The sequence below is a fragment of the Marinomonas vulgaris genome, from assembly GCF_018145875.1.
Classification (GTDB): domain Bacteria; phylum Pseudomonadota; class Gammaproteobacteria; order Pseudomonadales; family Marinomonadaceae; genus Marinomonas; species Marinomonas vulgaris.
Window position 1 is genome coordinate 1 of record NZ_JAGSSV010000009.1, and the last position, 115,343, is coordinate 115,343.

Here is a 115,343-nt window from a genome sequence, read left to right on the forward strand (position 1 = left end):
TTGACATATTGATACCTGCTTAGTTACGGTGATCTTATCACCTCTAATCAGGTGGCCAAATTAGTTGTACCACTACACATCCCCCCACTAGAAATGATCGAACGAATTGAAGTAATTCGTGGTCCAGCGTCTACCCTTTATGGCGCAGACGCTTTGGGTGGTGTTATCAATATAATCACTCGCAAAGACGCTGAAAAATGGAGTGGCTCAGCAACATTAGGCCGAACTTTTCAGACTGACAACGATTACGGTGATGACACCACTTTAGACTTTAGTGTCATGGGTCCAGTGGTTCCAGGAAAATTAAATCTAGGAATACGCGGAAGTGTCTACGATAAGGAATCCTCAACACCAAACTACGATGATGTCGTCGACCCTTCTGGTACAGTTCAAAGCCGTGAATTAGGCTTTGGGGGTGGTGGTAAAACTGTTGATAACACCAATCAAGCAGGTGGTTTTAGCTTAATTTTCACCCCTAACGATGACCATACACTCAGCTTTGATTACGATACTTCTAATCAGGTGTATGACAACGAAGGCAGTCAAGTTGGTACAGTCGACAGTGTTGATAACCTTTGGGCAAGAAATAACTCTCCTCGTACAGGCTACAAAGATGAGCAAGAATTTAATCGTGAATCTTGGGCGATAAGTCATGAAGGTCATTGGGGTGACCTTATGAGCCAAGTTAGCTTTTCTAGCGTCACTACAACTAATGAAGGAAGATCATTACCCTTCACTGCAAAAGAGCGTGCTGACTTCACCAATCTTTACAATGGTACAGGCAATTACGCAGGCTTATCATTGGATGAGCGCAAAGCACTATCTGGTGAAAAATTCTTACCGCGTCCTGACCGTATAATGGAAAGTCGTCAAGATGTTTTAGATGCAAAGCTCGATATCCCATTAGGCGATCATCAGGTTATTACCGGTATTCAAGTGATTCGCGGTGAACTAGAGGATGGTGTATTTGGTATGTACGGTGATCAATACAAAGCCGGTGAAGTGCAAGAACATAATATGCAGTCTATCTTCGTAGAAGACAACTGGATGCTAACACCAGACTTTACTCTAACCGCAGGTATACGTCTTGATGATCATGATACTTTTGGCGATCAAACAAGCCCTCGCCTTTATGGTGTATACAGTTTAAATAATAATTGGACAGTAAAAGGTGGTGTTAGCACAGGTTATAAAACACCTAAAACCACTGATTTATTCCAAGGTATTACAGGTTTTGGTGGACAGGGAACGAGCCCATTTGTCGGCACACCAGATCTACAACCTGAAACCAGTGTCAGCTCTGAAATTGCCGTTTACTGGCAAGATCCTGTTAAACGCCACAGTTTTAATGCCACCATTTTCCAGAATAACTTCAAAGATAAAATTGCCAGCCAAGGTGACCTAAGTAGTTGTGAAGCAACAGGAGGCGTTGAGCCATGTGCTGATATTGGTAATGGTTGGGAGAGTCTTGGATACGACTCCTTTACTAAAAAGGTGAACATTGATAAAGCTGTCATTGAAGGGATTGAGCTAGCGGGCCGTTATCAAATACGTGAAGACTTAACTTTGCGTGCAAACTACACCTACACAGACAGTGAGCAAAAGAGTGGTTCGCAGAAAGGTTATCCACTAACAGGTACCGCTAAGCACATGATGAACACGTCATTAGACTGGTCTGCCACAGACAAACTGAGCTTGTCTTTAATCGCAGAACTTCGTAGCGATCGTTTCCGTGGCCTAAACAGAAACAATCAAGTAGATGCAGGTAAAGATGGTGACATTTACTACAAGTCTTACGAAGTATTTCATTTAGGTGCGACTTATCGTGTAAATGATGCCGTCACAGTAAATGGCCGCATCAATAACCTACTAGATGAAGACTTCACTAGTCAGTCTGTATCCTTTGAGGACAATGGCGACGGTACTTACGAGGCAACCTACTATGATGACTACAACAACAAAGATAAGGCACGAAATATCTGGTTGAGTGTTAATGTTGCTTTCTAAACCGTTGACTTAGAAATCGCACAAATTAGATTTTCCCTTTAAACCAATAATTGAGTCACTCAATTATTGGTTTTTTTGTTTTCTAAAACTCACTCTGTAAACACTTAGCACCAAACAAAAAAAGCCGTTACGAGATTCCCTCGTAACGGCTTTTTTTATTCATGTCATCTGAACGATATGATTAATCTTGGTTAATAAAGTAATTAACCACATACGCTGGCAGTTCCGCCGCTGGCACGACGATTTGCTCCATGGTGTCGCGGTCACGAACGGTCACTGGTGCGCCTTCTTTTTCGATAGAATCGAAATCGACGGTCACGCAAATTGGCGTTCCGACTTCGTCATGACGACGGTAGCCTTTACCTACGTTGCCTGTGTTTTCATAAAGAATACGACCCAAACCTAATTTTTGAAGCTTGTTTTTAAGCTCTTTTGCCAAAGCAACAATTTCTGGCTTGTTCTTTTTAAGCGGCATAATAGCGACTTTGATCGGCGCTAGGTGCGGCTTAAATTTCAACACGGTACGAGTCGTGCCATTTGGCAACTCTTCTTCGGTATAGGCTTCTGTCATCACCGCCAAAAGACCACGGTCTAAACCGGCAGACGGCTCGATGCAGAAAGGCACTTCCCACTTATTCGCTTCAAGGTCACGGATCGCTAATTTCGCGGTGGAATGCTCGTTCTTTTTCACTTTCGCAGAAAGGCCAAACTCTTCTTGAGCCTTAGTGTGAGAACCCAAATCGTAATCAGTACGGTTCGCTACGCCTTCAAGTTCTTCCAAACCATGTGGAAAACGGTACAAGATATCCACAGTGGCTTTTGAATAATGCGCTAGGTCGTCGCCAGTCACGTATTCAAACTCAATATTTTCTGCCGATAGACCTTGATCCAACCACCACTGCTTACGAGTGCTGACCCAGAAATCGTGCCATTTTTCGTCTTCACCTGGTTTACAGAAGAATTCCAATTCCATTTGTTCAAATTCACGAACACGGAAGATAAAGTTACGCGGCGTGATTTCGTTACGGAAAGATTTACCAATTTGCGCAATACCAAAAGGCAAAGTACGAGAGGTGGAATCTACAACGTTTTTGAAGTTAGTAAAAATACCTTGTGCGGTTTCTGGACGAAGGTAAGTGTAAGACTCTTCGTTGACCATAGGTCCGACGTTGGTTTTAAACATCAAGTTAAAATCGCGAGGCTCTGTGACGTTTGTTGAACCACAGTTATCACACACTTTAATGTCTTTCATGTGATCGGCGCGCATACGAGATTTACATTCGTGGCAGTCGACCATAGGATCGGTAAAAGTATCTTCATGACCCGAGTATTTGTAGACGTGTTTGTTTTGGATAATGGCGGCATCCAATCCTTCTACATCGTCACGCTCGTATACCATGGCACGCCACCAAGCCGCTTTTAGGTTGTTTTTTAATTCAATACCTAACGGACCGTAATCGTAAGCGCCTTGCATACCACCGTAGATTTCACTGCCTTGGAAAATAAATCCGCGACGTTTACACAGGGAAACGAGTTCATCCATTGTTTTAGCTGGCATTTCTAAACACACCTTTAGTCAATTCGTTAATAAAGACATGAAAACCGAAAAGGCATCACGCTTAAGGAAAAGTAATCCAGCATTGTACTCTGTGGTCGTATTTCCCTCAATGGCGATTATTCTCGATACAGGGGCTTTATATCCTCAAGGAATGGGCATTATTACTGGTGTTGCCAGGTAGGTTCCGCTTAAAATAACGCCAAGACTTTTTTATTGCACATTTGCTTTCGAGATCAGGATATTGACCATGCGCACTCCTAATTCCTACTTAACGATAATCCTTGGTGTTTTGGGCATTATTCCCTTCGCCGCTGCGACTTATATAAGTTGGAATAATCATACTTTTCTGGGCTTTTCTGGTTTCACCCTGTTCAGCACCTACAGCGCCGTGATTTTAAGTTTTCTAAGTGGCGCTTTGTGGGGACAATTGATACATAAAGACATTTCGCCCCTGGGTCGCTTCTTATTTATTTCCAGCAATGTATTGGCCTTAGCGGCGTGGGCGTCTTTGTTGATTCACATCCCTAGCTTATCCATTGCGCTTTTGCTGCTTGGTTTTATGAGTGTTTTTTGGGTAGAAGCGCGCACCTTGGTGTTAATACGCTCGCCAAATGCCCGCTATTTGAACATGCGTTTTGTTATCACCATTATCGTTTGTGTGCTGCACCTTGCGATGTTATACCCGCACTACTAACCCACTAATAAAATGATCTGACCCTACGTCAAACCCGTAAAAACAATATGAAAAAATTATTTTTACGGGTCTAAATTATGCTAACAATTTTCTACGATGGTCACTGCCCTTTGTGCGCCGCTGAAATGAACACCCTTCGGTCATTAGACGCCAATAAAAAACTGCAATTAGAAGACATTCACGCCGAGAATTTCAGCAAAAAATTCCCCCACATTGACCCAATCGAAGCGGACAAAGTGCTTCATGGTCAGCTCGATAATGGCCAAATTATCAAAGGCCTCGATGTTACCTGCTTAGCATGGAAATTAGTGGGTAAACATAAATGGATGCAAGTGCTGCGTTGGCCCGTGGTGCGTTTCTTTGCCGACAAAAGCTATTTATTTTTTGCTCGTTATCGCCATCAAATTTCGTCCTTTGTCAGCGGCAAGCCTCGTTGTGAACCCTGTAAAAAAGATGGTTGCGACCTTTAGTTTTTAGCGCATTTTATTCATTGAAAGGAAGTCTCAAATGTCAGATTTTTATGCCCTTGTTATCGGCGCCAGCAGTAAAATTTCCCATGCGGCCATTGCGCAATTTGAACAAAACGATGCCTGTCTTGGGGTGTTTGCTGTGAGTCGAACCGCGCCTGTTGAATCGTTCGACCCAAAGACCCATTGGTTCGAATGCGACTACAGCGAAACCGCCATTCGTCAGGTTTGTAAAGGCTTGATGCCTTTTGCGGGAAAGATAACCAAGGTGTTGATCTGCAATGGAATATTGCACGAAGACAGCATGATGCCAGAGCGTAAATTAGAAGATGTAACAGCCGCTCAGCTAGAGCGAACCTTTCAAGTAAACACCATTATTCCCATGCTTTGGTTAAGCCATATATTGCCCCTGGTAAAAGGTGAAACATCGGCTCAGATTTCGGTGTTCAGTGCACGCATTGGCAGTATTTCAGACAACAAAACCGGCGGCTGGTACAGCTATCGCGCCTCCAAAGCCGCACTCAACATGCTTATTCAGACATGCTCGATTGAGTACGCGCGACGGGCGAAAAACGTCAAACTGATTGCCTTTCATCCGGGCACAACGGACACGCCCTTGTCTAAACCCTTTCAGCGCTCTGTGCCTGAAGGCAAGCTGTTTACTCCTGAATTTGTCGCCACGCAATTGTTGTTCATTATGGACGACGTGGAGATGAACAACAAAGCGACTTACCTAGACTGGAACAACCAAGCGATCACCTGGTGATCACTTGGCTAAACAAAAGTTAAGTAAAAACTAAATCATATCAATGCTTAAGAATAACCGTTTGTCTTCTGCGCTCGCAGCAGGCGAACGGTGAACCATGCCACGACCTAGCGACGTTGGCCATTCGTCCCCTTTCATAATCGCCACATCACCTGCCTGTAAACGATTAATCACTCCTGTGTCACTCAAGCCACTATTAAGATCTGTCGCACGGCCGCCACGACCTAAATGATCTCGAATTACGTGGGCTTCGTGTAGCCATTCACTGCCGGTTCCCGAATAGGTAGACACCATGCGACAAGGAATTTTATCCACATGAAAACGCGGACACATGGCCGACGACAAGGCCGTCAGGCGCACCCCTACTTCCTCAAGGTCAAACAAACAGGCGAACATGTCCACCAGCAAGCCTATGTCAGCTACAAACGCCTCTTTACCATCAGCGTCGGGCAATAAACGGCCTAACAGAGTAGTGATTTTTTCAGAACTTCCTTGGGAGGTATACGAAAAATTAGGCGAGGATACTAACAGCGACTCGGCGTAATCCGACAGTTCACCCAGCGGTCTTTGCCACACTGTCATACCAATACTGGGGTTATAAATATCGCCAAACACATCCTGATCAGGCGACTTCGCCACGCTCAAAAGCCCAACCGCCTGATCCGAATCTATCGCACTTTGCACATTCGCTTGCATTGTCTCTCACCTTATTCACGTCATCATGATTGCTATAAATAAATGATATGTTATAACAAAACATAAATAAAGCTATTAGACGTTACCAGCAAGCCAGTGCATGGAAGCTACTTCAGTAAAGGATCGTCTTTTGGAAGCAGTTTTTGAATCCATAACGCCAGCTTGTGCTTCATGCTTGGCAAGTCTTCTTTGTCTGCAGGTAGAGCAACAATCAATTTATCCAATACCAACAAACGGTAAATGGCTTCGGTTTTTTCATTCGCCGACATGGTGGCCGAAAAGCCTTCGTAACCGCGTTTTAAGGCGTAATTTTCTCCCACTTGAATGGCTTTTTTGCTCAATGCAATTTCGTTTTTTATCTTTTTCATGCTGTTCCTTAAAAATACACAGATCGCGACGACAGGCTAAAACAAGATTGTCGACACATTCACTATTCGATTGACGAACGCCTACGCTGAAACTGTATCAGCTTTTTGCCTTCATCCCAGCCGTTATCGAGTTTCTATCGATAAAAATACAGAAAAATCAGAATTTTAGCTCAAAAAAGACCCTGTTAAACACAAAACACTACGACTAAAGAAGTATAAGAAAATCCAATATTGTCGACAATCTAACTTGATAATTCCCGAATAGACGGCTATAAAGAGATACATTGTCAACAATCATTAGGTTTTCACCGTTATGAGCATTCCTGTTTCAAGCCATTTAGTGTCTTTAAGGTCCGCTACCTTATCCGAAGACATTGCTCAGCAATTGAGTAGTGCCATTGTCAAAGGCGATATACCTCAAGGCAGTAAAATTTCGGAGCCAGAATTGGCCAAGCAATACGGCGTGTCTCGCGGGCCACTTCGGGAAGCCATTGTGAAACTCGAAGGCCTCGGCTTAGTCACTCGTACCGCCAATGTGGGCGCTCGAGTGATTCAGCTCAACCTGCAAGACATGCTCGACACCTTTACCATGCGCGAAGCCCTAGAAGGCATGGCCGCTCGATTGGCCGCCGACACCATGCCCGCCAGCGAAGTGAACAACTTATACGACTTGCTCGACAAGCACCAAGCTCATTTAGATGACAACCAAGACGAACATTATTTGCAACAAGGCGGCAACGACGATTTTCATCTACGCATTATTCACGCCAGCCAAAATGCCAAATTGATTCGTTTATTAACCGAAGAATTGTACTCGGTGATTCGCATGTATCGCCGACATACCGCCGACCAGCGCAGCGATCCACGTCAAGCATTGCGAGAACACAGAGCGATTTTAGACGCCATCGCCAACCACGAAGGGGATCTGGCCGAGCTACTCATGCGTCGACACATCAGCCGCGCCAGCCAGTTATTGAAGCAAGCCATGGAACACAGTGAACGCGCTTCTCACTAAGCCTTTTATTCCCCATATCAACCATACGAAAACAAACAATAAGAGAGGACAGTATGACAACAGCTTCACCAGGTGCACGTTTTCGACACGCCGTCGCCACTCAATCACCTTTGCAAGTGGTGGGCGCGGTTAATGCCTATTGCGCCATGATGGCCGAACAAGCGGGTCATCATGCTGTTTATTTATCTGGCGGTGGCGTGGCAAACGCCTCCTACGGCTTACCCGACCTTGGTATGACAGATTTACACGATGTGTTGGAAGATGTGCGCCGTATCACTTCAGCATCTAATTTGCCCTTGCTGGTCGACATAGACACTGGATTTGGCGGCGCTTTCAACATCGCTCGCTCTGTTCAGCAGATGGAAAAAGCCGGCGCGGCGGCGGTGCACATTGAAGATCAGGTGCAACAAAAGCGCTGCGGTCATCGCCCTAATAAAGCCATTGTGAGCCAAGCGGAAATGGTCGACCGCGTTAAAGCCTGTGTCGACGCCAGAACCGATGACGACTTCGTCATCATGGCACGCACCGACGCCCTTGCTGTGGAAGGCATGGAATCGGCCATCGAACGCGCCATTGCCTGCGTAGACACTGGGGCTGACATGATCTTCCCAGAAGCCATGATCACCTTGGAGCAATACAAAGAATTCGTCGCCGCGGTAAAAGTGCCGGTGCTGGCCAACATCACCGAATTTGGCGCCACGCCCTTGTTTAGCAAAGCCGAGCTGGCCAGCGCAGGCATCGATCTAGTGCTCTATCCGTTAAGCGCTTTTCGCGCCATGAATAAAGCCGCGCTGAATGTGTACCAGCACCTATTGCAAGACGGCCACCAGCGCAATGTGATCGACACCATGCAAACCCGCAACGAGCTGTACGAATTTTTGAACTACCACGAATACGAGGACAAACTAGACGCTCTCTTCTCGACAAAATAATAGACAACCAAATAACACACGACAAAATACCGTTTTCATCAAGATTCTCACTAAAAATAACAATGGAGAACATTATGACTAAAGTACTTTCAGGCGCCGGATTACGCGGCCAAAGCGCAGGCCAAACCGCATTGTGTACGGTCGGCAAAGCCGCTGCCGATTTAACCTATCGTGGTTACGACATCGACGTACTGGCCGACAAAGCCAGCTTTGAAGAAGTGGCTTATTTATTACTGTATGGCGCTTTGCCAAACCGTCATCAATTGCATGATTACGAACAAAAGCTGATGAGCTTACGCCCCTTGCCCGACGAGCTCAAAGCCGTCTTAGAGTTGATTCCGAAAACCGCCCACCCAATGGATGTGATGCGCACCGGTTGCTCTTTTTTGGGCAATATCGAGCCAGAACTGCCCTTTGACAAGCAGCCTTCTCTGGCCTTACATGCCGCTGATCGACTGGTTGCCACGCTGCCTGCCATGGTCGTTTATTGGTATCGTTTTAGTCACGATGGGGTGCGTGTCAATACTCACAATGCGCAGGTGCCTTCGTTAGCTGGACACTTTTTAACCATGCTGCACGACGAAGCCCCCAGCGAATTGCACACACAAGTGATGAACGCTTCGCTGATCCTATACGCTGAACATGAATTTAACGCTTCCACCTTTACCGCCCGGGTGTGTGCGTCGACTTTATCTGACCTGCACTCGTGCATAACCGGCGGTATCGGCAGCTTGCGTGGACCTCTGCATGGTGGCGCCAATGAAGCGGCGATGGACATGATAGAGCCTTGGCAATCCGCTGATGAAGCCGAAACGGAGCTGATGAAAAAGCTGGCTAACAAAGAAACCGTAATGGGCTTTGGCCATGCCATTTACAGCGAGCGAGACCCGCGCAACGATGTCATCAAGAAGTGGTCGAAAAAACTCAGCGATGCCGTTGGCGACGAATATTTATACGCGGTGTCTGAACGTTGCGAAGAAGTCATGTGGCGGGAGAAAAAACTCTTTTGTAATGCCGATTTCTTCCACGCCAGTGCCTACCGCTTTATGGGCATTCCGACCAAATTATTCACGCCCATTTTTGTCTGTTCTCGTGTCACTGGCTGGGCCGCGCACGTCATGGAACAGCGCAGCAATAACCGCATCATTCGCCCTAGCGCTGATTACATTGGGCCAGATCACACGAACTGGGTCGACATAGACCAGCGTCCATAACACAACAAACGCCAAACATTTCATCATTAATATTTAAAAGGGAAGACAATGAGCAACAACGTAGATGTAAATAACCGCCCAGATTATGACCAAGTTATTCAGGACATCGCAGACTATGTGATCAACTTTAAAGTCGACAGCCAAGAAGCCCTCGACACCGCACGAAATTGTTTAATGGATACCCTCGGCTGTGGTTTATTAGCCCTGCGATTTCCAGAATGCACCAAGCATTTGGGCCCTGTTGTACAAGGCACTGTGGTGCCCAACGGCGCACGCGTACCCGGCACGTCCTTGTCGCTAGACCCTGTGAAAGCGGCGTGGGACATCGGCTGCATTATTCGCTGGCTGGATTACAACGACACCTGGCTGGCGGCAGAATGGGGTCACCCTTCTGACAACCTAGGCGGCATTTTGGCGGTGGCGGATCACCTTTCTCAGGTGCGTTTGTCCAATGGTGAAAGCCCTCTTACTATGCGCGAAGTACTCGACGCCATGGTCATGGCGCACGAAATACAAGGCGTTATAGCGTTAGAAAACTCGTTTAATCGCGTCGGTTTGTGCCACGTTTTATTGGTGCGCGTGGCCTCGGTGGCCGTGGTAACCAAGATGATGGGTGGCGACCGCGAGCAAATTATGGCGGCTATCTCACAAGCTTGGGTCGATGGTTCGGCACTGCGCACTTATCGCCATGCGCCGAACGCAGGGTCGCGTAAATCCTGGGCCGCAGGGGATGCCACTTCACGTGCCGTACGTTTGGCCGACATGGCCATGCGTGGTGAAATGGGCATTCCGAGCGTACTTACCGCGCCACAATGGGGCTTTTACGACGTGTCTTTTTCGAAAACCAACAAAGACCAAGCCATCAAGCCCGATGAGCAACGCCAGTTTTCTTTCTCGCAGGATTACGACACCTACGTGATGGAAAATATCTTGTTTAAGATTTCCTTCCCAGCGGAATTCCATGCACAAACCGCTGCCGAAGCCGCGGTGACTTTGCACCCGCAGGTAAAAGATCGTTTGGCCGACATCGATAAGATCGTCATTCGTACCCACGAATCAGCGATTCGTATCATTTCCAAATCGGGCCCATTGGCCAACGCCGCCGACCGCGATCATTGCTTACAATACATGGCCGCCGTACCTTTGGCGTTTGGTAACCTCATTGCCGAACATTATGAAGACGACTTTCACGCCGCTAATCCCATCATTGATGAGTTGCGTGACAAAATGGACATCGTTGAAGACCCGCGCTTCACTGCGGAATATTTGGAAGCCGACAAACGCTCTATCGCCAACGCCATTCAAGTCTTTTTTAAAGACGGCAGCCACACCGATGAAGTCGCCGTGGAATACCCGTTAGGACACCGTCGCCGTCGCGAAGAAGGCATCCCTTTGTTAGAGCAAAAATTCAAAAACAACTTGGCGACGCGTTTTCCCCATCGTCAATGCGAGCAGATTTTCACCTTGTGCAAAGACCAAACCGCATTAGAAAACACACCGGTGAATCGCTTTATGGACTTGTTCGTCATCGCTTAATCCTCAGGGTCGCAGTATCATACTGCGACCCTGAAAAGAGCGAATGTACTTGTATGCCTAACAACCATCGTCATTGTTATCTGTTATCCGGCTCGCCTGACAAGGTGCTGTCGGATTTTCTTTTTCTCAGCCAAAATTTGGCTTCGCCGCTTGTGGTGGCACAAGATATCAGTCACTACGAAGGCGATTCTCACCGATTCTCGACGTGCGCTTTCAAACAGGTTCGCCAACATCTAGGCCGAACCCACGATGCGATTTTGTTGGACTTAACCCAGGGTGTGTCTGCCAGCGCATTGGCTATTTTAGCGGGCACGGTTCGCGGTGAGGGGCTCTTTGCCATCGCTTTGCCAGAGCAAGACTGGCTGACGACAACGGATCACGACCTTGCCCGTTACCTGCCTTGGCCTTTGGAACCCGAGCAAGTGACCTCCTATTTCAAACACTATCTTAACGACTGCCTGCACCGCAGCGATTCGCCTTTTCAACCGATTACATCAAGTACATTAACCCCCTTGCCCGCGCTGACATCCACCGATGCGCGAGCGCCACTCACCACAGAGCAAGCTCACGCTCAGTCCGCTTTGCTCATGGCTGACGCCGGGGCGTATGTGCTTATTGCCCCACGCGGCCGTGGTAAATCCACCCTGCTGGGCGATACCTTGGCGACATTAATACAAGCGGGCAAACGAGTAGCCATTACCGCACCAAACCAAGAAGCCATTACCACTCTAAAGCAGCGCTTTTCTCACCTGATGACGGCATCACAAACAAAAGCCGAACTGCCCTTTTTCGCCCCAGACGCGCTAGAGCACTCCACCAATCACTGGGATTACCTGTTCGTAGATGAAGCGGCCATGTTGCCTTTGCCCATGCTAAAAGCCATGAGTAAACTGGCAGATCATACTGTGTTTAGCACCACAGATTATGGCTATGAAGGCGCGGGGAAAGGTTTTGGCTTGCGCTTTTGTCGCTATTTAACCGAGCAAAAAAGCCCTCAGCAGCATGCCTTGCAGCGCTTAACTTTAGACACTCCGATTCGATGGGGGGGAAATGACCCACTAGAACATTGGCTCAATAACACCCTCTTTTTAACGGATGAAAACGCCACGCCAACAGCGCTTATTTGGCCTGAAAAACGGCCAAGCTATCATGCTTTTTCCACGTCAGATTGGTTATCACAAAGCAAACAATTGGCCGACACTTTTCGCCTACTAGTCAGTGCTCACTATCAAACATCGCCTGATAACCTAAGATGGATGCTCGATGACCCATCGGTTACCAGCTACCTTGCTACTGCCAATCACCAGCTAAATTGCGTGGCCATTGTGACCGAAGAAGGCAACCTACCTGATGAACTGAGTCAGGCGGTTATGCAAGGCACAAGGCGCCCAAGGGGTCATTTGCTGCCACAATCCTTGCTGGCTCACGAAGGGCTCAAGGACGCAGGTCGCTATCGGTACTGGCGTATTAGTCGCATTGCCACCAACCCAGAAAGACAACAGCAAGGTCACGCCAGTCGATTGCTTGATCATATTGCGCAGAACGCTCAGTCTAGATGCGACTTTTTATGCACCAGCTTCGCAGCCACGCCCGACGTAGTGGCGTTTTGGCTGAAAAATGGCTATCGACCGATTCGACTCGGTACTGCCAAAGACCAAGCCAGCGGCAGCTATTCTTTGATGATGATAAAGCCCCTTAACGAAATGGCCGCCTTATTAGCAGACCAATGGCAAGGGCACTTTATCGAGCAATTCTCGCTCAATATCTTACTGCAATACCCTGACTTAGCCACGGAACTGATTATGCTAATAATGGCGTCATCGACCCACAACATCCCTCCCTTGGCTACGCTTTCTTCACAAGACCGACACGATTTAACCTTGTTTATGAGTCACCATCGACCCTTTGACAGCCTTCGCCCTGTGCTATTCAAAGCGGCATTAAATATGGCACAAGCTCAACAATTACAGCCCGACAACCCGATGCATCGGTTATTTTTAGAAGCGGCACTTGGCCGACACACCGAGGCTTCTCGCCACGCCGCGGGACTATCCGGGAAAAAAGCCATGATGTCGGCAATAAAACAGTTATTAGCCGAGGCTTTTTAGAAAATCGTCAATGGGTGAAAATCCACCCATTGATAAAATAATCATGTGTGTAATTCCCCCTATTAGGTGACGTTAGAACAAAACACCCACAAGTCATTGTTGATTTTTCCTATATAAATCATACCGTTAACAATTTATTAAAGACTTGGCACAAATTGTGTAAACACTCTAACCAAGCACACCTGTTTTGCTCTGCCTAATGTTTCTGTGTCACACAGTTTTCTGGGCTAAAAACCAGGTAAACAATAATAATTCAGTTTTTGGAGTCTTATAAAAATGAAAAAAATCAGCCTTGCTCTGACCTCGTTAGCACTTGCCCTTTCAGCTGGAACCGCTGTTGCAAACTGTGATTCTGGTGAGCGTGTTGTAAAATTCAGCCACGTAACCGGTGGTACTACTCACCCTAAAGTGGTTGCAGCCAATAACTTTGCGGATCGTGTTAACAAAGAAATGAACGGCAAATTGTGTGTAGAAGTCTTCCCTAACTCTACTTTATTTGGCGATTCTAAAGAGCTTGAAGCCCTTCTTCTTGGCGACGTTCAGTTACTTGCACCGTCTCTTTCTAAGTTTGGTTCTTATACCGACAAATACGGTGTGTTCGATCTTCCTTTCATCTTTAAAGACATGGATCACGCGATTCGTTTCACTAAGACACCTGAAGGCAAAAAATTATTGTTAGAAATGGACGAATACGCAGGCTTCGTTGGTCTAGGTTACTGGATGTCTGGTATGAAGTACTTCTCTGCTAACAAACCACTATTGGTCCCTAGCGACGCTGAAGGCATGAAATTCCGCGTGCAAACGTCTGACGTAGCAAAACAAATGATTGCCGCTATGGACGCTTCTCCACAAGCCATGGCGTTCTCTGAAGTATACGGTGCCTTGCAAACCGGCGTGGTAGATGGTCAGGAAAATACCTGGTCTAACATCTACACGAAGAAATTCTACGAAGTACAAGACAGTGTCACAGAAACCAACCACCAGTTGCTGGCCTACTTGTTCATGACCTCCTCTGAGTTCCTATCCAGCCTTCCAGCTGCTGATCGCGCCCAGTTTATTCAAATCGCGGATGACGTGACTCAAGAAGCGAACTTGAATGTAAAAGCCGCTGAAGCAGCCAACCGCGCCAACATTCTGAAAGCAGGCGGTAAAATCAACACCCTTACCCCAGCGCAACGCCAAGAATGGGTCGATACTATGAAGCCTGTTTGGAGCCAATTTGAGCGTTACATCGGTAAAGATTTGATCGACGCTGCCGCTGGCGCGTAATTCAAATTCTACCTTGCAGTTAGCTGACCCAAACGGGTCAGCTTTTTGTTGTCTGATTAGGAGACCCCCATGGCACTTTGGCCACATCTGTATTTATTGGTTTTTATTATTATCCTTTGGGTGCTCGAAAAGCTGTTCCCAAAAGTCATGGAGCGAGCTGAAGAAAACCTGTTAATCATCGTCATTTCTTCCATTATGGCGGTGTCCTTCGGGCAAGTCATTGCACGCTATGGTTTTAACACGGGCTGGGACGCAGCGTTAGAATTCAACACAGTTGCCTTCTCTTGGTTAATCCTATTGGGCATGAGTTACGGTATCAAAACCGGCTTACATCTGGGTGTCGACATCGTCTTAAATGCCGTGCCCAAACCGGTTGCCAAAGGCTTGTCTTTGTTTGGCGCCGCGGCCGCTATGCTTTACGGCTTAATTTTGTTGGATTCTACTTGGTTGGCCATGCTGGGCATCGATGTCAGTGGCGGTGCGATTGAGTATTGGCAAAAAATGTACAAAATTGGCATCGGATCAAATGAACTACGTTATCCAGAATTTATACAAGAAATGTTTGGTTTGCGTCCTCGTGTGCATCGTTGGATCGTTCTGGTTATTTTGCCAATCAGTTTGGCGTTGCTTTCTTACCGTTCTTTGCAGGCCTTTATCGACATCGCACGTGGCAAACGTGGCATGTTGATCAGTGGTCATGAAGCGCAAGAACTTGTCGAAGAAAACAAAAACGTCTTAAAAGACTAGCCGCAGGAGCGTTATTGTGGAATCTATTATTCTCTTTTCATTGGTACTCGTGCTGCTGTTTGTTGGCTTGCCGGTGGGTATCTCGTTGGGCTTATCGTCCATCTTGTTTATTACCTTTTTCTCCCACGACTCTTTGTCGTCGGTGGCGATCTCTTTGTTTGGCGCTGGGCAGCACTACACCCTGTTGGCGATTCCATTCTTTATCATCGCTTCTTCTTATATGTCGACGGGCGGTGTGGCGAAGCGTTTGATTAACTTTGCCATTGCCAGTGTCGGTCACTTTCGTGGTGGCTTGGCGATGGCGTCTGTATTGGCTTGTATGATGTTTGCTGCCCTATCTGGGTCTTCTCCTGCAACAGTCGTGGCCATTGGTACCATCGCCATTGCTGGTATGACGCAAGTGGGCTACTCAAAAGAATTTGCGGCGGGCATTATTGCCAACGCTGGCACCTTGGGCATTTTGATTCCACCTTCTATCGTGATGGTGGTGTACGCCGCTTCTGTTGATGTGTCTGTAGGTCGTATGTTCTTGGCAGGGGTCATTCCCGGTTTAATGGCGGGCGGTATGTTGATGCTGGCCATCTACGTGGTCGCTCGTATCAAAAAGCTACCAGCAGAAGAATGGAAAGGCTTCGGTCATTTGGTTCGTGGCGGTAAAGACGCTGGCTGGGGCTTGTTCCTTGTTGTCATCATCATGGGTGGTATTTACGGCGGTGTATTCACACCAACGGAAGCCGCGGTTGTGGCGGCGGTTTACTCCATGTTCATCGCGCTGTTTGTTTACCGCGATATGGGGCCATTAAAAGGCCAAACTTGGACCAACGACAACGACGCACCTCACGCTCGTGTTGGTTTTAACGGCATGGTATACGGCGTGTCTTTTTTCCTCGTGTGGGAAATCATGTCTTTCTTCGTATTTGCCGACAGCGAAACTGTCACTGGCGGCGATCGAGCTACTTGGGGCGCCATCATGTCAGTGGCCTTGGCGATTTTCTATGTGTACAAACGTTCGAGTAAACTAGAGCAATCTATCGGTACTTGTATTGCAGCCGGTCTACCGATCTGGGGTCGTAACTTATCGATGATGTTACGCGGCTTCTTCCCTTCTTTGTTTGGCGAAGAATCTCGTAAAGTCATGCTAGAAGGCACTAAGACGACCATCATGTTGATGTTCATCATTGCCAACGCCTTGTTGTTCGCACACACCTTGTCTGCAGAACGTATCCCACAAATGATCACCGAATGGATGTTAGGCGTCGGCTTTAACTGGTTTACCTTCCTAGTTGCGGTGAACATCTTGCTATTGATCGGTGGTCAGTTCATGGAGCCATCGGGTCTATTGGTTATCGTAGCGCCGGTTGTGTTCCCGATTGCGATGGAACTGGGTGTTGACCCAATTCACCTAGGTATCATCATGGTGGTCAACATGGAAATTGGTATGATCACACCGCCGATTGGTTTGAACCTCTTTGTGACATCCGGGATCACCGGCATGAGCTTAGCTCGCGTGGTCAAAGCCGCAATGCCATTCGTATTGGTATTGATGGTGTTCTTGGTGATGGTGACTTACATTCCGGCACTGTCTACCGCGTTACCATACAGCATCATGGGGCCAGAAATCGTTCAATAACGATTTCTGTTCTGCAAATAGTTATAAAGTTTGGCGCCCGCAAGGGCGCTTTTTTTTTTGGCTTACAAATCAAAATTGGTGGGCATCACCACCACATCACGAATGGTCACACCCCGTGGGCGGGTCAACATGAAGATCAAAATATCGGCGATTTCACTGGCCTCGACTAAACTGCCATTGGCCTTCGCTTCGGCCAACTTTTCTTCTGGCCAATCAGCCAATAAAGAAGTGACGACAGGCCCAGGCGACACAGAACCAATGCGTAAACCGTCTTTGAATACCTGACGACGTGTGGTTTGCACAAAGCAATTAATCGCCCATTTCGACGAGGCGTAAACAGGCTCCCACGGCGTAGGATAGTGCGCTGCTAACGAGCTGGTCACCAAGATATCGCCGGTTTTTCGAGCGGCCATGTGAGGAATCACATCACGCACGTTTTTCATCACCACATTGACGTTCAAATTCATCATGCGATCTATGTCATCGGGGTCGGCATCAACCAAGTCACCGCCCACATAAAGTCCAGCATTGGCGTGAAAAATATCAATCACTCCCACCTGCTCTAAAATACGTGGAATCAATTGCTTACAGGCTTGGGCATCCAATAAATCGATGACCAAGGGCACCGCCGCGTCTCCGTGTTTATCGCAAATGGCCTGCAACGCCGCTTCGTCACGGTCAACAAACACCACGGTGGCACCTTCGGCGATCATAGCTTCAGCACTAGCCAAGCCAATACCCGATGCCGATCCTGTGACCACAGCCACTTTTCCCTTTAATTGCGCTGACATATTTCATCTCTTTTTGTTGTTGAATAGAAGGTTATTGCTTATAAATGTCTTTGTCTAAACCGTATTTTCGCATCTTGTCATATAGGGTTTTGCGCGGTAGACCAAGGGCATCCATGGTGTCTTTGATTGAACCTTTTTGACGCATGAGTTCTTGTTCTAACAGGGTTTTTTCAAAGCGTTCCAGCTGCTCCGGCAAAGTCATCACACCTGGGTTATTTTCGTTGATAATGATCTGGTCAAACTCAAACGAGCCCGCCTCACCCATCAATACATAACGCTCGGCCAAATTACGCAATTCGCGTACATTACCCGGCCAATCGTAGCTTAACAAACTGTGCATGCGCGCCGCTGACAAGGCTTCCGATTCGCGCTTGTACTGAGCAATGGCTATTAGACAAAAATGCTGCCACAACAAAGAAATATCGTCTTTGCGCTCCCGAAGCGGTGGAATGTCCACTCGAACCACATTGAGTCGATAATACAAATCTTCCCGAAAAGTGCCGCCCTCGCTCAACTGCTTTAAATCCACCTTGGTGGCGGCCAAAATACGCAAATCTAGGTCGATGGCGGTATTTGAGCCCAAGCGTTCCAAACGACGTTCTTCGAGCACCCGCAATAAACGAATCTGCATCGACATGGGCATGCTTTCAATTTCATCGAGAAACAGAGTGCCGCCATTAGCGTGTTCCAACTTACCAATGCGTTGAGTTTTCGCGTCGGTAAACGCGCCTTTTTCATGGCCAAACAGTTCCGACTCCATAATTGAGTCAGGCACAGCGCCGCAATTAATTGCCACAAACGCACGGCCGCGGCGTGAACTGTGTTCGTGAATATAGCGCGCCACCAGCTCTTTTCCGGTACCAGTTTCCCCCTGGATCAAGATGTCGGCCCCCGTATCCGCCACATGCAACAAAGCTTGACGCAAACGATGGATGCCTGGTGTATTGCCGATAATGCGTGGACCTGGTGCATTTTGTGCCGCCAATTCTAGGCGTAGATGGCGGTTTTCTAAGGTCAGCTGGCGCTTTTCCGATGCACGTCGCACTACTTCTAAAAAGTCTTCATTGGAAAAGGGTTTTTCAATAAAGTCGTAAGCGCCATCACGAATCGCACTAACCGCCATACTGATGTCACCGTGTCCGGTGATCAGAATAAAAGGGATCTCGGCGTCGATTTTCTTCACCTCTTCAAACAACTCTAAGCCGCTTTTACCGGGTAAATTGATGTCACTCACGATGACGCCAGACCAATCCAGAGAGAGTTTTTCCATCACGCCTTGCGCCGAGGCAAACTCCACTACATCAAAATCTTCGAGCTGCAGAGTTTGAGAAATGGCCATGCGAACCGCTTGTTCATCGTCGATAAGTATGACTTGTTTACTGTCTGACATTAGATTTCCTTATGAGGCGCGTTGGATGATAGGGCTTGATGATCAAAACGGGGCAAGCAAACGCAAAACTTAGCACCACCCGACGAGGCATTTTCTGCATAAATGCGGCCTCCCATGGCCTCCACAATACGTTGACTGATGGATAAGCCCAAGCCAAGTCCAAGCCCTGACGATTTGGAGGTAAAGAAGGGTTCGAATAAGTGTTTAATCGCTTCTTCGCTCAGACCATTGCCCGAGTCTTCAACACTAATAATAATATTATCGTCCACTAAACCTTGCTCAATCGACACCTGACCAGACTTATCGGAGGCTTCTAAAATGGCGTCGGCGGCGTTGGCCAATAAATTTACCAACACTTGCTCCAAAAACACCATATCGCCTTTGACAATAAAACCTTGGTCTTCTTTTACCACTAGCTCAATACCCACTTCTTTAAAGCGGGGATTCATAATTTTCAACGCCCCCACGATGGCTGTTTGCACGGCGATCGGCCCTTGTTGCACGTCGCCTTTACGGGCAAAGACTTTAAATCGCGCGATGATGTCCCCCATGTGGTGACCTAACTGGCTGATGTGCTGTAAGTTCGCATGGGCTTGCTCGTATTGACCACGATCTAAGAACTTCAAACCATTGCCGGCAAACGCTCGAATGGCGGTCAGTGGCTGATTTAATTCGTGATTTAATCCAGCTGTTAGTTGCCCCAACACGGCCAATTTTGCGGTTTGAATCAGCTCTCTTTGGGTGCCTTTGTGTTCTTCGATTTCATGGCGCAAACGCGTGTTGGCTTCTTCCAACTCAAAGGTACGTTCTCTTACTCGTTCTTCTAACTCAATCCGAGCCTGAGTAATGTCTTGTTCATAACGTTTGCGCTCGGTCATATCGTGGAAGGTCACCAAATAACTCAAGCGCTTCGGCAACTGCATTTCACACATGGCCATTTCCACCGGCACCGACATTTGATCTGAGTAACACAAATGCCCTTCTTTGGTTTGCACCTTGATGCCTAAATCAAGGGTGGCATCGACTAATTCTTGCTGAATCGACGGCGTCGGTAATACCGCCTCATCGGCTTGAAATAGTCGATGCAGCGGCTGACCAACCAAGGGCGCCAGCGGCTTGCCGACGAGTTTTTCAACCGCGGGGTTAAAAGACTCTATTTTATGATGCTCGTCCAGAGTCACTAAACCGGCTTGGGTATTCTGGATCACTTCACGTATGTAAGCCTGATTGTGGCGAGTCATCTCATTGGCATCGGATCGCTCGCGCAACATACGTTGGCGTAAAGCGGCCAACCCAAATAACAGGGCGGTGATCATAGCACCACCGGTAAAAATGGTTCGCCACAACGAAATGTCTTCGTTAATGGTTTTTAACGGCGCCAGTATGGAAATTTGAAAACCCAATAGATGAATGGGTCGACTCATGCGTAAAAAGGACACGCGTTCTAACTTTGCCGTACCACTGTTGGCGGTGTTTTCCAGCACATCGACAATTTGCGTTTTCTCGTCGAAAGGGGTTTGGTAGACAATGGCCAGCTTCTCGATGTACTTGCCTAAATAGCGCTGGGAATCGGCAATGCGTTGCAATTCATCGTACGACAACTCACCCAATACACGATACAACCAGTTAGGCTTTGAACTGCTAAACACAATACCGTCTGGGTCAAGCAATAAAAATTCGTAGCTTTGGTTGGCAAAGCGCTTTTCAAACTGAGTGAGATCCACCTTCACCACAGCGATACCAATGATGGTGTCCCTGTCATAAACAGGATAAGAAAAATAATAGCCGCGACGATTCGACATGGTGCCCAAGGCATAATAGCGCCCGGGGCGTCCTTCAATCGCATCTTGAAAATAGGGACGAAAGGCAAAGTTACGCCCCACAAAGCTCGTTTTCTCCCGATAATTCGACGCCGCGATGGTCAGCCCATCGGTGTTAAGAATGTAACTGTCCGACGCTTCCGTAATGCGGTTGATTTGTTCCAGCTCTCGGTTAAGCTGCTGAATGCCTGCCTCGGTGCCTTCTCGCAAGGCCGTTTTAACACGATCATTCGACGCCAACAGGGTCGGCATATGTTGATACTTGGCAATGGCACTTTCTAATACATTGGCCAGTTGATTGAGCTGCTCGAAGGAGTCGATGCGTAAGGTCTTGATTTGCTGATACTTTAACGCTTCGCCCCCTTTCCAGATAGACAGTACAATAACGATGAAAGCGATTGCATACAGCCAAATAGGGTGATGTTGTGCCGAAGTTCGCACACTGTTCCAACGATACGCTTCGTGGTTTGCTTTCATTGCCTATTCGACCTTTATTATTGTATGTTCTGTCGTTATTTAAGCACGACCATGGGCAAAGGGTAACACCTCTGAGATGTGGTTTTTTTGGCACAGCAGCATCAACAAGCGATCCACTCCTAATGCCACACCTGCGCAGTCTGGTAAGCCTTGTTCTAATGCTTTAATTAAGCGCTCATCAAACTGTCGATCGGCTAATTTCATGCTCTGTCGAGCCACCTTGTCTTGCTCAAACCTCTGCGCCTGCTCTTTCGCATCGGTTAGTTCATGGTAGCCATTGGCCAATTCCATGCCTTGCCAATACAATTCAAACCGTGCGGCGACTTTATGACCTTGCTCGTCACTGTGAACTTTCGCCAACGCCGCTTGAGACGCCGGATAACTGTGAATAAAACAGGGGGTATAGCGACCAATAGCCGGTTCCACCACGCTGGCAAATAATAGCTCTAATAGCGTATCGCGATCTTCTTCTTGCAAGCCATATTCTGTGTGATCATGAGCCGTTTGCTGTAGTTGTAATAAGGTCGCGCTAAATGGGTCTAAACCAGTATGGCGTAAAAAAGCCAGCTGATAACTTAAGCGCTCACAAGACAAACGAGCGTCGTCTAAGACATAAGCCAACAAGGCTTGAATCTCGTCCATTAATTGCCAGTGATCTAAACCAACCCGATACCATTCCAGCATAGTGAATTCAATACTGTGACGACGCCCTATTTCTTCCGCTCGAAACACCTTACCCAATTGATAAATAGAACCTGCGCCGGCACAAAGTAAACGCTTCATAGCGAATTCTGGCGACGTTTGCAGGTAATAGGTTACATCTTGCCCTTGGGAACGGATTTGACTGGTCAGCACTTCAATATGCGGATCGGTAATGCTGGCCAAAGACAAGCATTGAGTATCCACCTCCATCACGCTTCTTTCATCAAAAAAACGGCGTATCGCAGCAAACAGCGTGGCTCGCTTTTGTAAAACAGACAGATCGGCACTGGGTTGCCATAGAGAAGCGTCGTACATCATGGGTACTCTGAAAAATAAATCGCATGATAACAAATACTGGGGGAGATATTCAGCCTACTCCGAGGCGAGCACGGTATTGAGAAAATAAATGCAGGGAATGTTATGTACAAAAAAGCAGGCTCTAGGCCTGCTATTGGAATAAAGGGAAGATGACAGAATGAACTTAGAAGTCTAATGCATCCGCATCGTCTTCTACTTCTGCGTTTTTCGCTTTTTTCGTGCTCGACTCAGCTTTGCCGCCAGCTTCAGCTTTCGCCGCTGTGTCGTCTTTGTCTTCTGCTTTGCCTTTTTTAGGCAGTAAGGCTTCACGCACTTTTGCTTCGATTTCTGTCGCAATATCAGGGTTATCCGCTAAATACTGAGCCGCATTGGCCTTACCTTGACCAATTTTACTGCCGTTGTAAGCATACCAGGCACCGGCTTTATCAACGAAGCCTTGCTTGACACCCAAGTCGATGATTTCACCCATACGGTAAATACCCGCACCGTACATAATCTGGAATTCAGTTTGCTTAAACGGTGGTGCAATCTTGTTTTTCACCACTTTTACTCGGGTTTCATTACCAATGACTTCGTCACCTTGTTTCACTGAACCAATACGACGGATATCCAAACGAACAGAAGAGTAAAATTTCAGCGCGTTACCACCTGTGGTGGTTTCTGGACTGCCAAACATGACACCAATTTTCATACGAATTTGGTTAATAAAGATAACCAAACAGTTAGCGCTTTTAATTGAGCCGGTAAGCTTACGCATGGCTTGCGACAACAAACGCGCCTGTACACCAACAGAAGAACTACCCATTTCGCCTTCAATTTCAGACTTAGGAACCAAGGCGGCAACGGAATCGACAATCACCACGTCTACACTGTTTGAACGCACCAACATGTCAACGATTTCTAGCGCTTGCTCACCTGTGTCTGGTTGTGAAATCAACAAGTCTTCAATGTTAACGCCTAATTTTTCTGCATAAGAAGGATCAAGCGCATGCTCCGCATCGATAAACGCACAGGTTTTACCTTGCTTTTGTGCCTCGGCAATCACACTCAACGTCAGCGTGGTTTTACCGGAAGATTCTGGTCCGTAGATTTCACAAATACGACCATAAGGAAGACCACCAGCCCCTAGCGCAATATCCAAACCCAATGAACCGGTCGATACGGTATCGATGTCTAGCTTAGCGCCTTCGCCCATCTTCATGATGGCACCTTTACCGAATTGACGCTCAATTTGGGACAGCGCTGCGTCGAGCGCCTTTTTCTTGTTGTCTGCGATAGATGACATATTGGAATCCTTGTGACTAATTTTCGTTGTTGGTAACTCTAGCGGAGTTTTAGGTTAATCTCAAGAAATACTGTATATAAAAACAGTATTATTTTTCGTTTGATTTGAGCATTTTTTGAACGCCATTTAACGCTGCTAACACAGTGGCCTCTCTGACCGATTGTCGATCACCTAAAAACTGAAAACGCATGGTTTTGGCATCACAACCGCGTTGTTGCCAACCAATGTAGACGCACCCCACGGGCTTTTCCACCGAACCGCCATTGGGACCTGCTACGCCACTAACCGCCACGGCAATGTCGCCTCCCAGCGCCAACGCCCCTGCGCACATTTCGGTTACGGTTTGCTCAGACACCGCACCAAACGCTTCTAAGGTTTCAAGCCTAACCGACAAACCTTGTATTTTTGCCTGGTTGGCATAGCTGATCACGCCACCAAAAAACCAAGACGAACTGCCTGACACCTCGGTACATACGGCGCCGATTAAGCCGCCAGTACAAGATTCTGCCGTCACCAGCATCAGGCCTTTTGCCTGTAATTGCTCACCCACTTGTTCGGCGATTTGCGTCATTTTTTGCATTTGATTCATTGTACTTATCCCTTAAATCCTAGGAAAATATCCCGTAGAATACCCCCCTATTTTTTAGATCACAATCGAGCTTTTCCACATGAGTAAAACACCCGTAGATAATCACACGCCGATGATGCGCCAATATTTTGGCCTTAAATCCGCGCACCCTAATCAATTGTTATTTTATCGCATGGGTGATTTTTACGAATTGTTTTACGACGACGCCAAACGCGCCTCACAATTGCTCGACATCACTTTAACCGCCCGAGGCCATTCCGGTGGTTTACCCATTCCCATGGCTGGCATCCCTTTTCATGCGGCGGAAAACTACATCGCTCGCTTGGTGCGCATGGGCGAATCCGTTGTGGTCGCCGAGCAAACCGGCGACCCTGCCACCAGCAAGGGCCCAGTTGAGCGACAAATTGCCCGCATTGTGACTCCAGGCACCATCAGCGATGAGGCGTTTTTAGAAGAGAAACGAGAAAACCTCTTGTTGTCTTTAGCTCATCAAACGAGAAAAGGGTTGGATGTATTCGGCTTTTCGTATTTGGACATGGCCAGTGGCCGCTTTTGTTTGTTTGAAGTCGATGGTCACGATGCCCTCGCCAGCGAACTGCAGCGTTTGTCCCCGAGAGAGATTTTGATCTCTGAAGACTTTCCTGCCCGTCAGGCTGTCAAACTGGAAAAAGGCGTTTCTGAATTAGGCCCATGGCATTTTGACTATGAATCCAGTTATCGCCAGTTGATCCAACAGTTCAACACCAAAGACTTATCCGGCTTTGGTTGCGAAGCCCTCACCGCAGCCATTTCCTCTGCCGGGGCCTTACTGCAATATGCGAAAGACACTCAACGCTCTGCCTTGCCGCACATTCAATCCATCACGGTTGAACACAAAGACGATTCGGTATTAATAGATGGCGCTACGCGACGCAATTTAGAAATCGATATTAACCTCACTGGCGGCACCAGCAACACGCTGATTGAAGTATTAGACAACTGTGCCACGCCGATGGGCAGCCGCTTATTAAAGCGCTGGCTACATACGCCGATTCGCGATCTGGATGAAATTCAAGCACGCCAGTACGTGGTTAGTGAATTGCAAACATCACATAGCTATTCGTCGTTTGAAAGCGCACTGAAAAAAGTCGGGGATTTAGAGCGTATTTTATCGCGCATCGCCCTACGTTCTGCTCGCCCACGAGATTTATTGCGTCTGCGTTTTGCGCTGGAAGCCGCGCCAGAGATCAACGCCCTGCTCGAGCAAACCCAGACGTCTCGTTTACAGGAATTAAACCAACGCATCTTGGCGCAACCCGATACCACTGCGACGCTGGCGCTGGCGCTGGTAGAAAATCCACCGTCTGTGGTGCGTGACGGCGGTATTTTTGCCAAAGGCTACGATGACGAACTAGACGAGCTATTGGCGCTGTCGACCAACGCAACCGACTTTTTGGCCGAAATGGAGCGCAGCGAAAAAGAGCGCACTGGCATCAGCTCGTTAAAAGTGGGCTTCAACCGAGTACACGGTTATTACATTGAAATCAGCCGCTTACATTCAGATCAAGCGCCAGTGGAATACATTCGCCGTCAAACTCTAAAGAACGCCGAGCGCTTTATCACACCAGAACTTAAAGCCTTTGAAGATAAAGCCCTCAGCGCGAAATCCAAATCCCTCGCCCGCGAAAAAGAGCTGTACGAAGCACTGCTCGATCAGCTCAACGAGATTCTCGGGGAGCTGCAAACCACCAGCCAAGCTTTCGCGCAATTAGATGTGCTAAACACCTTTGCTGAGCGCTCCTTGGCGTTGAATTTTTGCTGTCCTGAATTGCATACCCGTGGCGGCGTAAAAATTATCGAAGGCCGCCACCCTGTGGTTGAAGCCGTGATTTCTGACCCTTTCGTCCCAAACGATTTAGAACTCAACGACCAGCGCTCCTTATTGATGATTACCGGCCCCAATATGGGCGGTAAATCCACTTATATGCGTCAAATTGCCTTGATTACCTTGCTGGCACACACAGGTTGCTTTGTGCCCGCAAAGTCCGCGTCTATCTCAGTGGTAGATCGTATTTTCACTCGCATGGGCTCGTCTGATGACTTAGCCGGGGGCCGCTCTACCTTTATGGTGGAAATGACTGAGACGGCAAATATTTTAAACAATGCCACTAAGCACAGCTTGGTGCTGATGGACGAAGTCGGCCGAGGCACCAGCACCTTCGATGGTTTATCTTTAGCGTGGGCCGCGGTGGATTATTTGGCAAATCATCTCAAGTGCTATGTGCTGTTCGCGACCCATTATTTTGAACTGACGACACTCGCCGAGCAGCTCGACAATGCCGCCAACGTACATTTAACCGCCACTGAATACGATGATGAAATTGTCTTTTTACATAAGGTGCACGAAGGCCCTGCGAGCCAATCTTACGGTTTGCAAGTGGCGCAACTTGCCGGTGTGCCTCGTGACGTGATTGGCCACGCAAAACAGAAACTGAAAGAACTGGAAGTCATTACCGGTGTTGAACCAACCGGCGAATCTGCGCCGATCCAAGAGAAGAAACCAGCAAAAGCGTCAAAAGGTCGATCCGTAAAAGAAGCGGCAAACACTTACCAGCCGCAACAGGTCGATATGTTTGTACAGGCTGAAGACAGCGCCCTAAAAGATGCGTTAGCACAGCTCGATTTAGATAATATGACGCCGATGGAAGCCATCACCGCGCTTTATCAACTCAAATCGCATTTGTCTTGAGTGTTGCATCGCTATTTTGGGGCACTGGATATAAGCTAATACCAGATAAATGTAGAGAATTGGCGATTGTGACTTGCCGCCAAATAGGTAATACCTCTAAAATAGCAGGTATTCATTTTTATAGCTTGTAAGGAGAAGTCGAATGGCTTTCATCGTTACCGATAACTGCATTCGCTGCAAATACACCGACTGCGTTGAAGTATGTCCTGTTGACTGCTTCTATGAAGGCCCTAACTTTTTGGCCATCAACCCTGATGAGTGCATTGATTGCGCTTTGTGTGAACCAGAATGTCCTGCTAATGCCATCTTCTCTGAAGATGAGCTACCAGAAGATCAAGAAGTCTTTGTGGAACTAAATCGTGATTTATCCATGATTTGGCCAAACATCGCAGAGAAAAAAGACGCCTTGCCAGATGCAGCGCAATGGGATGGTGTTGAAGATAAGCTCGAACATTTAGAGCGTTAATTTCACACGCAAATTAAGTGTCTTAGGCTAAACATGAAAGCGACCCAAGATAACGGTGTCGCTTTTTTTGTGCTGATGTATTTTTCGCCTGAAGCGGCGTTAGAGTTTATCGTTACCCTAGAAAAAAGACGAAAAAAAGGGCAGCTCATGGCCACCCTACTTTCTGCTCACATCCTGTTAAGCGACTCTTCCGCTAAGTAAAAACACCCTTGTTTGTTTCTTCATGAAACGATCAAACTGTCCTAACTGATGCCGCTTTCCGTTGCGCCACCTTTATCCTTAAAACCTTCCCTTGTTCTTGAACCACCTTGTTCAATCCTTAATACCGTCACTGGCATCGTATTCTGCACCTCATGTGCTCTTCGTCCTGAAGTACGTCTGATGGAAAGGAATATACTGGATTTAAAGAATGACGCAAGTATGGCTAAAACAAGCAAAAAATATACTTTTTATATACAAATCAATTATTTATATCGAAAACACAAGCAAACATCCATTTCAACCACAAAACACACGGGAAACGCCTACAGCCGTGTCAGAAAAAGACTACATGGCAACCAGAAAATTGTCGGCCCATTTAACCGCTTGCAAATAAGTCGCTTTGAGATCCGCTAAATCTTGAGGGTGTTTGATATGGTGCCCATTGCCATAATGTTCAACCAAGTCCAGAGCGTGACCCACCCTTCCCGAGCGGTGCACAATGGCATTAATAAACTCACTTGGTAATGGCAGCTGGCCCAAAACTTCGTCTAACTTCATGCCAGTGCACACATCCATCATGGACAGCATACCCGCTAAGAAATACTTATCTTGGTTATTGTACTCGCGGGCAGCGGCAAACAATTCAGCGTGTTTAGCGCGCACCATAATTTGTTCTAGCAATACGTGCTTATCTCCGACCATTTCAGACATCAGCAATAAGTTCGTAATCGCTTTTAAATGCTCAACACCAATCAGCATGATCGCCAAACGCACCGAATCCACCGACGCCACTAATCCAGTAATCGGAGAATTTAAGTAACGCAGCAGCTTGTGTACGAGCCCCGCGTCTTGGCTAACAATGTTTTCCAGCTCGTCGATGCTCAAGGTCGAGGTATTTAATAAAGACGACATGAGCTGTAACAACGTCATGCTGTTGACCTTGGCTGCCTTGCTGAACATCACTTCTGGCTTTTCAAAGAAATAACCTTGAAAATAATTTACCCCTAACAGGCGGCAAAATTGATAATCTTCCCAGGTTTCTACTTTTCCGGCGATGACCTTTACATCGAACCCTCTCAAGGATTCCATCTGTTGATGAAAACCCTCTTGCCCCAAAGCTCGAATGTCTAGTTTGATGTACTCCGCCAGTTCAATAAAAGGTGTCAGCTTGCCATGAAAGGTAAAATCGTCCAAGGCAATCACACATCCTTCTTTCACCCAACGACGCAGGGCCGACAATAAAATCGCATCGAATCCAGCGTTGCTTTGCACCTCGATGACCATATTGTCTTTGTTGATTGGTAAACCGGTTGGACTAAGTAAATAAGCGCGGGGGAAGTTAATAAAGGCCTTGTTGGTACCAACAAGATGCTCCATGCCCATTTCCAATAAGCTGGCCGACATTACCTGCGCTGTGGCGCTCACCTCGTCCATTACATCCGCTTGAACAGACACCGCATTTTGGCGATAGAGCAACTCGTAACCCATCACCACCAAGCGACTGTCGACGATAGGTTGTCTCGCAACGGCAACGTTTGAGTAAGCGGATTGTGCAGTGTCGACCATAATGTAACGGTTCCAAAAAAGTGGGTGTGGTAAGTAACGCAAAAAATTCAGTCTATAATGATCTAGTGTCTCAATATTGTCTAAAAATTGCCATTGGGTGCTGGCAATAATCTTGGTAACATGAGCTGTTAGATAAAGCAAAAACAAAGCCGAAAATCTGTGGGGAAAATAATGCCAATATACCGTTCTAAGACAAGCACTTCAGGCCGTAATATGGCCGGAGCCCGAGCGCTGTGGCGTGCAACTGGTATGCAAGACGATGACTTTCAAAAACCAATTATCGCCATCGCCAACTCTTTCACGCAATTTGTACCAGGTCACGTTCACCTAAAGGACATGGGGCAGCTGGTTGCGCGTGAAATCGAGAAAGCTGGTGGTGTTGCCAAAGAATTCAATACCATCGCTGTGGATGACGGTATCGCCATGGGTCATGACGGCATGCTTTACAGCCTTCCATCACGAGACCTCATCGCCGATTCTGTAGAATACATGGTCAACGCCCATTGCGCCGATGCCTTGGTATGTATTTCCAACTGCGACAAAATCACACCTGGAATGCTTATGGCCGCCATGCGCCTTAACATTCCAGTGATTTTTGTTTCAGGTGGCCCAATGGAAGCCGGTAAAACCAAGCTGTCTGAAAACAAACTAGACTTAGTAGATGCCATGGTCATCGCCGCCGATCCGACGGCATCCGACGAAAAAGTCGCCGCTTACGAGCGCTCTGCGTGCCCAACTTGCGGCTCTTGCTCTGGCATGTTCACCGCCAACTCCATGAACTGTCTTACTGAAGCATTGGGCTTGAGCTTGCCAGGCAACGGTACAACCTTGGCAACGCATTCCGATCGTCGCCAACTGTTCCTTGAAGCAGGTCGTCGCATTGTTGACATCACCAAACGCTTCTACGAAAACGACGAAGCCAATTGGGCGCCGCGTTCAATTGCCAGTTTCGACGCGTTTGAAAACGCCATGACTCTCGATATCGCCATGGGCGGCTCAACCAATACAATTTTGCATTTGCTTGCTATCGCCAAAGAAGCCAATGTCGATTTCACTATGGAAGACATCGACAGATTGTCTCGTCGTGTGCCTCAGCTGTGTAAAGTGGCTCCCAATTCCCCTAAATACCACGTAGAAGATGTGCACCGTGCCGGTGGTATCTTTGGCTTGTTAGGCGAATTAGACCGCGCTGGTTTATTGCATAACCAATGTCATACAGTTCACTCCAATACCATGTCCGAAGCTCTAGAAACTTGGGACATCATGCGTTCGCCTACGCCTGAAATTATCGAGTTTTACAAAGCGGGTCCTGCAGGTATCCCAACGCAAACGGCTTTCAGTCAATCCACTCGCTGGCCTTCTTTAGACGGCGACCGCAAAGACGGTTGTTTCCGTTCGATCGAAAATGCCTTCTCTCTTGAAGGTGGTTTGGCCGTGCTTTACGGCAACATCGCCCTAGACGGTTGTGTCGTAAAAAGTGCCGGTGTGGATGAGTCTTGCCTAGTCTTTGAAGGCCCAGCGCACATTACTGAATCCCAAGACGAAGCCGTTAAAAACATTCTTGACGACAAAGTAAAAGCAGGCGAAGTGGTCATTGTTCGTTATGAAGGACCAAAAGGCGGCCCAGGTATGCAGGAAATGCTTTACCCAACGTCTTACATTAAATCAAAAGGCTTAGGCAAAGCTTGCGCCCTGCTGACCGACGGACGTTTCTCCGGCGGCACATCCGGATTATCCATCGGTCACGTGTCTCCTGAAGCGGGCGCCGGCGGTGCCATTGGCCTAGTAGAAAACGGCGACATTATTCGTATCGATATTCCAAACCGCACCATCAATGTATTGTTGAGCGATGAAGAACTGCAAGTTCGCCGCGATGCGATGAACGCCAAAGGCGCGGCAGCGTGGAAACCGGCTGAAGAACGTCCACGCAAGGTATCGCCAGCGCTGAAAGTGTACGCTCACTTTGCCACCAGCGCTGACAAAGGTGCAGTACGTGATATCAGCAAAATCGATTAATCACTAAACTCTCACGAAAAAGGCCGCTTTGCCCCATCGGCGACGCGGCCTTTTTTAGTCATTTTTAGACTTTTAACACAGGACACACCATGCTCAGCTATCGCCATATTTATCATGCAGGCAACCACGCTGATATTTTAAAACATTTGACGGTCAGTCAAATATGTCGTCATTTTGTCAAAAAAGACACGCCTTTTTTTTATTTGGATACCCACGCCGGCATTGGTCAATATTCGCTGAACTCTGAGCAAGCGCAGAAAAACAAAGAATTTCAATCGGGCATTGCCCGTTTACTCGAAGAAGATAGTCTTCCCGAGCCTATAGAACAATTGCTCGACATCGTTCGTGAAATGAACCCGACAGACGCGCTCACCATGTATCCGGGCAGTCCTAAAATTGTCGATTATTACGTGCGCCAAAAAGACAAATTGCACCTGTGCGAATTGCACCCGAACGATTACCCAACATTGGCGGCGCTGTTTCCGAATAAACGTAAAGCCAATGTGGTCAAAGACGACGGCTTCGCTGCGGTGAAAGCCATGCTGCCACCACCACAAAAACGCGGTTTCGTGTTAATGGACCCACCATACGAAGTCAAAAAAGACTATCAATACGTGGTGCAAGCATTGGAGGATGGCCACAAACGCTTTCCTCAAGGCACTTACGCTATCTGGTATCCAGTGTTAAACCGTCAACAGGCCAACGATTTACTCAAAAGCGTCAAGGCCACTAAAATTCGCAATATTTTATTGTTGGAATTGTGCATTAGAGACACGGAACAAGAGCGCGGCATGGCAGGAAGCGGTATGATTATCGTCAACCCACCTTGGACACTCGCCAAAGAAGCCGAGACGTTTTTACCGGTATTAAGTCGACTCTTAGCAGAAGACAACGAGGCGGGCTACCAAGTCACTTGGATTACCCCAGAATAATCAAGGACGACAAACAAGGAGCCTGTCCATGAGTACCCCGTTCGAATTGGCGTTTAAATACATGCCCACCCCTGCGTTTATTATCGACAGCAACACAGGGCGGTTGGTGTCTTTTAATCGCAATTTCAAAGCCCTATTTGATAAATTAGACGCCAGCTTACCCAACACCTGGGAAACACTGTGTGAAGACGCGAATCACGCCGAATACTGGCACATGCTTAATAGTAAAATACAGTGTGGCAACATAGAACGCTGCGACACGCTCATTCGCATCGGTGATAAGTTAGTTTCCATGCAGTTGGATTTCCAGCATTTAGGGGAAACGGTATTGGCGTGCGCTTACAACACGGACAACATGGATTTATCCGCTGCCGACAACACCTTGCTCAAATTCGCCTTAACCGAATCATCAGCAGGGCTTTGGGTATGGGAAACCGACACGGACTTGGTCTCTTGCTCCAAATCCATCGCGACTTTATTGCATTGCAGCCTAGAGCAAACGCCTCGCTCCACCACAGAGTGGCATGCCTTGGTGCATCCAGACGATGTAAAAAAGCTTGCCAATGTCGTGAATGAACACGTTGCTCTGAATCAAAATTACTACGAAGTAGAATACCGCATCTTAACCGGTAATCAGCATTATTTGTGGGTAAAGGAACGCGGCAGAAGCTACTCAAAAGGCGTCGATGGCAGCATCAAAAAAGTCATTGGGTTTGTCGTTGATATCAGTCACCAAAAAGCCCTCGAAGAACATTTGCGCAATCAAGCCACCTTCGATGAACTCACGGGCTTGCTCACTCGCGGCGCGGCACTGACCCACTTCAAAAAGCAACTTGGTTTAGCAAAGCGCCAATACACACCGCTGACCATGGCAAAAATTCACCTCGATGCGAACGACAGACTGAGCCATTTGCCCATGGAAGCGCGCAATATCGCGATTCAAACCTCGGCTCGGTATATTTATAAACAAATACGTGAAGCCGACGTGCTCGCCCGAGTTGAAGCCGATAAATTACTGCTGTTACTGCCCAACACCAGCGTGCGCGATGCAAAAAATTTACTGCAGCACATGATAAATCCATCAGAAGAAGAGACGGCCACCTTGTTGGTCGGCAACTCCGAACCTACGGATTTCTGTATTGGTATCGCGGCCTTCCCAGAAGACGGTGAAACCATCGACGAGTTAGCACTCAGTGCCAATCAAGCGGTTGAGAATGGTCAAGCGACCTGTAAACAAATCGTTGTGAATTAACTACGTAAAAAGGCGCTGCCCATGATGGTGCAGCGCCTTTTTTGACTTTCGTTATCTATTACTCAGCACTGGTTCTTTGGTACACCGAAAATCGATAGTCGTATGGGTTATGCCCTTCTGCAGCGAAAGCTTCTTCGCCAATCAAAGTAAACGACGGCCAATCCACTTCAGGGAAAAACGCATCACCGGCTACCTCAGCATCCACATGAGTAATGTACAAACGGTCGGCTTTTTCTAACGCCAATTGGTAAATTTGCGCGCCGCCAATCACCATGACTTCATCGTGCCCATTGATCAAACAGATGTCTTCGCCTAATGAAATCGCGGCATCAAGAGACGTTACCACATCAACGCCTTCCGCCTGATAGTTTTCGTCTCGAGTAATCACAATATTGCGACGACCTGGCAAGGGTCGACCAATCGACTCAAACGTTTTGCGCCCCATAACGATCGGCTTGCCCATGGTCGCTTGTTTGAAATATTTTAAATCGTTTGGCAAATGCCAAGGTAAAGCGTTATTGATACCAATGGTTCGATTGGTGGACATAGCAACGATAAGTGACAACATAAAGTACCCTTCTTCTATTCGTTCAGAACTCGGAATCTCTCTTTACAGTGCTTAGCAGTGAGAGTGCGTTCTGCTACAATTCGTTTCAATTTATTATACCCATGACGATTCAGATCGTCTCGGACAATACACACTAGGTGATTTTTTATGGAACAGTATTTAGACCTTTGCCGCCGCATCGTCGATGAAGGAGTATGGGTAGAAAACGAACGCACAGGCAAACGCTGTTTAACCGTTATTAACGCAGATTTAACCTACGATGTGAGCAAAGGCGAATTCCCTTTGGTCACCACCCGTAAAAGCTATTGGAAATCCGCCATTGCGGAAATCATTGGCTATTTACGCGGCTATGACAACGCCGCGGATTTTCGCGCTCTAGGCACCAAAACCTGGGACGCCAATGCCAACCAAAATGACGTCTGGTTAAACAACCCTTATCGCAAAGGCGAAGACGATATGGGGCTGTGCTACGGCGCCATTGGCCGCCACTTTCCAAAAGCCGACAACAGTGGAAAAATCGATTTATTAAAGCAAATCATCGATGATTTGACTCGAGGTGTGGATAACCGTGGGGAAATCCTCACTTTTTATCACCCGGGCGCGTTTCACATGGCGTGTTTACGCCCTTGCATGTACAGCCATCACTTTTCGTTATTGGGTGATACCTTGTATTTAAACAGCACCCAGCGCAGTTGCGATGTCCCTCTTGGTTTGAATTTTAACATGGTGCAAGTGTATGTTTTATTGGCCATCGTCGCGCAGATTACTGGCAAAAAGCCAGGCAAGGCCTACCATAAAATTGTTAACGCACACCTCTATAAAGACCAGTTAGAATTGATGCGAGACGTACAACTCAAGCGCGAACCCTACCCATTGCCTAAGCTTATTATCAATCCAAAAATCAAAACCCTAGAAGACATAGAAACCTGGGTCACCATGGACGATTTCGATGTAGAAGGCTATCAATTCCACGAGCCAATAGCCTACCCATTTTCGGTCTAAGCCGCGTTTGTATTGACTTGATTTATCATAAAAAAACCAGCTTGAGGCTGGTTTTTTTATGAGTTAAAACTTCCCTACACAAATTTAATGCTTAGGAAAGATTTTTCCTTTAAAGCCAATCGCCACCAAAGCCACACCCGCAATCACCATAGGCAAAGACAGCAACTGGCCTTGAGTCAACCAACCAAACGCTAGGTAACCAATTTGTGGGTCTGGCTGTCGAACAAATTCCACAAGAATACGGAACAAGCCATAAAAGAGTAAAAATAGGCCGGAGACACAGTAACGCGGCTTACTTTTCTGAGAAAAAAACCACAGCACACAAAACAACGCCACCCCTTCCAGAGCAAATTGATACAACTGAGAAGGATGACGAGCGAGCTGTAACGGGTCAGCGGGAAAAACCATCGCCCAAGATACGTCTGTAGGCTTGCCCCATAATTCGCCACCAATAAAGTTACCTAATCGCCCTGCTCCTAAACCAATCGGCACAAAAGGAGCGATAAAATCCGTCACATCAACAAGGTGCTTTTTGTGTCGACGAGCAAACACCAGCATGGCGACAATTACGCCTAACAAGCCGCCATGGAAGGACATGCCACCTTCCCAAATGCGTACTAATATCAGCGGGTTATCGACAAAGGACGGAAATTGATAAAACAAAATGTAACCAATTCGCCCACCCAGAATCACACCTAACGCGCCGTAGAAAATCACGTCGCCGACCATCTCTGGCGTCCACAAGCCACCGGAACGTTTTGCTCGGTACATGCCTAAAAGGTAAGCCCCAGCGAAGCCGACCAAATACATAATGCCATACCAATGCACAGCAATTGGCCCGACCGAAATCGCAATAGGGTCAATGTTGGGATAAGAAATCATAACGGTGTGAAAAACCTCAGAGGAAAATTAATCGACATTGCTGGTTTTAGAAGGCCGTATTAGACGCTCGATGTTAGCCTCGCGCATCAGTCGTGTCATGGTTTGCGTAACGGCCTCAGCATGAGACAGTGTCATCACTTCGTTCAGCATGGCCTGCGCCTGCTGCAAGGAAATGTTGCGGATCACGGCTTTCACTTTTGGTAAGCTAGTGGAGCTCATAGACAAAACTTCGTAGCCCATTGCCATCAGCAAGATGGCACCCATAGGGTCACCAGCCATTTCGCCACATACACTGAGGCCAACGTCTTCGTCTCGCACCTGATCGACAATACTAAGCAAAGCACGCAAAACAGACGGATGAAAGGAGTTGTATAGATCGGCCACTCGAGGGTTGTTTCGGTCTACCGCCAACAAATATTGGGTTAAATCGTTGCTACCGACCGACAGAAAATCGACCATTTCAGACAACTCTTTCACCTGATACACAGCCGCAGGGATTTCAATCATCACACCCACTTTGGGCATTTTGACATCGTAGCCTTCTTCTTTGACTTCCGCGTAACCACGTCGAATCAGCGCCATGGCTTCTTCCACTTCAGCTACATTGGAAATCATCGGCAGCATAATTTTTAAATTATACAGACCCGCACTGGCTTTTATCATGGCACGAATTTGCGCCATGAAGATCTCCAAGTGATCGAGAGTGACACGAATCCCGCGCCACCCCAGAAAGGGGTTCTCTTCATTAATAGGGAAATACGGCAACGCCTTGTCACCACCAATGTCCAAGGTCCGAACAGTCACAGGTGCGGGGGCAAAGCCCTCAAGCTGCTGGCGATAAATGGTCACCTGCTCAGCCTCGGTAGGGAAACGATCGCGCACCATAAAAGGCACTTCGGTTCGATACAAGCCAATGCCTTCGGCACCACGATCCAAAGAACGCACTATGTCCGCCGACAAGCCCGTATTTACATACAAAGACAAACGCTGACCGTCTAGGGTCTCACAAGGCAGGTCTTTGAGTGTTTCGTACTCTTCTTCGAGCAGGCGTTCTTCATCAACGATTTGCTGATAACTGTCAATCAAGGCTTCGGAAGGGTGAGTAAAAATTTTCCCCAAGTACCCGTCGACAATGAGATCAACTTTATCGAGCTGAGCGTAAGGTAAATCAAGTGCTCCCATCACGGTCGGAATGCCCATGGCTCTGGCTAATATCGCCACATGGGAGTTGCCCGACCCCATCACAGACACCAAGCCTTTGATTTTATCGATGGGAATTTCACCCAACATGGACGCGGTTAGTTCCTCGCCAATGATGATTGACGGTTCACTGAATCGCTCCAGCACATTGGGGGCTTTTTCTTGTAGGTGGGATAAAATCCGACGACCAAGGTCACGCAAATCCGACGCCCGCTCACGCAGATAAGGGTCGTCCATGCGGTTAAACTGGTTAATATGGGCCTTAATAACGTGTCTTAATGCCCCTTGCGCCCAGTTGCCCTCTTTGATTTTTCGAACGACTTCCCCAGCGATGGCGTTGTCATCCAAAATTTTCAGGTAGACATCAAATAAAGCTTTTTCATCCGCTGACAAATGCTGACTGATTCGATTACTGGCACGACGAATGTCTTGTCTGACCGCTTCAAGCGCTTGATAAAAGTCTTGAATTTCTTCATCAAACTCGGTGGTGTAACGATCTGGAATCACGTCCAGATCTGCCGGAGGGAAAACGACGACACCACGACCAATGGCAACACCCGAGCTACCGGGCACTCCCTTGTAACGAAAATCGGAACCGTTAGGAATATTGTTTGGCGTGAGACTAGCAATGGCACCGGTTGCTTCAGCGTGGGCGATGACCCCCGCTAACTGTGCCGATAAGGTAATTAGAAATGCTTCTTCGCCTTCGTCAAAACGGCGCTTGTCTTCGTGTTGTACCACCAACACGCCCAGTACTTGACGATGGTGAATAATGGGCACACCCAAGAAAGAACGATAGCGCTCTTCACCAGAGCCTTTTAAATAATGGAAAGAGGGGTGGATATGAGCGTCTTCTAAGTTGACCGGCTCTGCTCGTCGACCAACCAAACTCACCAAGCCTTCATCGGCTTTCAGACTGACTAAGCCTGCCACGTCGGCGTTTAAACCGCGGGTGGCCATTAAGACATACTCTTTGGTGTTGGTGTCGACTAAATAAATAGAACACACTTCTGCACGCATTGCCCTGCGGACGCGCCGAACAATAATGTCCAGTGCCGCAGGTAAAGACTGCGCTGCCGTCACCTCTTGAGTAATTCGTCTTAACAAACTTAACATAGCTCTCCCGTCACTCTTTCAACATCCCATTTTACGCGGCTAAGTTTATCACTTTTCAAGGCGTCGATGTGCGCTAGGGATCAGCTCTTTTAAGGCTCGTCGGTAAACGTCTTTCTTAAACGCGACGACTTGACCTAATGGGTACCAGTAGCTTACCCAGCGCCAACCGTCAAATTCTGGGCATTCGGTTCCATCTACGCAAACAGAGGCGTCTGGGCATCGAATAGACAGCAAAAACCATTTTTGTTTTTGCCCAATACACAAAGGCTTACTGTTGTGTCTTAACATGCGTTTAGGCAGTCGATAGCGCAACCAACCTCGAGTTTTTCCTATTATTTCTACCTGGTGAGGGTCTAAGCCCACTTCTTCTTTGAGTTCTCGGTATAAAGCTTCTTCAGGAGTTTCATCGGGTTTGATGCCACCTTGTGGAAACTGCCAAGCATTTTGCCCGACACGTCTCGCCCAAAGTAGCTGGCCACGCTCGTTCATCAAAATGATGCCCACATTCGGTCTGTATCCGTCTGCATCAATCACGAGCTATCACCTTCTAATATAAGAATAAATTAGATTCATTGTTCCATAATTCACCCAAGCGCACAATTAACACTGCTGTTATTTATTGTCGCCAAGGCTATAATTCATGCACTTTTGACGAATTGAGGACAGCGCGTGACTCTTGCAATATTTGACTTAGATGGCACCTTGTTAAGCGGTGACAGTGACTACACTTGGGGGCAGTTTCTTGTTGAGAAAGGCTTGGTGGATACACAAGCTTATAAAGAAGCAAACGATCGATTTTTTGTCCAATACCAAGCAGGGACTCTGGATATTCACGAATATTTGGCCTTTAGCTTAATGCCTTTGACGAAATTCTCTCAGGCTGAGCTCACCCAACTGCATCGCACCTTCATGCAAGAAAAGATTCAGCCAATGATGCAAGAGAAAGCCACCGCCTTGCTAAAACATCATAAAGATCAAGGGCACTTCCTGTTGATGATCACGGCCACCAACCAATTTGTGACGGGCCCTATTAGCGACGCATTGGGTATGGATCATATTATTGCCCCTGTACCAGAAGTCATTGATGGTATTTATACCGGCAAGATTGTTGGCGTGCCTAGCTTCCAAGGCGGTAAAGTCACTCGACTCAATGATTGGCTAGCACAAACGGGACACTCAATGGAAGGCAGTTACTTTTACAGCGACTCACGTAACGACTTGCCGCTATTAGAATTGGTCGAACACCCTATTGCGGTCGACGCCGACGAAACATTAAGCAAAATTGCTAAAGACCGTGGCTGGGAACATATTTCTTTAAGAGACTAATGTGCAAATTTATGCCATAAAAAAATGCCGTTAGATGTCTAACGGCGTTTTTATTTGATACGCAGAGCTAAATACTCTACAAACCCATATTATTATGAATACGGTAAAACAAGGCTTTTAGGTATTCTGTTTCTTCAATCGCAGGATGCACCGGATGATCTGGGGCTTGTGTACCACGATAAATCAATTGCGAGAAACGCTCTAGCTGGCGGCTGTTACTGCGAACGATGTCGTGTAAACGTGCGGTTTCAAGGTGCATAGAACAAGAGCCTGTTACCAACACACCGCCTTTTGCGACCAAACGCATCGCCAGTTGGTTAGCGCGATGATACGCCCCTTCCCCCGCCTTAATGTCTTTACGACGAGCAATAAACGCCGGCGGATCCATAACCACTACATCAAAACGTTCTTTGTCTTCGATCAAAGATTGCATGGCTTCAAATGCATCGCCATGCATCAAGTTGGAACCACCTTCGTATTGATTCAACTTCAAGTTGGCATCCACATGACCCAGCGCACTGGCCGACGCATCGATAAAGGTCACGTCTGTTGCGCCCGCAGAAGCCGCTTGTACGCCCCAACCACCTACATAAGAAAACACGTCTAGAACACGTTTGCCGTCGCAGTAGTTTTGCATGGTTTTGCGGTTTTCGCGGTGGTCATAAAACCAGCCGGTTTTCTGTCCATCCCAAACTGGCGCTTGGAACAAGACGTCGTTTTCTTGCAAAAACACCAATTCAGGCACTGTGCCGAAGGCTTCTTCCACGTAGGTATCCAAGCCTTCAATTTGGCGCATTTTGCCATCGTTTTTCATCAAGATAGCGGTCGGTTTAACCACATCTTGCAGCGCTTCGATGATTTCGTTTTTAACACGCTCCATACCGGCCGTGGAGATTTGCACAACTAAAATATCCGCAAAGCGGTCGACTACCAAACCAGACAGGCCATCAGAATCGCCAAATACTAGGCGATAATATGGCGCAGCGTAGGTCATATCACGCAGTGATAAGGCGATTTTTAAGCGATGCACTAAGGTGGATTTGTCCAATACTGTGTCGGTACTGCGACTGATCAGACGACCACAAATCAGGGTGTTTGGGTTAATGGTAGCAATACCAAGAGGTTTGCCTTGCGCTGTTTCGACAACAACCTGATCCCCTGGCGTAAATTGCTTTAATGGCGTCGCGGAGGTGTCTACCTCGTTGCTGTAAATCCATTGATGTCCAGCTCGTAAACGGCGATCAGCTTGGCCTTTTAGTCGAATCACACTCAAAATCTTTCACCCAGTATATTTTTAAAAACGCTATTATAAAGACTCTCTATTCAAATGCTACGAAATACACGGTTGTCGCCATAATCACCAATCGCGACGCTTTTCTGTACTGCGTACTGCGTACTTCGTCAGCCAGTCTCTATTCGCGAGCAAACATCACCAAGTGATCAAGATGGACACTCAAACCAATTTCTTGGCCAATGCCATGATTGTGGTGCGACGAAGCAAAGCAATACACCACCTTGCCAGAGACTAGTCGCACTCGATACAAAAAGTGCGAGCCGCGGAAAAACTTACTCTCGATGGTGCCAACAAATTCGCTGTCGTCGTCATGCAAAATGTCGTCAGGGCGCACCAAAAGGTCCACTTGCTGGTTGCCCTCAAAGCCGTGGTCTAAATCGCCACGAATGGTGCCTAAGTCAGAATGCACACAATTCGCGCCACACACGGTGGCTGCCAGAAAATCTCCGTGGCCGATAAAGCTCGCCACAAAACGCGTTTCTGGGCAGTGATAAATTTCGTAGGGGGAGCCAGTTTGATGGATTTCACCCTTGCTCATAATGGACACCTGATCCGCCATGGCGAAGGCTTCCATTTGGTCGTGGGTCACCAACAGGGCCGACATTTTTTCGTGTTTCAAGATGTCTCGAATGTCTGGCACCAGCTCTTCGCGCAATTTCGCATCTAACCCTGAAAACGGCTCGTCCATCAGCAGCAGTTTTGGCTTAGGCGCCATGGCTCTGGCCAAGGCAACTCGTTGCTGTTGGCCGCCTGATAGCGAATGAGGATAACGCGCTTCGAAGCCAGATAAACCGACCAGCTCCAACAAATAACGCACCCGCTCTTGGGCCGCGTCTTTAGGCCATTGGGTTAGGCCAAACGCAATGTTTTGCGCAATGGTTAAGTGTGGGAACAAAGCGATGTCTTGAAACACCATGCCGATGTGGCGGTGCTCTGGGTTTAGGTTAACGCTTGGGCTGGAAATTACCTCATCGTCGACGCGTATTTCCCCCGCCAACAAGACTTCAAAGCCGGCAATGGCTCGCAACAGAGTAGATTTGCCGCAACCACTGGGGCCGAGCAAACAACCAATTTGCCCTTCGTGTAATTGAAACGACGCCTGTTTCACCACAGCCACGCCATCGTATCCGACCGAGACATGGTCAAGGGTCAAGTCTTTAAGCTGTTTTTGCGACGGTAACGAGGTCATGTAAAGTCCTATTGGGAATGCCCACTGCGAGAAGAAATAGAGCGACTTAATAAGATCACTGGCACAAGGCCCACCAGCACTATCATCAAAGACGCGGGAGCCGCATCGGTCAGCCGTTCGTCCGAGGCCAATTCAAATGCCCGAACCGCTAAGGTATTAAAGTTAAAGGGGCGTAGCACCAAGGTTGCCGGCAATTCTTTTAGAACGTCGACAAACACAATCAACATGGCGGTCAATACCGAGCCTTTAAGCAGAGGAACATGAATACGCGTCAGTACTTTAAAGGGCGTCATGCCTAATGAGCGACCAGCCATGTCCATACTGGGTTTGATTTTACCAAGGCCATTTTGCACCGCGCCCAAAGACACCGCCATAAAACGAACTGTATAAGCGAACAAGAGCGCAAATAAGGTGCCGGAAAACATCAAACCAACACGTTCGCCGCTCACCTGTCTGACAAAATCAATGATTCTATGATCCAGCCATGCCAGGGGCACTATGGTGCCAATAGCAATAATGGTACCAGGGAGCGCGTAGCCCATACCCGCAATGCCCACCGAGGCTTTCACGCTGCGGCTGCGATTTAATCGCATCGCATAGCTGAGCACCAGCGCCAAGCTAACCACAATTAACGACGCCATCGACGCCAGGTAAAACGAATTCCACGCCAACTGCACAAAATTCGAACCTGGCATGTCGGCTTTAAACGCCGCCCAGTAAGCCAGTACCACGACAGGAATCACAAAACCAATCACGATCGGCAAACCACACAACACCAAAGCCAACCCTGTGTGTTTTCGATTTAAAACAATGCGGCGGTTACTGGCTTGCTTCAAACCCGAGGCATGATATTGAATACGGTGACGAGAATAGCGCTCTAATAAGATCAACATGGCAACAAACAACAACAAGATACCCGCTAATTGAGAAGCCGCCGCAATGTCACCAAAACCATAAAAGGTGCGCAAAATGCCCGTGGTAAAGGTGTTCACACTAAAATATTGCACTGTGCCATAATCGGCTAGGGTTTCCATTAAAGCCAACGATAAGCCCGTTACAATGGCTGGACGCGCCAAAGGCAAGGCCAGTTTGAAAAACGCCATACGGCCGGAATAGCCTAGGGTGCGGCTGACTTCCAGGGTGTTCGCAGACTGCTCTAAAAATGCCGCCCGACTCATCAAATACACATACGGATAGAGTACCAAGGTGAGCATGGTCATGGCGCCACCTAAAGAGCGAATCTCGAAAAACCAATACTCGCCGTAACGCCATCCAGTGATGTCACGAATAAAGGTCTGCACGGGGCCAGCAAAGTCCAGTATCCCCGTGTAGGTATACGCAATGATGTAAGCGGGCATGGCCATGGGCAGCAACAAGGCCCATGACAAAAAGCGTCGGCCACGAAATTCGCACATGCTGGTCAACCAGGCACAAGGCACGCCAATGAGCAACACGCCAAGGCCAACGCCTAGCATCAGCAATAATGAGTTTGAAACATATTCAGCCAACACGGTTTCATACAGGTGTTGCCACACCTCAGCGTCGCCAATAAGCACATTGACTAAGACCACCAAAATAGGCAAAGCCAAAACAGCAGCAACAACAATCGCCGCCGTTTTGAGCCAATTCCAAGAAGATGAATTAGATGCCCGTGAATGAGATAACTCAGCCATTAAAACGTCAGACTCGTTGTCAAAAAGGTCTTAGTACAAGAAAAAATCACTTCCACCCTGCTCTGTCCATAATTTCAACCGCTTCTCGGTTGTTTTCGCCAAGCTGGCTTAGGGAAATGGTGTCCGCGGTGAAATCACCAAACGGCGCTAACATCTCAGGTGCACTAATGCCGTCGACCACTGGATATTCGTTATTCACATGAGCGTACCATTCCTGAGACGCTTGGTTGGTTAAAAACTCCAGCAATAAGGTGGCGTTTTCGATATTCGTCGCAGATGCCGTCAGGCCTGCGCCACTGACGTTCACGTGCGCGCCTCGCTCGTCTGCTTGCTGATTCGGCCAGAATAATTTGACCTTGTTGTACACTTCGCGCTCAGCTGCGTCGTCACTTTGTCCAAGACGACCATAATAGTAGGTGTTGGCCAAGGTAAGATCACACACGCCAGCGCCGACAGCCTTGAGCAAGTCAACATCGCCACCAAACGGCGGACGAGCCAAATTCGCCATCAGGCCTTTAATCCAAGCTTGTGTCGCCTCGTGTCCATCGGCTTCTAGCATGGAAGCAACTAAAGATTGGTTGTAAATATTCGCGGAAGAACGCACACAAATACGGCCTTTCCAATGTGCGTCAGCAAGGTTTTCGTAAGTGGATAACTCATTGGGCGATACGGTTTCTGGGTTATAAAAAATAACCCGGGCACGCTGAGACAAACCAAACCAATAACCATCGACATCGCGCAAATGGCTAGGAATATTGGCACTTAGCACATCACTGTGAATAGACTTAAGAACACCGGCCGCTTTTGCACGGTGCAAACGCCCCGCGTCTACGGTAATAAAAAGGTCCGCTGGGCTAGCATCGCCTTCGGCTTTTAGGCGGCTTAATAAAGCATCGGCGGAGCCGGTAATCAAATTCACCACCACGTCGTTTTGTTCAGAAAAAGTGTCTAATACCGGCTTGATTAAAGACTCTTTACGCGCTGAGTAAATATTCAATTCACCCTTGGCTTGTAGACTAGTGGAAAGCAGCAAAGACGACGTCAGCGCAACCAAGCCAACACCCTTAAGAATGGATTCGCGTCCCTTTATGTTACTTTTTTTGCCGCACTTTACAGACATAGTGACCTTCCGCTTGTTTTAATCCGTTTGCCCTTTCGCCGTCGTCGAAAACTTCAACAAGCGCCCAAAAGACAGTAAAAAATGAAAAAAGAAATTAGCACAATAGGATGCTAAACACTAGCGATTATCATTTGTTAAATAGTAAAGAAACCGTCATTAAGGCTTCATATTTGCACTGAAAAAAAGAGAGATTAATGGAGCAAATAACTCAAACCATCGTTGACCACTAAGGCATCATCTAGCTCGTAAATAATACCTTCTGATAAGCCAGCAGCCTTACACACAGCCATAGGAAATCCTTCACGTACCAAGTCGAGATCGCGCTCTGTTCGGATACAAGCATTTAGGTATCCAGCCAGATTTAACACGCAAGCCATAGGGTTCGGCTCGCCCTGGGCAAACGGCCGTTTGTGTTCTTGAACCGCACAACCTAGCACTTTTGGAAAGTGCCACAAGTCCATCAAGGCTTTGCCCGCATCTTGGGAAGTGAACCCTAGTAAATCGAGCTCGGCTTTGACTCGGCTGGCTTTGCGATTGGCCACAAGAGTTTGGATTTCTCTTGCCGTATCTGGCGCAGTCAAATGCAACAGCAAGCGGCCTATATTATGAACAATACCCACCGTGAAAGCCTCGTCGGGCTTGACTAAATCGGATCGTTTAGCAAACCATTCAGATAACTCAGCAACACGAAACGAATCCACCCAAAACTCTGGTAAATTAATGCCATCCACCTTGTTGACAGAGCTTGAAAAACCCGACGCGATGACTAAAGTTTTGAGCTTATCCATGCCCAGTAGTACCGTTGCTTCATCAATGGACGAAATCTTTCTCGCCAAACCAAAATACGCAGAATTCACCATACGCAAAATTTTCAATGAAATGGTTTGATCGTGGGACACTCGAGCGGCAATGTCAGAATACTTGGCATTGGGGTCATTAAGCAGTTGGATCAGCTCACGAACCACATCCGGCACATTAGGCAGCTTGTCTGTTTGTTTGAGAAGGTCTTGAATGTGCATGCCTATTTCACCCTGGTGTTTTTTAATGTGTTGCTTTTGTTTACTCGTTGCTTATGAAAACGTTGACAAGCCCGCAGCGCGAGCGATCAGCTTTTTCTTTAAAGCCTGACTGCGATCAAATTGCTTCATTCCCGTATTGCGAAGCTGAACCAACAAAGGCTGCTGAGTCGAAAACAAACGCTTAAACGCTTCCATTCCCGCCGCCATGGCCATATTGTCGAGCATGCGCGCACGCTGATAACGTCGTAAAACCTTGCTAGCGCCCAAAGGCTCGCCCCGTCGATGGGCTTTGCTCAACACATCCACCAGCGCTTTGACATCACCAAAACCCAAATTCGCCCCTTGGCCCGCCAATGGGTGAATGGTGTGAGCGGCATCACCAATTAACGCGATACCCGATTTCACATAGGATTTCGCATGACGTTGGCGCAAAGGAATGGTTTGTCTCGGGCGAGTGATGCCGAGGACATTAAATCGACGATTAATGGCGTAATGCAAACGTCGACAAAAAGCCTCGTCGTCTAACGCCGTTAAGCCCTTTGCGTCTGCTGGAGGCACACACCAGACAATGGAAACAAAATGACGTTCGCCCACATCGGGCAAAGGCAGAAACGCCAACACCCCTTCTTCGCCAAAACTTTGCCACGCAGTATTGTCGTGAGATTGGTCGATTTCGATGGTGGCGGCGATGGCGGTGTGGCCATAATCCCATTCCACGGTTTCAAAGCCGTTGTCAGTACGCAAGGTGGATACAGCGCCATCGGCGGCAATCAGCACTTGAGCATCGATCCGATCGCCAGACACCAGCTCAGCTTGCACACCCGATTCGCTCAATTGATAGGACGATAGCGCGTTATTAAAATACAAATCAATATTTGAAGAATGCTGTATTTGCGCCATCATCTGCTGGCTTAACACGACATTTTCCACCAGATTGCCCAGTTCTACCATGGACGCAGAACCCGCATTAAAATCGATGTAGCCTGCGCCTAGCCCATCCCAAGCAACAATATTGTCGTAGGTGGCGACTCGGCCTTGTGGAATATTTTGCCAGACGTTTGCCTGTTCCAATAAGCTTTTGGACTGGCTAGAAATGGCGCTAACACGAGCATCGTAAGCCGGCGGTGGCGACAAGGTGTATTGGCCATCATGCTTATCAATCAAGGCCACACGCAATGAAGATTTTGCCAATAGAATCGCCGACAGAGCACCGACCATGCCAGCACCCACAATAATCAGATCGTATGATTTCGCCACTGTAATTTCTCCATTGTATCCGGCATAAAAGCGGATATTTGCTGTTAAGCCATCAGCGCTTCTATGTCATGAATTTCTTTGGGCAAGCCATGGGTCAGCACGTAAGGGCCATCGGTACGAATGAGCACATCATCTTCGATTCGAATGCCTATGCCGCGCCATTTCGCGTCGACTGATTCGTTATCAGGCGACACATACAAGCCCGGTTCAATGGTCAGCACCATGCCTTCTTCTAATAAACGTGATTCTCCGGCCACCTTGTAAGCACCGCAGTCGTGCACATCCAGCCCCAACCAATGCCCTGTATTGTGCATGTAAAAATCTCGATATGCTTTGTTCTCGATCAGCGTATCCAGATCCCCATGTAATAAACCGTGCGTGATCAAACCTTGAGTCAGGGTTCGCACCGCCGCATTATGAAATGCCTCGTAAGGCGAACCCACGGTCAATTCTTTCATACCGGCATGATAGGCGTCGAGAACCACTTGGTACAACGCCGCTTGAGGCTCGCTGAACTTACCGTTGGCCGGAAAAGTACGAGTAATGTCCGCCGCATAACAACCTAATTCCGCACCGGCATCAATCAAAATCAAGTCACCGTCGTCGATGATCTCGTCGTTTTTAATGTAATGCAGCACACAAGCATTGCTGCCTGAGGCGACAATGTTGTTGTACGCAGGCTGTCGTGCGCCGGATTTCATAAACACGTAATTCAACTCGGCTTCAAGCTGATATTCATTCATCCCAGGACGAACCGCGCGCATGGCTTGCTTGTGCGCCTCGACACTGATTTGCGCTGCCGCTTCCATGATGGCAATTTCTTCCGCGTCTTTGTATAAACGCATTTCAGCGACCAAAGGCGATAAATCTATCATCTGTGTCGGTGCTATTGCGCCAATTCGAGCACGCGCTGCGATATCATCACGCCACTTGGCTACCTGCTCACGCAAGCCTTGATCGCCCATTAAATACACCACATTATCGGCGCCATCTAGGGCCGTAAAAGCCACCTTGTCCAGGTCGTCCAGCACCGCTGCATCATAAGCACCAAATTCAGACATAGCCCCTTCGGTACCAAAACGAAAACCTTCCCATTGCTCTTTTTCAGGGTCTTTCGGCAAGGTCACTAGGGTTAAATCGCCCTGACCTTGTATCAAGGCATAAGCACTAGGCTCAGGAAACCCCGTCAGATAAAAGAAGCTGCTGTGAGGGCGGAATTCATACTCACAATCGTTGTTGCGTGTCGCCAATTCACCCGTTCGAATCACCACCACGCTATTGTCTGGTAACGATGCCATTAAGCGTGCGCGGCGTGCCTGATAAGTTTGCGTGCTGATGTTCATAAAACCTCGTTTGGTCAATAATCCCTGTGGTGATCGATGAAATGATCAGTGTAAAGGGGCTTTTTTCGTGTGGTCTACATCGGGGTTAATATCATGATGTTCTGTGTACATCATCATGGCCGACAAACGCACGTATTCTACCAATTCAGTCAAATCGGCCTCGTTGTCGTTGTTGTCTTCCAAAGCGCGCATTTCTGCTTGCATAGCAGAAATATTGGCGACATCGCGAAGAATTTGTTTGGTTTCGTCAGACAAGTTATTTTTCTGGCCCGACAAACCGTAACCGGCTAAAAAGCCATGCGCCCATTGAGAAAGGGTCACACCGCGCTCGCATAATTCAGCGTCTTCATCAGAAATACTCGGCACTAGAGCAAATTCGCCATTTTGAAACAAGGTCAGAGTGGCGGTGTAAAGCTCCACCATTACAGCTCGGCTAGCGTCGTCTTTCCAGCCTTCGATGTCGCAAAATTCCGCCACCATGGTCAACCAATCTTCCAGCGGCAAGGTCACACCAGAGGCCAAATAACCGCATAATTGGCCGTGTAATTCGGAAGGCGACGCGGTAATAGATTCCGTCACAAAGACATCGGCGATAAGGTCGAAGTCCAAGGCATCTTTTAACATTTCTGTGGACATGGCATGTCTACCTATTTCATCGGGAATTTCAAAAAACATGCCGTTAACGCATGGGTTAACGGCAACATAAGAAGTTATGTGTTACGCGAGCTGTTTTAAGCCAGATTCAACCGTTTGTAAGATCAAGGTATTGATGGTCATAGGACCAACGCCACCCGGTACGGGCGTGTATGCTGCGACGCGATCAACGAGTGGTGCCAATTCAATATCGCCCACACCACCTGGGTGATAACCAGCATCGACGACAACCGCACCGTCTTTGATCCATTCTGCTTTGATAAACTCAGGCTTACCTACCGCACCAACGATCACATCGGCTTGCTTCACAAGTTCAGACAAGTTTTGCGTGCGTGAGTGGCAAATGGTTACGGTAGCGTTGGCGTTAAGCATCATCATCGCCATTGGCTTACCCAAAATCGGGCTGCGACCAACGACCACAACATGTTTGCCTTCTAGTGCCACATCGTAAGCTTCAAGCAAGCGCATGATGCCCGCTGGCGTCGCTGCTCCGTAAGCCGGCTCTTGCATGGCCATACGACCAAAACCCAAGCAGGTAACGCCATCAACGTCTTTGTGGGCCGCAATGGCATCGAAACACAAACGCTCGTCAATTTGTGCTGGCACAGGGTGTTGCAACAAAATGCCATGAACATCTGGGTTATCGTTTAATTCGTTGATCTTGGCCAGCAGCTCCTCTGTCGTGGTGGTTTCTGACAGCTCAATGGCCATGGAGTCCATGCCGACACGGCGACACGCGTTACCTTTCATTTTCACGTAAGTAGCTGACGCTGGGTCTGCCCCCACCAAAATGGTCGCCAAAATGGGGGTTCGACCGGTACGAGCTTTAAGTTCCGTCACCTGTACTTCTAAGCGGTTTTCTGTGTCTTTGGCACAAAGTTTGCCATCAAGAACCAATGCAGTCATGAATGAGCTCCAATTAAAAAGCGTGGTAAAAAAGGGAGCCGTATTATACCCCAAGTTTTCTTTTGTTACTCAGTGGCCGCGAGATTAAAACAACAAGCAGCCCTATACTGCCTCTAAATAATCCACCATGAGTTGCAAATTGCGCTGGCCTCGAAATTCATTCACATCAAGTTTATAAACCAATCGCGCTTGGCTGGCGTTATGGTTTGGCCATTTGTCCAAGTCGACAAAAAAACAGATACCGTCTAACAATAAGCCACTGCTCGGTTCCCGCACCATGAGTTTGAGGTGTTTTTCTCCAACGATACGCTGTTGCAAAATATCAAATACCCCATCAAAACTGGGCTCAGGAAACATTTGTCCCCACGGACCAGACAAACGCACTTGCTCGGCAAAACTCAGACTAAAGTCTTCTGGCGCAAGCGGGCCGTCGGTGAGTAAGGTCGCCTCAAGCTGTTCTGGCGTCACCCACTCGGTGATAATGGCGTCGAACGCCAAGCGAAAGGCGTCATAATGAGACTCTTTAATCGACATGCCAGCCGCCATAGCGTGACCACCAAACTTGCTTAACAACTGTGGATAACGTTTCGCCAGTAAATCCAAGGCATCGCGAATGTGAACCCCTGGAATGGAGCGGGCCGAGCCTTTTAATTCATCTTCTCCAACACGGGCAAACGCAATGACTGGGCGGTGACATTTTTCTTTCATACGCGACGCAAGAATACCGATCACTCCTTGGTGCCAATCGGCATCGTAAAAACACATGCCATTTGGCATGTCGTTTTCTTCATCCAATAAGGTCACCAGCGCCAATTCCGCCTGCTCCTTCATATCAGACTCTATGACCTTGCGCTCACGGTTAAATTGATCCAACTGCTGAGCATACTCGCGAGCTTGATGAGGATGCACCGCCAACAGGCATTCAATGCCCACGGACATGTCATCCAATCGTCCGGCGGCGTTGAGCCTTGGCCCTACGACAAACCCCAAATCGGAGGCTTTTAATTGGGTATGATCACGACGCCCTACTTCCAACAGCGCCAAAATGCCTGGCCGCGCCAAACCCGCCTGAATGCGTTTTAACCCCTGTTGCACCAAGATGCGATTATTGGCGTCTAAGGTCACCACGTCGGCGACTGTGCCAAGGGCGACCAAATCCAAAAAGTCGGCCATTTTAGGTTCGGGAATGTGTTGCTCAACAAACCAATGACGCGCTTTTAATTCTGCCCGTAACGCTGACATCACGTAGAAAATCACCCCAACTCCCGCTAGGTTCTTACTCGGGAAACCACAGTTAGGATGGTTTGGGTTCACAATGGCATCCGCGGCGGGCAAGGTGTCACCTGGCAAGTGATGGTCGGTAACCACCACTTTCATGCCGTAGGCTTTGGCCGCGGCAACCCCGTCAATACTGGCGATACCATTATCCACCGTCACCAAAACATCGGGCTGACTTTTTTGTGCTACTTCGACGATTTCTGGCGTAAGCCCATAACCGAATTCAAATCGGTTGGGTACCAAATATTCCGGGGCGATAGCCCCCATGGCTTCCAACGCCAACATACCTAAACTGGTGCTGGTGGCGCCGTCGGCATCAAAGTCGCCCACGATGAGAATTTTCTGACCGGCTTCAATGGCATCGGCCAAAATGCTCGCGGCTAGGGTTAAATCAAATAAAGAATCGGGCCTGAGCAGATGGGGTAACCGGTAATCTAACTCTCGACTGGTTGTCACCCCACGTGCCAAAAATATACGACGTAAACTGGACGACATATTCGGGGGTAAATCTTCATCTTTAATCTGGATAGGTCGACGTTCTATGCGCATGCAAACACTCAACTGGCGTTAAAAAACTTTCAAATCAGTCATAAATACACCATGAGAATAACATAAACACCTACATTACTTATGCAGATCAACAATAAAATGACTCAGAACAATTGGCATTAACCTTGCGTTGCTATATAAAAGAATGCGCAACAAATGTATCTTTCACTCAACCGCTTAGGATGAAAAATGGCTGTTTCAATAAAAACGCGTTTAATTTTGATGGGCACCTTGCTCGCTGTGGTTCCCACCATTGTTGTCGGATTAGTTTTGAGCCAAAACGCTTTAAATAAAGGTACTGAAGCGCTGAGAGAAAGCTCTGAAAAACAGTTGATTTTATCTAGAAACCTAACTGCACAATCCATCGAAACCTACTTTTCTTTTATCGACAAACAGATTATCAGCTTGTCACAAAACAACAGCACGATTGATGCAGCAGCATCCTTCTCTGAAGCTTTTAAACGCTACCCAACCGATGTATCAGAGCAAGACAGTCAGCAACTTACCGATTATTACCAAAACGCTTTCGACAAAAATTTCCAATCGCTCAATGCTGGAAAATCCAGTAACCCTAATAATCTACTTTCCGCGCTGAGTCCTATCGCCAAATCCATGCAAGCCAGCTACATTGCAAACAACCCGGCTCCTTTGGGTGAAAAAGACACCTTAGATGGAACAGGTGACGGCAGTGCGTACGATAAAATTCACGCAGAGTTCCACCCGATGTTTCACCAATTCCAACAGGAATTTGGCTTTTATGATGTGTTTATTGCCGACGCTAAAACAGGTCATATCGTCTACAGCGTATTTAAAGAGTTGGATTTTGCCACCTCTCTGTTAACTGGCCCTTATCAAAATACAGGAATAGGCACCGCTTTCAAAAAAGCCATTCAAGGTAACAGCGTAACCTCGAATACTTACTTAACCGATTTTGCCCCTTACGGACCATCTTATGATGCGGCGGCGTCTTTTATTTCGTCGCCGATTATTCGCGATGGAAAAATGATCGCCGTATTAATTTTCCAAATGCCTATTGACCGAATTGATGCCGTGATGGTTCACCATGAGAAATGGCAGCAAAGCGGATTAGGCACAACAGGTCAGACCTATTTAGTGGGTCAAGACAGGGTCATGCACAGCAATGATCGCACGCTGATTGAAGACAAAGCTGCGTTCTTAGAAAAAGCCAAACAAGCAGGTATGACATCCGCCACTTTAAACAGCATAGACAAGCGCGATACCACTATTGGCATTGTCAAAATCAATAGCCCTGCAGTCGACGACGCCATCACAGGTAATGAAGGCTTTTTGATCGACAACAATTATCTAGGCACACCGTCTCTTAGTGCTTACAAACCGCTCAAAATAGACGATGTGAATTGGGTGATCATCAGCGAGGAGTCTCAGTCTGAGGCTTTTCAACCCATTGAAAATCTAAAAAACACCGTTTATACCACATTGGCGATTGTGTCTTTCATTGCCTTGATTATCGGCGCACTACTGGGTCTTATTTTAGCGAAAATCATTGTTCGCCCCATCGACAACATGGTGACCTTAATGCACGACATCGCGGAAGGCGAAGGTGATTTAACGCAGCGTTTACCTGTTAATAGCAAGGACGAACTGGCGCAGCTGGCATCTGGTATTAACTTGTTCATCGAGCATATCGATAAAACCTTCTCCTCTGTGCTGTCTTCTGTAGTGCGATTGAAACCCATCTCAGAAGACATGGCTGATGTAAACAACAGGCTGACAGGCGCGACAGATCAGCAAAAACATCAGGCAGACAAGGTCAACGAATGCTTGTCAGAGACCAATGAGTCCACTAAGCAAGTAGAAGTAGAATTGGGCGAAATCAACAGCGCATCACAAGAGGGTAATCAAATCGTCCACACCAGCAGCCAGGTTGTTCACAAGGTGGCTACTACCATGGAAGAACTGTCTATGGATATCAGCCAAGCAGTGGATGCCTTATTTAAACTCAAAGGCGACACCGACCGCATTGCAGGCATTATAGATGTGATTAACAGCATTGCTGAGCAAACTAACCTTCTTGCCCTAAACGCCGCCATCGAAGCCGCCCGCGCAGGTGAAGCAGGTCGTGGTTTTGCAGTCGTTGCCGATGAAGTGCGTTCTTTGGCGTCTAAAACACGTCAATCTACAGAAGAAGTAGCGAGCATGGTGGAAGCCATTCAGAGCGGCACAGAAGATGTGGTAAAACGCATGGAAAACAGCAAATCCAATGCGGAGCAATCCTCAACCCATGTTCAAGACGCTACTCAGTCCTTGTCTCAGGTTCAGGAAGCCATGGAGATTATTTCGCAAAAAGTACAACATATTGCCAAGGCGATTACGAGCCAACAAAATAACTTCCTTGATGTGACGGCACATTACGATGAAATGCGTAATAGCTTTGTGCAAATCAATGAACAGACAGAACACTCTACCTTGGTCGGCAAAGATGTGATCAAGCTATCGGATAACATCATGGTGCACATCAACCGCTTCCAAGTGACCGATAGAAACTGGTCTGTGGATCGTCGCGACCTGATTCGCTCAGAGTCAGGCATTAAAAAATAACGCTGTTTCTAGCACTTGCCCCCCGCTTGTGCCCTAACTAGGGTACAAGCGCGACAGTAGAACAGGCACCACGGTTTCTACTTTTAAGATTCGATCTCCTAAATGTACCGACTTCATCCCAGCCTCGTGCCATTTCATCACTTCAAATTCATTCCATCCACCTTCTGGCCCTAGCGCCAGAACCGACGGCTGCTGAATATCCACCGGACATGGTATGGCTTCGTAAGGGTGCGCTAGCAACCCCGTTTTTCCTTCTAAAATACTTGGCAACTGATCTTCCACAAAGGGACGAAAACGCGGAATCAACGACCATTTTGGCATGATGGTGTCTTTGGCTTGCTCTAGACCCTCGAGCAAACATTGCTCTATCGATTCAGTTTGCAGAACCGGACTTTGCCAGTAGCTTTTTTCCACCTTAGCAGAGTGAATCAAGTACAGCTCTTTCACCCCCATGGCAGTGATATTGTGCAGGGTACGCTTGAGCATATTAGGTCGCGGCAACGCCATCACCAACACTATAGGCAAGGGTGTAGGTGGCGATAAGGTCAGATTCAATGAGTGAATGTGCCCAGGCATGATGTCGCTCGGCGGCTCATATATACCTTCACCGATTTGACCATTTAACAGACCAACCCTAAGCACAGCACCTCGTTCGGCTTTGATCACCTTGGTGAGATGAGTTTGTTGGCGTGCACTTAACCCGTAAAGGCCGATGTCTAGCGTGTGGTCTGGATCAAGCAAAATTATATTCATAGGAAGAGCACAGTGATAATAATGAATAGATAAAAACAAACGGCCAATCTTTGATTGGCCGTTTCTATTGATTACTGGGTATTCGCCGGACGATCAGCGAAAGTCAGCGTTAAATCTTATCAGCAACAAAGGCTTGCACGTCGCCCAAGCTGTTATCGAGCACTGTGTAAGATTCTTTACGTTCGAAAAGATCTTTCATGTGCTCTGGCAACACAGGCGTTTCGCAGCCGGCTTTTTCGACCGCTTCTGGAAACTTCACTGGGTGCGCCGTCGCTAGAGTAATCATAGGCACCGAACTGTCTTTCCAGCACTGACGCGCCGCTTCCAAGCCAATCGCCGTGTGAGGGTCAAGCAGGTATTGTGTTTTGGCAAACACATCGGCAATCACGTCGCAGGTTTTCTGATCGTCTACCTTGTAGCTGTCAAAGTTGTCTTTCACAAAAGACCAGGCTTGATCGCCTAATGACACATCGCCTTTGTTAAAGCGCGCCATTAAGTCATCAATAGCAGCGCCATCACGCCCGTGGGCATCAAATAACAAACGCTCAAAATTACTCGAAACCATGATGTCCATACTTGGAGACAAGGTGACATTCAACGACTGACGACTCATGTCGTTTTCTGCAATTACGCGGTGAAGAATGTCGTTTTGGTTGGTGGCAACCACAAGCTGATCAATCGGTAAGCCCATTTGCTTCGCCAAATAGCCGGCAAAAATATCGCCAAAGTTGCCCGTTGGCACAGAAAAAGACACTTTACGATGAGGCGCACCGACCGACAAAGCCGATGAGAAGTAATAAACGATTTGCGCCATGATGCGCGCCCAGTTAATCGAGTTTACCGCACCCAATTTTGCGCCTTTCAAGAAAGACTGGTCGGCAAAGCTGGCTTTTACCATGCTCTGACAATCATCAAAATTGCCTTTTACCGCGATGTTGAAGACATTGTCATCGATGACAGTGGTCATCTGGCGACGCTGCACTTCCGATACGCGCTGGTAAGGATGCAAAATAAAGATATCAAGATGCTCTGAATGGCGGCAACCTTCGATCGCAGCGGATCCGGTATCACCCGACGTCGCACCTAAAATCACCAACTTTTCTTTGCGCTCAGACAAAACATAATCCATCAAGCGCCCCAGCAATTGCAAAGCAAAATCTTTAAACGCCAAGGTTGGGCCGCGAAACAGTTCTAAAATCCATTCGTTGTTGCCCACTTGCACCATGGGCGCAATGGATTGGTGATTAAAGCTGGCGTATGCCTCATCAATCATGCGTTTAAACGCGTCCGCAGGAATGTCGCCTTCTACAAAAGGCCACATCACTTTAAACGCCAATTCTTGATAAGACAAACTTGCCCAAGAGGCAATTTCTTCTTTGCTATAATGAGGTAAGGTTTCTGGAACGTACAAACCGCCGTCATTCGCCAAACCAGCCAATAGCACGTCACCAAATGACAAAGCGGGTGCTTTGCCACGAGTAGAAATGTATTTCATAAAATAAGGTCTCTCTTACGCCAAGTTTTCAACACGAATTCGCTGCACAGTACCCGCCACATCGGGCAGAGCTTCAATCGCAGCAATCGCGGCGTTCATATTGCGTTCTTTCACATCGTGCGTCATGACCACTAAAGGCACTAATTCGCTGCCTTCACGCTCACGCTGAATCAATGACTCGATACTGATGTCGTTGTTAGACAGAATTTGTGTGATATTCGCCAATACGCCAGCACGGTCTTTGATCGTCATGTTTAAGAAGAAACCGCATTCGATCTCTTCCACTGGCAAAATCTGCACACCAGACAAGGCATCGGCTTGGAACGCCAAATGCGGCACGCGGTTGGTTGGATCTGCGGTGAGAGTACGAGCCACGTCAATCACATCGGCAATCACCGACGAGCCTGTTGGCAAAGCGCCAGCGCCGGCACCATAGGTTAAGGTCGGCCCGACCACATCACCTTGCACCATAATGGCATTCATCACACCGTTCACATTTGCCAATAATTGCTTATGTGAAATCAAAGTCGGATGAACACGCAACTCAATGCCTGTTTTAGAGCGACGCGCAATACCCAAATGCTTGATGGCGTACCCTAAATCATCAGCAAAGGCGACGTCTTCAGACGTAATGCGACTAATGCCTTCGGTATAAGTTTTCTCGAACTGCAAAGGAATACCAAATGCAATAGATGCCAAAATAGTCAGCTTGTGCGCGGCATCAATGCCTTCAATATCAAAAGTAGGATCTAGCTCAGCGTAACCAAGCTCTTGTGCTTCAGCCAAGACATCTTCAAAGTCGCGGCCTTTTTGGCTCATCTCTGTCAGAATGAAGTTGCCAGTACCGTTAATAATACCCGCTAACCATTCAATTCGGTTGGCAGATAAGCCTTCACGGATTTGTTTAATAATTGGAATACCGCCTGCTACCGCCGCTTCAAACGCGACAATGACGCCTTTTTCCTGAGCTTTGGCAAAAATTTCGTTGCCATGCTCAGCGATCAACGCTTTGTTAGCGGTTACAACGTGCTTGCCATTATCGATGGCGGTTAGCACAAGCTCTTTCGCAACCGAAGTACCGCCAATAAGCTCAAGTACAATGTCAATCTCTGGGTTGTTCACCACATCAAAAATATCACGGGTGACATTAATATCCGTGGTGTCGCAGGCGTCGTTATCACGACGAGCGCCCACTTGCTCAATAACAATACGGCGACCAACACGTCGCGTGATCTCTTCCGCGTTATTAAGAAGAATATTAAAACTACCGGACCCCACTGTCCCCAGCCCACAAATTCCGACTTTTACCGGTTTCAAAACAATACCCCACAGAGACAATTTAATTTTTATAGGTCAGCTAACTCTTGATTATTTTGGATTAGATGACAAGCTGTCCATTATAACGCCAGAACAAGGCAAACCCAATGAACAAAAGGCATAACACATCGGCTATTTAGCGCAACCCAGGCAGAGAATCACATCCCTAGACGTTTAATCAACTCAGCGGCGGGCAAATAGCCTGGCAATAAGCGGCCATCTCCTAGCACAATCGTTGGCGTGCCACGCACCCCAACCTCGTTACCTAGAACATATTGGTCAGCAATTGGATTGGTACAGGTATTTTCAGGCACGGCCTCACCATTTTTTGACTGAGTAAGTGCCGTCTGCGGATCAGCCGAACACCACACGCTGACCATTTTTTGGTAAGACTCTGAACCAACGCCGGCTCTTGGGTAGGCAAGATAACGCACCGTGATACCAGCATCGTTAAGTTCTGGCACCTCTTTGTGTAACTTTCGGCAGTAACCACAATCTATGTCTGTAAATACAGTAATATGGGCTTTTTCGTTTTCCGCTTTATAGACAATCATGTCTGATTCAGGCAAAGCTTCTACTTTCGCCAGCTTGGCTTTCTCGGTTTCATTCTCAAGACTGGTTCCCTGCATTCGATACATATCGCCAGCAATGAAATATTGGCCGTCTGGAGTAACGTGTATGGTAGGGCCACCTTTTAGCGACACGACAAACAAACCCGACCCAGCGTGTTGCTCAGCACTTTCCACCTCGTATTGTGGCAATGCGGTATTCACAGCTGACAAAACAGCCGCTTGATCTGCCATCACAACACCAGAAATAGGGAGTAACAAGAAGCTCATAACACGAGAGCGAGCAAAGGAGCGGAGAAAATATTTCATGACAAGCCTCAAAGACAAAAAATAAAGTCTATTAGGCCATACGTTAGGGGGGAAGTTCCATTAAAAAGTTCCATTAAAAAAGGCGACTCGCGTCGCCTTTTTTAAATAAGAAAACTTAGCGCTTGGCCAATTTCTCTTTGATACGTGCAGATTTACCAGAACGCTCGCGTAGGTAGTAGATCTTAGCTTGACGCACGTCACCGCGGCGTTTAACTTCGATGCTTTCAACCAAAGGGCTGTACGTTTGGAAAGCACGCTCAACACCAATACCGCTAGAGATTTTACGAACGGTAAATGCTGAGTTAAGGCCTCGGTTACGCTTAGAGATTACAATGCCTTCATAGGCCTGTAGACGCTCGCGTGAACCTTCTTTAACTTTAACTTGGACAACAACAGTGTCACCAGGACCGAAGGCTGGGACTTCTTTTGTCATCTGTTCAGCTTCAATTTGCTGAATCAGTTTAGTTTTATTACTCATGGATGTGACTCCTAATGATATGGTTTCTTACTGAATGAAGGTTCTTCGGTTCAATAAGCTCGCAATTCCTACTCTGCCGAGGTTGAATCTTCAGTTTCGCGAATAAACTCTTCTAACAACAACTGCTGTTCCTTGTCCAACTCAAGGTCTTGCAGAAGGTCTGGCCGGCGCTGAAAAGTTCTTCCGAGCTTTTGCTTTAAACGCCAGCGTCTGATCTCCTCGTGGTTGCCACTAAGTAGCACTGAAGGCACAGATTCACCATTCAATACTTCGGGACGAGTATAATGCGGGCAGTCCAACAAACCATCGGCAAATGAATCTTCATCCGCTGATGCTTGTTTTCCTAACACTCCTGGCACCATACGAAATACAGTGTCCATGAGCACCATTGCCGGCAACTCACCACCGCTTAGGACAAAGTCGCCGATCGACCATTCTTCATCAATTTGTGATTGAATCAAACGTTCATCAACGCCTTCATAGCGACCTGCTACCAGAATAAATTCTGCTTGTTTAGCAAGCTGCTGCACGCCTTCTTGCGTTAGCGTACGCCCTTGAGGGGACAGATAAATAACTTTTGCGTTTGGCACCAAGGCTTTGGCGCTGTCTATCGCATCTTTGAGAGGCTGCACTTTCATGAGCATCCCTGGACCACCACCATAAGGTCGATCGTCTACTGTTTTGTGTCTATCGTGGGTAAAATCACGAGGATTTAAAAAATCCACCTGAATCAGCCCAGATTTAATGGCTCTGCCCGTCACACCGTATTGGGTAATGGCTTGAAACATCTCCGGAAAGAGCGATATAACGCTAACCTTCACGTTGTGACCTCAGCTTATCTGTTTAAAATTCCGGATCCCAGTCAACTACCATTTCCTGTTGTTCTAAATCGATGTTTAAAACATAGGTTCCTGGAGCATAGGGGATCAATCGCTCTTCACGATCAAAGCTACCTTCACACGCGCGGACAACAACCACATCATTCGCACCGGTTTCCATCAGTTGAGAAACCTTCCCCAAGAGGACACCCTCTTTGGTAATTACCCTCAGACCTTCCAGCTGACTCCAGTAATAATCACCTTCATCTAATTCTGGCAATTCTGCGGCATCAATATAAATATCCATACCACAAATCTCTTTTACTTGATCTCTGTCGGTATAGCCTTTAACTGATGCGACCAAACCACGCCCTTGCAGACGGCCTTGGCTTAATTCTACGGCTTTCCACCCACTAGGAGTTTTCAACCACCAATGCTTGTAATCAAAGATTCCTTGCATTGGGTCGGTGTGTGAATATAACTTCACCCACCCTTTAACACCGTATACTGATGTAATGCGTCCAACCACAAGGGCTTGCTCAGGAGCGGCCGCTTGCTTTACTGCAGACATAGCATTACCTCAATATTAAGCGTTTTTGCTAGCATCTTTTACAAGCTGCGCAGCACGGTCAGAAAGTTGAGCGCCTTGGCTAACCCAATGATTTACGCGATCTAGATCGATGCGTAGACGTTCTTCTTGACCACGAGCAACAGGGTTAAAGAAACCCAAACGCTCGATATAACGACCATCACGTGCACGACGGCTATCAGCCACGTTCAAATGATAGAATGGGCGCTTTTTAGAGCCACCACGAGAAAGACGAATAGTTACCATATGATTGGTTCCTTATTGCTTAACGAAACACCCCTTGCCGAGTCGAATTTTTGACTCATACTACAAGAAGGCGGCATATTCTAGTCGATAAACCAGAAAAACGAAAGGGCGAATCACTCGCCCTTTCACATTAATTAGAAGTTTTTTCATTCTTCTAAGTAAAACAAGTAGATAGATCTTTCCAACAGAAGATCAGCGGCCTCCAGGGAAACCACCACCAGGCATCATGCCACCTAGACCACGCATCATCTTCTGCATTCCACCCTTAGCGGACATCTTCTTCATCATCTTTTGCATTTGCTTATGTTGTTTTAACAAACGGTTCAAATCTTGAATTTGTAACCCTGCCCCCGCTGAAATGCGTTTTTTGCGGGAGCCGTTAATCACATCAGGGTTACGACGTTCTGCCTGAGTCATGGAGTTAATCAAGGCCTCCATTTGTACAAACATCTTATCGTTCACCTTGTCTTGGATATTGCCAAGTTGACCCATGCCCGGCAACTTATCCAACATAGAGGTCATGCCTCCCATGTTTTTCATTTGTTGCAGCTGCTCTTTAAAGTCTTCTAAGTCAAAGCCTTTGCCTTTCTTCAGCTTACCGGCCAGTTTCTCAGCCTTACCTTTATCGATCTGCTGTTCAGCTTGCTCGATCAAGGACAACATGTCGCCCATACCCAAAATACGAGAGGCTAAGCGATCTGGGTGGAAAGGCTCTAGTGCGTCCGTTTTTTCACCGACCCCTAAAAACTTAATCGGCTTACCAGTAATATGTCGAACCGACAAAGCCGCACCGCCACGGGCATCACCATCGGTTTTGGTTAATACAACACCAGTCAATGGCAATACATCACCAAAGGCTTTAGCGGTATTCGCCGCATCCTGACCTGTCATGGCATCCACCACGAACAAGGTTTCAATCGGATTTACTGCGGCGTGCAAAGCCTTAATTTCGGCCATCATGTCGTCATCAATAGCAAGACGACCGGCTGTATCAACGATCAGAACATCTTTATGAGCTTTTTTCGCATAATCGATGGCATTGTTAACGATGTCTATCGGCTGTTGCGACAGATCACTTGGAATAAAGTCAACACCGACTTCACCAGCTAAGGTTTCAAGCTGCTTAATCGCTGCTGGACGATACACATCGGCACTGACTACAGATACGGATTTTTTCTCGCGTTCACGCAAGTACTTAGCCAGTTTCGCCGCGGAAGTGGTTTTACCTGCCCCTTGTAGACCCGCCAGCAAGATAACCGCAGGGCGCGCAGCGCGAAGATTCAAACCATCGTTGGCCTGTCCCATCACATTTTCAAGTTCCTGCTTAACAATTTTCAGGAAGACTTGACCAGGACTCAAGCTTTTTGACACCTCGGTGCCAATGGCGCGTTCCTTCACCGCACCGATGAAATCTTTTACAACCGGCAAGGCAACGTCGGCTTCTAACAGCGCCATACGTACTTCGCGCAACACTTCCTGTATGTTGTCTTCGGTTAATTTCGCTCGACCTCGAATACGATCAAGCGAGGAAGTTAAACGATTCGATAAATTGTCGAACATATTACCCTCAAATTTTGGTTCTAAATGGAAAAAACCTACGGTTTCAGTTTATCCAAGGTGAAATTGCCTCTATTATAACGGATAAATGATTATCGCCCTATACTTTTACCCAGCGGAACCTTTAGTTTCATGACTCAATTATCGCTTTGGCTTGCTTGTATTGCCTGTTTAGTTGCTGGCACAGCGTATTATCTGCGTCCCACACAGCGTTATACCCAATACCTTGGCGCTTTCGCCATCTCAATACACACCATTTCACTAGCGTTAGTGTTACTCAGCCGAGATGGCTTTAATTTTTTGACGATTGGTTTTTTAATCGCTCTTATTGGTAACAGCATGTTGTGGTTAAGTAATCGCGACAAAGATTTGTCTTTATTGTTAGGTGCCGCATTTCCTCTTGGCGCGATCATTATTGCGTTAAATGCCATTCAACCTTGGGACTTAACCCAGCTCCACAGCCCGTCATGGGGCACCAGCGCACACATTCTTATCGCGTCAGTCGCGTACAGCTTATTCACCGCCGCCTGTGGTGTAGGCATTTTATTGTCTATTCAGGAGTACCAACTCAAGCACCACAAGCTCAAACAACTGCTGCGCGTTCCGCCGTTGCAAGTATTAGAGCGCTTGATGTTTGAACTGATTTGGGCGGCGTTTGTGTTGCTCACTGTCACCATAGCGACAGGCTTCTATTTTATCGATGACATGTTTGCTCAACATGTCGCTCACAAGACGTTTTTCACCATTGCTTCTTGGTTTGTGTTTGCAGGGCTGCTATTAGGTCGACATTTTGCTGGCTGGCGAGGACAATTAGCTGTTAAGTTGACATTAAGCGGTTTCTTTTTACTCATGCTAGGGTATTTTGGTAGTCAAATTGCGTTACAGATTTTGCGCCATTAACACGCAAGGCCATAAAGTCTATTTGACAGTATGATCTTAAGAAACAATAATCCGACTATCTACATAATTGAGGCGATCCCTTTTTGAACGAAGTACCCTTAGGTATTCTTGGTGGAATACTTTTTTGTCTTATCTTGCTTTCTGCATTCTTTTCTAGCTCCGAAACAGGGATGTTGTCGATTAACAAATATCGATTAAAACATCTTGTGAAAAGCAAGAACCGATCTGCCATCAAAGTCAGCTCCCTTCTTGAACGACCAGACCGACTTATCGGCGTTATCTTAATCGGTAACAACTTCGTCAATATTCTTGCTTCAGCCATCGCGACCATTATAGCGGTTCGAATTTGGGGCGATGCGGGCGTGGCTATCGCTACCGCTGCCTTGACCATGATAGTGTTGATTTTCGCCGAGGTAACCCCTAAAACATTGGCGGCCATTCATCCAGAAAAGATTGCTTTTCCCGCCTCTTGGGTGCTCGCCATCTTACTGAAGGCGCTCTATCCACTCGTACTACTGGTGAACACATTGTCCAATGGCTTGCTTCGCATCATAGGAGTAAGCACCGCACAAAACAGTCAAGACACTTTGGATTCAGAAGAATTAAGAACCGTGGTCAATGAAGCCAGCGGCCTGATACCTGCCGCTCACCAAGAAATGTTGATCTCCATCTTGGATTTGGAAAAAGTCTCTGTTGAAGACATCATGATCCCACGTAACGATGTGGTTGGTATCGACATAGAAGACAGCATAGAAGAGATCATTGAGCAGATCTGCCAAAGTCGTCATACTCGTATGCCGGTATACAATGGTGAAATCAACAAGGTAATCGGCATTTTACACGCACGCCATGCGGCTATTTTCCTGCGCGATGCCTCCCCTTCTAAGGCAGCGCTCCTTAAAGCAACGGTCGAACCTTACTTTATTCCTGAAAGTACCTCGCTTAATACCGTGCTGTTAAACTTTCAAAAAGACCATCAGCAAATGGGCATTGTGGTAGACGAATACGGTGATGTTCAAGGTATTGCTGCTTTAGAAGATGTACTTGAAGAAATCGTTGGGGAGTTCACACCACCAACGCAAGACGAAGAAGAAGAGATCCAAACTCTAGATGACGGCTCGTTCCGCATCGAAGGCTCAACACACATTCGTGAAATAAACAAAACCTTAGATTGGCATTTACCGACCGACGGCCCCAAAACGCTTAATGGGCTTATCATCGAAACCTTGGAATTCATACCAGAACACCCGATTAGTTTATGGGTGGGTCACTATTTAATTGAAATTCAAGAGATCGAAGACAAGGTTGTCAAATACGCCAAACTTCAGCTTAAAAGGTAAACACACTATGAGATACTGCCCGCAATGTGGTCATGCCGTTAATATGACAACCCCTGAAGGGGACAATCGCATTCGCGCAGTATGCCCAAGTTGTGACTTTATCGACTACGACAACCCAAGAATCATCACCGGCACCATTCCCCTTTACCAAGGGAAGGTTTTGTTGTGTAAGCGCAACATTGAACCGCGCTTGGGCTTCTGGACACTGCCTGCGGGCTTCATGGAGAATCAAGAAACCACAGCGGAAGGCGCGCTTCGAGAAACACTAGAAGAAAGTGGCTCCGTCGCTGTTTGCACCCAAGCTTTCAGCATGATCAGCATTCCTCATATCAATCAAGTTCACCTGTTTTACATCGCAGAGCTTCAACGAGATGATTTTCACGCCACAGCAGAAAGTTCCGAAGTCGCGCTGTTTGATTTGCAAGACATCCCATGGGACGAGCTGGCATTTAGCAGCGTCACCACAACGCTAAAGTTTTTTATAGAAGATCACAAAACCGGCATTTACGGCTTTCATGAAGACACCATTTATTTGAACAACACCTACGAGTAGTCCATCACACTGAGCAGCTCATCACACTCGTTTTAAAGACTGCCAGTCCTGCTACCAAAGACTTGTTTGTTCTTGGCTAGCAGGCAAGACTATCTCTGACTGATAATCCGGTCGCAACCGCTGTATTTTTTGATCTAATGTTGCCGCCAGTGTTGGCGCAGCAATGTTATCTGACGAATGCACAAACACAAAAGGCGACAACCCCAAATCCAGCCATTGCACCAGCTTCGACGCCCACTGATCTAACCATACATCATTGCGCGACAAATCAGGATGACCAATAAATCGCACGACCGGATGCCGAGCCGTCGCAACAGGGTGGCAAGGCACTCGCGGTTTTTTACTTTGCGCATCAACCAAACTGTCGCAATAAGCCTCGGTAGAAAACACCGGCCGAGAATCCATGATAACTCGATTGACCTGACGCTCAGCCAACCCAGCTAAAAAACTCGTTTCAATACGACCCTTGTCAAAATACGCTAAATGCCGTACCTCGACCGACAAGGGCGTTGGCAACGACCAGCACTGACACAACGCTAGGATAGACTCTAGATAGCGTTCATCGATAGCGCCAGAAAATTGCAGCATGGTAGGCCCCAATTTGCTCACCAGCGGTTGTAAAACATCCATAAACTTAAGCCAATCTTGTTCAATTTCCCGCCACGGTCGGTCTGCCAAGCGGTGCGTGACAGTCTGTGGCGCTTTAAAACAAAATCGAAACTCAGGCACCACCGCATCGTACCAGCGCTGCAACTGTATGGGGTCAACATCGGTATAAAAAGTGCTGCCCACTTCCACACTAGAGAAAAACTCTGAGTAGCGACCAATACGCTGCGATGCTGACAGAGTGCTTGGGTACAGCCAATTCACCCACGCAGGGTGCTGCCATTGAGCCATACCATATCGAACCTTCACTGCGGCACCTCTAAATACTCCACCTTGTCGATATAATAGGTTTTTTCTCGCCCTGCCAGCACAATAACCACCTCATCACCTTCTCGTTTTTTGAGTAACGCCCTCGCCACAGGTGAATCGATGCTGATGTATCGCTCATGATGATCAAGCTCATCAGGCCCAACAATTCGATATTGTTTGCCTTCGCCGTTATCATCTTCCACCGTCACCCAAGCACCAAAAAACACCTGGGATTGATCATTTGGAAAACGATCGACCACGGTACAAGCGTCTAAGCGCTTTTCAAGATAGCGGACACGACGGTCAATTTCTCGCAACTGACGCTTGCCGTACTGGTATTCTGCGTTTTCCGAGCGATCGCCTTGCGCGGCGGCCTCGCGAACCGTATCGGTAACCGCAGGACGCTTCTCTTTCCAAAGATACTTCAGCTCTGCCAACAGACGCTGCGCCCCTTCCTGAGTAATATAGGCAGACTTAGGTGGAGCGGGCGGGCGGTATCGACTCATAGCACATCACTTTTTTAAATTGACCAGATGAAACAAAAATGCCGCCAGGTTAGCCTCCGGCGGCATTCACTTTTAAAAGCTATTACAAAAAGCTTTTTGTTAAAAAAACATTATAAAGACAACACTTAAGACTCTTGTTTGTGCACGTGAACATCCATTTGTGGATATGGAATACCAACGCCTTGCTCATCAAAGGTGTATTTGATTTTTTCTAACAAATCGGCTCGAACTGTCCAATAATCACCGGATGCCACCCAGGGACGTAAAAAGAAATTCACCGAACTGTCCGCCAACTCAGACACAGCAATCAAACACTTAGGGTCTTTTAGAATACGCTCATCGGCATTCACAATCTCTTCCATCAGTTTTTTCGCCAAGCGAATGTCTGCGTCGTAACTGATACCAATTACCAAATCCAAACGGCGAGTCGATTCACGCGAAAAGTTCACAATAGAACCATCCATAACGGAAGAGTTCGGCACTATAATCACGCGGTTATCTGGCGTTTTCAGGTAAGTATGAAACAATTCAATACGGTTAACCGTTCCCATTTGGCCGCCAGCATCGATGAAATCCCCCGAGCGAAATGGGCGCAATAAGATGATTAACACACCTGATGCGAAATTAGACAAGGAGCCTTGCAGTGCAAGACCAACAGCCAGACCCGCTGCGCCCAAAATCGCAATGAAAGACGTGGTTTCCACCCCTATCTGACCTAATGCCATCAAGGCAATACCAGCGAACATCAAGGCATAGAGAATACTAGAAGCAAAACCCGCAACAGCTTGATCAACCGATGCTTTTAGTAGGCGCTTTTCACACCATTGAGCGACCCTAGACGCGATAAATTTACCGACGAAAAAGACCACCAAACCAATAAGCAGATTGATACCGCTGTCTATTAACACCGGCACCCACTCCGAGCCTTGCTCCAGTAACGCCTCAATTTCTTCGTTCATAATTCTCAAATCCTATGCTTTATCGCTGTTAAAAAATCGCTGTTAAAACTTTATTAAGCCAAATAGTCCGATGTGTGCTGCCATTCATCGAGCAATCGCTCTAATTTCTGTCGTCCCGGTTTATCAAATATCATACAAAGACGACCTGCCACTAATTGAGTCCCTTTAACGTGATACTCATCGATGAAGATACACTCTTCTCGGAGGTTTTCTAGCGCCTCGCTGTCTCGCATCGACATACCAATAAAAGCATGCCATTCGTGCTCTGGCAAATTCCCTTGTAGCGCTTTTCTTAGCAAGCGTACACACTGGCCTTGCGTCAGCCTATAATATGGCACTTTGGATTGATGTCGAACAAAAAACACCATTAAGCCCACTAAAACCACAAAAAGGCTACCAATGGACACCAACAGCTCTAGCATATCAATTAAAAAGAATGTGCCATTAAGGCCGTTTTGGCACGTTCCAGATGCGCCAAATGCTCGGTTTCATATCGGTCCATTTCTAATCGAAATTTAATGCGTGCAGATTTGGGCAGTTCACTCCACTGTTCATGAGTGGGAATATGCATGGTTTTTTCCGTCAGCATGTAAAACGCCGATATATCTTCGTGCTGTGACAAATCTTCGCTCAATTGATCCAACAAATGCTTAATACGGATACTGGCCTCAATCCAATTTAACTCTTCTGTACCCACTACTTTAAGCAGCACACGAATGCTGTCGATTCTTTTTTGACGCTCTTCTTGAAAGCGCGCCTCACCCGCTCGAATCTTTTCTTCACGAGCTTGGTTGTGTTTTAACTGGCGCCAAATAAACCAAATGGACACCGCAATCACAACAAAAGAACCTAATAAAAACCATATAAACGCGGTAACGGACATATCACACCTTATCGATTAAAAAGACAATTACCCCAACATTAAGCCAGCTGAGTGTTAAGCCACTGAGAAATATCATCAATTTGCTCTGGACATACAGAATGCGGCATAGGGTAAGTTTTATAAGTCACCGCATAGCCTTTTTTGCGCAACAACTCTTGCGCATTCTCTGCTAATACAGGTGCCACTACAGGATCTTGTGAGCCATGATGAATCAAGATAGGCGCCTTACCATTCACGCAAGCGGTGGCGTCTGGCACATCTTCCCCTTTTACAAGATACGTAGACAAGGCCATCACCCCGGCTAGCTTGTGCGACGTTCGTAACGCCAACTGATAAGCGATCACACCCCCTTGGGAGAAACCGGCCAAAAGGATACGCTCTGACGCTATGCCAAGGTCTATTTGAGCTTGAATCAGCTGCTCAATTTGTTGACAAGACTCGTCGATGTTCGCCATATCTACCTTGCGATCCAAGGTCATTTCATAAATGTCGTACCAGGCTCGCATCGCCATGCCGCCATTAACCGTCACCGGACGCTTGGGGGCGTGGGGAAAAACGAAACGCACACTCAACGCTGGCGATAAAGACAAAGCCGGCACCAAGGATTCGAAATCGTGCCCATCTGACCCTAAACCATGCAGCCAAATCACCGCTGCATCAGGCTGTTTTCCCGTTTCAACTTGCACAGATGGCAATAAATCGATCATTTCTACTACTCCAAAAAGATAGGCTTTCGCAATGGGGCTAAGACTAGCACACTGACGATGCAGGCTCGACACCCAGCATTATTCCCAACAACAAACAGCTTAAAATCTTAGTCAAAAGGCAAAGTTAATTGCTGCGCTTTAATCGGGGTCAACCGAAACCCCACACCGATCAAACGAACCGGACGCCGTGCCCGTGCATACGCCTCGTATAAAAGCTCAACGAACACCGCATTTGAAAGCTTATTTTTGATAGGGCGCTCTATTGTCGTTTGTTTAAAATCGTCGAACTTGAGTTTCAGATAATACTTACTCAACTGAGACTCATAATGTCGACCCTTCATGCGTTTTTTCAAGTCGACCAACAAGTCTGGCAACGCCGCTTGGCATTCGGCCAATCCCTGTAAGTCTTTCGCAAACGTCCGCTCAACAGAGACACTTTTTCGCTCCCTAGACACAGTTACCGGTCGCTCATCAATTCCTAAAGCGAACTGTGACAAACGATAGGCCATGCTGCCAAATTGCTTTTGCAGCACCATGAAATCCAGCGTCTGCAAATCCGCACAAGTAAAGACATTTAACGCCGCAAGCTTTTCTTGAGCCACTCGACCGATACCGGAAATAAATTTCACCGGCACAGCCGACACAAACTCAAACTGCTTGTCTGGGGCAATCACAGTAAGACCGTCTGGCTTATCCCAGTCGCTAGCGACCTTGGCAATAAATTTATTGGTTGCTACACCAGCCGATACAGTAATACCGACCTCTTGCTCTATTCTGCGACGAATATCTTCTGCAATACGCGTCGCGCTGCCTTGAAAATCCGTGGCGTGAGTCACATCCAGATACGCTTCATCAAGAGACAAGGGTTCAATCGTGTCGGTAAATATCCGAAAAATAGCGTGCATTTGCTCAGAGGCCAGACGATATTTCGCCATATTGCCTGGTATCACCAACAAATCAGGACACAGCCGCTTTGCCATCGAAGTCGGCATAGCAGAGCGAACGCCAAATTCTCGCGCCACATAATTAGCCGTAGCGAGAACACCTCTAGCATTTGAAGGCCCACCAATGGCAATAGGAATATCTCGCAGACTGGGGTCATCACGCATTTCAATGGCCGCGTAAAAACAATCCGCATCTATGTGTATGATTTTTCGTGCTAGTGTCATAATTAGCCAAGGTAAAGAATGAGCCGCTGAAAAAGCAGGAAATTACTCAATAAGCAGGTAATATCCTATTAAAACAGAGAAAAAAGACGTTTTTACACCGCCAAACATGGACGTTCAAACACAAAATAGTTTACATTTTCGTACAGCCATTATTGATCTGTAATTAGAACGCACTCAACATCGAACAATATGGCAATGATTTTTATAATAAGGGCTCAACGATGACATCATCACTTCGTATTTTTTTAATCGCCATAGGCGCTGTCCTATTAAGCGGGTGTCAAAACCTGGCACAACAAAGTGCTACTGGAGAGCCTTGTACTTCTGTGGCGCCCTGTAATGGCAACATTGTTGGGGGTGATACATCGACCACAGCGGGTTATACGCAAACAGGTTCAGTAAATACCGTGGCTATTATTAAGCAAGAACCCATTATTGTCACGGCAACAGGATACGCCGCACTTATTACCAACAAACGCTTATCTCAATCTCAAGCACGCATCATGACATTACGCAGCTCCATGCTTGACGCTTATCGAAACCTGTCCGAGCGAGTTTACGGCTTGAAAATCGACGGTTCCAGCACCTTGAGCAACATGGTCATGCAAAACGACGAATTACGCACCTACGTCGACGCGTATTTAATTGGCGCCAAAGTTGTGTCACAACGGGAACACGAAGACGGCACCTTTGAAACCGTGGTCGAAATGGCTCTGCAAGAAAACTTTCGCCAGTGCTTAACATCATCCAGTATGCAAAATGACCCTAACTGTCAGGTTCAACCCGCTTACCGCACTATTAATGCACAAAGCGCTACCCCAACGACCAACTTCTACAGCATTGAATAAAGACACCATGCAGATGTTGCCACGCCTTATTGCGACTACCTTGTTTTTGCTGCTGCCTATTATGGGGATAGCGAAAAGTGTCGACGCTCAAGGTCAAGCCATTATTTATAACGGCGACTTGGTCGACGCTCGCTATCGAGCCACCCAACAAGCTATTAAACAAGCCGTGTTGGAGTCCAGTTCACGAGTCAACGTGAAAGATGAGCTCTACAACGGTGAGCTTGAGTCCAATTTGGATATCCGTAGCTCAGGCTATGTGCAGCAAGCTCGCATTCTATCGGAAGAGCAAAACGGTGATTTTCTTACTGTACTGGCAAGGGTTGAAGTCACACCAGATTCACAATGCAGTACAGGCCCAACCAGCTATTACAAAAAAACCGTTGGCGTCACCGGCTTTGAATTACAAGTTCCACAGCAAGCCAGATTAGGTGAACTGAGCAATATCTCTCGGGAATTACCCAAAAAACTCGCGGATGCCATTAATCAACAAGGTTATTTACGAGCGCTCACGGCCACCAATATTGCCATTTACCCTGATTTAATTAATGCCCCCTCATCCACCAACAACGACGGCTCACTCACCAACGTGACGCGCATTAGTGAGCAATTGGGCGTGCAATATATTATCAGCGGTGTTATCCGCGATATTGGCGAAGTGTATTTGCGTTTTCCTGATGACAAATATTCAGCCAGCAACGAAGATATCATTGAGAAACAAAGAAATTTCGTGGTCGACATGTACATCTACGACGGCTTTAGTGGCGCCCTTTTATTTGAGCATCGTTATAACGAAGTAGGTAATTGGGACATCTCTGATCACGCCAGAATCGGTTTTGGCAGCGCCAAATTTTGGACGGTTCACTACGGCAAAGTTGTCCAGCAAGCGTTAAAAGAAAGCGCACTGGATACCAGCGAAGAATTACGCTGCCAGCCCTTTATCGCCAATATATTTCGCACCGAAGGAAACCGAATTCACATATCGGCAGGCTCCCTCGCGGGCGTCAAACAAGGGGATAAATTTAACGTTTACCGTCGTTATGAAGTGTTTAATCAACTGCAATCAGCACAAACTCAGCTGAACAATGCCAATATCAGTGTTACAATAAAGCAAGTTCAACCAAACTTTTCAGTTGGTGAACTTGTGGTTGATTCGCATATACTTAACGTACAACAACAAGATGTCGTGATTGCCTGGTAGTTTTATATAACGTCGTCGCATTAACGGCTATTTTTATTTTTTTAGGATATACACAATGAACAACGAACTACTACACCACCTAGAACAACGCATTAACGAAGCCGTTGAAGAAATTGGCTCACTGCGTGGCCGTATTTCTGAGCTAGAAATGCAAAATTATGAATTGAGTGAAGAAAAAAATGAAATCCAGACCTCGCTTGATCAGACCAAAGAGCAGCAGTCCAATTGGGAATCCTCATTATCTCAAATGCTGAATCGCCTTAATCAAATGGATGATAAACAATGAGATCGATTCTGCTTGCAGCTTTAGTTTTCGTCAGTGCTCATGCATCGGCCGAGGGCCAAATTGCGAGCTTATTTTCGTTCGAAGCAGCGGCCGCTCGTCCAGATACAGCCGACGGCCAAAAAAACGTTACTTCCATTCTGAATACCTCCATGGAATATACTCTGCCTGAAAACATTTCCTTTCACGGCGGGTTTTCTTTTGTTATCGGAGAAACGTTCGAAAGCTCTATCACTCTAGGATCGCGCTTTTACAGCTCGACTCCAGCGTTTCAAATATTCCCAGGGATACCTATGTGGTCTTTCCTTGGGGGCGGCGTATCCTTCCTAGACGATACAGTTTTTTACCCTGAAGCGGGCTTTCGTGTTGCCACCTCTGACACTTCGCGATTGGATGTGTTTGTTAAGATCCTTAACAGCAGTAATGACACCTATGACAAGCATGTCATGCTTGGTGCTGGACTGACGTTCTAAATAACATGAAGTTATTACCTATTTTCGTTGCAAGTGCTTTAATTACAACAACGTATGTTTGGTGGCAAAACGGCAACACCATTTCTGTCACTCTGCCAAATGATGATCAGCGAAGAGAAATGATAGGCACAAACAATGCATCTATTATTCCACTGACACCATTGAACAATTGAGCTTTGTGTTTTTATGGAACAACTTATTGCTAAACTCGAAGCAAAGATTGACTGGCTAACTCAGCAGCTAAACAATGCCAACGAGGAAATACAACAATTAAAGGGCTTAAGCCCCTCCTCCACTGAGTACAGCGCCTCAATGGACCTTTTGCAACAGATGGCTGATCGCTCTAACGAAGATCAACTTCAGCTTTACATCGAAGATTCCCTTGATCTTTTAGACCTTGAGCCAACTCCTGAGCAAGCAATACAATTAGACGCCGTTGAAAACCAACTCAGTTTTGATTTATTGCACGAGCATGCTGATAGCAGCACCACAACCACGACAACAGAACAGATTGATTACATGACTACACAACAACCTGAGCTTAACGGCTTGCAAGAAGACGGCACACTTGTTGACACAACACCTGCAGATAGCACTCCTATCGACAACCAGGTTGCAGAAACACAAGACGCCAGCGAAAGCACCCCAGAGACAGCCGCGGTGATCTTGACGCCAGAACAAAAGAAACGTCAAAAGAATCAAAAAAATAATCGCCGCCTCATCAAGATGCTTGAAGACCGTTATCCGAAAGCGTTCGACTGGAATCAACCTAAGCCACTGAAAGTCGGTATTGATAAAGATATGGTGCTGGACGATGATTTCAACGCCAGCAAGCAAAAACGCGCCCTTGCCGCTTACACACGCTCTGATCGCTATAAAAAATGCCTTTTAACTGGCCAACCTCGTGTTGACCTTGAAGGGGTAGCCGTTAACAACGAACCAGCGCTGCCTGAATCCATGCTGCCAAAGAAAACTAAAATGCCGACTACTGGCCGACCAGCCAGAGAAAAGCCGACACAGCGCAGCAGTAAACCAAAACAGCGCTCACCGGAAAGAGCCAAAACAAACAACAAGCCAAAAGCAGCCAAGCCAGCGCCAAAACAAGACGATATCTATGAAAATCTATCGCCTGAAGAGCGCATGAAAGCTAAACTGGAAAAGTTGCTAAATAAATAACAAAAAGTGTTTACATAGTAATGCGGTGCGTATACCATACGTCCCGCTGCTGTGGAGGGGTTCCCGAGTGGCCAAAGGGAGCAGATTGTAAATCTGCCACGAAAGTTTCGGTGGTTCGAATCCACCTCCCTCCACCATTAATTTTTTCCTAAAATTAATGTTCAGCACAATCATTTCTCAAGATACACACCTCAGAAATTCCTACTAAAAATTTTCCAAGAGTACAAATAACATACTTTTTCTGGATAAAACCACACCTTAAACACAGACTTATCCACATATTATCAAGTTTCTATTTAGTGGACCTCATTGCCGCGCCTAGCGCAAATCACCACCAAAACCCACACCCAGCCCAACCACAGGTATTTCAGGCCGCCACCACACATACACGCCAGACAGATAGACAGACAGACAGATAGATAGATAGACAGATAGATAGATAGACAGATAGATAGACAGATAGACAGATAGACAGATAGATAGACAGATAGACAGATAGACAGATAGACAGAATTTTTAAGATTTTACAAAAAAGAAGTAAAGAAAAAATAGCAAAGAAAGGAAACAACAAGAGAGGCAAAATGGTGGGTCGTACTGGATTCGAACCAGTGACCAATTGATTAAAAGTCAACTGCTCTACCAACTGAGCTAACGACCCGCTCATATTTTTTGTGATCTAATGGTCGGAGTAGAGAGATTCGAACTCCCGACATCCTGCTCCCAAAGCAGGCGCGCTACCAGACTGCGCTATACTCCGATGGCTCCTCGAACTGGACTCGAACCAGTGACCCAATGATTAACAGTCATTTGCTCTACCAACTGAGCTATCGAGGAATGAATCAGATCAGAAATATATAGGGATAGTTGGTGGGTCGTACTGGATTCGAACCAGTGACCAATTGATTAAAAGTCAACTGCTCTACCAACTGAGCTAACGACCCAACTATCAAGTAATGGGGTGGACGATGGGGCTTGAACCCACGACCGCCGGAATCACAATCCGGAGCTCTACCAACTGAGCTACGCCCACCATTACTAGGTGACGATAAAATTAATGGTCGGAGTAGAGGGATTCGAACCCCCGACATCCTGCTCCCAAAGCAGGCGCGCTACCAGACTGCGCTATACTCCGATCTGGCTCCTCGAACTGGACTCGAACCAGTGACCCAATGATTAACAGTCATTTGCTCTACCAACTGAGCTATCGAGGAACTAATTTTATCTTGCTTACAACAACCATTTAATAAATGGCGGAGGAGGAGAGATTCGAACTCTCGGTAGGCTATTAACCTACGCCAGTTTTCAAGACTGGTGCATTAAACCGCTCTGCCACCCCTCCGTTGCGAGCGAGATGTATAATACTGATTTGAAATTTCAGTGCAACCTATTTTTTAAAAAAGTTTAACTTTTTTCGCTTACATAACCTTGCTCAGGAGCAGAACGAATCCAAACGTTGGAATACCAGTAATATTGCTGACCAGAACGATCTGGCATGGTGCAATTAATCCGACCACGGCCCACGCCAAATGGCTTGCTGGCGGTGGCGACAACGTCATTGTCAGATGCCCAATCAAGCGACGCTTTACCCTGCCCTGAGACATAACACGCCAAATCTTTCAGACGATACTGTCCGTCTTTAAAAGTAAGGCGAATGGACACGGGTTGATCTGTCGCGAAATCACCGCCCGCGTCTTCTGACAACAAAGGCATCGGCTTTGAATTCAGCTTGGTCTTTAAGGTAGACAAACTGGCATAGGGCCCAGAAGCAGGAAACCTTGGCAGATTCTCAAAATCCGAGTCGGCACTGATCACACCCGATTGCTGCCCAAACGCCATCAGACCCTTCTCTTTTACCATGTCACGAATACGATGGTTTGATTCGCCATAGGGATACGCAAGCATCTTCGGAGAATTACCAAGCTTATCGACTAAAGCCGTTTCTACCACATCCAGCTCTTGAGACATGCGCGCGAACCAAGCGTCATCGCTCTCAGTCGCTTCTTTACGCAACATATAAGGGTGGTTTTCCGTGTGGTTCGCAAACACACCGCCCACCGCCTGCATTTCTTTCATTTGCTCCCAGCTCAAAAAGCTGCGGCTATTGCGCTCTACCGGCCCAGAGTTAACAAACACAGTAAACGGGAAGTTATTGGCTTTTAGAACAGGAAAGCCCGATTGATAGATGTTGCTGTAGGCATCATCGAAGGTAATCGCCACAGCTTTTTCAGGGAGTGGCTTGTTCGCCTTCAAATCATCCAGCGCCGAGCGTAAATCCACCACCTGAAAGCCACCGCTTTGGAGGTATCCCATATGCTCGGCAAATTCTTCTGGCGTCACTGAGGTTGATCTGGGGGTCGTGTTACTCACATGATGGTATTGCAAAACAGGCAAATAATCTTGTGCCTGTATAGATGCGCTTAACAGCGCTCCTCCAACTAGGACACCAAGATAAGGTTTAGATAACATGTTACTTCCTTTAAAAAATCTATTTGCCGACATTCTACGCCATGCATCGGAAGGATGCACAATAGCATCACTATGGCGCTATGGACAAAACCACAGCAAATGACAATAAGCTGACAAACTAGCGGCAACAGCTACTTAGCGCTACTATTTAGGTTTTATTAAGAAGACTCATCTAACAAGGCAGCAAAGCAAGAGGCGTGAAATGGACAGCATTCAACCTGAAGATGATAAGTGGTTACTGATTGATGATCACACCATGTTTGCCGACGCTCTCTCCATTGTTTTATCTATCCTGCGCCCTTCACTTACTGTCGACGTCGCGACAACAGCCGACCTAGCAATAAAATACTTACAACAAACTGAGTATTCGCTCGTTATTCTTGACTTACACATACCCAAATGCGCCAGCGAAGAACTGTATTTAACCATTAAACAGACGGGCATAGACAAGATAATGGTGTGCTCTGGGGCGTTTCAGCCACAAAAAGCACTGGCATTGCGCAACCTTGGACTGCAAGGTTATATCACCAAAGAAGCTGATGCAGCTGACATTCTCTCGTTCGCCGATCGTATTACCAAGGGTGAGTCTTGGGTATGCTCTTCACTCCATCAACAACAGCTTGAACATTACGAGGGTAGCCGCACCTTACTGACTGAGCGCCAGATCCACATCCTGCAGCTACTTGAATCAGGCGCCACCACTAAGCAGGTTGCCCATCAGCTTTGCTTAAGTGAAAACACCATAAAAACTCATGTTCGCTTAATGTTTGATAAGCTCAATGTGAGTAATCGCTCACAATGTATTACCCGTGCTCGCAAACTCAACTTGCTGTCAGCTTACTGAAAAAGCCAACCCAAAAACGCTCAAAACACTTCTATTCACTGCTCTTTATTTAGAGCTACTCAAAGGTAGGGTTAAAGTAAATTCTGTCACCCATGGTGCGCCTTCCCTTTTATCACCGTTTTTTTCACAGCAGGATGTAACCGTCAGCTCAATGCCTTGTAATGAACACAAACGCTTTACAATAGATAGTCCCAGTCCCTGACCTTCCTCTTCTGCCTGTACTTGAAAGAACTCATCAAAAATACGCTTTTGATCTGCACTGGAAATACCAATCCCTGTGTCTTTTATGGACACCACAAGGTGCTGCTCAGTTTGTTCGGCGCTAACAGAAATACCACCTTGCTCTGTGTATTTGATGGCATTAGATACCAGGTTTTGCAAAATTTGTTGCAAAAACAACTCATCAAAATAGCCATTCACATCCATATTTTTTACGTTTAAAAACAACTCCTTTTGCTGGGCAACGGGCCTATATTGGTCTATCGCTTTCTCTATTACGGGCTGTAACGATGAAAGACGCATGCTTGCTGTCATTCCCTCTCCATCCAAAGCGGACAAATTCAAGAGCTTATCAAGCAGACGATTGGTATCGACCGAAGCCAATTTGGCTTTCCTAATTAAGGCTTCCGCTTGAACCGACAATGGCAAAGCCAATGCCCCTTGCAAATACATCTGAGTGGCTTGCATGGGCTGGCGTAAATCATGACTCGCCGCGGCCAAAAAACGCGTCTTATCAAGGGTGGCTTCCACCGCTTTTAATTCCGCCTCTTTATAGAGAATGCGCAATACCGTGTACTCCATCTGCTCTTTATGTGTCATTAAACTAAACACGATCAAACAAACACAGGCGACGGGGAGCATGATGGTAAGCAGCCAATATTGCTCTATTTCCAAATAATAAATTTGCCAAGTAAAACAACAAAAGACAGGCACAACAAACAAAATATATACCCAGGGATCATTGCCTTTTGTTAAAGAAGGAATTGACGCATTCAGAATTAAAACGATCACCACAGTGATAATTTCGATCTCATTTGCATTAGGAAAAAACACCAACGCCACAGAGCTGTATAAACCACCCCAGAGCAAAGCAATAAGGTAGACAACCAAGCGCCAGCGTTGATATTGAGAGTAGGAATAATCGTCACTGCACTTCAAGGCCTGACGATGAAGACTTAACATCAAAAAGGAAAAAAAACCGGTGGCCGCAGCAGCGCCATACCAACACAACATTAATGTCGCTGAATTAGCCTTGCTAAAGAAAAAAGCAATCGCCACCAGAACGAATAAAGAAAAGGGCATTCGCGAGATCATCTCCTTTATAAAAGTTTGATGAAGCTCGCGGCGCAAAGATTCTGCTAATGGATGCTCTCGAAGAAAGCGGGGGGATGACATCATCGAATAAGCGACTCTCAAGGCGTGATAAAATGGATATTCTTTTTTTATCAGCTAGCCCTTATCGAAACAAGCCTCCCGCTGAAAACGATGTTTAGAAGAGCCCTGTCTGCTGAAAAAGTGGAACACAGCTTTTTGTATCTGCCTGTATCATTGCTGCGTCTTGCTGGCTGGCAATCTGATCCAAATGGTATTCGGCCAAAGTGTAAAGTCGAGTCGCTTGATCAACGCCCTTATCACCTGGGATGAGCACACCTTTGGTAGCGCTCCATTGGCTTATTCGAGCAGTGGTTATATTAAGCACCTCTTCAATTTCATCCGCTGTCGCTTCTGTCCCTCTCATCAAACCAAACATAGCGGAAGTACAACGCATGCTAGTCGCGAGAACCTCTTCCGAATTACCTGACATCATGTCTCCTAAAGGCGTTTCCTGCATAAAGAGCGCCTCACTAGCTGCTAGGTTACTGGTGTCAATGCTCACTTCTTTTGGTCGATAAGAGACATAAGTACCGTCAAGCTTTTTCAGCGGCTGGGCATGTGAATACTCCATCGGAATAATCACCTTATATAAAGCCTCACCCTGTTGATTGGTCAGAGCACACATTGCTCTATCTCCCACTTTACCACCACTAAAGTAACGTGGTTCACGAATATAGCCGGCACAAACCGACTCCATTTCTAAATTGTTCGCCTTTAACACTTGGGCGCGAAAGTCATTGCCTCGTTTGCTATTAGAGTCATTACTGCATTCCGCCATATCCGTTCCGTGTGGACAGCGCATTTTGATCATGCGCTCTTGCACACTATTTTGATACGCCAAATCCCCCGCAGGAATGGCCTCCCCGTTACGCAAATTCACACAACTAAATGTACCTGAGTTTGTGCCGAACTCATCTTCCCAGTTTTCATCCATAAACATGGTCAAACACTGGTGCTGCTTAAGCTCTACCTGACAGGCATGACGACCGCTCGGAGACAGGGTTTCTACATTAAAGAAGCCTGTGCTTTGAGATACTTGTGCTAAGCCTTTCTTCCATTCGTAGTTGCCTTTCTCACCTACATACATTTTTTTAAAAGCACCCGCCTCTAAAGCACAAGACACACTAGCAGGGTCAAACACCTCATCATCAGCTGCTGCAGCATACAAATTGGAAGCAGACAAACCCAAAGACACAATAAATAAAGAACGCAACATTGTATAAATCCTTTAATAATTCACAAAAAACACAAATAAGAACAGATTAAGTAAAGATTAAAATGCTTTAGGCGCAAAGACTTCACCCTAAAGGGTGAAATTCTCTAGCAACAACCTGATAAACCCGCCTCACGACGATTGTCTTCCAGTTACCACTTTTCAGTTATTGCGTATTGCAGACGATCGCGTTAGCGTATTTGTTTTCGTTTTAACCGAGCAAAAGCATGTTAAACATTGGCACCCAAACACACCCTCTTCCCCATCAAGATGCGCTCTACATTCTTCTGCATCGCAACCAAGTACTGGTCGAAGTGGACAATCAATTTCTTATCCCCTTTACGCACTTCCAGCCCAATGCCAGTATGAACGCCGTTTACTGTGGCGAATGGCAAGAAGACGGCTGCGCAGCACAAGACATTTTCGTGTGTCGTTTTGAATCCGTTCCGAAGGGGTTTAGCGAAACGGGGCTGCGCGAGTTATTATTCGAACAAGATCAAGCCCATTACCTGTTGTTAAGCCGAGCCCATCAGCTTTCCACTTGGGACAGAGACCATCAGTTTTGCGGTCGATGTGGCACATCTATGCGTGAAAAACATACCAAGGAACACACCAAGATCTGTCCACGTTGTCATTTGCGCCACTACCCTAGAATTTCCCCTTGCATCATAGTGTCTATTCGCAAAGACAATCAGATACTGCTGGCACGTGGCATCAATGCGCCACAAGGCAAATTCAGTAACATCGCGGGGTTTGTCGAAGCAGGCGAAACATTAGAGCAAGCCGTAGCTCGTGAGATTCGTGAAGAAGTGGGTCTAGAAGTGACCAATATCCGCTACGTAGACAGCCAACCCTGGTCGTTCCCCCATCAACTCATGGTCGGTTTTTTCGCTGATTATGAGAGCGGAGAAATCACGCCCGCGCCTGGTGAAATAGACGAAGCCGACTGGTACTCGATAGACGACTTACCTCACACGCCTAATCTGGCTACTATTTCTGGGCAACTGATTCACCGCCATGTGGAACACATGAAAACAGACAATGGCTAATCATAGCGTCACATAACACAAAAAAAGGGCTTCACATGGAAGCCCTTTTTGATATTTTTTTATTAGGAAAACTTACTCGGTAATCACCTTGTAACAAGGCACATAGGCACTGCCAGGCAGCTTCATACGCTGTTGGCTGACAAAAGCTTGCAGTAACGCATCTAACTTCGCTAACAAGGCCTTATCGCCATGAATTTCAAACGGGCCAAATTCTTTAATGCAGGCGACTCCCTGCGCTTTTACATTACCCGCCACAATGGACGAAAAGGCACGACGTAAATCCGCCGCCAACAAGTGAGTTTCTTGACCAAAATGCAAGTTCAACTCGCGCACTCTTTCGTGAGTGGGCTCAAACGGATGTTGAAATTCCTCGGGAATGTGCAACTTCCAGTTGTAATAAAACGCATCTTGGTGGGCTTTACGGTATTGACGAACCTCTTCCATGCCCCGCTTCATCACTCGCGCCACTTCAACTTCGTCTTCAATGATGATGCGGTACTTGCTTTGCGCCTCGGCGCCTAACACATCGCCGATAAAGGCGTGAATCTGCTCGAAATATTCGGCGCTTTCTTTAGGTCCAGTAAATACTAGAGGGAAAGGCAAATCGGCATTTTTTGGGTGCAATAAAATACCCAAAATATACAAGATCTCTTCTGCCGTACCGGCACCACCGGGAAAAATCACAATACCGTGTCCGGCTCGCACAAAGGCTTCAAGACGTTTTTCGATGTCCGGCATAATCACCAATTGGTTCACAATCGGATTTGGTGATTCAGCGGCAATAATGCCCGGCTCTGTCAGCCCCAAATACACGCCATCTTTAATACGCTGCTTAGCGTGAGCAATGGTCGCACCCTTCATCGGGCCTTTCATCGCTCCAGGGCCACAACCGGTACAAATATTTAACTCACGCAGCCCAAGCTCATGACCGACTCGCTTGGTGTAATCGTATTCATAACGAGCGATAGAGTGACCGCCCCAACACACAATCAGATCGGGCTCTTGGGCGCGACGAAACACATCGGCATTACGCAGCAACTCAAACACCACGTTGGTTAACTTATCAGAACTGGCGTCTTCTAAACTGCCCGCCAAGCTGCATTCGTGCTGGGTAAAAATGATGTCGCGCAACACACTGAACAGCATTTCGCGTACGCTACTGATCATCTTGCCGTCAACAAAGGCGCTGCCAGGGGCGTTTTTTAGCGCCAGTTTGACCCCACGCTCTTGCTGCACAATACGAATATCAAAATCTTTAAATTCTTCCGCGGCCGCTTGCGGATCATCAGAATCACTGCCGCAGTTCAAAATAGCCAAAGCACAACGATGAAATAAATCGTGAAACGGGCCAGACTCTTCTGATAAACGCGCCATTTCGTCTTGCGATAACATTTCCAACGCACCCTTTGGTGCGACTAACGCATCTACGCGATCTTCATTCTGCATGATCGCCCTCCTCTTGCTGTCTATTAAAAAGTATCATTTTTACATAGTGGTGCTAGCTTGTTGTTTTATCAAGTATTACACGCGCTTTACTCGACCTTTTCACACTGTGATTTATATCGATGGCATTGCATCTGACAGGCTTTATTTCGCTCTCAGTGCTTGATCATAGTGCGACTTCATTTCAGTTAAACGACAGCGAATTGGTGAAATTTACAGGTTACAACTTAACGTCGTAAGTGGTCATGGCGGTCTTGATCAAATCGAGCACGGATTGTACCGCGAACTTACGCGGCACAGTGATGGCATAAAAGCTTTCAAATGCCTGCGGGATACTCTCGTAATCTTGCAATTGCTGCGACTGAATTTCGTCTTTTACTACCACGGTCGGCAGCACCGACAAATAGCCACTGTCCCTTGCCAACAAGCGCAACATGGCCATGTCGTCCACCTCCGCCTTTATATCTGGCTGATATTGATGCGTGGCGCAAAACGACTCAAACGCCGATCGAATATCGGTGTTCTTGCCTGGCACTATCCACTTTTTGTCCCGATAACCCTCAGGAAAAGGCAAATCGGGCTTTTGCCCGTAAGGCCCAATAATCGCCACCGCTTGGCGCGCCACCAGCTGATTTTGCCAGCTAGTGTCTTTGCTCTCGCTCAAAATAGGTCGATTCGTCAGTGCCAAATCCAGTTCATGGTTCACCAAGCCATTGAGCAAATCGGTAATGCCGCGAGACGACAAGGAAAAACTCACATGCTCACTTTGCAACAAGGGCTCAATAAAACTCTCAATGAAGTTTCTCGACAAGTTACTCTGCACCCCCAAGGTAATGTGCTGTCCCTGTGCCACCGTGTCTTTTTGCAAAAAGTTTTCCAGCTCTTCACCAGTATTGAAAATATCTTGCGCGTAAGCCAACACCCGCCGACCCACATCGGTCAACACCAACTTGCGCCCTTGGCGTACAAACAAGGCCACATCCAAACTGCTTTCTAGCTGCTTAATCTGCGCCGACAGGGCCGATTGAGAAATGTGTAACTGCTCAGCGGCCTCGGTCAAACTGGGGCTTTTTGCCACCTGCCAGAAATAATACAAGTGGTGGTAATTTAACCGGCTCATAAAGCACTCCTTTAAAGCTCTTACCAAACATACATAAAAAAGAACGTTATCTTTCAATATATGTATTTTTATTAACAAAAGAAAGACTTCATACTCGCCCTATTGTTACCACTTACTCATTATTTCTTTTTAGTGCTTCTTTTAAGAGCTTGCCTGGGAACACCGCATGTCACTGGTTATCTTAAGTTTTTTGCCCATTTTTATTCCCGCCGCTTTTTTACTAGGAGGCTGGCACCTAGGCCGAGCGACCACAGAGCGCACGCCCTATAAAGCGGTTTGGTTAAGCCGAGGTCTGCTGATGCTGTTTTTGGCGACCTTCCCTGTCAGCTATTTTTTTGCCGATGCTTGGCAATCGTCCAACCTAATTCGACACACCTCCCTGAGCCAAATCATGCTCGGCTTGGTCACCATCATGGGCTGGGTGCTGATTACTTTTTCTCAGAACTACATGGCAGGACAGGCCAACCAAAAGCGTTATTACCGCTGGCTAATGTTTACCTTGGCGTCTGTGGCCATCACGGTCACATCCAACCATTTGGTCACCTTTTGGCTTGGCTGGCTCGGTATCAGTTTGTCCTTGCATAACTTACTGACCTTTTACCCAGATCGACCAAGAGCCATACTGGCCGCTCATAAAAAATTCATTGTGGCGCGCCTTGCCGAATTGGCCTTGCTAGCGGCTTTTGTCATCTTGTATCAAGCCCATGGCAGTCTCTACATCAGCGACATTTTAAACACGCTTACCCTGCAAGCCGACGCAGGCATACGCCTTTCAACGACTGACCACTTCGCTGCGGTCTTAATTGCCATCGCTGCACTGATCAAATGCGCCCAACTGCCGTTCCATGGTTGGTTGATCCAAGTGGTCGAATCCCCCACGCCCATCAGCGCCCTACTGCACGCAGGGGTGATTAACTTGGGTGGCTATTTGGTGCTTTTGTTCGCCCCGTTGGTCGCCCAAAGTAGCGCTGCCATTTGGCTCTTGTTGTTGATCGCGGGCCTGTCTACTCTCGCCAGCGCCTTGGTTATGACCACACGCATCAGCGTCAAGGTGCGGCTCGCTTGGTCTACCAGCGCACAAATGGGTCTGATGCTGATGGAATTCGCCCTAGGCTTGTACGAGCTGGTGCTGTTGCATTTATTGGCGCACTCTTTTTACAAAGCCTATTCTTTCTTGAATTCAGGCAACGCCATCAACGACACCTTACGCTTGAGCCTTTCTGGGGCGTCTAAGCCCCACCACTCGACTGGTCATTCAGTCCAACACGGCAACGAGAGTAAACCCAGCCTCAAAACCTGGCTGGTCACCATCGCTTTTTGCTCCTTGGTCGCATTACTGGTACGCACCGTTTTTGGCTTAGAAGGCGCATTAAGTACCTGGTGGCTATTCGCCTTGGCCATGACGCTGTTGATCATTCAATGGCAGGCCTCAGAGCATGCGCCCTCCTTACCCTACATACTCTTTGTCAGTGCCTTTTTGTGTGTCGCATACGCCGCGTTAAAGCTGTTTTTTCATATTCTGTTTCCCATTACGCACATTGGTCATACGGCGGCGCTATCGCTTACTGACCTATGGGCCATGGCGCTTTTCAGCCTCTTATTTGTCATCAATGCCTTGCTGCATTACCAAGTGCACTTGCCTGCGGTCCGTCGTTTGTCCATCGCCTTGTTCGCTGGGCTTTACCTCGATGAATGGCTAACGCGCCTAGTATTAAAAGTATGGCCGGTGACACTTCCGGCGCGCGCCAAAGACCAACACAACACCAGCGCCATTGATGATTCGGCCACTCTTTAGGAGGATGTTATGACGACTTCCGCTACGTTATTACCGGAACAAAAAGCCTGCTTGATCAAGGCAGCGACAAAAATCGCCCCTAGCTGGCCGCTGGATAAGCTCATCGCAGTGAATCCGCTCTGGTCGCACATTGCACAATCTTTTGATCACACATCGGACGAACTGTCTGCGCTGGCCGGCATCAAAACGCATTTATCACTGGACACCTACCTTGCTTGGTTTCAACAAGGGCGAATTCAGCAGGCTGCGCTCCATCAAGCCGCCGAACATTATCAACTCGACACAAGCGCAGATGACCTCGTATCACAGCTTTCACAAGCCACGAACGTATCCAGTCAGTGGCGCAATATCGCGGATCTTGCCGATCAATATCGACCAGCCAATAAGATGTCGTGGCACGATGAAATTACTCATCAAGTAAGCCAATTTTGCGCCGCCCACTACCAAGAACAAAGCCCGACATTAAGACAAAAAAGCGCTAATCAAGACCTAGATCTTTACGCCCACTGGCGGGAAATCACCATAGAAGACAAGGGCTTGAGCATTTTAATGGGGGAAGCCAACCTCAGTGACTATTTTCGGGCGTTGCCGAGCAACCAAGATGATATGTCTGCGTTGGTCATTCACGATTTGTCACTAAACCACTTGGCCTGTGAAAACAGCACTTTGGACTTTTACGCCCACGCTTTGTTGCTCGACATTAATGGCTGGAGCAGCTATCTGGCCTACTTAAACGACTTCGCTCATCAAGCGCCAGAAGCGCCCAACGAAAATCATGTGGCGTCTTTATTGGCCATTAAAATGGCCTGGGGGTGGGTCGTCTGGTGTTACCTAAAAGACACCAACAACGCCACATTTAAAGCCATAGAGCGCCAATGGCAGCAACAAAGTCAACACAGAATGGCGCTGATCGAGCAACACCAAGCGGCTCACCTTAGCCTCAAAGTGTGGGCCATGGCATTTGAACTCAGCGAGCAAAACGCGCTTCATCGCACTCTTCTGTCTATCCCAGTACAAAAAACCAGCTCAGCACAAAAAACGCCTCCCGCATTGCAGGCCGTTTTCTGCATCGACGTGCGTTCAGAAGTCTTTCGTCGTGCTTTAGAGGCGCAATCGCACGCCATTCAAACCTTTGGCTTTGCAGGTTTTTTTGGTTTGCCCATTGAGTACCGCGCCAAAGACAGCCAGTTTACACGCCCGCAATTACCGGGTTTATTGCAAGCCAGCATCACAGTGACCGAAACCGAAAGCGACGATCAACAGGTGCATCACCAGCAGCAAGAAGCCCGCTGGCACCGCTGGGGACACGCTGCGCCGGCGTCATTTTCCATGGTGGAATCCATGGGTTGGTGGTACGCCTTTAAAATGTTCAAACAAACTCTGTTCTCAAAACAACAGGCCAACCCTGTCAATCGACTTGCCCCCAATACCGCTTGGACGCTGCAGCAAAAAGGCCGAACGCTCAGCCCTCAAGACAAAGCCGATCTCGCCATGGGCATCTTGACCAACATGGGCATTCAAGACTACGCCGACACTGTGTTGTTGGTGGGCCATGGCAGTCAAACCAGCAATAATTTACACGCAGCGGGATTAGAATGTGGCGCGTGCGGCGGCCAAAGTGGCGAAGTCAATGTGAAAGTATTAGCGAGCTTACTTAACGACCCTCAAGTACGGGTTTTGCTCAATCACATGGAGGCGAACATTCCTGCAACCACGCAGTTTGTCGCCGCCATGCACAACACCACCACAGACCAACTCACCTGTTACGACCACCAGCCTAACGCCGCTTTTTCTGGCTGGTTTGAACAAGCCATGTACGCCGCACAAAAAGAACGTGCGCTCTTGCTCGACCCAACACTGGTCGATGTGTCCAACAAAACAAGACACAAGGCCTTTTTGCAGCGCGCTAACGATTGGTCACAAGTTCGCCCAGAATGGGGGCTGGCCAACAACCACAGTTTTATCATCGCGCCCCGTGAAAAAACACGCTCAATGAACCTACACGGCCGGAGTTTTTTACACGATTACCAAGCCAAGCAAGATCCCGACTTCGCAACTTTAGAAAAACTGATCACCGCGCCCATGCTGGTCGCCCACTGGATCAACATGCAATACAACCTTTCCGTCACCGACAACTTCAAATTCGGCAGCGGCGATAAAGTGTTGCACAACGCCGTTGGCGGCAACATAGGGGTTTTTGAAGGTAATGGCGGGGACCTGCGGATCGGTTTGTCTAAGCAATCTCTGCACGACGGCGAGCGCTGGATGCACACTCCGGTCAGACTCGCCGTCTACATAGACGCCCCACAGCAGGCCATCGCCGACATCATAGCCAAACACGAACTCGTTCGACACCTTGTTGATAACGACTGGCTCTACCTCTACCAATGGCAGGACCAGACCCTCAGTCGCTACTATCAAGGCCACTGGTCAAACGAGCAAGGCCACTGGTCAAACGCACAAGGTTAGTGTCCAAACGAATGAACAAAAAAAGCCCCCGACAGCAAACTGTCGAGGGCTTTAAAAAACCAATAATGATTCGGTTTTAACGCAAAGGATTACTTGCCCGTTGCACGGGACACGTATTCGCCAGTACGGGTATCAATACGCAACACTTCGCCGATATTGATAAACAAAGGCACACGCACCATGGCGCCCGTCACCAAGTAAGCAGGTTTTGAACCGCCGTTCGCCGTGTCGCCTTTCACACCTGGGTCGGTGTCTTTTACTTCAAGCTCGATGAAATTAGGTGGCGCAACAGCAAGAGGCGCGCCGTTGTACAAGGTCACCACGTAACGCTCTTGTTCTTTCAGCCAGTTTTTGGTGTCAGCAATCGCGTTTTCATCCGCCGCATGCTGCTCGAAAGAGCCATCGACAGCCATGAAATGCCAGAATTCACCGTCGGTGTACAAGTACTCCATGTCGGTGTCCATCACATCCGCCGCTTCTAGGGTGTCACCTGATTTAAAGGTACGCTCCCAAACACGACCGGTTTTTAAGTTACGCAACTTAACGCGGTTAAACGCCTGACCTTTGCCCGGTTTAACGTGTTCGTTGTCGATCACCGCACATGGGTCACCATCGACCATTAATTTAGAACCGCTGCGCATGTCGCTAGTAGAAATGTTAGCCATATATCCTCACAGTATATTTTTAGAGAAAAGGCTCCGACTGGCGTATCATGTCAGTCTTATATTTTTTCAGAGCCACTGGCCTATTGGCCAAAAAAAGTTGGCGCTATCATAACCCAATTGAAGACAATTTTGCAGATATTTGACGTGATCCCCATTCAAACTAAGAACCCTCTAAACTGGCAGCAACACCTTTCCCAAGCCATTACCTCTTTACCCGAGCTGGTCGAGCAACTCGGTTTGCCTGCCGAATTAGCACAACAAGGTCTGGCCGCGCACCAGAGCTTCAAATTATTAGTGCCTAAACCCTATTTGTCGCGCATTGAACCGGGCAATCCGAATGACCCCTTGCTGCTGCAAATTTTACCCGACGCCGCCGAAATGCAGGCCGTGGTTGGTTATTCCAAGGACCCGTTAGAAGAAGCCGAGCACAACCCGCAAAAAGCCATTGTGCACAAATACAAACGTCGCCTTTTGGTGATTACCACTGGCACCTGCGCGGTGAATTGCCGTTACTGTTTTCGTCGACATTTTCCTTATGGCGACAACCAACTGGCGCAAGCGGAATGGCAATCGGTGATCGATTACCTACAAGACCACCCAGAAATCAACGAAGTGATTTTGAGCGGCGGCGACCCTTTGATGATGAAAGACGTCCTATTAGCCGACAAAATTCGCAAACTCGACGCCCTACCGCAAATCAAGCGCTTGCGCATTCATTCCCGCTTACCCGTGGTGATTCCAGCACGCGTGTGCGACGAGATGCTGGAATGGATTCACGCCAGCCGACTCGATATCGTCATGGTGTGGCACATTAATCACGCCAACGAAGTGGATACTGAACTGACCGACGCCGCACAACGACTCAAGCAAGCAGGGGTGACTGTACTCAACCAAGCGGTATTACTAAAGGGCATTAACGATTCGGTAGAGGCTCAAGTCAATCTAAGTGAAGCCGTGTTTGCCGCGGGTATTTTGCCCTATTACCTTTTTACCCTAGACCCCGTGGAAGGCGCGGCGCACTTTGATATTTCCATCGAAGACGCACAACGCCTGATGGGAAAAGTCGCCGCGGAATTGCCCGGCTATTTGGTGCCAAGGCTGGCGAAGGAAATCCCCGGCAAACAGGCAAAAAGCGTGTTTGCGCCTATCATTGCTAGCTCACCTAAATAGCTCACCTAGATAGCTCACTTACTAATTCACTCACTAATGTAAGTAGTGGGCGTTAGCGCAGTAACGCTATACGCCCCGTTTTAACGGCGTGGCGACGAACGGTGACGGTAGGCGCCAGCTGGTATAAATCCCCATTGCGTCCGACTAATTGGCCGGGCACATGGCTGAGCTTAGCCACATCGGCGTTGGCGTCTAAGTGCTTTGGCTCCCCATGAACCGGAATCGCCCATTGGGGCTGTACCCAGGTATACAACTGCTTCAATTCCTCTCGACAAGGATGGCCGCTCACGTGGATGGTTAACTCGGTATCCTGGGATTGTAAGGTACGAATTTTTCGGCCCTTAAATTGCGCCGCTAAACGGTCAATGGCCTGTTCATTGCCCGGAATACGCATGGCACTGAAAATCACCAAATCGTCCGCCTCGAGGCTTAAATCAAAGCAATTGTCTGCGGCCAGTCGATTTAAGGTCGCTCTGGGCTCTCCTTGGCTACCCGTCACCACCGCCAGCACCTCTTCTCGCGGCAAATAGCCTAAATGCGCTGCATCGATGATGGGCAAATCGTCCGGCCAATGGCCTGTCACTCTGGCGGCACTGACCATGTTCGTCAAAGAGCGGCCGATCAAGGCCAAGTAGCGCCCTGTCTCTTTGGCCACCCGCCCCAAGGCCACAAGCCGCGCTACGTTGCTACTGAAACAGCCCACCACAACACGGTTCTTTTCCGTTGCAATGGTTTTTAATAAGCCTTGATAGCAGTCGTATTCGGAAGGTGAAAAGCCCTCTTTTAGGGCGTTGGTCGAATCACACACCATGGCCAACATATTTTCTTTGGCGAGGGCTTTAAACGCCGCGGGAGAAAAACCTTTGCCCAACATAGGCTGCTTGTCGATTTTCCAATCGCCGGTATGAAAGATGCGACCCACAGGGGTATCAATGGTCATCGCGTAAGGTTCTGGCACAGAGTGAGTTAACCCCAGCCATTTCACCGTAAACACGCCGATTTTCTTGATTTCATTTTCCGCCACTTCAATGATTGGCACTTGATTGGCCAACCCCACTTGCACTAATTTTCGACGCAGCACTTCGGCGGTAAACGCCGTGGTATATACAGGGCACTTAAAACGACGCCACAAAAGCGGCAAAGCCCCCACATGGTCTTCGTGAGCGTGAGTGATCACGATGCCCGCCAAACGTTCTTTTTGCTCGCTGATAAAACGCGGATCGGCGCACACCACTTCGGATGTGCTGAGTTCGCCAGGTGTCAGCGGTTCGTTAAAAGAGACGCCACAATCCACCATCAACCATTGGCCATCGTGGCCGTATAGGTTCATGTTCATACCAATTTCGCCGGTGCCGCCTAAAGGCAAAAACCACAAATCCTCTGCTGAGGGAATCAAAGATGAAATAACCAACTCCTTGTTAAAACCAATATAAGGATTCATTGAGCGTAAACCGTAAAGGTTTGTCTCTGCTACGAATTATCCGCTAGAATCTTGCTTTGTAAAAAAAACTAGCCAATTGAATGGCTTATCTATCTTATTATTTACCGGACTATTCCCTTGAACACAACGTCTCGATTTCAAACACTGCTCGGCAAAGCCGTTATTTACTGCATTTTCATCGCCTGTGGCGTGGTGTTTTTGCTGTTTGGTATTCAGCACTTTGGTGCCAAATACGCCGAACGTGCTTTTCTTAAACAACTCGAACAATCCGGATTAACGCCTTTGGTGCATTACGAAAAGGTGCATTTTGACCCTTTCACGCTAACGCCGTCTTTTGAACAGGTGCGCGTGGGCAACCCAGAAGCCCCTTGGTTGCATTTCGCACGCATTGCTTTTAACAGCTACCCGCTCACCCACCCAAACCTAGACATCAGTTTTTGGGTGCAAGAAAGCGCTATCGAAGAAGTGTCACGCGATACAGGACGACTTATGCGCGCCGCTGGTATCGACACCTTACTCGCCAAGGGCACGTTTTCTTCTCAAACCGAAGGGCAAGCGGTAAACACACACTTTGACTTAATAATCAAAGACGTGGGCAAGGTGTCCCTATCGTCCCACATCAATTTGTTAAACGATGCCATCAACTTACCGGAACTGAGATCGGACCTACTGGCTTCCATCGCATTAGGGCAACCAGAAGCCATGTTGAATTTATACGGCGACGACATCGAACTGAGTTCATTGTCTGCACGTTACGACGAAGCGGGACTGGTGGCGCACTTACTGCCAGCTCAGCCTATGTCGGCACGGGCAACACAAGCACAAAAAGACGCCTTTGCCTTTGGCAGCCAAATGCTTGGTTTAGCGCCTGCCAATTCCCCTGAGGCGAAACACATCGCAACGACCCTCACAGACTTTCTCGCTGATCCGCAAACCATACGTTTAGCGGTCACCCCAGACACCGCCGTGAGTTTGACGCAGTTGGCACGCTACGCCAGTGAAGGGCGACTGTATCAAACCAGCCAGATGAATCTCTCTGTGCAGGCGGCGAATCCACAATAATCTCAGGAAAACGGGTTGTACATCGGCCGATAAGATTGGTTCGATGTCGCCCGAGCGATGCCTTTAACCATTCGAAAAATCGACCACAACCACACCCCTAGCAAAACAAAATAACCGACAAAAAACAGCGCCAACACCAAACCCACCACGGTCAAGAAAATGCCCCACCAAAAGGTACTGATAATGTTCACATAATGGTCTTCGTACAAGGTGCCTCGCGCTTCATTAATTTTCACCATGGCCCAAATGGCACCGATCAACCAAAACACACCGGTAAAGATTCCCAGCAACATGCACACATAAGCCACCACCACATTGCTTTTGGCGTTATCCTCTCTGGGCGACTGGGGGCGTCGGCCTTGGCTAGGTTCAAATCCAGACATACTCTTACTCCATTGTTTATTTTAAAGTACCATTGGTTATCGTGTCATTTTACGTCAATCGCTTGTACCCTGTGGTCTTTTCTTATCACTGTTCACACTATTATTACCCTAGGAAAAACATGCAAACCGTCACCATCTTAGTCGATGTGCAAAATGTCTATTACACCACACGACAGGCGTTTGGACGCTCTTTTGATTACAACGAATTTTGGCGACAAGCCACGCACAATCGCCAAGTCGTCCACGCGGTGGCGTATGCGACCGACAGAGGCGACGAAAAACAGCGTCAATTTCAGAATATTTTGCGCGCCATTGGCTTTGAAGTGAAACTCAAACCCTTTATTCAGCGTTCAGACGGTTCCGCCAAGGGCGATTGGGACGTAGGCATAGCGCTAGACGGCATAGATCTAGGCAAAGACAGCGATATATTAGTGCTGGTCTCTGGGGACGGCGATTTCGACTTACTGGCAAAGAAACTCGTCGAAAAATACCAAACACGGGTGGAAGTATACGGTGTAGAATGCCTAACCGCACAATCTTTGATCAATGAAGCCAGCCAGTTTGTTGCTATTGATAACAAATTGTTACTAAAATAAATGCAAGTCATCTATTTTTTTGGTAGATAATGTGCAGCCAATAAAAACTGATCCACGGAAAGACAGATCCCAAATGCTGGACCAAAGCGATTTAGAACTACTCGAAACCAGAGTGATACTGCACAAATGGCTTAGCCTTGCGAGCGGTCTGGCTATGCTGTTTTTCTCTGTTTTGAATATATTGATGTTCAATCAAACTTCTGTCGGTGTTGTGGAAATATTTTTCGGCCTGTTAAATCTGTATTTTTTTTACTGTGCCTACCACAATACCACGCAATATTGGCACACCAACTTGCTCATGTTGTCCCTTACTGCGGTGATTTTTCATACCTTTAGTTTTGCAGATTTGCGCGCCGGCTCTGTTTTCTGGCTACTCTTCCTCCCTCCTCTTTTTTGTTTATTGAGCGGCGCAAAATACGGTTTTATTTACACACTGTTATTGGCCATTCCTGCGGCCATTGTGCTCTATGTCAAATCCGATACGGAAAGCTACATTGCCTATCGCGCCGTGTTGAACTTCGTTCTAACCTATTTTTTGTCGTACTTTATTTGCTACCTTTATCAAAGCCAGTACATGGCCAGAGACATAAGATTGCAAAAAATGGCGTTTCAAGACCCATTAACAGGAGCGAAAAACCGCCATGCCTTGAAGCTGTTTTTTAACGATTTTAATAAACACCAAGAGCCCTGCTTACCTGAAGAAGAGCGCACTCACCTGCTGATTATCGACATTGATTATTTCAAACTCGTTAATGACGAATTTGGTCACGATGTGGGCGATGCGGTTTTGGTGCAGATGACTGAATTACTGCACCTGTATGCCGACAGCGATACTGTGTATCGCATTGGTGGTGAAGAATTTTTAATCGTGTTGCGAGAACACACCTCATCACAAACACTCAATTTTGCCGAAGCGCTGCGTAAAAACGTCGAAGAAACGGTGTTCCATTCGAAAAAACAAGACATCAAGGTCACGGTGAGCATTGGCATTGCGCCACTTCACCAGGGCCAAACCTTCAGAGAGTTCCTTAAAGCGGCGGATAAAAACCTGTATTCAGCCAAACACAAGGGCCGCAACATGGTGCATTGCGACGCGCTTAATAACGACACTTTTGCTGATCATAAAGCCTAGTGGAAAGTAGCTAAAAACAAGGCTTCCACTTTCTCCCGAGCCCATGGGGTTTTGCGCAAAAACTTTAAGCTGGACTTAACCGACGGGTCGCTTTTAAAGCAATTAATATTGATACGAAACGACAACTCTTCCCATCCGTAATGCGCCACTAGATCCGTGACTACCTTCTCTAATTTCACCCCGTGTAATGGATTGTTCGCCTGTGTTCCCGCCATGTCTGCCTACTCTTTGTGACCAATAAAAAGGGGAATCATACGATGATATTTGACTATTACAACAAATCCCCGAAAAATAGCCGACAAGTAATCAACACAGTTAATAGAGGAACACACACATGGGAATTTTATCTGGCCTAAAAGGCTTATTTGCAGGTGGCGAAAGTGCCCCAGAAAAAGCCGAAGAAGCGGTTGAATACAAGGGCTTTTCCATTGTACCCGCGCCAATGAAAGACAACGGCCAATTCCGTGTCGCGGCCGTCATCACCAAAGGAGAAGGCGACGATATAAAAACCCATCAGTTCATCCGCTCCGACTTGATGCCAGGTCGCGAGCAGTGCATCGAGATCACCCTACGTAAAGCCAAATTGACCATAGACCAAATGGGCGAGAGCATTTTCCGCTAGTCTTATTTTTAACGCCTTGGGGTCACAATGAGCACACCAATAGGACAACACTGGACACTGGTACACCAAGGTGATGACTTATTGGGGCCGGAATTTCATGCGCGCACCTTTGCTTTTGCCGGCGCTGCCAATCAAGACCCCAACACCCTGGTGCATACAACCTTAATTCATCACAAGGGCAACCCATCGTCGGACAAGGGCATCTTGTATGTGCACGGCTACACGGATTATTTTTTCCAGACCGGCCTAGCCGAACACTTTGTGGCGCTGGGTTATCGGTTTTACGCGCTGGATCTGCAAGGCTATGGTCGTTCTATTCGCCCTTCTACGCCGCCCAATTGGTGTGACTCACTCGACCAATATGGCCAAGACATCGACATCGCACTCGCCACCATGAAAGCCGATGGCATAAACAGCCTGGTGCTTTTGGGGCACTCGACTGGCGGGCTCATTCTTTCTAATTACCTAGCGCAACCTTATGCTTTGCCGGAGCGGGACAGCCACTATCGCAACGACTTTCCAACAGTGCGTGGCTTGATACTCAACAGCCCTTTTCTGGCGCTGCCGTTTCCTCCCGCCATGCTCAATCGCATCAGTTGGCCGATTCGTATGCTGGTCAGCGCGCTGCCTTTTTCTTTTTTGCGCGCCAAAAAAATCTCGCTATACGCCAAAACTTTGCATACAAAATTTGGGGGTGAATGGGATTATCGTTTGGATTGGAAACCCGCGGAAGGCTTTGATTTGTCGTTTCATTGGCTGCGAGAAATCATTCGCACCCAGCGTCATCTCGCCCATCAGCGCCTCGCCATACCCACCTTATTGTGTCGATCCAAAGTCAGTACTATTGGCAAAGCCACCGTGGCAGAAACCCAACAAGGGGATGGCGTGCTCGACGTAGACAGCATGCAAGATGCCGCCGACAAAACCTTCTCGAAGCTCACCACCAAGGTCATTACAGAGGGCTTTCATGATTTGTATTTGTCCCATAAAAGCGCTCGTCAAGCCTATTTATCAGCCATCACAACTTGGCTCAACACGTTAGATTAACAGATCAATCGCACCAGCCGTTAAGCCCCTTGGCGACGCATGATTCGATCAAGCAAGCAGGTTGGCAACACACGTTTTAAAAACACCGCCGCGTAAGTAGGCAAGGTCACATAATATCGCGCTTTAGGACGACTTGATTCTAGCGCGTGCAGTAATTTATTCACCACCGCACTGGCGGGCAAGGTTTGCGACGAAGTCGGCCCTTCTTTACTCAATCGCGCCATGGCTTCTACATAACCTGCCTGATGGCGACTGTTGGCCACATCGATATGCTTTTTCAAGGCCAACAAAGCATTGGCACGAAAGCGACTTTCAATCGGGCCTGGCTCAATTAAGCTGACCTTAATGGGCGTATCAGACAGCTCCAAACGCATCGTATCGGTTAGTCCTTCTAAAGCAAATTTACTGGCGTTATACGCCCCACGGAACGGCGCCGCCACCAGCCCTAACACCGAGCTGTTATTGACGATACGGCCATAACCTTGGGCTAACATGATGTTCAGTACCTTGGTGGTCAACTCATGGGTACCAAACACATTGCACTCAAACTGCTCTCGCAAGGCGTCTACCGGTAAATCTTCCACCGCACCGGGTTGACCATAGGCACCATTGTTAAACAGCGCGAATAACTCCCCATTGGTGATGGCTAATGTTTCTTCCAAGCCTTTGGCGATGGACGCCGAATCGGCTAAATCCAATTGCACCACATGGTGAATACCCTGTGCTTTTAACGCGGCCACATCGTCGGCGCGACGACAACTCGCCACCACCAAAAAGTCTCGTGCTTGAAGCATTTTCACCGCTTCTAGGCCAATTCCGCTGGAACAGCCGGTGATTAAAATCGAATATTGCATACTGGGTCCTCAACAAGAGTTAATCGCTTTTTACTAGCCTGGTTCGATACTAACAAAATATCCCCGAAAGTGTTGTTTCCTTGATCTCGCTCAGTTTTTGAATACAGCAACCCCCTCATACTAGCCACCCATAAATACAATTAATGATAAATCTCAATAAAAAGAAAAGGACGTTCCATGTCGCTTAGCTCTATCAAGATCAGTTACAAGCTGTGGGGATTAATTGCCACCCTAGTCACGTTGCTTTTGGTGTTTAGCATTACCACCTACAACGAGCTCTATAATCAACTGCTTAACGCACGTCAGCAACAAGTCAAAGAGCAAGTGGATAACGCTTATTCACTGGTGAATTTTTATGGCAAGCAAGCGCAATATATTGGCGAAGAAAAGGCAAAGCAATCTGCACTAGAAGCCATTGCAGCTTTACGCTTTGGTGACAGTGGTTATTTCTGGGTTAATGACATGCAAGCCACCTTGTTAATGCACCCGTTAAAGCCTGAGATCATCGGCAAAAACATGGCCAAAACCACAGACGCTGAAGGCCAGTTACACTGGCAAAAAATGGTCGACATCGTAAAACAACAAGGTGAAGGCTATGTAAACTACGCTTATCAAGGCCCACAAGTAGACAAACCGGAAGACAAAGTCTCCTACGTCAAAGGCTACAAACCGTGGGGATGGGTAATTGGTAGCGGTGTTTTTTACAGTTCAGTAACAGATCTATTTTGGCGAGCCGTTGAACAGTCTGCTGTGATCGAGCTTTTACTGATTATTTTTGCCACCATCGCCAGCATCATCATTGTGCGCAACATTACCCGCCCGCTTAAAACCGTGACCGATCACCTTCAGCACATTGCCACTGGCGACCTAACCGAACATCTAGACATGCAACGGGGTGACGAAATAGGCATGCTCGCCGACGCGGCCAACTCAGCGTCGCGCTCATTAAATAACACTCTATTAGAAGTAGATCATGCCATCACCGAGCTGCAAGCCGTGTGCGTGCAAATGCAAGGCAATAGCCTCAATACCAAGCAAGGCATGGACAAACAGTTTCAAGAAGTGGAGTTACTGGCCACTGCCATGAATGAAATGTCATATTCCATTAAAGATGTCGCACAGCACGCCAAAGACACCGCCGATGCCACCCAAACCGTGCAAACCATTACTCGTGAAAGCAGCCAGGATCTAGACGCCACCAACAGTGACATTCAAAGCCTCACCAACCACATTGAAGGTGCCAACGAGGTCATTGTTAAATTGCTGGCTCAAACGGCCGACATAGATTCGGTGCTTGGGGTGATTGGCGGCATTTCCGAACAAACCAATCTATTGGCCTTGAATGCGGCCATCGAAGCGGCGCGAGCTGGAGAGCTAGGTCGTGGCTTTGCGGTGGTCGCCGATGAGGTGCGCTCCCTGGCCAGTCGCACCCAAACCTCAACGGTTGAAATCAGCACCATCATTGAAAAACTACAGCAACAGTCAAAAGCGGCTTCCACTTCCATGGCGTCCAGTACGACCCAAGCGGAACGCGGTGCCGAGCGCATGCACCTAGCAGCCGAAAAGTTAAAAAATATGTTAGTGCAAGTAGACGACGCCTCTTCCCGTAGCAAGCAAATCGCTTCCGCCGCTGAGCAACAGGGTGCTGTTGCAGAAGAAATCAATCAAAACATTATTGGCATTCGTAGCGTCTCAGAAAAAGTGCTCGACGATGCCCAACAGGTATCCGACGGCAGCGCCATGATTGCCAATATGAGCCAAGCGCTGGCCAACAAGATCAAACAATTTAAATTTCGCTAACCTCTTAACAAATAGGATCACCACTTAAGCAAGTGGCGATCCTATTTGCACTCCTGCACTCAACCCCCTCTTTAATAAGCACTTTTTACCCACTTCGCCAATGTCAATTATGACAAAACCTGTGTCAAAAATAGCAACTATTAACTTAATTAGAAAAAACTAATTTAATTTAATTGCAATAATAAATACAATTACTATATTGAAATCAAGCATTTAATATCTTTTAGATATTTTGGCACGGTTTCTGCTCTTACAACGACATCGTTACGCTGAATGGGCCAACCATTCAAGACCCAATTAAACAGTGAGGTGAACCATGACAACCAATCTTATTGCTCAACCCAATGTGGCGGCTTTTTTTGATAAAGACTCCAATACCTTTTCTTATGTGGTAAAAGACCCGGCCTCTTCTAGCTGTGCCATTGTTGATAGCGTACTGGATTTTGACTACGCCTCTGGCGGCACATCAACCACCAGCGCAGACGAAATCATCGCCTACGTGACCGACCATAAACTAAAAGTAGAATGGTTGATTGAAACCCACGTACACGCCGATCACTTATCTGCAGCGCCTTATATTCAAAAGAAAGTCGGTGGCAAAATCGGTATTGGCTCACACATCACCACGGTACAAGAAACCTTTGGAACGATCTTTAACGAAGGCGCAGACTTCTTGCACGATGGCTCTCAGTTCGACCACCTGTTCACCGACGGTGAGCAGTTCATGATCGGCGACATGGCGTGTACTGCGATGCACACCCCTGGCCATACGCCAGCGTGTTTCACCCATGTGCTAGGCGATGCCGTATTTGTTGGTGACACCTTGTTTATGCCAGATGCCGGTTCTGCTCGTGCTGATTTCCCAGGCGGCGACGCAGGCACCTTGTTTGATTCGGTACAGAAAATCTTGGCCTTGCCAGACGATTACCGCATTTTCATGTGCCACGATTACTGCCCAAATGGCCGCGAGTTGGAATACCAAACTACAGTTAAGCAACAACGTGAAGAAAACATCCACGTTAAGAAAGACATCAGCAAAGCGGCTTTCATTGAGCTTCGCGAGAAGCGTGATGCCACTCTGGCCATGCCACGTTTGATCCTACCATCTTTGCAAATCAACATGCGTGCCGGTCACATGCCAGCACCAGAAGACAATGGTATGTCTTACTTAAAAGTACCACTGAATGCTTTCAAATAAACCAAGTTAACGGGCGCTCCGCCCGTTTCTCGGTCTCACACTACAACATGACTCACATCATGTTTGCTTAATAAAAAAATAGCCTAATGACCCCTCATTAGGCTAACTAAAAAAACGAGAGAATAAGCATGCAACGTAAACACATCACCGAGCAATACTCCGTATCCGAGCAACTTACCCTGAACGACGTGGACACACTCGCCGCTGCAGGTGTCACACTGATTATTTGTAATCGCCCCGACAACGAAGAAAGCGGGCAATTGGCGTTTGCAGACATCGCCGCCGTCGCTAAAGATAAGGGCATTGCCACCGCGCACATTCCCTTTTCCGGCGGACAGATGACCGAAGATGACATCAAGGCGTTCATAGGGACCATTCAAGATGCAGAGAATGTCCACGCTTTTTGTCGCACCGGTAATCGCTCTACACAAATCTGGCAAGCCGCTCAAGACATGATGGCGGCCCAAGCGCCGGCTAAAGACACTTCAGAGCAAGCTAATGTCGCTGAAAACAACCCCCCAGCCACCCACTACGATGTGGTGGTCGTCGGTGCCGGCACAGCAGGTATTTCCACCGCAGCCAGCTTGCTAAAACGTAAAGCGAGCCTGAAAATTTGTTTGGTCGACCCCGCCGACAGTCACTTCTACCAGCCAGGCTGGACGCTCGTTGGTGGTGGTGTCTTCAAAGCCGCCAGCACCCGTCGTACCATGGCCGAAGTGATTCCAAAAGGCACCACCTGGCTAAAAGAAGCGGTTAAAAGTTTCGCCCCAGAGCAAAATCGTGTCAGCCTAGAAAATGGCCAACAGCTTTCTTACGATCATCTTGTGGTCGCCGCTGGCATCAAGCTGAATTGGGATTCCGTCGAAGGCCTAAAAGAATCCCTTGGCCGCAATGGTGTCACCTCGAACTACCGCTACGATCTTGCTCCGTACACATGGGAACTGGTGCAAAAACTGGGCAAAGGCAAAGCCGTTTTCACCCAGCCACCAATGCCAATCAAGTGCGCCGGCGCGCCACAAAAAGCCATGTACTTGTCTTGTGACCACTGGTTCAAAAAAGACAAACTCAACAACATCGATGTGTCTTTTTTCAATGCAGGTGCTGTGTTATTTGGGGTAAAAGATTATGTGCCTTCGTTGGAAACCTACATCGAAAAATACCAAGTCGACACTAATTTTGGCCATAACCTAGTCAAGGTCGATGGCCCAAATCAACGGGCTTACTTTGCGACTACCGATCAAAACGGCGAGCAGACCATTGTTGAGACCGAATTCGACATGCTGCACGTTTGCCCAGCGCAAACCGCACCAGACTTTATTCGCAACAGCCCATTAGTGGACGATGCCGGCTGGGTCGACATTGACAAAGAAACCTTGCAGCACGCCAGCTTCAAAAATGTCTGGTCATTGGGCGACGTCACCAACAGTCCGAACGCTAAAACCATGGCCGCCGTGCGTAAGCAAGCTCCTGTGGCCGCGCACAACATTCTAAAAGCCATGCAAAACCAAGACATCAACGCTTACTACGACGGTTACGGTTCTTGCCCATTAACCGTAGAGCGCGGCAAAATCGTCTTGGCGGAATTTGGCTTTGGCGGCAAATTGCTCCCTACTTTCCCGGCGTGGTTGAACGATGGCACCAAACCGACGTATCTTGCTTGGGTGTTAAAAGAAGACCTGTTGCCGCCTTTCTACTGGCGCGGCATGTTAAAAGGTCACGAATGGTTTGTTAAACCCCAACTACGCAAATAACGAGAACGACACCATGGAACGTTTCATTCCCGCTTTGTCTTGGCTGAAAGGCTACAACCGCGGACAATTCAGTCAAGACGCGACCGCGGCTTTCATTGTGACCATGCTACTGATTCCTCAGTCGCTGGGTTACGCCATGTTAGCCGGTGTGCCAGCCGAAGTTGGCTTGTACTCGAGTATCTTGCCCTTGGTGCTGTATGCCTTATTTGGTACCAGCACCTCTTTGTCGGTGGGCCCTGTGGCCGTGGCGTCTTTAATGACAGCCACGTCTTTGGGTGTGATCGCCGATCAAGGCACGGCAAGCTATTTAACCGGCGCCATCACCCTCGCCTTATTGTCCGGCATTATGCTGGTCATTATGGGGGTACTAAAACTGGGTATGGTCACTAACTTGCTGTCGCACTCGGTCATTTCTGGGTTTATCTCGGCGTCCGGGATCATCATTGCGTTAAGCCAGCTCAAGCACATCTTGGGGGTTTCAGGCCATGGTGACAATGTGGTGGAGCTGTTAAGCACCATGTTGGAAAACATTGGCCAGTTCAAGCCAGTGACCTTTGCGATTGGCGCGTCTGTGGTGGTGTTTTTGTTACTGGCTCGACGTTACGCAAAACGTGTATTCCTCATGCTCAAAGCGTCGCCTTCGGCGGCAGGTTCGCTTGCGAAAACCGCGCCTATCTTGGGTGTGGCGGGCAGTTTGGCCATTGTGTACTTCTATAACTTAGAAGACTACGGGGTGGCCATTACCGGTCATATTCCAGCAGGACTACCAACGTTAAGCCTAACCATGCCGTCTTTGGAATTAATCAAATCTCTAGCGTTGCCCGCCTTGATGATTTCCATTATTGGTTATGTGGAATCCATTTCCGTCGGTAAAACCCTAGGGGCGAAACGCCGCGAAAAAGTCAAACCTAACCAAGAATTAATCGGCTTAGGCGCGGCGAACATCGCTTCAGGTATTTCTGGTGGTTTTCCAGTAACCGGTGGGTTCTCTCGCTCTGTAGTGAACTTTGACGCCGGCGCGGTGACTCAGCTCGCCAGCATCATGACCGCCATCGGCATCATGATCGCCTCCTTGCTGCTCACACCTTTGCTGTACTTTTTGCCCAAAGCCACCTTAGCGGCCACCATTATTGTGGCGGTGATCACCTTGATCGATTTCTCGATCTTGAAGAAAACCTGGCAGTTCTCTCGCAGCGATTTCTACGCGGTGTTTGCCACCATCAGCATTACCTTGTTAATGGGTGTGGAAGTGGGTGTGGCGTCAGGGGTGATTTTATCCATTGCTCTGCATTTGTACCGCACTTCTAAGCCACACGTGGCGGAAGTCGGCTTGATCGACGGCACCGAGCACTTTCGTAACATCAAACGCTACGAAGTGAAAACCGCGCCAAATCTGTTGTGTTTGCGTCCAGACGAAAGTTTGTTCTTCGCCAATGCCACCTTCTTGGAAGATTACGTGGTCGACGCCATCAGTCAGCGCAAAGCCATTAAGCACGTGGTGATTCAGTGCAGCGCGGTGAACGAAATTGACTACAGTGCGTTGGAAATGCTCGAAGCCTTAAACGTGCAGTTGGAATCCCTTGGCATCAAGTTGTCTTTCTCAGAAGTGAAAGGCCCAGTGATGGACAACCTAGAACGCAGCGGTTTCTTGAAACACTTAAACGGCAAGGTGTATTTGTCTCAGTTCCAAGCCTTTAACGACATTGCCGGAGCAAAAGCTTAAAACAGGCAAGCGCTTAATCGTTAAACAGCGTTATATTAGAAAACAAAAAGCAGAATAGGATGTCGTCCTATTCTGCTTTTTTTGTGTCTATTTTCAGTGTCTATCTGTTTCCAGAGCAATCTGTTTCTAAGACAGGCTCAGATACGATTCAATAAATCGATCTTTTTCGAATTGTATTCATTTTCTGAAATCGCGCCCATGTCGCGCAATTTAGCCAATTTCTCAATCAACTGAATCACCTCATCAACAGACGAGGTGTTTTGGTTAAACTGGTTTTGGTTAGGCATGCTTTGATTATTTTGCGTTGCCATAGGAGCCGGTGTCGGCGTCTCCATAAAGTTATTTTGCGCTGGCTGAACAGGAGGCTGAACCTGAGCAAACCCTGCCCCCGATACAACGGGCAAACTGTTCACCGCAATGGTGCCGTATTGGCTGGAAAAGGTCAGCGAGTCGTTACCGCCTTGCTGCTGACCAATGCCACCTATATTGTTGTCCAAGGTGTCGTAAACCGTCACACTGCCGTTCACATCAACCGCCAAACGGTTAGGGAAAATCGCATAGCGCGTGCTGTTTTGAGCGCCACTGCTAAATGGCTGACCTAAATCTCCCGGCCACCATTGATTGCTCGATAACGAGCCTTGAGGCAAGGGCGCAAACACCTGCATAGAAGCTAAACCATTGGCCAATTCATTGCACAAGTTATCCACGGTCGATTTCAGGCCGTAGTTAAACATGTCGCCCACCATGGTCATGCCGCCACGCATCCACTGGCCGCCACCGCCCAACTCAGGGCAATTAAACTGCGCCATCGAGCCACTGCCATTGTTCACCGCAATCAACATGTGCATCACCGCATCATGGCTTAGGTTATAACGGCTGGAAAGGGAATTGACGAGTTGTTGTCCGTCTTGCGTTAGGTTTTGCATGTTTGAGCTCTCTTGAAGGGGACGTAAGACTGTAAAACAGGTTGCAGCATCATGCTGGCCTACAGGTTGCGTAGGCCGCTACTCTAACACATCCGCCCCTTACAAAATGGTGACAGCCACCCAAAAAGCGAAATAAAGTGTTTATTTATTGAACACGCTTTTTCTTAGGTAAAAACGGGGAACTATGGCTGATTCAACCCACCAGCCCATCAAAGTCAGACGCGGCATGGCGTTCTTCAAGAAACACCTCGCCCCAGGAGCGATTCACGATGCGGCCACGTTGCACCGCTGGGCGTTGTTCCATGGCTTTGGCCCAACGCATCACGTGCTCATAGCTGGCCACGTCGAGGAATTCCGCAGCGTCATAAAGGTTGCCTAGCACTAGGTTGCCGTACCAAGGCCAGATAGCGATGTCGGCGATGGAATATTCGTCACCCGCAAAATAGGTGTGATCGGCCAAGTGCTTATCCAACACGTCCAGTTCGCGTTTCACTTCCATGGCGAAGCGGTCGATTGGGTATTGCTGCTTGGTCGGCGCATAGGCGTAAAAATGCCCAAAGCCACCGCCGAGATAAGGCGCGGAGCCCATTTGCCAAAACAGCCAGTTGCGGCATTCGGTTTTGCTGAGCAAGTCTTTAGGAATCAAGGCGTCAAATTTTTCCGCCAAATATTGCAAGATGGAACCCGATTCAAACACCCGCGTAGGCGGCGTGGTGCTGTGATCCATCAAAGCCGGAATCTTAGAATTAGGGTTGATTTCGACAAAACCAGAACCAAACTGATCGCCCTCGCCGATGTTGATCAAGTAGGCGTCGTACTCGGCTTCGCTGATGCCTAACGCCAGCAATTCTTCCAACATGATGGTGACTTTTTGGCCGTTCGGCGTACCCAATGAATGCAGTTGCAACGCATGCTCGCCAACCGGCAAGACCTTATCGTGAGTCGCGCCCGCAATCGGACGATTGGTGCTGGCGAACTTGCCACCGCTCTCGGTTTCCCATGTCCATACCGCCGGTGGCACGTACGCTTGGTTGTTATTGGTATCTGCACTCATAGTAGATCCTCTAAAATAATAGGGTAAAAAATGGTCCGTTTAATACGGCATCGCCAACGGTAAAACGCCAGTATGTCATCCAAATAATCAAAAAATACGTTAGTAACTAGGAAGATCACACCCTCTTGTAAGAAAGTCGCGACACCCTACGTCATAACATGACATCGTATGATCTGTTTATCGTTTAGTGTGTCTATGACGTACCACACAACTAGCTTCTTACACTTTGCCGACTTTAAAAGGACAGTAACATGAAAATGCATTTTATATTAAAACCCTCTCTTGGATTATTGTTACTGGCGGGCACCGCTTCGCTTAGTAATGTGGCGAGCGCCGCGCCGCAGACGCTTATGGTCGCCGGCGGTTGCTTTTGGTGTGTGGAATCGGATTTCGAGCCGGTCGAAGGCGTCAGCGAGGTGATCTCTGGTTACTCTGGTGGTCACCTAGACAACCCCACTTACAAGCAAGTTTCGAAAGGCAATACGGGGCATTTTGAAGTGGTGGAAATTCATTTTGACGACGACATCGTATCGCTCAAAACGCTCACCGATTACTTTTGGAAAACCATCGACCCAACCGACCCACGCGGTCAATTTTGTGACAAGGGCGCGCCTTACAAAACCGCTCTTTTCTATCAAGACGCCGAACAAAAAGCCGTATTTGACGCCTCCCTTGCCGAGCTAAACGCCAATAAACCCTTCAATGCCGACATAGTCACCGAGATTCTGCCCGCCAAAACCTTCTACGCCGCCGAGGATTATCATCAAAGCTATTACACCAAAAACCCAATTCGCTACGGCTATTACCGCCTAAGCTGTGGCCGTGACGACCGCATCGAAGACCTGTGGGGCGAAGTCGCCAGCAAGCAATATCATTAATGCAGACAAAGCACACAAGAGACCTTTGACCACTCATGAGTAAGTCTCTAATATTTAAACACCTTTATTTATTAGAGACTGACTCATGAACCCGATTCTTCAGGCACAAAGTACTCATAAATCCATTCGTAAATACACCGATCAAGCCATAGACGCCGACCTGCTCAAGCAACTAATTCAAGCAGCACAAGGGGCCGCGTCATCCAGTTTTATCCAAGCCTATTCTTTGGTACAGGTGACCTTGCCAGAAAATCGCAGCAAAATCGCGACGCTTGCTGGCGGCCAAAAATGGGTCGAAGCGGCGCCCGAGTTCTTGGTGATTTGTGCCGACCTCACTCGCGTGGAATATTGCAGTATTGAACAAGGGTTGGGCGAGCTAGAAGGCAACGCCGAGCACTTTATTGCCGCCACCACAGACGCCACCTTCTTTGCCCAAAACCTAATGCTGGGCGCAGAATCCGTTGGCCTTGGCGCGGTCTTCATTGGCGGCATTCGTAACGACCCAGCCCAAGTAGCAGAATTGCTCAACTTGCCGAAACACGTTTACCCAATATTTGGCCTATGCCTTGGCTACCCAGACGCCGAACCAGACTTAAAACCGCGCTTGCCTGTGGACGTCATTTTGCACAAAGACAGCTACGACAGCAGCCGTTGTGCCAGCGATGTACAAGCCTACGACGCACAAATGCAGGCCTATTACCAAAGCCGTTCTGGCAATCAAAAAATGAGCAACTGGTCAGAACAAACCGCCGCGGCAGTGCAGAAGAAGAAACGCGAACACATGCTCGAGTTTTTACAAAAACAAGGTTTTGTAAAACGCTAAAAAGGCATACCATATTCACTTGTTGTTTTTACACACATTTGTTTTTACACACATTATTTTCACTCACAAGGAATCTAAACCTCCATGACAACCATCGTCCCAAATGTTCTGTTCAAAACCCGCGTTCGTAACGAAGAACTCGGTGGCCCAAACCCATTCGAATGGAAAGACGTCACCACAGCCGACTTGTTCGATAACAAAAAAGTCGTGGTTTTCTCATTGCCAGGCGCTTTCACACCTACTTGCTCAACGTCTCACCTACCACGCTTTGAAGAATTGTACGACGAATTCAAAGCCCAAGGCGTCGACGCTGTTATCTGTGTGTCGGTCAACGATGCGTTCGTTATGTACCAGTGGGGCAAAAGCCAAAACGCGAAAAACGTCTTCCTACTACCAGACGGCAACGGTGACTTCACTCGCCAAATGGGCATGTTAGTGAAAAAAGACAACCTAGGCTTCGGCATGCGCAGCTGGCGCTATGCCATGTTCGTTGAGAATGGCGAAATCACCAAGATGTTCTCTGAAGCGGGCTACCAAGACAACGCACCAAGCGACCCGTTTGAAGTGTCCGACGCCGACACCATGTTGAACTACTTGAAAAATCGTTAATCACAGATAAACGAATCATCAGTGTTAAACTAACAAAAGCAGAGCCGAACACGTCTCTGCTTTTTTATTTGGCAAGAATGCTTTATGTTGGAAAACCGTTTTATTTTTAGGAGAAGACTATGAGCTTGCAACCCTTTCATCTGGCAATTCCGGTATATGACGTTCCATTAGCGCGGGCTTTTTATCGCGATGTGTTTGGCTTAGAAGAAGGTCGCTCGGCAGAAACCTGGGTCGATTTCAACTTCTTTGGCCATCAGTTAGTAATTCATTATCACCCCAAAACACCGACCCAAGAAAACGCTTCGACCAATCCTGTCGATGGTCACGATGTGCCTGTGCCGCATTTTGGCGTGGTGCTCACCTGGGAACAATGGGAAGCATTGGCCGAGCGACTAAAAGCCGAAGGCACCAACTTTATCATCGAGCCTTACATTCGTTTTCAAGGCCAGGTAGGCGAACAGGCGACCATGTTTTTCCTCGACCCTTGTGGCAACGCCCTAGAGTTCAAAGCCTTTAAAGACATGAGCCAGTTGTTTGCAAAATAAGCGCATGCTGTTTTCATAAGACGAGGACAAAGGCCGTACTGTCTTTTTCTAGTACTGTCTTGTTTCAGTACTTTATTTAGTCGTTTCTTTGTTCTCGTCGTTTAGCGCACTGGCTGGCACCAAGCCTTTCGCCACCAGCTGTTCCAGTAAACCCCGCGTACGATCCCGAAATCTGTCTCGCAATAAGCGCATGGTGGGCGTTATGGATTGTCGGCTGGGGCTGATCAACCAAAGCTCCCCTTGGGCAATGTGGTAATCCGGCATTAAGGGTACTAAACGCCCCGCCAAAAGATCATTGGCAATGTCTAAGGAAGATTTAATCGCCACGCCTTTACCATCGACACACCAGCGTCGCACCAAATCCCCATCGTTGGCCGCGCAATAGGCTTTGGGCTTGACCTTGTCCATCACACTGGCTTTAGAAAAGTACCAGGTATCATTGAGAATATTCTGCAGCTGATAAAACAAACACTGATGCTGCAATAAATCTTTGGGTTGTTGTGGCGTGCCGTGCTTGGCGAGGTATTCGGGGCTGGCTACTAAAAGCCTTGGCACATTGCAGATTTTAAACCCGTACAGATTGGAATCCGCCGGCGCGCCGTAGCGCAACGCCATGTCGAGGGCATCCCGATAAAAGTCCACATTACTGTCGCTAATGTGTGCCCGCAAGGTAACATTCGGGTACTCGGTCATAAATTCGTTGACCCAGGGAATAGCGATATTGCGGCCTAAATCCGACGACACCGCTAAGCGAATTTCGCCGCGAATGATGTCTAAATCGTTATGGATAGTCTGCTTGGCCTGATCCAGCATGGACAGCGCCGCCGAACACTGAGGCAGGTAACGCTCACCCGCGGTCGAGAGCCGCAAATGCCGCGTGGTGCGCACAAACAACTCCACCCCTAACGCCGCTTCGATACGCTTCACCGCCGCGCTGGCCGTGGCCACCTGCATGTCCAAGTGAGTCGCTGCCGCGGTAATACTGCGAAATTCCGCCACCTTGAGTATTACTCGCAAGTCGTCTATTTGCACTTTTCATCCCCATTCAGCAGAAAATAACCGCTTCATTATCAATGAATATTTGATAATAATTCAATACAAAACCTATTTTTTCAAACAGGACGAGTGGTTACTATGGCGTCATTCTTTTAGACAGCCCTCATTTTTGGAGAAAATCATGTCACATCCCATCATTACCGACTTGAACAACCGCCACACCGTAAAGCACTACGACGCAACCAAACGCATTTCCGCGGCAGACTTAGAAGTCATCTACGAAGCCATTCGTTTGTCTCCGTCTTCTATTAATTCACAGCCGTGGAAAATCTTGGTAATCGAAAGCAACGAAGCCAAACAACGCTTTCACGATACCTTTGCCAACAAGTTCCAGTTCAACCAAAAGCACGCCAAAGCCGCGTCACACACTATTTTGTTTGCGCACAAAACCCACTACAGCCGTGCCGATTACGAGAAAGTCATCGACACCGACATCGCCATCGGTCGCACACCAGCAGAAAACAAAGAACAAGCCTTTGGCGCGTTCGCCTTTGTTGACATGAACACAGATGACGCCGGCAACAACGCCGCGTGGACAAAAGCTCAAACCTATATTGCCCTTGGCAATACCATGAGCGCCTTGGCACGTTTGAACATTGCTTCTACCCCAATGGAAGGCATTGACCACGAATTGATCAGTGAATTGTTCCCAGAATTAGAAGGTTACCAATGCGATGTGGCTCTTGCCATGGGTTACAACGACGCCGCAGAAGACTACAACGCCGCACTGCCGAAATCTCGCTTGGCGATGGACAGCGTACTGAACGTACTTTAAGTCGCCGTTAGCTCACTCGATTGGGCAGTTTTAAGCGTATCAGCACCAAGATAGCAAGCACCCCAAGTACCGCGCCGGCGAAGCCCACATTGGCCAAGCCGGCCACTTGAATTACCTGACCACCCACCAAGGCCCCTGTGCCAATCCCCAAATTAATAATGCCGGAATACAAGGACATAATGATGTCCGACGCGCTTTTGTCCAGGCTCAGCACCCGCACCTGCATGCCCAAGCTGATCATCATTAAAGACGCGCCCCACAGGCAAACACACACCAGCAGACCGATTTCGCTCCATAACAAAAAGTAGATACTGCCCATACATAAAGACATGGCGATGCTGCCGACGAACAAAATCACCCCACCCGCACGATCACCAAAATAGCCAAACAGCACACTGCCGATAATGCCCGCCGCGCCAAACAACAAGAGCAACAAGGTGGTAAAACCGCCGCTTTCTGTGCCGATTTCCTGCAAAAACGGCTCGATGTAACTGTAAGCCGTGTAATGGGCAGAAAACACCAGAAAAATAAAGGTGTACATGGCCAGCAGCATACGATTGCCAAGTACTGCCGTCACCTTGTTCAAAGAGCCGGAAAACAAACTGGGCAAGCTCGGCAATAAACGATACATCACCAACATAATGACAAAAGCGATCACGCCGATTAAGGCAAAGGTGGTGCGCCAATCAAACCATTGGCCGACCAAACGCCCTGCTGGCACACCCAACACCATGGCCAAGCCAGTGCCTGTCGCCAACACACTCAAAGCAAAGGTCTCTTTGCCCTGCGGCGCCACACGAATGGCGATCGAAGCGGTAATCGACCAAAACACCGCATGGGCAAACGCCACCCCCACACGACTGATCAGCAAGACGTTGAAATTCCACGCCACCGCGGTTAACACATGGCTGCCAATGAACAACACAAACAAGGCCAACAGCAGGGTTTTGCGCTCTATTTTCCGCGTGAGCAACATCATCGGTAAGGACATCAAGGCGACAATCCAGGCGTAAATCGTCAGCATCCACCCAACTTGGGCGGGGGTCATCTCAAAGCTCAGGGCAATGTCAGACAAAAGCCCCACCGGTACAAATTCCGTGGTGTTAAAAATAAAGGCACTGAAGCCCAATACGAATACACGCAAGTATTGAACCCGACGAGACACCATAGGTTCAGAAGACGACCTAGTTAACATAACCACCTGCGCAGATAAAAAGGGGAAAGAAGCGGCTATTGTCGCTTTTTTAGCAGACAAGGAAACAGCAAAATAAGAATGTTTGTCGTCAACCTACTGTTCGCGCCGGTTTTCCTTTGATATTCATCATAAGAGGTGAAATAAGCCCCGCAAATAGATGAACTTCGCGTAGTATTTAGGGCCTATATTAGACAATACTTAGCGACAGACCAAAAAATAGAGCTCATAAATAGACAACCACTAGACAAAAACGAGTAACAATGACGCCTTCGACCCTGTATTTTTCCCCCTTATTGACTGACTGGACCCAGCCTGTGAACCGCCAGCTGAGCGCATTCAATAAAAAAGTACAGTGGCAAGTCATTGACGAAATTCAACAATCCCCCGTGTCATCGATCTTGCTCGTCGCCGAACAGGATTTACAACAAACCGACTGGCCACTCCTGGCTTCCCGCAAAGCCGTTGTCATACTCGACAACTGGCGCCTGCCTGCCAGCGTGGCCTGGATAGAACGCGGCGCGACCAACTGCTTTGCCCGCCACGACGACAACCTCATCAGCTGGCTGGTGTCGGAACTGTCACGTTTTGCCTTAAACCACGCCGAGCGTACCGAAGACAGCGTATTGCAAGTCATCATAGACGCCATCCCCACACCGATCTTCTTCAAAGACCACCTGCACATTTACCGTGGCTGTAATGTGGCGTTTTGCGATTCCATTGGCTTTGAGCGGGACAACATCGTCGGACACTCAGTTTACGACATCGCTCCAAAAGAGCTGGCGGACAAATACTACCACGCCGACAACCAGCTACTAGCAGAAGGCGGCACCCAGCGCTACGAAGCGGACGTCAAATTCGCCGACGGCTCCCTCCATGAAATCGAATTCAATAAAGCCGTCTTCACCTCACACGACGGCAAAGCCATTGGCCAGGTAGGCGTGATGCTCGACATTACCGAGCGCAACCAACTGATTCGCCAGCTTGACAAATCCTCTCACACCGACCCCTTAACCGGCTTCGAAAACCGCCGCGCTTTTAACCAGGTGATCCACAGGGAATTCGACCAGCTTGAAAGCTCCGTACGCAAACTCAGTTTGATGACACTGGACATCGACTTCTTCAAACACATCAACGACCGCTTTGGCCACGGCGGCGGCGACCAAGCCCTACAGCTCATCTCTGAATGGCTACAAAACCAACTGCGCGACACCGACAGCGTGTACCGTGTTGGCGGCGAAGAGTTTTACCTACTCATGCGCGACACCGACATCCACACCGCCTACCCCTTTGCCGAAAGTCTCTGCAAAAACATGGCAACCCACCTCTTCACCATCAAACAACAAGACATCCACATCACCTTCTCCATTGGCGTCATAGAAATCAACCCCGCCATCGAACTGGAAAACACCCTAGACATGGTCGACAAAGCCCTCTACGAAGCCAAAGCCGACGGCCGCAACTGCGTCCGCCCCGTGTTTGAATAATCTAAGACCTTGTAGGTCGCGCCTTTAGGCCGATAACCGAAGATTTAATATGTGAGGTGATGCTGCTATTAAAAAGAAACGTGACGGTTAGCACAGGTGTCTTGATCACCTGAGTTGCTGGTTTCGTGGCATTCGGGCTAAAGCCCGACCTACATAAACACAGGTCAGATTTTGTAGGTCGTGCCTTTAGGCCGATAACTGAAGTTTTTATATACGTGGTGATGCTGCTATTAAAAAGAAACGTGACGATTAGTGCACGTGTCTTGATCACCGGAGTTGCTGGATTCGTGGCATTCGGGCTAAAGCCCGACCTACATAAACACAGATCAGGTCGTGTAGGTCGTGCCTTTAGGCCGATAACCGAAGATTTAATATGCGAGGTAATGCTGCTATTAGAAAGAAACGTGACGATTAGCGCACGTGTCTTGATCATCTGAGTTACTGGTTTCGTGGCATTCGGGCTAAAGCCCGACCTACATAAACAAGAACACCATACGAACCAGGTCTTGTAGGTCGCGCCTTTAGGCCGATAACCGAAGATTTTATATACGTGGTGATGCTTCTATTAAAAAGGAAACGTGACGATTAGCACACGTGTCTTGATCACCTGAGTTACTGGTTTCGTGGCATTCGGGCTAAAGCCCGACCTACATAAACACAGATCAGGTCGTGTAGGTCGTGCCTTTAGGCCGATAACCGAAGATTTAATATGCGAGGTAATGCTGCTATTAGAAAGAAACGTGACGATTAGCGCACGTGTCTTGATCATCTGAGTTACTGGTTTCGTGGCATTCGGGCTAAAGCCCGACCTACATAAATACAGGTCAGGTATCGTAGGTCGCGCCTTTAGGCCGATAACCGAAGATTTTATATACGTGGTGATGCCTATATTAAAAAGAAACGTGACGATTAGCGCACGTGTCTTGATCACCGGAGTTGCTGGATTCGTGGCATTCGGGCTAAAGCCCGACCTACATAAACACAGATCAGGTCGTGTAGGTCGTGCCTTTAGGCCGATAACTGAAGATTTAATATGTGAGGTGATGCTGCTATTAAAAAGAAACGTGACGGTTAGCACAGGTGTCTTGATCACCTGAGTTGCTGGTTTCGTGGCCCTCGGGCTAAAGCCCGACCTACATGAACACAGGTCAGGTATTGTAGGTCGTGCCTTTAGGCCGATAACCGAAGATTTTATATACGTGGTGATGTCTCTATTAAAAAGAAACGTGATGATTAGCACACGTGTTTTGATCACCTGAGTTACTGGTTTCGTGGCATTCGGGCTAAAGCCCGACCTACATAAACACAGATCAGGTCGTGTAGGTCGTGCCTTTAGGCCGATAACCGAAGATTTTATATACATGGTGATGTCGCTATTAAAAAGAAACGTGACGATTAGCACACGTGTCTTGACCTCCTGAACAGCATGATTCGTGGCCTTCGGGCTAAAGCCCGACCTACAAAGGTCAGAACATCGTACAAACCAGGTCTTGTAGGTCGTGCCTTTAGGCCGATAACTGATGAATCGATCTTCCTGCAAAACGTTAAAATCAAAGATAAACAGAGTTCCAAAAAGGATAGTTTTTTACACTACGAACTAAGCCTTTTCGAAGCGGGTTTGCAACAATATACCTTGCGATATTAAGCCTATCTTCATCTGCACGCAGAGCCCTATCGTAAAACGAGTTTTGCCATATCTTTCTACGATAACCAGTGTAATCATTTAACCTATAAGCGCTTGCCCCTTTCAAAGCACCAACGACATTAGACAAGCTCATGACTTCAGACTCTAAAACAACTAGCCCATGAAAATGATCGGGCATCAGCACCCACGCTAGCCATTGGCAGTTACAGTGTTGCTCGTTCAAACTAATTTGCTGGCAAAAAATATGCGCTAGATGATGGTCGTTAAAAAATGGAAAACGCCCCTGAGTATTAAACGTAATAAAATATTCAGCCCCTAGTTGTGAATATCGTCCTTTTTTTAAGTCAATCCATGACATAAACAAGTCCTTTTATAGAGTTTTAAACTTTTACTAAGCACCCAATTGAAAAACAGCAGAATGATTATTTCAATAAAAGGTTATTAAATAATCGGCATAACGAACGTGTCTTGTCCTCCAGAGCCGCATTATCCGTGGCATTCGGGCTAAAGCCCGACCTACAAAGGTCAGAACATCGTACGAACCAGGTCTTGTAGGTCGCGCCTTTAGGCCGATAACCGAAGATTTAATATGCGAGGTA

General features: G+C 47.7%; 104 protein-coding genes and 9 tRNA genes. 50 read left to right on the forward strand and 63 right to left on the reverse strand.

Annotation, left to right across the window (positions count from 1 at the left end; all coding sequences use genetic code 11):
• Positions 1-93 precede the first annotated feature (93 nt).
• Entirely contained in the window at positions 94-2,007 is a 1,914-nt protein-coding gene (locus J9B83_RS08855; RefSeq protein WP_211536503.1) for a TonB-dependent receptor domain-containing protein, read from the forward strand.
• Between the two features lie 181 nt (positions 2,008-2,188).
• Here the strand turns inward: J9B83_RS08855 and J9B83_RS08860 are convergent, their stop codons facing one another.
• Positions 2,189-3,565, reverse strand: a complete 1,377-nt coding sequence (locus tag J9B83_RS08860) for a glycine--tRNA ligase (RefSeq protein ID WP_211536406.1) — start codon at positions 3,563-3,565, stop codon at positions 2,189-2,191.
• Between the two features lie 247 nt (positions 3,566-3,812).
• Between J9B83_RS08860 and J9B83_RS08865 the strand changes: the two genes are divergently transcribed.
• From J9B83_RS08865 to J9B83_RS08875, 3 genes are all read left to right on the forward strand, one after another.
• Positions 3,813-4,259: a DUF3429 domain-containing protein gene (locus J9B83_RS08865; protein ID WP_211536407.1), complete on the forward strand. Its 447-nt coding sequence runs from the start codon at positions 3,813-3,815 to the stop codon at positions 4,257-4,259.
• Between the two features lie 77 nt (positions 4,260-4,336).
• Entirely contained in the window at positions 4,337-4,729 is a 393-nt protein-coding gene (locus J9B83_RS08870; protein WP_211536408.1) for a thiol-disulfide oxidoreductase DCC family protein, read from the forward strand.
• Between the two features lie 37 nt (positions 4,730-4,766).
• Positions 4,767-5,492 carry an SDR family NAD(P)-dependent oxidoreductase gene (locus J9B83_RS08875; RefSeq protein ID WP_211536409.1) on the forward strand — a complete coding sequence of 242 codons (726 nt, stop codon included), beginning with the start codon at positions 4,767-4,769 and terminating at the stop codon, positions 5,490-5,492.
• A gap of 30 nt (positions 5,493-5,522) precedes the next feature.
• Here the strand turns inward: J9B83_RS08875 and J9B83_RS08880 are convergent, their stop codons facing one another.
• On the reverse strand, positions 5,523-6,188 hold the full coding sequence (locus J9B83_RS08880) for a DUF1826 domain-containing protein (protein ID WP_211536410.1): 666 nt from the start codon (positions 6,186-6,188) through the stop codon (positions 5,523-5,525).
• Positions 6,189-6,295: 107 nt separating this feature from the next.
• Positions 6,296-6,556: a DUF5062 family protein gene (locus J9B83_RS08885; protein WP_211536411.1), complete on the reverse strand. Its 261-nt coding sequence runs from the start codon at positions 6,554-6,556 to the stop codon at positions 6,296-6,298.
• A 313-nt stretch (positions 6,557-6,869) separates the two neighbouring features.
• Between J9B83_RS08885 and J9B83_RS08890 the strand changes: the two genes are divergently transcribed.
• From J9B83_RS08890 to J9B83_RS08925, 8 genes are all read left to right on the forward strand, one after another.
• Positions 6,870-7,571 carry a GntR family transcriptional regulator gene (locus J9B83_RS08890; RefSeq protein WP_211536412.1) on the forward strand — a complete coding sequence of 234 codons (702 nt, stop codon included), beginning with the start codon at positions 6,870-6,872 and terminating at the stop codon, positions 7,569-7,571.
• Positions 7,572-7,624: 53 nt separating this feature from the next.
• Positions 7,625-8,503 (forward strand): methylisocitrate lyase, encoded by an 879-nt coding sequence (gene prpB, locus J9B83_RS08895; protein ID WP_211536413.1) that lies wholly within the window; start codon positions 7,625-7,627, stop codon positions 8,501-8,503.
• A gap of 74 nt (positions 8,504-8,577) precedes the next feature.
• The gene (gene prpC, locus J9B83_RS08900) at positions 8,578-9,717 is read left to right on the forward strand and encodes a bifunctional 2-methylcitrate synthase/citrate synthase (protein ID WP_236037221.1); all 1,140 of its coding nucleotides are present in this window, start codon (positions 8,578-8,580) and stop codon (positions 9,715-9,717) included.
• A gap of 48 nt (positions 9,718-9,765) precedes the next feature.
• Positions 9,766-11,253, forward strand: coding sequence for a 2-methylcitrate dehydratase (gene prpD, locus J9B83_RS08905; protein WP_211536414.1), 1,488 nt, complete (start codon positions 9,766-9,768; stop codon positions 11,251-11,253).
• A 53-nt stretch (positions 11,254-11,306) separates the two neighbouring features.
• On the forward strand, positions 11,307-13,361 hold the full coding sequence (locus J9B83_RS08910; RefSeq protein ID WP_211536415.1) for a tRNA(Met) cytidine acetyltransferase TmcA: 2,055 nt from the start codon (positions 11,307-11,309) through the stop codon (positions 13,359-13,361).
• Between the two features lie 276 nt (positions 13,362-13,637).
• Complete coding sequence (locus J9B83_RS08915) at positions 13,638-14,630, forward strand: TRAP transporter substrate-binding protein (RefSeq protein WP_211536416.1); 993 nt, start codon at positions 13,638-13,640, stop codon at positions 14,628-14,630.
• A gap of 69 nt (positions 14,631-14,699) precedes the next feature.
• Positions 14,700-15,377, forward strand: a complete 678-nt coding sequence (locus tag J9B83_RS08920) for a TRAP transporter small permease (RefSeq protein WP_211536417.1) — start codon at positions 14,700-14,702, stop codon at positions 15,375-15,377.
• 16 nt (positions 15,378-15,393) lie between these two features.
• A complete protein-coding gene (locus J9B83_RS08925) occupies positions 15,394-17,007 on the forward strand; it encodes a TRAP transporter large permease (RefSeq protein ID WP_211536418.1) in 1,614 nt (537 codons plus the stop codon).
• 62 nt (positions 17,008-17,069) lie between these two features.
• Here J9B83_RS08925 and J9B83_RS08930 read toward each other — a convergent pair whose 3' ends face one another.
• The 6 genes from J9B83_RS08930 to J9B83_RS08955 all read right to left on the reverse strand — a co-directional run bounded on the left by J9B83_RS08930 (position 17,070) and on the right by J9B83_RS08955 (position 24,379).
• The gene (locus J9B83_RS08930; RefSeq protein ID WP_211536419.1) at positions 17,070-17,798 is read right to left on the reverse strand and encodes an SDR family oxidoreductase; all 729 of its coding nucleotides are present in this window, start codon (positions 17,796-17,798) and stop codon (positions 17,070-17,072) included.
• Between the two features lie 31 nt (positions 17,799-17,829).
• Positions 17,830-19,188, reverse strand: coding sequence for a sigma-54-dependent transcriptional regulator (locus J9B83_RS08935; RefSeq protein WP_211536420.1), 1,359 nt, complete (start codon positions 19,186-19,188; stop codon positions 17,830-17,832).
• Complete coding sequence (locus tag J9B83_RS08940; protein WP_211536421.1) at positions 19,188-21,485, reverse strand: ATP-binding protein; 2,298 nt, start codon at positions 21,483-21,485, stop codon at positions 19,188-19,190. Before J9B83_RS08940 ends, J9B83_RS08935 begins: the two co-directional genes overlap by 1 nt.
• A 39-nt stretch (positions 21,486-21,524) precedes the next feature.
• The gene (gene epmA / locus J9B83_RS08945; protein WP_328797727.1) at positions 21,525-22,505 is read right to left on the reverse strand and encodes an EF-P lysine aminoacylase EpmA; all 981 of its coding nucleotides are present in this window, start codon (positions 22,503-22,505) and stop codon (positions 21,525-21,527) included.
• Positions 22,506-22,668: 163 nt separating this feature from the next.
• Complete coding sequence (gene recA, locus J9B83_RS08950; RefSeq protein WP_236037222.1) at positions 22,669-23,790, reverse strand: recombinase RecA; 1,122 nt, start codon at positions 23,788-23,790, stop codon at positions 22,669-22,671.
• 88 nt (positions 23,791-23,878) lie between these two features.
• Positions 23,879-24,379, reverse strand: coding sequence for a CinA family protein (locus tag J9B83_RS08955; protein ID WP_211536422.1), 501 nt, complete (start codon positions 24,377-24,379; stop codon positions 23,879-23,881).
• A 79-nt stretch (positions 24,380-24,458) separates the two neighbouring features.
• On the opposite strand from J9B83_RS08955, the gene mutS reads away from it, so the two are divergent.
• The 3 genes from mutS (at position 24,459) to J9B83_RS08970 (ending at position 27,774) form a co-directional block, all read left to right on the forward strand.
• Positions 24,459-27,107: a DNA mismatch repair protein MutS gene (gene mutS, locus J9B83_RS08960; protein WP_211536423.1), complete on the forward strand. Its 2,649-nt coding sequence runs from the start codon at positions 24,459-24,461 to the stop codon at positions 27,105-27,107.
• Positions 27,108-27,249: 142 nt separating this feature from the next.
• The gene (gene fdxA, locus J9B83_RS08965; RefSeq protein WP_148833847.1) at positions 27,250-27,573 is read left to right on the forward strand and encodes a ferredoxin FdxA; all 324 of its coding nucleotides are present in this window, start codon (positions 27,250-27,252) and stop codon (positions 27,571-27,573) included.
• A gap of 33 nt (positions 27,574-27,606) precedes the next feature.
• A complete protein-coding gene (locus J9B83_RS08970) occupies positions 27,607-27,774 on the forward strand; it encodes a hypothetical protein (RefSeq protein WP_211536424.1) in 168 nt (55 codons plus the stop codon).
• 345 nt (positions 27,775-28,119) lie between these two features.
• Here J9B83_RS08970 and J9B83_RS08975 read toward each other — a convergent pair whose 3' ends face one another.
• The gene (locus tag J9B83_RS08975; protein ID WP_211536425.1) at positions 28,120-29,340 is read right to left on the reverse strand and encodes an EAL and HDOD domain-containing protein; all 1,221 of its coding nucleotides are present in this window, start codon (positions 29,338-29,340) and stop codon (positions 28,120-28,122) included.
• Between the two features lie 171 nt (positions 29,341-29,511).
• Here J9B83_RS08975 and ilvD point away from each other — a divergent pair, with 171 nt between their 5' ends.
• From ilvD to J9B83_RS08990, 3 genes are all read left to right on the forward strand, one after another.
• On the forward strand, positions 29,512-31,356 hold the full coding sequence (ilvD, locus tag J9B83_RS08980) for a dihydroxy-acid dehydratase (protein ID WP_211536426.1): 1,845 nt from the start codon (positions 29,512-29,514) through the stop codon (positions 31,354-31,356).
• 89 nt (positions 31,357-31,445) lie between these two features.
• Positions 31,446-32,288: a 23S rRNA (adenine(2030)-N(6))-methyltransferase RlmJ gene (locus J9B83_RS08985; RefSeq protein ID WP_211536427.1), complete on the forward strand. Its 843-nt coding sequence runs from the start codon at positions 31,446-31,448 to the stop codon at positions 32,286-32,288.
• A 28-nt stretch (positions 32,289-32,316) separates the two neighbouring features.
• Entirely contained in the window at positions 32,317-33,540 is a 1,224-nt protein-coding gene (locus J9B83_RS08990) for a sensor domain-containing diguanylate cyclase (RefSeq protein ID WP_211536428.1), read from the forward strand.
• Positions 33,541-33,598: 58 nt separating this feature from the next.
• On the opposite strand, the gene folA is transcribed toward J9B83_RS08990, so the two are convergent.
• A complete protein-coding gene (gene folA / locus J9B83_RS08995; RefSeq protein ID WP_211536429.1) occupies positions 33,599-34,108 on the reverse strand; it encodes a type 3 dihydrofolate reductase in 510 nt (169 codons plus the stop codon).
• A 147-nt stretch (positions 34,109-34,255) separates the two neighbouring features.
• On the opposite strand from folA, the gene J9B83_RS09000 reads away from it, so the two are divergent.
• Positions 34,256-35,110 carry a thymidylate synthase gene (locus J9B83_RS09000; RefSeq protein WP_211536430.1) on the forward strand — a complete coding sequence of 285 codons (855 nt, stop codon included), beginning with the start codon at positions 34,256-34,258 and terminating at the stop codon, positions 35,108-35,110.
• 84 nt (positions 35,111-35,194) lie between these two features.
• Here J9B83_RS09000 and lgt read toward each other — a convergent pair whose 3' ends face one another.
• Genes lgt through J9B83_RS09015 form a run of 3 tightly spaced genes read right to left on the reverse strand, consistent with a single transcriptional unit; the run spans position 35,195 to position 38,842 of the window.
• Positions 35,195-35,992, reverse strand: coding sequence for a prolipoprotein diacylglyceryl transferase (gene lgt, locus J9B83_RS09005; RefSeq protein ID WP_211536431.1), 798 nt, complete (start codon positions 35,990-35,992; stop codon positions 35,195-35,197).
• A 27-nt stretch (positions 35,993-36,019) separates the two neighbouring features.
• Positions 36,020-38,308, reverse strand: coding sequence for a phosphoenolpyruvate--protein phosphotransferase (ptsP, locus tag J9B83_RS09010; protein ID WP_211536432.1), 2,289 nt, complete (start codon positions 38,306-38,308; stop codon positions 36,020-36,022).
• 48 nt (positions 38,309-38,356) lie between these two features.
• Positions 38,357-38,842 carry an RNA pyrophosphohydrolase gene (locus J9B83_RS09015; RefSeq protein WP_211536433.1) on the reverse strand — a complete coding sequence of 162 codons (486 nt, stop codon included), beginning with the start codon at positions 38,840-38,842 and terminating at the stop codon, positions 38,357-38,359.
• Between the two features lie 135 nt (positions 38,843-38,977).
• Here J9B83_RS09015 and J9B83_RS09020 point away from each other — a divergent pair, with 135 nt between their 5' ends.
• On the forward strand, positions 38,978-39,634 hold the full coding sequence (locus J9B83_RS09020) for a histidinol-phosphatase (protein ID WP_211536434.1): 657 nt from the start codon (positions 38,978-38,980) through the stop codon (positions 39,632-39,634).
• A gap of 76 nt (positions 39,635-39,710) precedes the next feature.
• On the opposite strand, the gene J9B83_RS09025 is transcribed toward J9B83_RS09020, so the two are convergent.
• The 10 genes from J9B83_RS09025 to recJ form a co-directional block, all read right to left on the reverse strand.
• Positions 39,711-40,907, reverse strand: coding sequence for a class I SAM-dependent rRNA methyltransferase (locus tag J9B83_RS09025; RefSeq protein ID WP_211536435.1), 1,197 nt, complete (start codon positions 40,905-40,907; stop codon positions 39,711-39,713).
• Positions 40,908-41,046: 139 nt separating this feature from the next.
• Positions 41,047-42,117 carry an ABC transporter ATP-binding protein gene (locus J9B83_RS09030; RefSeq protein ID WP_211536436.1) on the reverse strand — a complete coding sequence of 357 codons (1,071 nt, stop codon included), beginning with the start codon at positions 42,115-42,117 and terminating at the stop codon, positions 41,047-41,049.
• Between the two features lie 8 nt (positions 42,118-42,125).
• Positions 42,126-43,790 (reverse strand): ABC transporter permease, encoded by a 1,665-nt coding sequence (locus J9B83_RS09035; RefSeq protein WP_211536437.1) that lies wholly within the window; start codon positions 43,788-43,790, stop codon positions 42,126-42,128.
• A gap of 46 nt (positions 43,791-43,836) precedes the next feature.
• Positions 43,837-44,910: a Fe(3+) ABC transporter substrate-binding protein gene (locus tag J9B83_RS09040; RefSeq protein WP_211536438.1), complete on the reverse strand. Its 1,074-nt coding sequence runs from the start codon at positions 44,908-44,910 to the stop codon at positions 43,837-43,839.
• A 191-nt stretch (positions 44,911-45,101) separates the two neighbouring features.
• Positions 45,102-45,929, reverse strand: coding sequence for an HDOD domain-containing protein (locus J9B83_RS09045; RefSeq protein ID WP_211536439.1), 828 nt, complete (start codon positions 45,927-45,929; stop codon positions 45,102-45,104).
• A 51-nt stretch (positions 45,930-45,980) separates the two neighbouring features.
• Positions 45,981-47,186 (reverse strand): UbiH/UbiF/VisC/COQ6 family ubiquinone biosynthesis hydroxylase, encoded by a 1,206-nt coding sequence (locus J9B83_RS09050; protein ID WP_211536440.1) that lies wholly within the window; start codon positions 47,184-47,186, stop codon positions 45,981-45,983.
• A 44-nt stretch (positions 47,187-47,230) separates the two neighbouring features.
• Positions 47,231-48,529: an aminopeptidase P N-terminal domain-containing protein gene (locus J9B83_RS09055; protein WP_211536441.1), complete on the reverse strand. Its 1,299-nt coding sequence runs from the start codon at positions 48,527-48,529 to the stop codon at positions 47,231-47,233.
• A 45-nt stretch (positions 48,530-48,574) separates the two neighbouring features.
• Positions 48,575-49,165: a UPF0149 family protein gene (locus tag J9B83_RS09060; RefSeq protein WP_211536442.1), complete on the reverse strand. Its 591-nt coding sequence runs from the start codon at positions 49,163-49,165 to the stop codon at positions 48,575-48,577.
• A gap of 81 nt (positions 49,166-49,246) precedes the next feature.
• Positions 49,247-50,089 (reverse strand): bifunctional methylenetetrahydrofolate dehydrogenase/methenyltetrahydrofolate cyclohydrolase FolD, encoded by an 843-nt coding sequence (folD, locus tag J9B83_RS09065; RefSeq protein WP_211536443.1) that lies wholly within the window; start codon positions 50,087-50,089, stop codon positions 49,247-49,249.
• Between the two features lie 102 nt (positions 50,090-50,191).
• Positions 50,192-51,916: a single-stranded-DNA-specific exonuclease RecJ gene (recJ, locus tag J9B83_RS09070; RefSeq protein ID WP_211536444.1), complete on the reverse strand. Its 1,725-nt coding sequence runs from the start codon at positions 51,914-51,916 to the stop codon at positions 50,192-50,194.
• Positions 51,917-52,105: 189 nt separating this feature from the next.
• Here recJ and J9B83_RS09075 point away from each other — a divergent pair, with 189 nt between their 5' ends.
• Complete coding sequence (locus J9B83_RS09075) at positions 52,106-54,496, forward strand: methyl-accepting chemotaxis protein (RefSeq protein ID WP_211536445.1); 2,391 nt, start codon at positions 52,106-52,108, stop codon at positions 54,494-54,496.
• Between the two features lie 33 nt (positions 54,497-54,529).
• On the opposite strand, the gene J9B83_RS09080 is transcribed toward J9B83_RS09075, so the two are convergent.
• From J9B83_RS09080 to ffh, 9 genes are all read right to left on the reverse strand, one after another.
• Positions 54,530-55,249 (reverse strand): 16S rRNA (uracil(1498)-N(3))-methyltransferase, encoded by a 720-nt coding sequence (locus J9B83_RS09080; RefSeq protein WP_211536446.1) that lies wholly within the window; start codon positions 55,247-55,249, stop codon positions 54,530-54,532.
• 109 nt (positions 55,250-55,358) lie between these two features.
• A complete protein-coding gene (gene thrC, locus J9B83_RS09085; RefSeq protein WP_211536447.1) occupies positions 55,359-56,744 on the reverse strand; it encodes a threonine synthase in 1,386 nt (461 codons plus the stop codon).
• Positions 56,745-56,759: 15 nt separating this feature from the next.
• Positions 56,760-58,061 (reverse strand): homoserine dehydrogenase, encoded by a 1,302-nt coding sequence (locus J9B83_RS09090; protein WP_211536448.1) that lies wholly within the window; start codon positions 58,059-58,061, stop codon positions 56,760-56,762.
• Positions 58,062-58,219: 158 nt separating this feature from the next.
• The gene (locus J9B83_RS09095) at positions 58,220-58,939 is read right to left on the reverse strand and encodes a thioredoxin fold domain-containing protein (RefSeq protein ID WP_211536449.1); all 720 of its coding nucleotides are present in this window, start codon (positions 58,937-58,939) and stop codon (positions 58,220-58,222) included.
• 115 nt (positions 58,940-59,054) lie between these two features.
• Positions 59,055-59,417 (reverse strand): 50S ribosomal protein L19, encoded by a 363-nt coding sequence (rplS, locus tag J9B83_RS09100; protein WP_211536450.1) that lies wholly within the window; start codon positions 59,415-59,417, stop codon positions 59,055-59,057.
• A gap of 68 nt (positions 59,418-59,485) precedes the next feature.
• Positions 59,486-60,238 (reverse strand): tRNA (guanosine(37)-N1)-methyltransferase TrmD, encoded by a 753-nt coding sequence (gene trmD / locus J9B83_RS09105; protein WP_211536451.1) that lies wholly within the window; start codon positions 60,236-60,238, stop codon positions 59,486-59,488.
• Positions 60,239-60,260: 22 nt separating this feature from the next.
• Entirely contained in the window at positions 60,261-60,806 is a 546-nt protein-coding gene (gene rimM / locus J9B83_RS09110) for a ribosome maturation factor RimM (protein ID WP_211536452.1), read from the reverse strand.
• 15 nt (positions 60,807-60,821) lie between these two features.
• A complete protein-coding gene (rpsP, locus tag J9B83_RS09115) occupies positions 60,822-61,070 on the reverse strand; it encodes a 30S ribosomal protein S16 (RefSeq protein ID WP_012071436.1) in 249 nt (82 codons plus the stop codon).
• 192 nt (positions 61,071-61,262) lie between these two features.
• Entirely contained in the window at positions 61,263-62,630 is a 1,368-nt protein-coding gene (ffh, locus tag J9B83_RS09120) for a signal recognition particle protein (RefSeq protein WP_211536453.1), read from the reverse strand.
• Between the two features lie 129 nt (positions 62,631-62,759).
• Between ffh and J9B83_RS09125 the strand changes: the two genes are divergently transcribed.
• The 3 genes from J9B83_RS09125 (at position 62,760) to J9B83_RS09135 (ending at position 65,420) form a co-directional block, all read left to right on the forward strand.
• Positions 62,760-63,527: a cytochrome C assembly family protein gene (locus J9B83_RS09125; RefSeq protein ID WP_211536454.1), complete on the forward strand. Its 768-nt coding sequence runs from the start codon at positions 62,760-62,762 to the stop codon at positions 63,525-63,527.
• Positions 63,528-63,610: 83 nt separating this feature from the next.
• Positions 63,611-64,867 (forward strand): HlyC/CorC family transporter, encoded by a 1,257-nt coding sequence (locus tag J9B83_RS09130; RefSeq protein WP_211536455.1) that lies wholly within the window; start codon positions 63,611-63,613, stop codon positions 64,865-64,867.
• Positions 64,868-64,874: 7 nt separating this feature from the next.
• Positions 64,875-65,420 carry an NUDIX hydrolase gene (locus J9B83_RS09135; RefSeq protein WP_211536456.1) on the forward strand — a complete coding sequence of 182 codons (546 nt, stop codon included), beginning with the start codon at positions 64,875-64,877 and terminating at the stop codon, positions 65,418-65,420.
• 51 nt (positions 65,421-65,471) lie between these two features.
• On the opposite strand, the gene J9B83_RS09140 is transcribed toward J9B83_RS09135, so the two are convergent.
• From J9B83_RS09140 to dinB, 7 genes are all read right to left on the reverse strand, one after another.
• A complete protein-coding gene (locus J9B83_RS09140; protein WP_211536457.1) occupies positions 65,472-66,335 on the reverse strand; it encodes a DUF72 domain-containing protein in 864 nt (287 codons plus the stop codon).
• Positions 66,332-66,841 (reverse strand): transcription elongation factor GreB, encoded by a 510-nt coding sequence (greB, locus tag J9B83_RS09145; RefSeq protein ID WP_211536458.1) that lies wholly within the window; start codon positions 66,839-66,841, stop codon positions 66,332-66,334. Before greB ends, J9B83_RS09140 begins: the two co-directional genes overlap by 4 nt.
• A 125-nt stretch (positions 66,842-66,966) precedes the next feature.
• On the reverse strand, positions 66,967-67,800 hold the full coding sequence (locus J9B83_RS09150; RefSeq protein WP_211536459.1) for a mechanosensitive ion channel family protein: 834 nt from the start codon (positions 67,798-67,800) through the stop codon (positions 66,967-66,969).
• A gap of 53 nt (positions 67,801-67,853) precedes the next feature.
• Positions 67,854-68,207: a hypothetical protein gene (locus tag J9B83_RS09155; RefSeq protein ID WP_328797728.1), complete on the reverse strand. Its 354-nt coding sequence runs from the start codon at positions 68,205-68,207 to the stop codon at positions 67,854-67,856.
• 20 nt (positions 68,208-68,227) lie between these two features.
• Positions 68,228-68,683 carry a DUF2489 domain-containing protein gene (locus J9B83_RS09160; RefSeq protein ID WP_211536461.1) on the reverse strand — a complete coding sequence of 152 codons (456 nt, stop codon included), beginning with the start codon at positions 68,681-68,683 and terminating at the stop codon, positions 68,228-68,230.
• 38 nt (positions 68,684-68,721) lie between these two features.
• A complete protein-coding gene (locus J9B83_RS09165) occupies positions 68,722-69,390 on the reverse strand; it encodes an alpha/beta hydrolase (RefSeq protein ID WP_211536462.1) in 669 nt (222 codons plus the stop codon).
• 107 nt (positions 69,391-69,497) lie between these two features.
• Positions 69,498-70,559: a DNA polymerase IV gene (dinB, locus tag J9B83_RS09170; RefSeq protein ID WP_211536463.1), complete on the reverse strand. Its 1,062-nt coding sequence runs from the start codon at positions 70,557-70,559 to the stop codon at positions 69,498-69,500.
• 221 nt (positions 70,560-70,780) lie between these two features.
• Here dinB and J9B83_RS09175 point away from each other — a divergent pair, with 221 nt between their 5' ends.
• From J9B83_RS09175 to J9B83_RS09200, 6 genes are all read left to right on the forward strand, one after another.
• On the forward strand, positions 70,781-71,407 hold the full coding sequence (locus tag J9B83_RS09175; protein ID WP_211536464.1) for an LPP20 family lipoprotein: 627 nt from the start codon (positions 70,781-70,783) through the stop codon (positions 71,405-71,407).
• Between the two features lie 13 nt (positions 71,408-71,420).
• Positions 71,421-72,605 carry a flagellar assembly protein T N-terminal domain-containing protein gene (locus J9B83_RS09180; protein ID WP_236037223.1) on the forward strand — a complete coding sequence of 395 codons (1,185 nt, stop codon included), beginning with the start codon at positions 71,421-71,423 and terminating at the stop codon, positions 72,603-72,605.
• 55 nt (positions 72,606-72,660) lie between these two features.
• On the forward strand, positions 72,661-72,891 hold the full coding sequence (locus tag J9B83_RS09185; protein WP_211536465.1) for a cell division protein ZapB: 231 nt from the start codon (positions 72,661-72,663) through the stop codon (positions 72,889-72,891).
• On the forward strand, positions 72,888-73,361 hold the full coding sequence (locus J9B83_RS09190) for a hypothetical protein (RefSeq protein WP_211536466.1): 474 nt from the start codon (positions 72,888-72,890) through the stop codon (positions 73,359-73,361). Before J9B83_RS09185 ends, J9B83_RS09190 begins: the two co-directional genes overlap by 4 nt.
• Before the next feature lie 186 nt (positions 73,362-73,547).
• Positions 73,548-74,537, forward strand: coding sequence for a ProQ/FINO family protein (locus tag J9B83_RS09195; RefSeq protein ID WP_211536467.1), 990 nt, complete (start codon positions 73,548-73,550; stop codon positions 74,535-74,537).
• Between the two features lie 53 nt (positions 74,538-74,590).
• Positions 74,591-74,674 (forward strand) — tRNA-Tyr (locus tag J9B83_RS09200).
• A 445-nt stretch (positions 74,675-75,119) separates the two neighbouring features.
• Here J9B83_RS09200 and J9B83_RS09205 read toward each other — a convergent pair.
• The 9 genes from J9B83_RS09205 to J9B83_RS09245 all read right to left on the reverse strand — a co-directional run bounded on the left by J9B83_RS09205 (position 75,120) and on the right by J9B83_RS09245 (position 77,003).
• Positions 75,120-75,195: transfer RNA gene (locus J9B83_RS09205), tRNA-Lys, on the reverse strand.
• 22 nt (positions 75,196-75,217) lie between these two features.
• A tRNA-Pro gene (locus tag J9B83_RS09210) sits at positions 75,218-75,294 on the reverse strand.
• Between the two features lies 1 nt (position 75,295).
• A tRNA-Asn gene (locus tag J9B83_RS09215) sits at positions 75,296-75,371 on the reverse strand.
• Between the two features lie 31 nt (positions 75,372-75,402).
• Positions 75,403-75,478 (reverse strand) — tRNA-Lys (locus J9B83_RS09220).
• A gap of 13 nt (positions 75,479-75,491) precedes the next feature.
• A tRNA-His gene (locus tag J9B83_RS09225) sits at positions 75,492-75,567 on the reverse strand.
• Positions 75,568-75,592: 25 nt separating this feature from the next.
• A tRNA-Pro gene (locus tag J9B83_RS09230) sits at positions 75,593-75,669 on the reverse strand.
• 3 nt (positions 75,670-75,672) lie between these two features.
• Positions 75,673-75,748, reverse strand: a tRNA-Asn gene (locus J9B83_RS09235).
• Positions 75,749-75,785: 37 nt separating this feature from the next.
• Positions 75,786-75,876 (reverse strand) — tRNA-Ser (locus J9B83_RS09240).
• Between the two features lie 62 nt (positions 75,877-75,938).
• Positions 75,939-77,003 carry a polysaccharide deacetylase family protein gene (locus J9B83_RS09245; protein WP_211536468.1) on the reverse strand — a complete coding sequence of 355 codons (1,065 nt, stop codon included), beginning with the start codon at positions 77,001-77,003 and terminating at the stop codon, positions 75,939-75,941.
• A 202-nt stretch (positions 77,004-77,205) separates the two neighbouring features.
• On the opposite strand from J9B83_RS09245, the gene J9B83_RS09250 reads away from it, so the two are divergent.
• Positions 77,206-77,847, forward strand: a complete 642-nt coding sequence (locus J9B83_RS09250; protein ID WP_211536469.1) for a response regulator transcription factor — start codon at positions 77,206-77,208, stop codon at positions 77,845-77,847.
• A gap of 45 nt (positions 77,848-77,892) precedes the next feature.
• Here J9B83_RS09250 and J9B83_RS09255 read toward each other — a convergent pair whose 3' ends face one another.
• Positions 77,893-79,149, reverse strand: a complete 1,257-nt coding sequence (locus tag J9B83_RS09255) for a sensor histidine kinase (protein WP_211536470.1) — start codon at positions 79,147-79,149, stop codon at positions 77,893-77,895.
• Positions 79,150-79,336: 187 nt separating this feature from the next.
• Complete coding sequence (locus tag J9B83_RS09260) at positions 79,337-80,437, reverse strand: hypothetical protein (RefSeq protein ID WP_211536471.1); 1,101 nt, start codon at positions 80,435-80,437, stop codon at positions 79,337-79,339.
• 224 nt (positions 80,438-80,661) lie between these two features.
• Between J9B83_RS09260 and nudC the strand changes: the two genes are divergently transcribed.
• The gene (gene nudC, locus J9B83_RS09265) at positions 80,662-81,483 is read left to right on the forward strand and encodes an NAD(+) diphosphatase (RefSeq protein WP_211536472.1); all 822 of its coding nucleotides are present in this window, start codon (positions 80,662-80,664) and stop codon (positions 81,481-81,483) included.
• A gap of 72 nt (positions 81,484-81,555) precedes the next feature.
• Here nudC and ppnN read toward each other — a convergent pair whose 3' ends face one another.
• Positions 81,556-82,929 carry a nucleotide 5'-monophosphate nucleosidase PpnN gene (ppnN, locus tag J9B83_RS09270; RefSeq protein WP_211536473.1) on the reverse strand — a complete coding sequence of 458 codons (1,374 nt, stop codon included), beginning with the start codon at positions 82,927-82,929 and terminating at the stop codon, positions 81,556-81,558.
• Between the two features lie 217 nt (positions 82,930-83,146).
• Positions 83,147-84,046 carry a LysR family transcriptional regulator gene (locus J9B83_RS09275; protein ID WP_211536474.1) on the reverse strand — a complete coding sequence of 300 codons (900 nt, stop codon included), beginning with the start codon at positions 84,044-84,046 and terminating at the stop codon, positions 83,147-83,149.
• A 166-nt stretch (positions 84,047-84,212) separates the two neighbouring features.
• On the opposite strand from J9B83_RS09275, the gene J9B83_RS09280 reads away from it, so the two are divergent.
• On the forward strand, positions 84,213-85,841 hold the full coding sequence (locus J9B83_RS09280; protein ID WP_211536475.1) for an NADH-quinone oxidoreductase subunit L: 1,629 nt from the start codon (positions 84,213-84,215) through the stop codon (positions 85,839-85,841).
• Positions 85,842-85,850: 9 nt separating this feature from the next.
• Entirely contained in the window at positions 85,851-88,310 is a 2,460-nt protein-coding gene (locus J9B83_RS09285; RefSeq protein WP_211536476.1) for a YbcC family protein, read from the forward strand.
• Positions 88,311-88,399: 89 nt separating this feature from the next.
• Here the strand turns inward: J9B83_RS09285 and efp are convergent, their stop codons facing one another.
• Positions 88,400-88,975 (reverse strand): elongation factor P, encoded by a 576-nt coding sequence (efp, locus tag J9B83_RS09290; RefSeq protein ID WP_211536477.1) that lies wholly within the window; start codon positions 88,973-88,975, stop codon positions 88,400-88,402.
• A gap of 144 nt (positions 88,976-89,119) precedes the next feature.
• Here efp and epmB point away from each other — a divergent pair, with 144 nt between their 5' ends.
• Positions 89,120-90,145 carry an EF-P beta-lysylation protein EpmB gene (gene epmB, locus J9B83_RS09295; RefSeq protein WP_211536507.1) on the forward strand — a complete coding sequence of 342 codons (1,026 nt, stop codon included), beginning with the start codon at positions 89,120-89,122 and terminating at the stop codon, positions 90,143-90,145.
• A gap of 52 nt (positions 90,146-90,197) precedes the next feature.
• Here epmB and J9B83_RS09300 read toward each other — a convergent pair whose 3' ends face one another.
• On the reverse strand, positions 90,198-91,586 hold the full coding sequence (locus J9B83_RS09300; RefSeq protein ID WP_236037225.1) for a ribonuclease J: 1,389 nt from the start codon (positions 91,584-91,586) through the stop codon (positions 90,198-90,200).
• 117 nt (positions 91,587-91,703) lie between these two features.
• On the opposite strand from J9B83_RS09300, the gene J9B83_RS09305 reads away from it, so the two are divergent.
• Positions 91,704-92,648, forward strand: coding sequence for a hypothetical protein (locus J9B83_RS09305; protein ID WP_211536478.1), 945 nt, complete (start codon positions 91,704-91,706; stop codon positions 92,646-92,648).
• Positions 92,649-92,650: 2 nt separating this feature from the next.
• Here J9B83_RS09305 and J9B83_RS09310 read toward each other — a convergent pair whose 3' ends face one another.
• A complete protein-coding gene (locus J9B83_RS09310) occupies positions 92,651-93,031 on the reverse strand; it encodes a DUF4870 family protein (protein ID WP_211536479.1) in 381 nt (126 codons plus the stop codon).
• A 119-nt stretch (positions 93,032-93,150) separates the two neighbouring features.
• Here J9B83_RS09310 and J9B83_RS09315 point away from each other — a divergent pair, with 119 nt between their 5' ends.
• Positions 93,151-93,627 (forward strand): NYN domain-containing protein, encoded by a 477-nt coding sequence (locus tag J9B83_RS09315; RefSeq protein WP_211536480.1) that lies wholly within the window; start codon positions 93,151-93,153, stop codon positions 93,625-93,627.
• Between the two features lie 73 nt (positions 93,628-93,700).
• Positions 93,701-94,759: a GGDEF domain-containing protein gene (locus J9B83_RS09320; RefSeq protein WP_236037226.1), complete on the forward strand. Its 1,059-nt coding sequence runs from the start codon at positions 93,701-93,703 to the stop codon at positions 94,757-94,759.
• On the opposite strand, the gene J9B83_RS09325 is transcribed toward J9B83_RS09320, so the two are convergent.
• On the reverse strand, positions 94,756-94,974 hold the full coding sequence (locus J9B83_RS09325; RefSeq protein WP_211536481.1) for a VF530 family protein: 219 nt from the start codon (positions 94,972-94,974) through the stop codon (positions 94,756-94,758). The two genes, J9B83_RS09320 and J9B83_RS09325, sit on opposite strands and share 4 nt — an antisense overlap.
• A 119-nt stretch (positions 94,975-95,093) precedes the next feature.
• Here J9B83_RS09325 and J9B83_RS09330 point away from each other — a divergent pair, with 119 nt between their 5' ends.
• Positions 95,094-95,381, forward strand: a complete 288-nt coding sequence (locus J9B83_RS09330) for an HlyU family transcriptional regulator (RefSeq protein ID WP_211536482.1) — start codon at positions 95,094-95,096, stop codon at positions 95,379-95,381.
• A 27-nt stretch (positions 95,382-95,408) separates the two neighbouring features.
• Positions 95,409-96,428, forward strand: coding sequence for an alpha/beta hydrolase (locus J9B83_RS09335; RefSeq protein ID WP_211536483.1), 1,020 nt, complete (start codon positions 95,409-95,411; stop codon positions 96,426-96,428).
• Between the two features lie 20 nt (positions 96,429-96,448).
• Here J9B83_RS09335 and J9B83_RS09340 read toward each other — a convergent pair whose 3' ends face one another.
• Entirely contained in the window at positions 96,449-97,282 is an 834-nt protein-coding gene (locus J9B83_RS09340; protein WP_211536484.1) for an SDR family NAD(P)-dependent oxidoreductase, read from the reverse strand.
• Between the two features lie 177 nt (positions 97,283-97,459).
• Here J9B83_RS09340 and J9B83_RS09345 point away from each other — a divergent pair, with 177 nt between their 5' ends.
• From J9B83_RS09345 to J9B83_RS09360, 4 genes are all read left to right on the forward strand, one after another.
• Positions 97,460-99,082 carry a methyl-accepting chemotaxis protein gene (locus J9B83_RS09345; RefSeq protein ID WP_211536485.1) on the forward strand — a complete coding sequence of 541 codons (1,623 nt, stop codon included), beginning with the start codon at positions 97,460-97,462 and terminating at the stop codon, positions 99,080-99,082.
• A 316-nt stretch (positions 99,083-99,398) separates the two neighbouring features.
• Positions 99,399-100,280: an MBL fold metallo-hydrolase gene (locus tag J9B83_RS09350; protein ID WP_211536486.1), complete on the forward strand. Its 882-nt coding sequence runs from the start codon at positions 99,399-99,401 to the stop codon at positions 100,278-100,280.
• Positions 100,281-100,408: 128 nt separating this feature from the next.
• Positions 100,409-102,031: a bifunctional protein tyrosine phosphatase family protein/NAD(P)/FAD-dependent oxidoreductase gene (locus J9B83_RS09355; RefSeq protein WP_211536487.1), complete on the forward strand. Its 1,623-nt coding sequence runs from the start codon at positions 100,409-100,411 to the stop codon at positions 102,029-102,031.
• Positions 102,032-102,044: 13 nt separating this feature from the next.
• Positions 102,045-103,754: a SulP family inorganic anion transporter gene (locus J9B83_RS09360; RefSeq protein WP_211536488.1), complete on the forward strand. Its 1,710-nt coding sequence runs from the start codon at positions 102,045-102,047 to the stop codon at positions 103,752-103,754.
• A 137-nt stretch (positions 103,755-103,891) separates the two neighbouring features.
• On the opposite strand, the gene J9B83_RS09365 is transcribed toward J9B83_RS09360, so the two are convergent.
• Together J9B83_RS09365 and yghU are read right to left on the reverse strand one after the other, a co-directional pair.
• On the reverse strand, positions 103,892-104,680 hold the full coding sequence (locus J9B83_RS09365) for an SHOCT domain-containing protein (protein ID WP_211536489.1): 789 nt from the start codon (positions 104,678-104,680) through the stop codon (positions 103,892-103,894).
• 193 nt (positions 104,681-104,873) lie between these two features.
• Positions 104,874-105,734, reverse strand: coding sequence for a glutathione-dependent disulfide-bond oxidoreductase (gene yghU, locus J9B83_RS09370; RefSeq protein WP_211536490.1), 861 nt, complete (start codon positions 105,732-105,734; stop codon positions 104,874-104,876).
• Between the two features lie 251 nt (positions 105,735-105,985).
• Between yghU and msrA the strand changes: the two genes are divergently transcribed.
• From msrA to J9B83_RS09390, 4 genes are all read left to right on the forward strand, one after another.
• Positions 105,986-106,612: a peptide-methionine (S)-S-oxide reductase MsrA gene (gene msrA, locus J9B83_RS09375; RefSeq protein ID WP_211536491.1), complete on the forward strand. Its 627-nt coding sequence runs from the start codon at positions 105,986-105,988 to the stop codon at positions 106,610-106,612.
• Positions 106,613-106,697: 85 nt separating this feature from the next.
• Complete coding sequence (nfsA, locus tag J9B83_RS09380; RefSeq protein WP_211536492.1) at positions 106,698-107,435, forward strand: oxygen-insensitive NADPH nitroreductase; 738 nt, start codon at positions 106,698-106,700, stop codon at positions 107,433-107,435.
• A gap of 84 nt (positions 107,436-107,519) precedes the next feature.
• Positions 107,520-108,044, forward strand: coding sequence for a peroxiredoxin (locus J9B83_RS09385; RefSeq protein WP_211536493.1), 525 nt, complete (start codon positions 107,520-107,522; stop codon positions 108,042-108,044).
• Between the two features lie 119 nt (positions 108,045-108,163).
• A complete protein-coding gene (locus J9B83_RS09390) occupies positions 108,164-108,589 on the forward strand; it encodes a VOC family protein (RefSeq protein WP_211536494.1) in 426 nt (141 codons plus the stop codon).
• A gap of 72 nt (positions 108,590-108,661) precedes the next feature.
• Here the strand turns inward: J9B83_RS09390 and J9B83_RS09395 are convergent, their stop codons facing one another.
• The gene (locus J9B83_RS09395; RefSeq protein WP_211536495.1) at positions 108,662-109,621 is read right to left on the reverse strand and encodes a LysR family transcriptional regulator; all 960 of its coding nucleotides are present in this window, start codon (positions 109,619-109,621) and stop codon (positions 108,662-108,664) included.
• Positions 109,622-109,766: 145 nt separating this feature from the next.
• Between J9B83_RS09395 and J9B83_RS09400 the strand changes: the two genes are divergently transcribed.
• On the forward strand, positions 109,767-110,420 hold the full coding sequence (locus J9B83_RS09400; protein WP_211536496.1) for a nitroreductase family protein: 654 nt from the start codon (positions 109,767-109,769) through the stop codon (positions 110,418-110,420).
• A gap of 7 nt (positions 110,421-110,427) precedes the next feature.
• Here J9B83_RS09400 and J9B83_RS09405 read toward each other — a convergent pair whose 3' ends face one another.
• Positions 110,428-111,615, reverse strand: a complete 1,188-nt coding sequence (locus J9B83_RS09405; RefSeq protein ID WP_211536497.1) for a sugar transporter — start codon at positions 111,613-111,615, stop codon at positions 110,428-110,430.
• 260 nt (positions 111,616-111,875) lie between these two features.
• Here J9B83_RS09405 and J9B83_RS09410 point away from each other — a divergent pair, with 260 nt between their 5' ends.
• Complete coding sequence (locus tag J9B83_RS09410) at positions 111,876-113,099, forward strand: GGDEF domain-containing protein (RefSeq protein ID WP_211536498.1); 1,224 nt, start codon at positions 111,876-111,878, stop codon at positions 113,097-113,099.
• 1,550 nt (positions 113,100-114,649) lie between these two features.
• Here J9B83_RS09410 and J9B83_RS09415 read toward each other — a convergent pair.
• Positions 114,650-115,102: an REP-associated tyrosine transposase gene (locus J9B83_RS09415; protein WP_211536499.1), complete on the reverse strand. Its 453-nt coding sequence runs from the start codon at positions 115,100-115,102 to the stop codon at positions 114,650-114,652.
• Between the last annotated feature and the right edge of the window lie 241 nt (positions 115,103-115,343).

Coding starts and splice junctions, on each gene's coding strand:
- rimM (WP_211536452.1), bottom strand. CDS start 60,806: ATGTCTGCAGTAAAGCAAGCGGCCGCTCCTGAGCAAGCCCTTGTGGTT.
- J9B83_RS09180 (WP_236037223.1), top strand. CDS start 71,421: ATGTTGCCACGCCTTATTGCGACTACCTTGTTTTTGCTGCTGCCTATT.
- J9B83_RS08930 (WP_211536419.1), bottom strand. CDS start 17,798: ATGTCAGCGCAATTAAAGGGAAAAGTGGCTGTGGTCACAGGATCGGCA.
- J9B83_RS09190 (WP_211536466.1), top strand. CDS start 72,888: ATGAGATCGATTCTGCTTGCAGCTTTAGTTTTCGTCAGTGCTCATGCA.
- ptsP (WP_211536432.1), bottom strand. CDS start 38,308: ATGTTAAGTTTGTTAAGACGAATTACTCAAGAGGTGACGGCAGCGCAG.
- recA (WP_236037222.1), bottom strand. CDS start 23,790: ATGTCATCTATCGCAGACAACAAGAAAAAGGCGCTCGACGCAGCGCTG.
- yghU (WP_211536490.1), bottom strand. CDS start 105,734: ATGAGTGCAGATACCAATAACAACCAAGCGTACGTGCCACCGGCGGTA.
- J9B83_RS09400 (WP_211536496.1), top strand. CDS start 109,767: ATGTCACATCCCATCATTACCGACTTGAACAACCGCCACACCGTAAAG.
- J9B83_RS08880 (WP_211536410.1), bottom strand. CDS start 6,188: ATGCAAGCGAATGTGCAAAGTGCGATAGATTCGGATCAGGCGGTTGGG.
- J9B83_RS09320 (WP_236037226.1), top strand. CDS start 93,701: ATGCTGGACCAAAGCGATTTAGAACTACTCGAAACCAGAGTGATACTG.
- nfsA (WP_211536492.1), top strand. CDS start 106,698: ATGAACCCGATTCTTCAGGCACAAAGTACTCATAAATCCATTCGTAAA.
- J9B83_RS08865 (WP_211536407.1), top strand. CDS start 3,813: ATGCGCACTCCTAATTCCTACTTAACGATAATCCTTGGTGTTTTGGGC.
- J9B83_RS09060 (WP_211536442.1), bottom strand. CDS start 49,165: ATGTCCACAGAAATGTTAAAAGATGCCTTGGACTTCGACCTTATCGCC.
- J9B83_RS09165 (WP_211536462.1), bottom strand. CDS start 69,390: ATGATCGATTTATTGCCATCTGTGCAAGTTGAAACGGGAAAACAGCCT.
- J9B83_RS09330 (WP_211536482.1), top strand. CDS start 95,094: ATGGGAATTTTATCTGGCCTAAAAGGCTTATTTGCAGGTGGCGAAAGT.
- J9B83_RS09300 (WP_236037225.1), bottom strand. CDS start 91,586: ATGAATCCTTATATTGGTTTTAACAAGGAGTTGGTTATTTCATCTTTG.
- J9B83_RS09335 (WP_211536483.1), top strand. CDS start 95,409: ATGAGCACACCAATAGGACAACACTGGACACTGGTACACCAAGGTGAT.
- J9B83_RS09360 (WP_211536488.1), top strand. CDS start 102,045: ATGGAACGTTTCATTCCCGCTTTGTCTTGGCTGAAAGGCTACAACCGC.
- folA (WP_211536429.1), bottom strand. CDS start 34,108: ATGTTGTCACTTATCGTTGCTATGTCCACCAATCGAACCATTGGTATC.
- lgt (WP_211536431.1), bottom strand. CDS start 35,992: ATGATTTCTTATCCCAACATTGACCCTATTGCGATTTCGGTCGGGCCA.
- prpB (WP_211536413.1), top strand. CDS start 7,625: ATGACAACAGCTTCACCAGGTGCACGTTTTCGACACGCCGTCGCCACT.
- J9B83_RS09250 (WP_211536469.1), top strand. CDS start 77,206: ATGGACAGCATTCAACCTGAAGATGATAAGTGGTTACTGATTGATGAT.
- J9B83_RS08855 (WP_211536503.1), top strand. CDS start 94: ATGATCGAACGAATTGAAGTAATTCGTGGTCCAGCGTCTACCCTTTAT.
- J9B83_RS09075 (WP_211536445.1), top strand. CDS start 52,106: ATGGCTGTTTCAATAAAAACGCGTTTAATTTTGATGGGCACCTTGCTC.
- J9B83_RS08915 (WP_211536416.1), top strand. CDS start 13,638: ATGAAAAAAATCAGCCTTGCTCTGACCTCGTTAGCACTTGCCCTTTCA.
- J9B83_RS09285 (WP_211536476.1), top strand. CDS start 85,851: ATGACGACTTCCGCTACGTTATTACCGGAACAAAAAGCCTGCTTGATC.
- J9B83_RS08985 (WP_211536427.1), top strand. CDS start 31,446: ATGCTCAGCTATCGCCATATTTATCATGCAGGCAACCACGCTGATATT.
- J9B83_RS09035 (WP_211536437.1), bottom strand. CDS start 43,790: ATGGCTGAGTTATCTCATTCACGGGCATCTAATTCATCTTCTTGGAAT.
- ilvD (WP_211536426.1), top strand. CDS start 29,512: ATGCCAATATACCGTTCTAAGACAAGCACTTCAGGCCGTAATATGGCC.
- greB (WP_211536458.1), bottom strand. CDS start 66,841: ATGAGTCGATACCGCCCGCCCGCTCCACCTAAGTCTGCCTATATTACT.
- J9B83_RS09255 (WP_211536470.1), bottom strand. CDS start 79,149: ATGCCCTTTTCTTTATTCGTTCTGGTGGCGATTGCTTTTTTCTTTAGC.
- J9B83_RS08885 (WP_211536411.1), bottom strand. CDS start 6,556: ATGAAAAAGATAAAAAACGAAATTGCATTGAGCAAAAAAGCCATTCAA.
- J9B83_RS09055 (WP_211536441.1), bottom strand. CDS start 48,529: ATGAACATCAGCACGCAAACTTATCAGGCACGCCGCGCACGCTTAATG.
- J9B83_RS09030 (WP_211536436.1), bottom strand. CDS start 42,117: ATGACCTCGTTACCGTCGCAAAAACAGCTTAAAGACTTGACCCTTGAC.
- J9B83_RS09405 (WP_211536497.1), bottom strand. CDS start 111,615: ATGTTAACTAGGTCGTCTTCTGAACCTATGGTGTCTCGTCGGGTTCAA.
- J9B83_RS08935 (WP_211536420.1), bottom strand. CDS start 19,188: ATGTCAGACAGTAAACAAGTCATACTTATCGACGATGAACAAGCGGTT.
- J9B83_RS09150 (WP_211536459.1), bottom strand. CDS start 67,800: ATGAACGAAGAAATTGAGGCGTTACTGGAGCAAGGCTCGGAGTGGGTG.
- efp (WP_211536477.1), bottom strand. CDS start 88,975: ATGGCTAACATTTCTACTAGCGACATGCGCAGCGGTTCTAAATTAATG.
- J9B83_RS09355 (WP_211536487.1), top strand. CDS start 100,409: ATGCAACGTAAACACATCACCGAGCAATACTCCGTATCCGAGCAACTT.
- rplS (WP_211536450.1), bottom strand. CDS start 59,417: ATGAGTAATAAAACTAAACTGATTCAGCAAATTGAAGCTGAACAGATG.
- prpD (WP_211536414.1), top strand. CDS start 9,766: ATGAGCAACAACGTAGATGTAAATAACCGCCCAGATTATGACCAAGTT.
- J9B83_RS09080 (WP_211536446.1), bottom strand. CDS start 55,249: ATGAATATAATTTTGCTTGATCCAGACCACACGCTAGACATCGGCCTT.
- rpsP (WP_012071436.1), bottom strand. CDS start 61,070: ATGGTAACTATTCGTCTTTCTCGTGGTGGCTCTAAAAAGCGCCCATTC.
- J9B83_RS09275 (WP_211536474.1), bottom strand. CDS start 84,046: ATGAGCCGGTTAAATTACCACCACTTGTATTATTTCTGGCAGGTGGCA.
- J9B83_RS09340 (WP_211536484.1), bottom strand. CDS start 97,282: ATGCAATATTCGATTTTAATCACCGGCTGTTCCAGCGGAATTGGCCTA.
- J9B83_RS09125 (WP_211536454.1), top strand. CDS start 62,760: ATGACTCAATTATCGCTTTGGCTTGCTTGTATTGCCTGTTTAGTTGCT.
- J9B83_RS08920 (WP_211536417.1), top strand. CDS start 14,700: ATGGCACTTTGGCCACATCTGTATTTATTGGTTTTTATTATTATCCTT.
- J9B83_RS09245 (WP_211536468.1), bottom strand. CDS start 77,003: ATGTTATCTAAACCTTATCTTGGTGTCCTAGTTGGAGGAGCGCTGTTA.
- J9B83_RS08890 (WP_211536412.1), top strand. CDS start 6,870: ATGAGCATTCCTGTTTCAAGCCATTTAGTGTCTTTAAGGTCCGCTACC.
- J9B83_RS09040 (WP_211536438.1), bottom strand. CDS start 44,910: ATGTCTGTAAAGTGCGGCAAAAAAAGTAACATAAAGGGACGCGAATCC.
- ffh (WP_211536453.1), bottom strand. CDS start 62,630: ATGTTCGACAATTTATCGAATCGTTTAACTTCCTCGCTTGATCGTATT.
- nudC (WP_211536472.1), top strand. CDS start 80,662: ATGTTAAACATTGGCACCCAAACACACCCTCTTCCCCATCAAGATGCG.
- J9B83_RS09390 (WP_211536494.1), top strand. CDS start 108,164: ATGAGCTTGCAACCCTTTCATCTGGCAATTCCGGTATATGACGTTCCA.
- J9B83_RS09175 (WP_211536464.1), top strand. CDS start 70,781: ATGACATCATCACTTCGTATTTTTTTAATCGCCATAGGCGCTGTCCTA.
- folD (WP_211536443.1), bottom strand. CDS start 50,089: ATGACTGCATTGGTTCTTGATGGCAAACTTTGTGCCAAAGACACAGAA.
- J9B83_RS08875 (WP_211536409.1), top strand. CDS start 4,767: ATGTCAGATTTTTATGCCCTTGTTATCGGCGCCAGCAGTAAAATTTCC.
- J9B83_RS09385 (WP_211536493.1), top strand. CDS start 107,520: ATGACAACCATCGTCCCAAATGTTCTGTTCAAAACCCGCGTTCGTAAC.
- J9B83_RS09095 (WP_211536449.1), bottom strand. CDS start 58,939: ATGAAATATTTTCTCCGCTCCTTTGCTCGCTCTCGTGTTATGAGCTTC.
- J9B83_RS09410 (WP_211536498.1), top strand. CDS start 111,876: ATGACGCCTTCGACCCTGTATTTTTCCCCCTTATTGACTGACTGGACC.
- J9B83_RS09280 (WP_211536475.1), top strand. CDS start 84,213: ATGTCACTGGTTATCTTAAGTTTTTTGCCCATTTTTATTCCCGCCGCT.
- J9B83_RS08910 (WP_211536415.1), top strand. CDS start 11,307: ATGCCTAACAACCATCGTCATTGTTATCTGTTATCCGGCTCGCCTGAC.
- J9B83_RS09260 (WP_211536471.1), bottom strand. CDS start 80,437: ATGTTGCGTTCTTTATTTATTGTGTCTTTGGGTTTGTCTGCTTCCAAT.
- J9B83_RS09365 (WP_211536489.1), bottom strand. CDS start 104,680: ATGCAAAACCTAACGCAAGACGGACAACAACTCGTCAATTCCCTTTCC.
- J9B83_RS08870 (WP_211536408.1), top strand. CDS start 4,337: ATGCTAACAATTTTCTACGATGGTCACTGCCCTTTGTGCGCCGCTGAA.
- J9B83_RS09350 (WP_211536486.1), top strand. CDS start 99,399: ATGACAACCAATCTTATTGCTCAACCCAATGTGGCGGCTTTTTTTGAT.
- msrA (WP_211536491.1), top strand. CDS start 105,986: ATGAAAATGCATTTTATATTAAAACCCTCTCTTGGATTATTGTTACTG.
- J9B83_RS09195 (WP_211536467.1), top strand. CDS start 73,548: ATGGAACAACTTATTGCTAAACTCGAAGCAAAGATTGACTGGCTAACT.
- J9B83_RS09310 (WP_211536479.1), bottom strand. CDS start 93,031: ATGTCTGGATTTGAACCTAGCCAAGGCCGACGCCCCCAGTCGCCCAGA.
- prpC (WP_236037221.1), top strand. CDS start 8,578: ATGACTAAAGTACTTTCAGGCGCCGGATTACGCGGCCAAAGCGCAGGC.
- J9B83_RS08940 (WP_211536421.1), bottom strand. CDS start 21,485: ATGAAAGCAAACCACGAAGCGTATCGTTGGAACAGTGTGCGAACTTCG.
- J9B83_RS09135 (WP_211536456.1), top strand. CDS start 64,875: ATGAGATACTGCCCGCAATGTGGTCATGCCGTTAATATGACAACCCCT.
- J9B83_RS09345 (WP_211536485.1), top strand. CDS start 97,460: ATGTCGCTTAGCTCTATCAAGATCAGTTACAAGCTGTGGGGATTAATT.
- recJ (WP_211536444.1), bottom strand. CDS start 51,916: ATGCGCATAGAACGTCGACCTATCCAGATTAAAGATGAAGATTTACCC.
- J9B83_RS08860 (WP_211536406.1), bottom strand. CDS start 3,565: ATGCCAGCTAAAACAATGGATGAACTCGTTTCCCTGTGTAAACGTCGC.
- ppnN (WP_211536473.1), bottom strand. CDS start 82,929: ATGCAGAATGAAGATCGCGTAGATGCGTTAGTCGCACCAAAGGGTGCG.
- J9B83_RS09000 (WP_211536430.1), top strand. CDS start 34,256: ATGGAACAGTATTTAGACCTTTGCCGCCGCATCGTCGATGAAGGAGTA.
- J9B83_RS09415 (WP_211536499.1), bottom strand. CDS start 115,102: ATGTCATGGATTGACTTAAAAAAAGGACGATATTCACAACTAGGGGCT.
- J9B83_RS08970 (WP_211536424.1), top strand. CDS start 27,607: ATGAAAGCGACCCAAGATAACGGTGTCGCTTTTTTTGTGCTGATGTAT.
- dinB (WP_211536463.1), bottom strand. CDS start 70,559: ATGACACTAGCACGAAAAATCATACACATAGATGCGGATTGTTTTTAC.
- J9B83_RS09160 (WP_211536461.1), bottom strand. CDS start 68,683: ATGTCCGTTACCGCGTTTATATGGTTTTTATTAGGTTCTTTTGTTGTG.
- J9B83_RS09185 (WP_211536465.1), top strand. CDS start 72,661: ATGAACAACGAACTACTACACCACCTAGAACAACGCATTAACGAAGCC.
- J9B83_RS08975 (WP_211536425.1), bottom strand. CDS start 29,340: ATGGTCGACACTGCACAATCCGCTTACTCAAACGTTGCCGTTGCGAGA.
- thrC (WP_211536447.1), bottom strand. CDS start 56,744: ATGAAATACATTTCTACTCGTGGCAAAGCACCCGCTTTGTCATTTGGT.
- J9B83_RS09045 (WP_211536439.1), bottom strand. CDS start 45,929: ATGCACATTCAAGACCTTCTCAAACAAACAGACAAGCTGCCTAATGTG.
- J9B83_RS08955 (WP_211536422.1), bottom strand. CDS start 24,379: ATGAATCAAATGCAAAAAATGACGCAAATCGCCGAACAAGTGGGTGAG.
- J9B83_RS08990 (WP_211536428.1), top strand. CDS start 32,317: ATGAGTACCCCGTTCGAATTGGCGTTTAAATACATGCCCACCCCTGCG.
- mutS (WP_211536423.1), top strand. CDS start 24,459: ATGAGTAAAACACCCGTAGATAATCACACGCCGATGATGCGCCAATAT.
- J9B83_RS09325 (WP_211536481.1), bottom strand. CDS start 94,974: ATGGCGGGAACACAGGCGAACAATCCATTACACGGGGTGAAATTAGAG.
- fdxA (WP_148833847.1), top strand. CDS start 27,250: ATGGCTTTCATCGTTACCGATAACTGCATTCGCTGCAAATACACCGAC.
- J9B83_RS09315 (WP_211536480.1), top strand. CDS start 93,151: ATGCAAACCGTCACCATCTTAGTCGATGTGCAAAATGTCTATTACACC.
- epmA (WP_328797727.1), bottom strand. CDS start 22,505: ATGATGTACGACGCTTCTCTATGGCAACCCAGTGCCGATCTGTCTGTT.